Below are 115,343 nucleotides of genomic sequence, written 5' to 3'. Positions count from 1 at the left end.
CCGAATGGCGTATATAAATGATAGGCAATTGAGTCGCCATCGGGATCAAAGCCCCCATAAAAATTATAAAAAGGATGCTGATTTACGATAACTTCATTAACAGGGTCATTCAAGACAGGACTGCTGTTAATAATCTGATTTCCCGAACCATCTACAACAGGTGGAAAAAGCAATAGCCCCGAAGAACCGCTTGAAGTTGGGTTTTGAATATTGTGAATCCCTCCGGATCGGCAGCAATTATTATATTGAAATAAATAGCCTCCGGCATGATTATAAGTGCTTGCCGATAAATTTATCTGGCTTGTATACACATTCATATCGTAATCGTAAAGTGTGGGCGGGCAGCCTACATTTGAGCTGGGACTGGTATAAGATGTGTCTTTTGAAAGATTGAAGGATTGAATAAATGTAGCTCCCTGTCTTTGATAGGATGAAACCGAAATTGATTGTGGTGCCGGAATTGCCTGCGGATCTGTGTATAAAACTACTTTTAGTTCGTAATCAAAATTTTGCAGATGTGAAATTTGAATATGTGTAGTTATTAAATGGCTTGCTCTTAACTGCGTTGCCAATACGGCAACAAATAGTACGTAAAAAACTCTTTTCATACTTGAAGAAATAATTCAGTATTCAAAGATATCCAAGATATTGCAGTTTTAAAGCGAATGTGTATTAAGCCTGCTTTGGGGCTAATAAGCGGGCAAACATAGAAATAAGTGGATATTAGAATTTAGACAAAACCTTATCTACTTCGTTTTGAGGGTTTTCATCAGTTTCGCAAGCGCCGACAGGTTTGCCACAATAGCCACAGGTTGTCCCTTCTTTGTTTAAATAAGGATTTTGAGAAGCACAGGTACCTTTGAATTCGCCGTTTTTAAGAAGTATAAGTCTTACTGACATTCCTATAAAGAATAGTGCAATTAATCCTATGGCAAAAAGTACTGTGGTCATTCTATTTTATAATTTTATGCAAATCTAATATTTGTTTGTAGAACTACAGCAGTACTAACATAGTTTCAAAATATGCCGCCAATTCAGAATATTCCAAAACCCGATACAAGAAGAGAACAAAAATTAAAAGCTTTTGACAGGCTCCTGAGCATTATGGATGAGTTGAGAGAAAATTGTCCCTGGGATAAAAAGCAAACGCTCGAAAGTTTGAGACATGTCTCTATTGAAGAAGTGTATGAGTTGGGCGACAGCATTTTGGACAATGACCTTGATGCAGTTGAAGGCGAGCTGGGTGATTTGATGCTACACATCGTTTTCTATGCGAGAATCGGAAGTGAAAAAAATGCATTTGATATAGAAAGCATACTGAATAAAATTTCTGATAAATTAATAAAGCGACATCCGCATATTTATGGAAATGTTAAAGCCGATGATGAAGCGGCCGTAAAAGCCAATTGGGAGGAAATTAAATTAAAGGAAAAGGGAAATAAAGGCGTACTCGCCGGAGTACCTTCCAGTTTGCCGGCCATGGTTAAAGCACATAGAATTCAGGATAAAGCCAGAGGTGTTGGTTTTGACTGGGAAGAACGCAAACAGGTTTGGGAAAAGGTGGAAGAAGAAATGCAGGAATTTAAAAATGAGTTTAATGCCGAAGAGAGCGATTCATTCGACCGTGAAAGAGCAGAAGGCGAGTTTGGCGACCTCTTATTTTCGCTGATCAATTACGCGCGATTTATTGATATCAACCCAGAAGATGCATTGGAAAAAACCAATAAGAAATTTATAAAGCGTTTTAATCATCTTGAAAAAGAAAGCAAGAAACTAGGCAAAGCATTAAAGGATATGACACTTTCGGAAATGGATGCCATCTGGAACGAAGCCAAAAAATTATAGTATCACGACTTCGGCAATGTATTCTTTTCCAATTGCCTTATTGAGTTTTTCGCGAATATTACTGCGGTTCATATGAAGCTGGTGTTTCAAGGCGGCAGAATCAATTTGCACCATTAACTTTTGATCACGGAAAAAGAAATTACTGGTTCTTTTGGCTACGGTTTGTCCCATTACACCGGTCCAGAGTGTTTTTATTTCGCTGAGGTTATAGGATTCGCGCAATGCGTATTTATCCAAAAACTCATCAATGGATTCCTTAACACTATGAACTTTACCTCTTTCCCTATCTGACATTTTTTACCTCGCCATTTTCAATTTCGAAGATACGAATATCGGCATTTGATTTATTAAATATCTCGATACTTCTTTCCGGATGTGCGTCGCTTACAAAAATCTGTATGAAATCCTGTTTTGAGATGATGGACATGAGTCTTTCCATTCTTCCTGAATCCAGTTTGTCAAAGATATCATCGAGTAAGAGTATTGGTGAATAGTTAAAATGATTTTTGAAAACGATAAATTGTATAAGCTTTAATGCCAATACCGTTGATTTTTGCTGACCTTGAGATGCGTATTTCTTAACCTGTTTCCCATCTATAAAAAATTCATAGTCATCTTTATGGATTCCTACATTGGTTCTTTGAAATATCAAATCGCGTTCAAGGCTATTTTTAAATTTATCTCTAAAATCTTTCTCCCCGGCTTTTGATTCATACACCCATTGTAACTTTTCTTTTTTATCGCTTAAAATCGAATAGAAATTTTGAAAATCTTTTTCATGGCTTTTTATCAATTCCGATCTGCCCCTATTGATGAATTGATTTAAGGGGATCAGTTGTTCATCGTATATTTCCAGAAGTGAAAATGATTTGCTCTTTTTTTCTGCCATCTGTTTAAGCAATGCATTTCTCTGTCTTAGAATTTTCTGATATTCTGACAATGCCTTTAAGTAATCGGGCTTAATCGTTGAAATCATCGAATCAAAAAAGCGTCTTCGCCCCTCGCTTCCCTGTCGGATAATATCGGTATCATTAGGTGAAATAAGAACCAGAGGCATTTTGCCAATGTGATGGCTAAGTTTTTCGTATTCGTTATCATTCCAAAAGACCTGCTTCTTTTCCTTTTGTTTTAATCTGATTTCTATTTTTTCCTCTTTCACTTTTATCAAATCTGCGAGCAATCGCATGTAGTGCTGATCTTTTCGAATCAAATCCTGGTCGATATAGTTAAAAGCGCTCTTGGTCATAGAAAGCATGTGGATGGCATCGAGCAAATTGGTTTTACCGCTGCCGTTTGGCCCTACCACACAATTGATCCCTTTTACAAATTCCATCTCTGTGGTATTGTAGTTCTTAAAGTTTTCGAGGATGAGTGTTTTAAGGTGCATTTCTATTGTTATTCTTTCATTTTACCTAATTTCGCTATCCGGAATTAATTGAATACACATTTTATGGCCAAGGCTAAGACGTCTACAAAAAAAAGTTCCAGTACTTCCAGTAAAAAATCCAGTGCAAAAAAAGGATTCTCCAAAGAAACCCAATTATTCTGGTACGAAAGAATGCAATTGATCAGAGTTTTCGAACAAAAATCAGGTCAGCTGTACGGACAACAAAAAATCAGAGGCTTTTGTCATTTATATATTGGCCAGGAAGCCAGTGCCGTTGGTGCAGCCACAGCATTGGACAAAGAGGATAAATGGATTACCGCATATCGCGATCACGGCCACCCCTTGGCATTGGGTACAGATCCTAATGCTGTGATGGCGGAATTGTTCGGAAAAGCCACCGGATGCACCAAAGGAAAAGGCGGATCCATGCACATGTTTGACAAAGAAGTCAATTTCATGGGAGGTCACGGAATCGTTGGGGCTCAAGTTCCACTGGGTGCGGGAATTGGTTTTGCCGAGAAATACAAAAAGACAAAAAATCTTTGCATTTGCTTTATGGGAGACGGTGCCGTTCGTCAGGGTGCTTTTCACGAGGCATTTAATATGGCAATGACCTGGAAGCTTCCTGTAATTTTTGTGGTGGAAAACAACGGTTATGCCATGGGCACCTCGGTTGCACGGACTTCAAATGTTACGAATTTATATCAATTGGGAAGTGCATATGATATGCCTTCTTTTCCGGTAGATGCGATGAAGGTTGATGAAGTACACAATGCTACCTCGGAAGCAGCTGAAAGAGCTAGAAAAGGCGATGGCCCAACATTTTTGGAATTCAGGACTTACAGATACAAGGGTCATTCCATGTCGGATCCGGCAAAATACAGAACTCGCGATGAAGTGGAAGAATACAAAAAACAGGATCCGATTTCTTATGTAAAAGATTTCATTTTAAAAGAGAAAACAGCAACAGAAGAAGACCTTAAGAAGATCGATAAAAAAATAAAAGATATAGTGGATGAGGCGGTTAAATTTGCCGATGAATCCCCATGGCCCGAGGCGGAAGAAGCATATAAAGGAATATATGCTGAAGAAGACTATCCCTTTATTATCGAATAGCTTAAAATCATAAAACAATTTTTTTAACTTTGCGGCCTTAAAATCAGGAAGATGGCAAAAAATACGCGTAAAGAGCAGAATGAGGATCTTTTGGAAAACCCGGAAAAGGTGACTTCAGAAAAGATTAACAAAGCTGAAGCGTTCATAGAGAATAATAGAAAGCTTGTAACCTATATAGGTGGAGTAATTGGAGCTTTAATTTTAATAGGCTGGTTTGCTTATGGTTATTACGAAGACCAAAGCAATGAGGCTCAGGTTGAAATGTTTCCGGCTCAGTTCTATTTTGATAAAGATTCCTTCAATCTCGCCTTAAATGGCGATGGGGCGAGTCTTGGTTTTTTAGATATTGCCAATGAATACAGTTGGACCGAAGCTGGAAACCTTGCTAATTTTTATGCAGGTGTTTGCTATATGAAATTGGGGCAATACGAAGATGCCATCGAATACCTGAGTGCGTTTAGTGCCAATGATTGGGTTTTACAGGCCAGAGCATTCAGCCTAATTGCTGATGCAAACATGGAACTGGAACTTCCCGGTGAAGCTATATCGCATTACAAAAAAGCCGTGAATTATGAGCCCAATAAATCCTTTACACCAACATACATGATGAAACTCGCCCTTGCCTATGAAACCATGGGTGACTGGTCAAATGCTGCGGAGGTTTATGAAGAGCTGATCTCTACTTACCCGAATGCGAGTCAAATACAGGATGCTAAAAGATTTAAAGCCAGGGCTGAAACCGAAGCGCAAAGACAAGCATCATAATGTCTAGTGCAGACAAAAACCTAAATCTTCACAAAGACAGAAACCTCGAAAACATAAGCGGTAAAAAGCTTGCCATTGTGGTTTCTGAGTGGAATTCTGAAATTACTGAAGCGCTTCTTGAAGGCTGTAAAAAAGCTCTTACTGAAAACGGAGCCAGGGAATCTGAACTGATAGTGAAATACGTGCCCGGAAGTTTCGAACTGACCCATGGTTCGAACATTATGGCTGCCTATGATGATATAGATGCTGTCATTTGTCTTGGATGCATCATTCAGGGCGAAACAAAACATTTTGATTTTATAAGTATGGCTGTTGCCCATGGAGCCACTTATGTTTCTGTCAAACATAACAAACCCGTTGTTTTTGGCGTATTGACTACAAATGACCAGAAACAAGCACTTGAGCGTGCGGGCGGGAAACATGGCAATAAAGGTTATGAAGCCGGTATTACTGCCGTTAAAATGCTTAATTTCTGAATAATCATGAAAGTAGTTTACATTACTTTCCCAAATAAGAAATCAGCTAAAGCAATGGCGAGGCTATTATTGAAAGGAAAGCTGATTGCCTGCGCAAATATTTACGCTATAGATAGCTTGTATACCTGGAAAGGCGAGATCGCGGACGAATCCGAATTCGTGCTTTGGGCTAAAACAAATAAGGATAATTTAAAAGATATAGAAAGTCTGGTTCAGTCCAATCATCAATATGAAGTTCCATGCATTGTGAATTTTGATGTAGAAGCCAATTCAGCATATGCCAATTGGGTGACTCAGGCATTGAAATAGCCTATTCGTATTTGAGCCATTCGTACATGCGGTAATGTTCGCCATTCATCCCGAGAGATTCATATACATTTTGAGCTTTGGAATTGCTTTTTTCCACATACAGTCGCAAACCCATCAGCGATTCATTGACAATCACCTTATTTTTTAAGTATTCATAAATAAGTCGAAAAATTCCCTTTCTCCGATGCTCCGGTATTACATAAACAGAGTGAATCCACAAGACGGTTCCGTTTCTCCAGTCGCTCCATTCCGGTACGGTTAAAGTACAGGCTATGGTTTTTTTGTTTTCTGTCACAACATAATACTGGCCTTTGCTGGGATCATCGAAAAGACTTTCAACGCCTTTTCTTACGGTTCCGTGATTCAAAATCAGGTCCTCTGTTTCTCTGGCCATGACTACCTGAAAATCAACGATATCTTCGATATGGGATCGTTCTGCCTGATGAATATTCATGAGACTAATTTGATTTGGAAACTTTAAATATACGAATATGTTGTTCTCCTAAAATCACTCTTTAATCTTAATATTTCTGGCCAATTCAATTAACTTTGCGGCCTGAATTTTAATACGATATAATGAATTTAGATATTTTTCATCGAGAGGCATTTGAGAACAGACATAACGGGCCACAGGAATCGGACATCGCAGCAATGCTTCAAACCATTGGAGTCGATAGTTTGGATAAACTGATTGATCTGACCATTCCTTCGAATATCAAGCTTAAAAATAAACTGGATATACCGGAAGCGCTTTCAGAACTGCAATTTTTATCTGATTTCAAAAAATTGATGTCAGAAAACAAAGTTTTTAAAACTTATATAGGCCAAGGGTATTACAATTGCCAGGTGCCAACTGTGATTCAGAGAAATATACTTGAAAATCCGGGTTGGTATACAGCTTACACGCCCTATCAGGCCGAAATTGCCCAGGGCCGTCTTGAAATGTTAATAAACTTTCAGACTGTAATAAGTGAACTCACAGGAATGGAAATTGCAAATGCAAGTTTGCTGGATGAAGGAACTGCCGCCGCCGAAGCCATGTCGATGTTTCACGCGCTTAGAAAGGGCACCAAGAAAAATGCAGAGAAATTTTTTATATCAGATACTTGCTTTCCTCAAACCATAGAAGTTGTAAAAACAAGGGCACATTTTGCCGGATTTGAACTGGAAATTGGGGATTGGACTCAAAAAGATCTCACAGATCCGGATCTATACGGTGTTTTGCTACAATATCCGGATGGAAATGGTGAATTGCACGATTATAGAAGTTTTATTGCAAGCGCCAACGAATGTGATGTTAAGGTCTGCGTTGCTTCCGATCTTATGTCGCTAGTCTTATTTTCACCTCCGGGTGAAATGGGGGCAGATGCCGTCATTGGTTCATCTCAAAGATTTGGAGTCCCAATGGGTTATGGTGGTCCTCATGCCGGATTTTTTGCAACACGGGAAGCCTTTAAAAGAAATATTCCCGGAAGAATAATTGGTGTTTCTGTAGATGCACAAGGCGATCCCGCTTATCGCATGGCACTTCAAACCAGGGAACAACACATTCGTCGTGAAAAAGCAACATCAAATATTTGTACTGCCCAGGTATTGCTTGCTGTGATGTCTGCAGCCTACGCTGTATATCATGGCCCCGAAGGATTAAAAACAATTGCCGGAAGAATTCACGGTTTGGCCAAACTGCTGGAAAAAGAATTACTTAAATCGGGGTTTAAACAATTAAATGGTGATTATTTTGATACGCTTAGAATACCTGTTGATGCGGTTATTCAAAAAGAGATTAAAGCAAGGGCTCTGGCCAAGGAAGTGAATTTTAGATACGAAAATGGCTTTATTTCAATCTCTCTTGATGAAACCACCAGACCTGAGGATCTTTCTGAGATACTTGAAATTTTTAATGATGAAGCCACTGAAATTGATAGAAAATCGAATATAAAACTCGATTCCGCTTTGGCCAGAAAAAGTACATTTCTTCAGGAAGAAGTGTTTAAACTCTATCAATCGGAACACGAAATGCTCAGGTATTTGAAACGACTGGAGAACAAAGACCTTTCTTTGACGCACTCCATGATTTCTCTCGGTTCTTGCACCATGAAGCTCAATGCTACAACAGAAATGATCCCCGTAACATGGCCGGAAGTTTCGAACCTTCATCCCTTTGCTCCAATTGAGCAGACTTCGGGTTATCAGGCTATGTTCAAAAACCTGGAAAACTGGCTTTGTGAAATAACAGGTTTCGAAGCAGTTTCTCTTCAACCCAATTCCGGTGCACAGGGAGAATATACGGGTCTTGCCGTAATTGCGGCTTATCATGGAAGCCGAGATGAATCGCATCGAAACGTAGCCTTAATTCCTTCATCGGCGCACGGTACCAATCCTGCGAGTGCTGTCATGGCAGGAATGAAAGTGGTAATTGTGAAATGCGATGATCATGGAAATATTGATGTGGATGATCTCAAATCTAAGGCTGAGGCCAATTCAAAAAACCTTGCCGCTTTGATGGTTACCTACCCATCAACACATGGTGTCTTCGAAGAAGCCATCACGGAAATTTGTGATATTATTCATCAGCATGGCGGACAGGTTTATATGGATGGTGCCAATATGAACGCCCAGGTCGGATTGACAAGTCCGGGAAGAATCGGCGCGGATGTCTGCCATCTAAACTTGCATAAAACTTTTTGCATACCTCACGGTGGTGGTGGTCCTGGAATGGGTCCAATTGGAGTAGCCAAACAGCTAGTTCCATTTCTGCCCGGCCATTCGATTATCTTAACAGGAGGAGAAAAGGGCATTAGCGCAGTTAATTCAGCTCCCTGGGGAAGCGCTAGTATTTTGCCTATTTCTTATGCTTATATATCCTTGATGGGTCCTAAAGGTTTGACTAATGCTACCAGGATTGCTATTCTAAATGCCAATTATATAAGAGCTCTTCTCGAAAATGATTACAAAATTCTCTATTTAGGTAAAAACGGAATGTCTGCCCACGAGATGATCGTAGATCTGAGAGAATTCAAACATTATAATATTGAAGCCGAAGATATTGCAAAGAGGCTTATGGATTATGGTTTTCATGCGCCGACCATGTCTTTCCCCGTAGCCGGTACAATTATGATCGAACCTACTGAAAGTGAAACGAAACAGGAACTTGACAGATTTTGTGAAGCGATGCTTCAAATCAGAAATGAAATTCGGGAAGTCGTGGAAGGTAAAGCAGATAAAGAAGATAATGTTTTGAAAAATGCTCCTCATTCTGCTAAAGTCATTTGCGCAGATGAATGGAAGCATTCTTATTCTCGTGAAAAAGCGGCGTATCCTGTTCCTTATATCAAGGAACAAAAATTCTGGCCTTCTGTAAGTCGAATCGATAATGCCTATGGCGATAGAAATCTAGTTTGTACCTGTGCACCTATCGAATCGTATGCCGTAACTGAAATGACAGAATAAATTGTCATTTGAGTAAAGAAATAATGTCGTTTTTAGAAGTTAATCAACTCATTTACAACTATCCGGGAGAAGAAGAAATTCTTTTCCCCGATTTTAGTATAAATGAAAATGCGCTTATCCACGGCCCATCAGGGGTAGGAAAAACCACGCTATTACATTTGATAGCAGGCTTGAAGTCCATTCAAAAAGGAAAAATAATTATAGATGGAACCGACCTAAAATTACTAAACCCCAAAGAACTCGATCGCTTTAGGGCTGAAAATATTGGTATCGTTTATCAGAAATCTTTTTTTCTATCGGGACTAGATGTTCTTGACAATATTACGCTTGCAGGCAGATTCCAAAATCAAAATAAAGAGCTCAAAGCTACTGCAATCGAACTCCTCAAAATATTTGGAATTGAGTCCAAGAAAAACAAAAATGTAAAGCAACTTAGTGTTGGAGAGCAACAACGCGTTTCTATTGCAAGAGCTTTTTTAAACCATCCAAAAATTGTAATAGCTGATGAGCCTAGTTCGGCATTGGATGATAAAAACTGTGAACAGGTACTAAATGAAATGCTTAAAATATCGCAAAATTTCAATACCACTTTCATAGTTGTAAGCCATGACAAGAGGCTGCGGCCATTTTTTAATAAAACTATAGCGCTGAAATGAATGCGATCTATATCAGTGTAAGCAATCTTATAAATAAAAAGCTCAACAGTCTTTTGAGTTTGATATTAATGGCTTTCGGGGTGGCTCTCATATCTTTATTGCTTAATGTCAGTCGCCAAATTGAATCACAATTTCAAAAAAACCTTTCGGGAATTGATCTGGTTGTTGGTGCCAAAGGTTCGCCTTTGCAGATCATTTTATGTACTATTTTTCATATCGATTACCCCACCGGTAATATCAAATTAGAGGATGTAGAGTGGCTGAGAAAAAATCGACTTATAAAAAATGCCATCCCAATATCATTGGGAGACAGCTATAAAAATTTTAGAATCGTAGGTTGCAGTAAAGATTATTTAGAATTATACCAAACTGAGATTCAAAAAGGAAGCCTATTCAACTCGGATTTTGAGATGGTCCTTGGTGCAGGAGTTGCCAAGTCATTAGGTCTTAATATTGGGGATCATTTTCACAGTACGCATGGCATGGAAGAAAATGATATTATGGGCCATGAAGAAGCGGATCTGACAATTGTGGGCATCCTAAAAGAAAGCAATACTGTACTTGATCAACTTATACTTTGCTCAAATGAAAGCATCAGAAAACTTCACCATAGCAGTGAAGAAGATAAGAAAGAAATTACAGCTTTGTTATTGCAATTTCGAAATCCACTAGCAGCGGTTCAACTGCCCAGACAAATCAATTCCAAATCAAATCTTCAGGCTGCCTCTCCTTCTTTTGAAGCTGCCCGTCTCTTTTCATTGCTCAATAAGGGTATAGATGTTTTAAAATACATTGGTGCGGGAATTATGGTAATGGCCGGATTGAGCATATTTATTTCGCTTTTTATTGCCTTAAAAGACCGTAAATATGAATTGGCTATCATTCGAAGTTTTGGTGGCAGTCGCATATATGTGTTTTCAGTGGTATTTTTGGAAGCAATTCTCCTCAGTTTGTCAGGTTATTTCCTGGGTATCGTTCTGTGCCATCTCGGCTTGTTCGCTTATGGATTCTTTAATTCGGATATCAATGCCTACTCCCTTGAAGTGTTTTATTGGGTAAAGGAAGAAACTTATCTTTTCCTATTTGGACTTGTTATTGCTACTTTAGCTGCAATTGTTCCAGCCCTCAAAGCTTATAATACAGATATTTCTGAAACTTTGGCAAATGCAAGTACTTAATAAGGTCACCATATTGGCATTAATTTTAATTACAACATCGCTTGTCGCACAGGATAGGTCCCTTTGGAAGATTCTCGCGAATGTCAATTACAAAACCCGTTATGATGAAAAATTAAAGTACGAAGTCGATTACCCTGTTTTTGGTGAAGAAAGCAAGACCCTTGAAGGAAAAATAGTAAGAGTTAAAGGTTATATGGTTCCCCTGGAGGAATACAGAGGACATAATTTTTTTGTGCTCTCCGCTTTGCCATATAATGTTTGCTTTTTTTGTGGTGCCGCAGGACCCGAAACAGTAATGGAGGTGTATACTAAAGAAGATATAGAGTTTTCTGAAAAACCGATATGGGTTAAGGGAAGATTAAAATTAAATGATAATGATTATGATCATTTAATGTACATTTTGGAAGATGCTGTGCAAATTGAACCCTGATTAAAATCGTTTGAAGAGACTTTTAGAAAAACCTCTTTTTAAAAATTTTCTCTCGCTTGGCTTTTTTCAAGCTACGAATTATTTATTTCCCCTGATAAGCTATCCATTGTTAATTCGGATTATGGGTATCGAGAACATGGGAAAGATTTTTTTCGCTCAAGCGCTTGTCACCTATTTTACCGTCATTACCGATTTTGGATTCAACTATACCAGCACCCGGGATATCTCGCAAAACCGCGAAAACATAAAAAAAGTATCTGATATTTTTTCTTTGACCATTAGCGCAAAATTATTCCTTATCATAGTTTCCTTTTTATTGTTTACAGCCCTGTGTTTCATAATTCCTGACTTAAAAAACAACCTGGATTTGTATGTCAAGAGTTTCCCTATTGTCATTGGGCAGGCATTATTGCCATTTTGGCTTTTTCAGGGTTTGGAAAAAATGAAATTCATTACCATCATCAATTTCATTTCTAAACTCTCGTTTTTATTAGTAATCATTTTTCTACTTAAAAGTCCTGATAGCTTTGCATGGGTCAATTTTTCCTTGGGGATGAGCAATGTTTTCGCATCGCTATTAATACTCTTGTATGCTTCATCAAAACTCGGTATTAAATTTAGCTTTGTCTCTCCTACTATATTCCTAAAGCGATTAAATGCGGATAAATACCTTTTTTATTCGATGCTGTCTTCTACTTTCCTAACCAATTCGAATATTCTGATTCTGGGGATTTTTTCAACGAATACCGTGGTAGGGCAGTTTGGCGTTGCTGAAAAAATATATACCACCCTAAAACAAATCCTCGGCCTGTTTTCTTTGGGCACCTATCCAAGGGTTTGTCTCTATATTAAAGAGTCAAGAAGCAAACTAATTGGATTCTTCAAGTCCACCTATGCTTACTTCAATTTATTAGTTATTCTGGCCTGCCTAAGTCTCTATGCATTAGCCCCTTACATAATACTAATATTTACGGGCGATTACAATGTAGAGATCACAAGGGTATTTTATATTCTAATTCCCGCGCTATTTGTAGTAGGGCTTAATATTGCTCCAAATCACACAATTATGGCCATGAACGAAAGCAGGAAGTACAGTCTTGTGTTTTTAATCGCAGCAATTTCCAATTTAATTCTCAATTTTTTACTGGTTGTTTATCTCCTGCAATATGGAACCGCAATTGCCATATTAATTACAGAAATTATCCTCACCTTTGGGCTGTTTTTGCTGCTCGGCCGGTATTGGAAAAGAGCGGAAATTTTTAACATTTTTGTTCCAAAGGCATTGAAACTTTGAATTTATATCAGGAAAAAGACAAGTCTTATTTCTCCAACGTTAGAATAGACCTTATTTCTTTATTGAATAAAAGGTCATTTGACAATTTGCTTGAAATAGGCGCGGGCGGCGGCGCAAGTTTAATTTATGTGCTTGAAAACAGTTTGGCTAAAAAAGTCAATGGAATTGATATTACAAAACTAGATAATGCTTTTCAGAATGATCCCCGCATAGAGAATTTCTGGATAGGCAATATTGAAAATGAAGACTTTGGAATAGCTGAAAAATCATTTGATTGTATCATTTGTGCCGATGTACTTGAGCACCTGGTTGATCCCTGGACAGCGATGCAAAAAATTGAAAGATGGCTGAAGCCGGATGGACTTTTCTTGTTAAGCATTCCGAATATCAGAGAAATATCCTCTTTGTCTAAGATATTTTTTAAAGGTCGCTTTGAATACCGGCCGGAAGGAGGCATTATGGATAAAACACATCTACGCTTTTTTTGCAGGAAAGATGTCATCGACCTTGTGGCAGGTTCTGATTTAAAAATTATTTCGGTTATGTCCAATTTTCAAACTGTTCATGACAAATCCTGGAGAACTATTTTCAATAAATTAACTTTCAGGTTATTTGAAGAGTTTTTAACAGTTCAACACTTTGTTATTGCCATTAAAAAATGAGCAGGGCACCCATCTTATTTATCGTTTTTAATCGTCCGGATACTACAGCCAGGGTTCTTGATCGCATATTGGCCTCAAAACCGCAAAAACTGTATGTCGCCGGTGATGGGCCGAATAACCCTGTTAATAAGGAGCTGGTTGAAGCCACACGAAAATTAGTGCTAGATAAAACCAAAGCGACAAAGACCGAATTCCTTTGGAGAGATAAAAATCTCGGTTGTAAAAAAGGAGTCATAGGGGCCATTAATTGGTTTTTTGACAATGAAAATGAAGGCATTATCCTCGAAGACGATTGTTTGCCGGATGAAAGTTTTTTTAAATATTGCGAGAACGCTCTTAAATACTATCGCGAGAACCCTAAAGTCATGCATATCTCTGGTTCCAATCTGCAAATATCAGGGGGTAATGGAGATGAGAGCGTTTATTTTTCCCGACTTCCAAATATCTGGGGCTGGGCAACATGGAAAAGGGCATGGGATCTATACGATCCGGAAATGAAACGTTTTGATGAATTTAGCTCTGGAAAATACCTCGATGATATAATCAAAGACAAAGCCTTGAGAGATCGCTATATAAAACTTTACAGAAAAATTTACAATGGCGTTGACACCTGGGATTTCCAATGGACCTATTCAAATATAATTTATGGCGGAGTATCTGTGATCCCCAATTATAATCTCATTTCCAATATTGGTTTTGGAAATAGGGCCACACATTCAATTGACCCAAATAATCCTCTTGCAAATCTTCCTTTGGAATCCTTTGACTTTAAAGCTTTTCCCAATCACCTCAATATCGATAAAAAGGCAGAGACAAGATTTTTAGAAATTACTAACAGCATGCCGCCTATTCATTTAAGAATTATTAACAAGGCGAAAAAGCTGAAACAATTAATCTTTAATTCGAAATAGATACTCCGCTGGTACATATTGTAATTATCAATTTCAACTCTTCTGATGATTGTATAGAATGTGTTGAGAGTCTATTGCAAATGGACTATCCAAACTTTAATGTTTATATTCTGGATAACCTGTCAAAAAATGAAGAGATTGAAAAACTATTAAGCTGGGGGAATACACAATCTAATTTTTCCTTGGTGGAAGCTTCAAATCCTTTACCACTTAAGATAAATTCAATCGTTCTGCTAAAATCCAGGGAAAACCTTGGATTTGGGGGAGGCAATAATATTGTACTCAATCAATTAAAAAACAAAAAAAATGAGTTTATCTGGTTACTAAATCCGGATATGATTGTTTCAAAAAATGCTTTGCTGGAATTAACGGGCGCAAAAACGGGTATTCAAATTCAGGCAACACCGACCTATATGGCCAATTCCAAAGACAAAATGCTTCATTTAGGTGTGGCGAGAGTAAAAAAGCTATCGGCTACCGTGGAGTTTATAAAAAACAGCAATAAGCGCTTCGATTATATCAATGGAGGAAGTATGTTTTTTTCATGTGAGCTATTGAAAGTTCTGGATCTCTTTCCTGAAAAATATTTTCTCTATTGGGAAGAAACACACTGGTGTAAGCTCGCAAGGCAAAAGAATGTCGATCTAAAAATAAACTATAATGTAAAAGTCTGGGATAAAGGAAGTACCAGCATTGGCAAGGGCATGATCGCTGAATACTATTACACAAGAAATGGGTTGATCTACAGAAAAGAATTTGAAGCTCAACTTCTTTTAGTAAATATCTTAATGCACATTTTTAGGTTTTTACTCAGAATTATTAGCATGCGTTTTAAAAGAGCACAAGGTATCATGCTTGGGCTAAGTCATTTCATCATTGGTAAAACAGGGAAATTGTAATGTCCAGAATAAAAATTCTTGTAGATGCGCATGTCTTTGATGGAGAGTTTCAAGGGTCCAGAACATTCATTGAAAATATTTACAAAGCGCTTATCAATAAATATTCGGATAAATTCCAATTTTATTTTGCAGCACATAATATTGGCACACTAAAGATAATATTTGGTGATGGAAATGAATACCTTCAATTAAAGTCTACAAATAAGTATTCGAGATTGCTATTTGAGTACCCAAGTTTGATTAAGCAAAACAAAATAGATTGGGCGCATTTTCAATACATATCCCCTTTGTTTAAAGCCTGCAAATACATTGTAACCTGTCATGATGTGTTATTCGAAAGGTTTCCTCAGTATTTTCCTCTTTCCTACCGACTCAGTAAGCACTTGCTTTTTAAGCGATCTGCTAAAAATTCAGATTTATTAACGACGGTATCCCGGTATTCAAAAAATGAAATAGCTCATTTTTATAAGATTAATAAAAAGGACATTCACATTACCTTTAATGGAGTGAATAATGTTGAAGTGTTAAAGACGGATAAGCCAGATGAAGCATATTTATTATATGTAAGCAGAATTGAACCCAGAAAAAATCATCATATGCTTTTGGCTGCAATGAAAAACCTCGGGCTTTTTGAAAAAGGATATAAACTGATAATCGTAGGAAAGGAGAGCATAGCAAACACTACATTTAATTCTTTGAAAAAAGAAATACTCAGAGTACATCCCGGCTCCATAATTATAAAGGAGAACATCAGCGAAGAAGAGAAAAATAATTTGATCGATGCATGTTGTCTCTTTGTATATCCATCTTCAGCGGAAGGTTTTGGAATACCTCCTTTGGAAGCCGCTTTGAGAATGAAACCGGTCATTTGCTCAAATAAAACGAGCATGCGCGAATATGATTTTTTTGGTGAGGGACATATAAACCCGGAGAATCAAAGCGAGCTGCAAGAGACGATCTTGGGATTTCTAAATGGACATATAAAAACAGATCTGGGGGCAATCGCCGAACAAATTGAAAGCAAATACAGCTGGGATAAAAGTGCCGATTCACTGGCTGGATTAATCTTGAATTTCAATTCATGAAAAAGAAATTAAAAATTGGGATTTTGGGAAGCCGGGGGATACCAAATTCATACGGTGGATTCGAACAGTTTGCCGAAAGCCTCGCATTGTATCTTGCAGACAAAGGCCATATTGTAAGTGTTTATAATTCAAGCCTGCATCCCAATAAGGAGAAGATATGGAATGGTATAAATATCATTCCTCGTTTTGATCCTGAAAACAAAATCGGCACGGCCGGGCAGTTTATTTACGATTTGAATTGTATTCTTCACTCCCGAAAATCAAAATTTGACATTATTTTACAATTGGGATATACCTCAAGTGCTATCTGGAACTTTTTATTTTCCAAAAATTCATTGATTGTCACAAACATGGATGGTTTGGAATGGAAGCGCAGCAAGTATTCAAAACCCGTTCAGAAATTCTTGAAATGGTCCGAAAGAATTGCTGCCAATAGCGGCGATCACCTAGTTGCAGATTCAATTGGTATACAAGAACATCTCAAATCAGAATTGAACAAAGACTCTACTTATATCCCATATGGAGCACGTGTATTTAATAATGCTGACAAATCCGTATTGGGTGAATATCAACTCGTTTCTGATAAATATTATTTGCTTATCGCCAGAATGGAGCCTGAAAACAATATTGAGACAATTTTGGAGGGCTATTGTCAGAGCAAAAGCGAACTGCCTTTTATTGTGATTGGAAGTATTAATAAAAGCTACGGGGCCTATATAAAAACCCGGTTTAACGAAAAAAGTATTCGCTTTCTTGGTGCTGTTTATAATCAGGAAGCCTTGAACAATTTGAGGTATTTTTCAAAAATGTATTTTCACGGCCATTCTGTGGGAGGCACAAATCCATCATTATTGGAAGCCATGGCCTCCTCAGCATTAATTTGCGCCCATGACAACATTTTTAATAAAAGTATACTCGGCAACGATGCCCTTTATTTTCAAAGTGAATCAGATATATCAAATAGTATTAATAATAATGAAATTGATAGAAAAACGATGCTTGAAAATAATTTGGCCAAGATTCGAGAAAAATTCAATGAGCCTGAAATTAACTCAAGGTATGAAAATCTATTTTTGTCCCTATGTAATTGATTCTTTTAAGGCAAATCTTTAAATAATGATAAATTTGCCTGAGAATAATCATTGTGGGAAAACAGTATAACAGGTTTCTTCGAGTTCTTTATTTTTCCGGCGACTTAGTTGTTGTCAATCTGGCTTTTGTACTGGCATTTGTTATTCGCTTTAATTCAATCGAATTAATATTTGATGAGGACTATTTTCGGCCACTCTATTACCCCTTATTTCTTGTATATAATCTGAGTTGGGTTCTTATAAGCATAGGCTTTAGTTTTTACCGCCCTTTTCGTTTTGTACAAACAAGAAAACTATTATTTAACATTTTAAAGGTATTTATTTTTCACCTGGCCATTATGACTGTTTATTTCATTTTGGCGGAGCGAAAAGACATCTCCAGACAGTTTTTCTTTTCTTCCTTCCTTATTTATCTGTCCATCATGTTTGTCTGGCGGTTGGGAATGCATTTCTTTTTTAGAGTATCGCAGAGCAAAGGCTTATTTCAGAAAAAAGTCATAATCGTGGGCTTTGGAGAAGTGGGAAAAGAGCTATATCAGTATTTTTCTGAGCATCCTGAATTAGGATCTAAATGTTTGGGCTTTTTTGATGCCTCAAATTCTAAAAGCAAGGAAATAATCGGGAATTTGGATGAGCTGGATGATTACTTAATATCAAATGAAATAGATGAAGTCTATTGTTCTCTTCCAGATACAGAAACTCAATCTGTTGAAAAAATAAATGAATTTTGTCAGAATAATTTAATTCGTTTTTCGCTAATACCCGATTTCAGGTCATTTTATTACAAAAGGGTCAAACTGGAATTCTATAATAATATTCCCGTATTATCTACTTTAAGTGATCCTTTAACTGATCCCTTTAACCGGTTTATAAAAAGGGCCTTTGATATTCTTTTTTCTTTTATTGTAATCGTATTTATTCTTTCCTGGTTAATTCCAATTTTGGTAATAATTATAAAAATTGATTCAAAAGGGCCCGGCTTTTTTGTTCAAAGCAGGTCAGGATTTAAGAATAATGTGTTTAAAGTGTACAAACTCAGGACCATGGTTGTAAACCAGTTATCCGATTCCATTCAGGCCAGCAAAGATGATAGAAGAATAACAAGGATTGGAAGTTTATTACGAAAAACCAGCCTTGACGAGCTGCCCCAGTTTTTTAATGTTTTAATCGGTGAGATGTCCATAGTTGGCCCCAGGCCACATATGCTTTTTCAAACGGCCGCTTATTCGCAAACCATCGATAATTACATGATCAGGCATTTTGTTAAACCAGGTATTACAGGACTGGCACAGGTAAATGGTTATCGCGGCGAAACAGCTGACCCTGCTCTTATGAAAACCCGGGTAAAAATGGATAAAATTTATATTGAGCATTGGTCATTATGGTTGGATATTAAAATTATATTTGAAACTGCTTTGCTTGCCTTCAAAAAGCAGGATTATGCTTACTGATCTGGAAAAAAACAATATCGCCAATCTTTTTAATAAAAACTCCGAGCTTAAAAAGAGGCTTCATTTTTACTTTGTTTCAGGAGCATTAATGACCATTCTACTACCTCCGGAATACAATAATCCCTTTTTATTGCTCATTGGAATAAATGCTCTATGTAGCAATACTTTGGTATCTGATTTTAAACAAGCCATAAGAAACCCTGCCGTTTTATTCCCTTTAATATTCTGGATTTTATACTTGGTAAGCGTGTTATACTCCGAAGATAAACAGACCGCATTTAAAGAAGTTGAAAAGCTGGCGGCCATCGGTTTTTTCCCATTGTTTTTTGCAATGGGCCCTAAGATTGACACTTTTCAATTAGAAAAGCTGAAATGGCATTTTATAATTTCAGTTTCATTGCTCGCATTGTTTACAGTAGTTTATTCTGTTTCAAGCATGTTTAATGGAGGAGCGTTTGAGTTTAATTGGTTAGCCCTCAGTTATGAAAGTTTGGTAAGCGGTGTGGGGGTTCAACCTTTATATTTCTCCATGTTTATAGCAATGGCCCTGTTTTTCTTATTTGAAATACAAAGGGTTTACAAAACGGGGATTGCCCAAATTCTGCTGATCGTACTCTTATTTATTTACATGATAATGCTATCATCCAGAATGACCACCCTGGCCTTCTTTCTGATTTTTGCGGTTTACAACGTCATCCTGGCATTAAAAAACCGAAAATTTATTTATCAAGGCCTTTCTTTCAGTTTTTTCCTAATAACCGCAATGGTCATTATAGTTTTTAACCCAGTCAATAAAAAACGATTTGAAGAAGCGCTAAATCCAAAATCCAATTATCAAACTGACCAATACGGAGGTAGATCTATCAGAATTGAAAAATGGAAATGTTCAATTGAAGTCTTTTCTCAATCGCCAGTTTTGGGGGTTGGTGCCGGAGATTTAAAAGCAGAGTTATTAAAATGTTATAAATCGCGCTCTATTGATGCAGCGCTGTTTCACAGGTTTAACAGTCATAACCAATATTTAAATACAATTGGTCAAATAGGCTTACCCGGACTGGCTCTTTTGATTTTATTGCTTATTTATTCTGCGAAAAAAGCCTTTGACTATAACAATGATGTGTTTCTTGCCTTTGTCGCTTTGTTTGCCTTGTGTATTCTATCAGAATCAATGTTTGGAAGACGTTGGGGGATATTCTTTTTTGCATTATTCTATTCGGTATTTCATTTCTTCAGTGTTCCCGGAAACAACAATAGTATCATCGCATGGATAAAAGCCCAATTTAAAAATGGATGATGCAAGCTTGATTAATGAATTTCAGGAAAGTTTTCCTGCCGAATGGGCACGACTTAAAAAGTTGTATTTTCAGCTCAAACTCAGACGGTTTTTAATTATTGTTTCAATTGCATTTATCCTTCTGGCAATAGCACTATACTTTTCTGCATTTGATTATAGCTTTGAGCTGTCCTTAATTCCAGGAATTCTTGGAATTGGCGCTTTTTATTTTGCCTATTTTCAGCTAAAAAATCCAATCTATAATTATGCTGAAATATCTGCGCTCAGCATTCCTTTGTTAATCCATTTAAACACCTGGAACATCGAATATGAATATAAAGCCAAACCACATTTAAGAGAGTTTCAGGCAAGCCGTCTTTATCCATTTTCATTGAGCAATTTAAATGGTAAACATTTCTTTTCGGGGATTGCAAAAAAACTGCCTTTTATTGCCTGGTTTGTAGAAGCTGAATACATCGATAAAGTCGGTGAATCGCCTTTAAGTATGATATCCAGTCGTTCTGTGTTTAACGGATATACAGGAATTCAAATAATGGTCAAAAACCTGGTCCCTCATTTAAATGGAATTGTTGTAGTTGAGAAAGGAGAAGACGAGGATCTGATCCGCTTGGACCAATATTATAAATCCAACGCCAAATGGAAACCATTGAGCAGCGATGACATTGGATTAAAAAGACAATATAATTTTTACACCCCAATAGAAAATCCGCAAAACATACTTGATCAGTTGGTGCTTAATAAAGTTGCCAAAATAAAGTCTGCATCCTCGAAACCCATATCGCTTTCAATCAGAAGAAAACATGTTTATTTGAATCAATACTGGAATACAGATTATGCTTCATTCAATTTGAAAAAAGACTTATCCGATAATATTATTTCTTTAAATCGAAGTCTGAAAGAGTTAATAGAGCTCAGTTTTATTTTGGCAATGCCATCATGAAATAGTGCAAAGCAACTGGTTAAGTAATCTAGTATAATTGCGATAAGATGAAAATCTTCATATATTCATGTTGAATTATCGGTAAACTCATTGTGTGTAATGAAGTCGCTTTCGTTAAATATCCCAATTGTATTAGCCCTGTTTATTCAATTCCTTTTTCTCCAATCTGCAAAATCTCAGAATTTAGAAGAGGCTGAAAGATTATTTGAAGAAGGTTATTTTGAAGATGCTAAAAAAAGCTTTCACGATCTTTATTATTCTGAAATGGAGAATGATTTTTATAAGTACAGATTAGCCTTATGCTATTTATTTACACAGGAAGAAGAAGAAGCGCTTAGATTAATTGTACAGGTGGGTAGCCTTGAAGATCCTTCAGAAAACCTGCACCGGATATTTTATCTTGCCAGGGCCTATCATCTGGATCATACTTTTGGAAAAGCCATTATAAATTATCAGTCGTACATAGATACCTATAAAGCCAGTCTCGATAATTTTGACAGGACTTTAGAGGCGGAGGTCGTGCTTCCTGCAATTTATGGTGGTTCTGCAGCTACACTTGAGGAACCAATAAGTATTGAGGATGCCATTAAAAAGTTAATTGCCTCATGCGAATACGGTATTCAATTGTCACGAAACCCAAATAGAGTTGCTTTGGAAAATGCCGGTGAGGTTATCAACTCTGAAAGGCCTGAATACGCCCCTGTAATCAACGCGGCCGGTGATGAACTATATTTTTCTTCAAAAATAGAAGTAGAAGAAGGCGAATTTGCGGAAAGGCTTTTCCATTCCAGGATGATCGAGCAAGATGTATGGTCAAAACCTGTTGAAATTGTAATTACCGAAGACATTTTTGCAGACGTGGCTCCATTATACATTGCGCCTTCCAATGATTTGGGATTGATCTACGATTCGAGATCAAATAATGGGGACATCTTTGTTGTTGAAAAAGTAAATGGCAAATGGGAGATTGGAAAAAGCTTTCCCAAAAGCATAAATTCTAAATATTGGGAGCCAAGTGCTTCGATGTTTCCTGATAAAAATACATTAATCTTTTCCAGTAACAGACCCGGTGGATATGGAGGCCTTGATTTATACCTCTCCAAAAAGGACGATAAAGGAAAATGGTCCGAACCCGAGAACCTGGGGCCCGTGATCAATACTGCTTTTGATGAAGATGCTCCCTTTGTGCTTTATGATGAGCCTACTATTTACTTTAGTTCGCGAGGCCACAAAGATGTCGGTGGCTACGATGTGTTCAAGTCTACATTGGAAGAAGGTAATTGGACATCACCTGAAAATCTGGCAATGCCAATTAATTCTGCTTATGATGATATTTATTTTACCTGGACAGCAGATGGCAGAAGAGCCTATTTTTCTTCGCACCGGATGGGAACCAAAGGTGCAACCGATATTTATTACATGGACTTTAATCAAATATCTCTAAACGTGTTTGTAAAGAAAGAAACAGAGAACGGACTTGAGCCATTAGAAAATTTTACGGTTTCACTTGAGCATATGAAAAGCGGTGAGATGATTGATAAAATGAATGTGGAAATTGATCGCGGACTTACCGTGTTTCTCGCCAAAGAAAATGATATGTACATGTTGAGAATAGAATCTCCGGGATATTGGAAATACGTAGAATCGATGAGTCTGAGAAGAGGTAGTGACCTGGTTGCCTATCAAAACAAAGAAATCACTCTTAAAGAGGACGGAACTCCAATATTTGTTGAAGAAGATGAAGATGTTAAAGAAGAAAAGAAAACCCTGAGCACATCATCAGTCAGCTACGAAAGTAAAAAACCGGTGATAAAGACAGGTCAGTCTATTGAAATTAAAGGCAAAAAATATTATGCGGGCGATGTCCTGAAACCCAAAGTCCATTTTATACTAAATGTATCCAAGGAAATCACGGACTATTCAAAAAGACAAATTGATCAGGTGGTAGAAATAATGAAGGAACATCCCGAATTGAATATACAGATCATCGGGCATGCCGACCACACGGGAAGTACTGAATACAACGAAAAAATTTCACATGAGAGAGAGGTAACTGTAAAAGACTATATTTTGCAAAAGGGAATTGAAGAGTCGAGATTAAAGGGAACATGGAAAGGCGACCTTGATCCTGTGATTGAAACCGATAAACCCGAATTACTCAACCGAAGAGTCGAGTTTATGGTAGTGGATTTATAATACTGGTTTTAAATATTTCCAAACAGTATTTGCCACGATTTTTTGCCCTTTTTTATTTGGATGAATTCCGTCGTTTAAGTTTAATTCTTTGTTTCCGGCTACCCCCTCTAAAAAGAATGGGATAAGTGTTGCCTTGTTATTAATAGCCAGTTTTTCAAAAAGCGTTTGAAACGCATTTGAATATTCAGGACCCATATTCGGTGGCACACGCATTCCAGCCAATATAATTTTCACTTCCGGGTTTTTCGATTTTACATAATCAATTATTTGCTGAAGGTTCTTCTCCGTTTGAGATAAAGGCAATCCCCGCAATCCGTCATTTGGCCCTAATTCAAGTATAAAAACATCAATGGGGTCCTTTAAGACCCATTTAATTCGCGATAATCCGCCTGCCGAAGTTTCCCCACTTAAACCCGATTGTATCACTTTGTATTTTAATTCAGCCTGAGAAATCTTTTCCTGAATCAACATTGGCCATGCTTCTTCTTTTGCCAGACCGTATCCTGCTGTCAAGGAATTACCAAAGCAAAGAATCGTTTTTTCCTGCGCAAAGACCTGCGTTGACATGAGGATAATAAGTACAGCCAAATTTATACTGTGAATTTTTCCGTTCATCACTGTTTTTTTAAAAGTGATAATAATATTGAACATTAGCGGCAATTTTATGATTATATCAGGAGTTAAACTTATAAATAAAAATGACAGAAATCCTGGAGGTCAAAGACCTCAGTAAAACGTATCAAACCGGAGGCCAAAGTCTAACAGTACTGAACTCAATAAATTTTGAAATCAAAAAAGGAGATACAATGTCGATCGTTGGACCATCAGGAAGTGGAAAAACAACCCTTCTTGGTTTATGTGCCGGTCTCGACACGCCGAGTACCGGTTCAGTAAGTTTAGCGGGAATTAAACTTAATGATTTAAGTGAAGACGACAGGGCATACGTGCGAAATCAGCATGTTGGTTTTGTATTTCAAAATTTCCAGCTCTTACCTACTTTGAGTGCACTTGAAAACGTAAGCATTCCTCTTGAGCTTCGGGGTGAAAAAAATACTGAACCCCGTGCCATTGAATTGTTATCTCGCGTGGGATTAGAGGAGCGCCTACACCATTATCCCAATCAACTTTCAGGTGGTGAACAACAGCGTGTGGCTATTGCAAGGGCATTTATGGCCAATCCTGATATTTTATTTGCAGATGAGCCAACGGGAAACCTGGATGAAGAAACTGCCGCTATAATTACCGACCTGCTTTTTAATTTGAATAAGGAAATAGGGACTACTCTTGTCATGGTAACGCATAATATTGGCCTGGCAAATTTCACCAATCGGATTTTGCAATTAAAAGGTGGTGACCTTGTTTCGGATAAGCTTAAAAAGGCATAATGGATAAAAAGATATCTGTAAAACGTAGGGGGACTAATCTTTTAAGGGATTCATGGATTTGGAAACTTGCATGGAAAGATGCCAAAAAACACTTTGACCGGTTATTTCTTTTTATCGTATCTGTTTCTGTTGGTATCGGTGCATTGGTCGCCATAAATTCTTTTAATTATAATTTAAAAAACGATATAGACCGGCAAGCCAAAGAACTACTTGCTGCCGACCTGGTAATTTATTCCAATCAGCCATTTGATACTTTATTCATAAATATGGTTGACACTTTCGAGCGTGAAAAAGGAAAAAGTGCAAGAATGGCATCTATGGCTATTTTCCCAAAAAATAATAAAACGAGATTGGTTCAATTGGTTGCCCTTGAAGGTGGATATCCTTTTTACGGTTTGGTTGAAACAATACCAAGAAAATCTTTAGAAAAACTGAAGTCCGGTCAAGGGGCCTTGATTGACGAAACGCTGGCCTTGCAACTCGAGGTAGAAATTGGTGATTCGGTGAAAACAGGAAGTCTGACTCTTCCTATTATTGGCCTGGTTTCTTCTATTCCCGGAAGTGCCGGTATAATGTCTTCTTTATCTCCCTCTGTCTATATCCCCTATGCTTTTTTGGATTCTACAAATCTTATTCAGTACGGAAGTCGGGTTAATTACCGGCTGTATTTTAAAGCGGAAAAGGGAGAAAATGCTGAGGAGTTGTTTGGTCCTATCAAAAAAACAACCAAAAGTTTAGGCTATGGAAATGAAACGGTAGATGACAGAAAGGAACGGGTTGGCTCTGCATTGGATAATATGTATCGCTTTTTTCAATTGCTCGGTTTTATCGCTTTGATTTTGGGCTGTATTGGTGTTGCGAGTTCGGTCCATATATATGTTCAGGAAAAAATTCCTTCCGTTGCAGTACTTAGGTGTATGGGTGCTACAGGTTGGCAATCATTCTGGATATTTTTTATCCAAGCCAGCGGTATTGGTGCCATTGGGAGTATTATAGGCGTATTATTGGGAAACCTGGTGCAATTTGCAATTCCTTATGTTTTACAGGATTTTATTCCAATAGAGCTCAATTTAAATTTTTCGCCACAGGCTTCATTCACCGGACTTGGTATTGGCTTAATTATTTCATTATTATTTGCCGCTTTACCTTTGATTAGGGTAAAATATGTTTCCCCACTTGCGGTGTTGAGAACATCTGCCGCTGAATTGATGAAAAGCCCTTTACTTCAAAAAATATTATTTCTCTTGATTCTTGTATTGCCATGGGTCTTTGCGGTCTATCAGACTGGTGAATTGATTTTTGGTACAGCTTTTTATGCCATCATGCTGATTACCATAGCTGCATTAGCAGCTGTTTCATATTTATTAATTCGCTTAATAAGAAAGAATTTCCCAAAGAACTGGTCTTTTGTATGGCGACAGGGTTTGGCAAATTTATTTCGCCCAAACAATCAAACCTCCGTATTGACAATTGTTATTGGCCTGGGTGCATTTATGATTGTCACCCTTTCATTGATTCAAAATAGCCTCCTATCTCAACTTGAATTCAGCGGAGATAAAAGCAGGTCTAATCTAATATTGGTTGATATTCAAGATTATCAGAAAGATGATCTGCTGGCTTATGTGGAAAAGAATAATTATCCTATCAATCAAATGGTGCCGGTTGTAACTATAAGAATTGACAGTATCAATGGTAAATCCTCAGATGAAATTAGAAAAGATACTACCGATGAAATCCCGAATTGGGCATTGACCATGGAATATCGAGTGACCTACCGAGACAGTCTGATTGACTCTGAAGAAATTGTGGAAGGTCATTATATCAATGAGTTTAAACCGGGAGACGACTCACTTTATGTATCGGTAAGTGAACGGATGTTAAAACGCATTGACGCACAAATAGGTGATGAAGTAGTCTGGGATGTCCAGGGTGTGCCTGTTAAAAGCTATATAGGAAGTGTTCGAAAAGTAGATTGGCAACGGTTCCAAACCAATTTTACCGTTCTATTTCCCAAGGGTATCTTCGAAGATGCTCCGCAATTTTATGTTTTACTTACCCGCGCCGAAAACAAAATGGAGTCTTCTCAAATACAAAAAGATATTGTTAGGGCATTTCCGAATGTGTCGGTTCTTGACTTAAGCATGATCCTCAGGAATGTTGATGATATTTTAAGTAAGGTCTCTTTTGTCATCCGGTTTATGGCTTTGTTTTCAGTTGTCACAGGCTTGATAGTATTGGCCGGAGCTGTTACCAACGGTAAATTTGTTAGGTTGAAGGAGAATGTATTGTTGAGAACTTTAGGGGCTTCAAAAAATCAAATTGTTCAAATCAGCCTGGTGGAGTATGCTTATCTGGGACTTCTTTCAGGTATAACCGGTTCAATATTAGCACTTGGTGCTAGTTTTGCCTTGTCCATTTATTTTTTTGAAATGGTTTTCGTGCCGGACATTCTGAGTATCTTGGTAATTTGGGGATCCATCACTGCATTATGTGTACTGATCGGATGGCTAAATACGAGAGGTATTTTCGACCGAAGTCCCCTAGAGGTATTAAGACGTGATGTTTAGTTTCTTTTTATTGCTTCAAATTCAGCTCTTCTGTTTTTCATCCTTCCTTGTCGAGTGGCATTGGAAGCTATCGGATTGATCTGGCCGTTTCCTTTTGTAATTATTCTTTGAGGGTCTGCTCCTTTTTTAACAAGAGCTTTTTTTACATTATCAGCTCTGATCTTTGATAAAAACTTATTGTAATCAGGGTGACCTACGGTATCTGTATAACTGTGAATTACTATATTTAAATCCGGCCGCATATCCAAAATGCCTAATATTTCATTGAGCACTGTATCCGGGTCGGTTCTGAAATAAATTTTATTTACTACAAAATATACTTTTAGGTCAGACAGATTTGGAATCTCTTGTTCTGTTTCTACTGTTTGATCTTTTTTCTCTTTTAAGTTTTCAATTGAGCTGTCTTTTTCTATTGCTTTGTCTTTGATTTCAATTTTTGTGATTAGCTCAGAATCATCCTTTACAGATGCATTGTAAGTTGTGTCAATGAGCTTTTCAGATAAACCTGATGGTAAAGAATCTTTTTCGCTTTCAATTGTTGTATTTTCAGTGTACATATCAGCTTCTTCCGGATTAATCCTAAGGACGAAAGGCTTATAGGCGTTGATATAATAGTAACCATCATCTGCCGGCTTCATTTTTTCATTGTATGATGGAATGATGATTGCTTCAACTCTGTCATCCGGCCTTATACCTTTATTTTCCCAGGGCCCTTTTTCTTCTTCTCTGGGGTATTTATCTCCATAGCCCACCGGGAAAATCCTGTTACCAGCGACTCCCCTTGAAATAAGTGCTTGCTTTATTGCATCTGCTCTTCTCTGGGATAAATTGAGATTTTTAGAATTACTATTTTGTGAAAAGGTATGAACAGCGATCTCCAGGTTCATTTCCGGATTGTCAAACATTCTTTTGGCGAGGGCATCCAATTCCAGCTCAGAAGTTGAATCCAGTTCTGCAAGATTTAATTTGAAAAATATATTAGGCAAAAGGGTAATGGTATGGAGTGTATCATCTCTTTGCAATCTGATAATTGTATCAATTTCAACAAACTCTTTTTGATCGGGAATATGAATATTAACAGAGTAATGCGCATATCCTGGTTGTTCTACTTCTACCTGCACATTGTAATTTTTATGCGGAGGTAAAACAGATGAAAAACGCCCATTAACACCATTAGAGTTTAATACATAGATCAACTCTTTAGTTGCATTGTCAAATACCTTTATCAGCGTAGCAAGCGGCTTTTCGGTTTCTTTGTCAACCACTCTCCCTTTTAACAGAATAATTTGAATGGGTTTTTCTGGCAAATTGGCTATGTATAAATCTTTGTCTCCATAAGTTTCACTTCTAATTCCCGAAAAATACCCTCTTCTCGCATCTGCAGATAGCACGAAATACAATTCGTTTTGGGCCGTATTGAGTGGATAACCCATATTTTCGGGCTCGGTCCAGATGCTGTCTTCCAAGCTTGAATAGAATATATCGAAACCTCCCATACTGCTATGCCCTTGAGATGAAAAATAGAGTGTTTTAGCATCGGGATGAATAAAGGGAGACTCTTCATTATATTCTGTATTGATGCTTGGTCCCAGGTTTTCCGGCAAGGCCCAGGATCCGTTCGGAAGCATTCTAACTTTGTAAATATCAAGGCCTCCATATCCTCCTGGTCTGTTTGAAGAAAAATAAAGGGTTTGTTCATCCGGAGTGGTGCTAACCCCTGTTTCCCAAAACTCAGTATTTATAGGTTCCGGTAAAAGAAATGGCGTTGACCAGCGACGAAATTTCCAAACCGATTCATAAATATTTCCAGACAATCCGGATTGAGAAGCATCATCGCGATAAATAAAAAGAGATTGACCATCTGGCGAAAGGCCAATATTTGCATCGTGTCCGTTGGAGTTAATATATCCGGGAAGTTGCTCCGGTTTTGACCATGCATTGTTGCTGTCCTTTACACATATATAAATGTCTTCCATATTCCAGCCATCTCTTGCATCAACTAAACCTCCCGTGCTATTAGGTCTCCTGGAAGTAAAAAAAAGTGTCTGTTCATCAGCTGAAATCACAGGAGCGTAATCAGGATAACTAGAATTTATTGCTCCTCCAAGATTGATAATTTCTATGTTTCTTTGGTTTTGTTTAAACTCAATTCCATTATTGCATTCATCAATTCTTTTTCGGATATCCTTTTTGTTGGCAAGAGGATGGGAGTCTTTATCAGTTTCAGAAAATACTTTTAAAAACCGGAAATAATGCTCTTTGGCCATTGCAAAGCTGTCTCTCTGATGATAGAGATTAGCCAAATAGTAATTGTTTTCCGGTGACTCATCACCGAGTTGTTCTGTTTTTAAAAAATAAACAAATGCAGAATCATAATTTGCGAGTTCAAAATAAACTTTCGCCTTTAAATAATTCCATTTGGGGTTTTCGGGGCTTTTTACAGCAGCTTGGTTTAAAATTCTTAATGCTTCCTTGTAGTCCTTGTGGTGGATAAAATAACCTACCTCCTTTTCAATTTTTTTGTTGAATTGCGCATCCGAGGGATTATAGGTTAATAAACAGAAAACAAGGAGAATTCCCTTCATTGGCCAAAAATATCAATTATTATTAAAGGAATGCACTTTTTAAGTCTATTCCTCAAATAATAAAATAAGGAAATACAAGTAAACCTATAAACTAAAAAAAAACATCAATTTATTATGCATGCATAATATAATTTTTTATTTTCGTTCTCTGACCTATGAAAGCAAAGGAAACCGTAGACTTCAATATAAAAACTGCCTGGCATGCCATCTTCAGAATGTACAATAATGAGGCTTCAAAACATGAAATAACTACTTCGATGGGTTATGTTTTGATTAATATCGATGATGAAAATGGTACTCCTGCTACTAAAATAGGTCCGATGATCGGGATGGAGATTCACAGTCTTTCACGAATGATTAAAAATATGGAAGAGCGCGGATTAATTTTAAGAATGGCCGATAAAGAAGATGGGCGCGTAACCCGAATATTCTTAACTGAATTAGGAAAGGAAAAGCGAGAAATTTCCAAAAAAACAATAAGAAAATTTAATCATGCTGTACAGGAAGTTGTTCCGAAAGAGAAGCTGGACACCTTTTTTGAAGTCATAGACAATATAAACCATTTGATAGATAACAATCATATTTTTCGTGATCAATAAATATTATGAAAAGAATTATTAAGAAAGTCGCCATTTTAGGATCTGGTGTTATGGGGTCCAGAATTGCATGTCATTTTGCTAACATCGGTGTACAAGTCCTTCTCCTGGACATGGTTCCTAGAGAGTTAAATGATAAAGAAAAAAAAGCGGGCCTTGATTTAGAGAACAAAAACGTTAGAAACAGAATTGTAAACGATTCTCTTATTACTGCATTAAAATCAAATCCCTCACCAATTTATCATAAGGATTTCGCCTCGCGAATTGAAACAGGAAATTTCGACGATGACATGTCAAAAATTGAGAAATCTGATTGGGTCATTGAGGTTGTGGTTGAAAACCTAGAGATAAAGAAAAAGATTTTTGAAAGTGTTGAAAAATTTCGAGCAAAAGGCACTTTGATTACATCAAACACCAGTGGAATTCCCATGCATTTAATGTGTGAGGGGAGAACCGAGGATTTTCAGAAAAATTTTGCCGGCACACATTTTTTTAACCCTCCGAGATACCTTCAGCTTCTGGAAATTATTCCCGGACCGCAGTCTGATCCTGAGGTTGTTGATTTTCTCATGTCATTTGGGAGCAAGTTTCTTGGAAAAACCACAGTACTGTGTAAAGATACGCCGGCATTCATTGCTAACCGCGTAGGGATTTATGCCATTTTAAAAGTAGTGGATTCAATGATGAAGCTAGGCCTCAATATTGATGAAGTTGATAAACTTACCGGCCCGGTTATAGGAAGACCCAAGTCAGCGACATTTAGAACTTCTGATGTGGTAGGGCTAGATACACTAATAAAAGTATCGGATAATCTTTATCAGGGCCTGACCAAGGATGAATCCAGAGAAATGTTCAAATTACCTGAAGAGGTCAGGAAAATGGAAAAAAACAAATGGTTTGGCGATAAAACAAAACAGGGTTTTTATAAAAAGGTTAAAGACGAAGAAGGGAAAAGTCAAATATTAACACTTGATTTAGACTCTTTTGAATACAAACCAAAAGAAAAAGTAAAGTTTGCCACTCTTGAAGAAACAAAGTCCATTGATAAAGTTATAAACCGGTTTAAAACATTACTGAATGGAAAAGATAAAGCCGGAGAATTTTATAGAGATTCATTTTATGGCCTATTTCAATACGTGAGTTTCAGAATACCTGAAATTGCTGATCATTTATATCAAATAGATCAGGCCGTTTGTTCCGGCTTTGGTTGGGAAGTTGGCCCTTTTGAAACCTGGGATTCTGTTGGCTTGGAAGACACCATTAAAAAAATGGAAGAGGCCGGATTTAAAGTCGGGTCATGGGTAAAAGATATGCTCAAAAAAGGCAAAACTTCATTTTATAAAGTTGAAGGAGGGGTTAAAAAGTATTACAACATCAAAAATGATGCATACGAAGCACTTCCAGGTACCGATGAATTCATTGTGCTCGATAATTTAAGGGAAAACAAAAAAGTATGGTCCAATGAAGGAGCTACTATTTTCGATATAGGTGATGGAATTTTAAATATTGAGTTTCACACCAAAATGAACACCCTGGGAAGTGAAGTCATTCAAGGCATAAATAAAGCCATTGATCTTGCAGAAAAGGAATACGAAGGGCTGGTCATTGGAAATCAGGGTGCCAATTTTTCTGCAGGAGCAAATGTGGGTATGATATTTATGTTTGCCATCGAGCAGGAATTTGATGAAATCGACTTCATGGTTAGGCAGTTTCAAAATACCATGATGCGTGTTCGCTATTCATCCATTCCTGTGGTAGTTGCCCCTCATGGATTAACTCTGGGAGGTGGATGTGAAATGACCATGCACGCAGACAAAGTTCAGGCTGCTGCGGAAACATACATTGGTCTCGTTGAAATGGGCATAGGTGTTATACCCGGTGGTGGTGGAACCAAAGAAATGGTTTTGCGGGTCTCGGATACTTTTGAGGAAGGAGATGCTGAATTGAACAATATGCAAAATGCATTTATGGATATTGCTCAGGCGAAAGTGGCAACATCTGCGTATGAGGCTTTTGATATGCATATACTTCACGACGGGGATAATATTTCTGTAAATAAAAACAGGCAATTAGCAGATGCCAAACAAGCTGTAATTTCAATAATAGAACAGGGATATGTTCAACCGGTACATAGAAAAGATATAAAGGTACAAGGCAAAAAATTAATTGCCCTGTTTGAAGCTGGAATAAACGGAATGCTCATGGGGCGATATATTTCAGAACACGATGCGAAAGTGGCAAGGAAACTCGCATATGTAATGGCAGGTGGAGATTTATCATATCCACAGGAAGTTTCTGAGCAATACCTATTGGATTTGGAAAGAGAAGCTTTTGTTTCTCTGACCGGAGAAAAGAAAACACTAGAAAGGATTCAAGCCGTAATTAAGACAGGCAGGCCAATCCGGAATTAAGATTTTAAAAAAACAGTTCTTATAAAAAGATAATTATGGACGCATATATAGTAGCAGGATACAGAACCGCTGTTGGAAAAGCCAACAGGGGTGGCTTTAGATTTACTAGACCAGATGACCTGGCCGCTGAGGTAATAAAACATCTTGTTTCCAAAGTAGAAGGCCTGGACCCTAAGCAAGTTGACGATTTAATCGTTGGAAACGCCGTGCCTGAAGCAGAAGCTGGAATGCAAATGGGAAGAATGATTTCCCTTTTGTCATTGCCAATGGAAGTGCCGGGAATGATCGTTAATAGATATTGCGGTTCCGGTCTTGAAGCAATTGCGATTGCTTCTCAAAGAATTAATGCAGGCATGGCAGATATTATTATCGCTGGTGGTACTGAGTCCATGTCATTGGTGCCGGTAATGGGGACCAAAACCGTACTCAATTATAAAATTGCAAAAGAACACCCTACTTATTATACAAGTATGGGACTTACCGCTGAACAAGTATCTGAGCAATACAACGTGAGCCGGGAAGATCAAGATGAGTTTGCCTTTCGTTCACATATGAATGCAATTGATGCCATAGAATCTGGAAAATTTAAAGATGAAATTGTCCCTGTTACCGTGCAGGAAACTTATTTAGATGCTTCCGGCAAGAAAAAGTCCAGAGAGTATGTCGTTGACACCGATGAGGGCCCGAGAAAAGATACTTCTAAAGAAGTTCTTGCAAAATTAAGGCCTGTTTTCGCAAATGGAGGAACCGTTACTGCCGGTAATTCTTCCCAGACATCGGATGGTGCAGCTTTTGTAATGGTGATGTCAGAAAAAATGGTCAATCAACTGAATCTAAAGCCCATTGCAAGAATGCTATCTTATTCTGTTGCAGGCGTAGAACCTAGAATAATGGGAATTGGCCCGGTAAATGCGATACCAAAGGCATTGGAAAAAGCCGGGAAAAAATTAAAGGATATAGATCAAATTGAATTGAATGAAGCATTTGCTGCGCAATCAATTGCAGTTTTAAGAGAGCTGGATATCGATATAAATAAAGTAAATGTTAATGGTGGTGCAATTGCCCTTGGTCATCCATTGGGTTGTAGCGGGGCCAAATTGTCAATTCAGCTTTTCAATGAAATGCGAAGAAGAAAACAAAAATACGGAATGGTGACTGCATGTGTTGGAGGTGGACAAGGCGTTGCCGGAATTTATGAACTCTTATAAAATACTAAAATGGAAACAGTAGATAAAAAAATGAATATCAAAGGGGGAGAATTTCTTATCAAGGAAACTGATTCTTCCGATGTTTTTATTCCGGAGGAATGGAATGAAGAACAAAAAATGATCGCACAAATGTGTGATGACTTTTTAGCAAGTGAAGTGCTTCCAAACCTGGATAGAATTGATGCGCTGGAGGAAGGTTTAATGCCTCAATTAATGGATAAAGCCGGAGAGCTTGGTTTATTGGCCACAGCCATTCCCGAAGCGTATGAAGGTTTTGGAAAAGGATTTAACGATTCTTTATTGATTGCCGAAAGGACGGGCGCGGGTCATTCTTTTGCGGTAGCCTTATCTGCACATACAGGAATCGGAACCTTGCCTATTCTCTACTTTGGAACGGAAGAACAAAAAAAGAAGTACTTACCTAAATTGGCAAGTGGTGAATTCAAAGCCAGTTATTGCCTTACTGAACCCGGTTCTGGTTCGGATGCGCTTGCGGCTAAAACTAAAGCCGAATTGACTAAAGACGGCAAGCATTATGTGCTCAACGGCCAGAAAATGTGGATTACCAATGCCGGTTTTGCCGACTTATTTATTGTATTCGCAAAAATAGATGGCGAGAAATTCACTGGTTTTGTCGTTGAAAAAGGAACCCCGGGACTGAGTTTGGGCAACGAAGAACATAAAATGGGGATTAAAGGCTCTTCAACTAGGCAAGTGTTTTTTGAAGACTGTAAAATACCCAAAGAAAATATTTTGGGTGAAGTTGGGAAAGGACACATTATCGCTTTCAATATTTTAAATATTGGAAGAATTAAACTTGGCGCAGCCGTATTGGGAGGTTCTAAGTCCGCAGCTCATCATACAATTATGTATGCAAATGAGCGTCATCAATTTCAAAGACCTATTTCAAGTTTTGGTGCTATTAAGCATAAGATAGCCGAGCAGGCAATTAAAATTTTTGCTACAGAGTCTGCCCTTTATAGAGCGGGAATGGACATAGAAAAAACTGAAAATGCCTTATTAGAAAAAGGTAAAACACCAAGTGAAGCCTTACTCGGGGCAGCAGAAGAGTTTGCCATAGAATGTGCAATACTAAAAGTAATGGGATCTGAAACCTTGGATTATGTGGTAGATGAGGGTGTGCAAACATTTGGCGGCTATGGGTTTTCTGCCGAATACGTAATGGATCGCGCATATCGAGACGCAAGAATTAACAGGATTTTTGAAGGCACAAATGAAATCAACAGAATGTTGATTATCGATATGTATTTAAAAAGGGCAATGAAAGGCCAGTTGGATTTAATGACTCCTGCTTCAAATGTTCAAAAGGAGTTAATGGAAATTCCCGATTTTGGCGATGAAGAGCAAAGTTTGTTTTCTGAAGAAAAGAAGCTAATAGCTAACGCAAAAAAAGCAGGTTTGATGTGTGCTGGCTCTGCTGCACAAAAGTACATGCAAAAATTGGCTGATGAGCAAGAAATTTTAATGGCTTTAGCCGATATGGTTATAAAAATCTATGAAGCGGAGTCTGCAATTTTAAGAGCAGAAAAATATGTGGGAATTCACGGTGAAGAAAAAGGTCAGTTACGAACAGACCTCGCCAAAGTATGCCTCTATGATGCCATGGATGAAATCAACCGGGCCGGTAAAACCGTAATTAATGCATTTGCCGAAGGTGATATGTTAAGAATGATGCTTCTGGGATTGAAAAGGTTTACAAAAACACCGCCTTTCAATTCTATAGAAGCCCGCAGACGAATAGCAGATTTTCTAATTAAAGAAAACACCTATAAACTAGATTAAAACTAGCCCCGAAAGGGGCTTTTTAATGTATGATAAATGCCTTTCTAACCGACCCCATATTGCTTTCTGTTTGAAGAAAATACAGCCCTCTTTTTAGATTGCTCAGCTGTATTTTTGATTCCCCCTCTATTAAAATTCCATTTTGTACTTCAACACCTTGTTCATTATATATCTTGTACGATAAATTAATATCATATCCCAAAATGCTAAGTGATTCTTTTGTGGGGTTTGGGTAAATCAACAAATAATTTTCGTCTTCTGTGTCCAAGCCATCACAAATAAGCATTATAACAAAAATAGAATCATAATTTGCGCAACCATTGGTGTCGGTTACTGTACAGGCTGCCCAACCTGAGCCATTTAATACAAATATTGAATCGGTACTTCCATTATGCCATAGATAAGAATATCCGGGGCCTGTGGCTGAAAATGTTATCGGAAACTGATCATTGCAAATTAAAGTGTCTTCATTGCCAAACTCCAATAAAGGTTTTGGTCTTTCAATAAGGAAAACAGTATCGCTATTTTGACAAGTGTTTTGATCTGTGACCGTTGCAGTTAAATTTCCGTCATTTCCATAATAAATGGATTGCCCTGTACTCCCATCAGACCATAAAACATTCACCCACCCGGGGCCGGCATCAAACATCACACTATCTCCTTCACAAAACTCGACATCTGGCCCAATGTCCAAGTCTGGCAAACTGTTTACGATTACTGTTTGTGTGAGCGAATCAGAGCAAGAAGTGCCGTTTACTACAATTTTGACTTCGTAAGAACCGGCTGAATCAAAAACCTGATTGAACGTTGAATCTGAAGAAACAAATTGATTATCAATATACCAGGACAATGTTTGAGCACCGATGCTGGTGCTTGTAAATAATACAGAGTCTTTTTCACACACGTTTCCTGAATATGACATTCCCGGTACCGCATTACAGCAGGAAATCACTGTCATATTACCAGAAACTGTATTCATCTGATTTGTAACGTTTCCCATATTCAAGTACCCTGTCACATTCACTGTATATGACCCTGCAGGCACATTACCCAAATTGGCAGTATGGGAAGTGAAATTAATTGCAGGTAGGCAAATTATTAATTCTTGATAATAGACATTGACGTCAATTACATTTCCATTTATACTGGATGTAATGCTGTCGAATGGAAAATTAATGCAATTGACTTGTACAAATGCAATGATATCGCTATTCGTACAAGATGTTGCGTTGGAGGGAATGGTTGTATTCGTTATGGTCAAAAGCTGGGCATTTGAGTTGTGGGTAACAAATACGGCAAACACGAACAAGATTGAAAATAGTTTTATGTATTGTTTCATAATTCCATAAATGAGATACTAAAATAGTAGATTAATATAAGTTTATATTATTGTTCTGTAATTAAGCGTAGAGTTTGAGACACCAAAATTCCCGGGAATTATTAGTTCGGGATTTAAAACCTTTATTCCAATTTTAACAATTGCCATATGGTGAGTCGTATGTTCATAAACATATTGCAATTCTCTTTTTAAAGAAGATTTAAATGCTGTTTTAGAATTGAATTGTTCTACTACCAATTCAATGTCTTCTAAATTACTATTCAGCCAATCAATTATTTCCTGTGTCGCATTGTTTGCTTCAGGCAAGTTTACTTCCAGGCTTTTTTGGCGCTTTCTCTTGTCGTAATTAACCTTTTTAGAGTCCGCCTTTGCTTTTAGTATCTGATAAAATTCTATTATGTGTCTAAAATGTTGCCCAATTGAAGCACTAGACAATATTTCCAGGCTTTGAGAATATTCATTTTCACTTAGAAAATTGATATGATGAAGTAGAGTTTTTAACTGAACAATATTTTTATTTCTAAGCTCTTCCACCGATTATCCAAACTAAATTCAAATATGATCTACTGATGATTTGTCTAAACTTTGACAATATCTAAATTACAATAGAAATATAATTGTTAATACAAAGCTAAAAGAATGGAGCATGTTGTAATTATAGGCAATGGAATAGCTGGTGTAACTACAGCAAGGTTTATTCGAAAACATAGCGATAAAAAAATCACAATAATTTCTTCGGAAACGGAACATTTTTTTTCCAGAACGGCCCTCATGTATATTTATATGGGTCATATGAAATTTGAAAACACCAAACCCTATGAGGACTGGTTTTGGTCTAAAAATCGAATAGACCTTATCTACTCACATGTTGACCAAATCAATTTTGAAGAGAAAAGTCTTAGTCTAAGAAATAATTCACAGATCAAGTATGATAAGTTGGTGCTTGCTTTAGGCAGTAAGCCGAATAAGTTTGGTTGGCCCGGACAAGATCTGAAGGGGGTTCAGGGTTTATACAGTTATCAGGATCTTGAATCCATGGAGTACTACTCCAAAGGTTTAAATAAAGCGGTTATTGTGGGTGGTGGATTAATAGGAATTGAAATGGCAGAGATGTTCAAAACAAGAAATATTGATGTTTGCTTCCTCGTAAGAGAAGAAAGCTTTTGGAACAACGTCTTGCCTGCTGCTGAGTCGGCGATGATTAATCGCCATATTATACATCATGGAATTGACCTTCGCCTAAATACAAATCTTACTAAAATAATTCCAGATGAAAAGGGAAAATGCAAAGCCGTTAAAACAGATAAAGGTGAAATAATAGAATGTGGCTTTGTTGGGCTCACGGCTGGTGTATCCCCGAATATTGATTTCTTAAAAAACACGGATCTAAGTACCGACAAAGGTATTCTTGTCGATAATTATTTCCAGACAAATATTGAAGAGGTTTACGCTGTTGGAGATTGCGCTCAGTTTATTGAACCTCCAAAGGGAAGAAGGCCCATAGAGCAGGTATGGTACACAGGAAGAATGCATGGTGAAACTTTGGCCATGAACATATGTAATATAAAAAAACCCTATCAGCCGGGGCCCTGGTTTAATTCCGCAAAATTTTTTGATGTCGAATACCAAACTTATGGAATGGTTTTGCCTGACTATGACGAAAATGAAAAGGGTATTTATTGGGAACATGAAGACGGCACAAAATGCATGCATTTGGTGTTTGACAAAAATTCCTTGGTCGTAAAAGGTTTCAATATTTTTGGCATCCGTCACCGACATGAAGTATGGGATAAATGGCTAAGGGAGCATAAGACTGTACGATATGTTCTTGAAAACATACAAAGCGCAAACTTTGATCCCGAGTTTTTCAATGCATACGAAACAGAACTGGTAGATGTGTTTAACAAAACATATTCCAAGCATCGTGTGGAAATCAAACGCAAAAAGCGCTTTCTGGAAAAAATCGGATTTTAAATGATAAAAGCGATAAAAATAAGCGGGCTTGTATTGTTCTTAATAGGGTTTTCCCTTTTCTTAAGCAGCTTTTTTCTAGGTTATTATAAAATTGATAAAAATATAATAATTGATAATGCGCCTTCTAAACCTGCACTGGAAGCCATGCTTAATTCAAGCAAGAATTTTCTCAACCAAAAAATAACTTCCCCTTTTCAATTTGTATCAAAACTTTCATCATCTATTGAAAAATCAAATAATGAAATTCTTTTAAAATTTGGTTTCAATAAAGATCAGCTGGAAAAACTAATATCGCCTTATAAAAACAATGAAAAAATAGTTTTTAGTCTTCAAAAAAGTCTTGATCTCGCATTGGAAAATGATCCTGAAAAAGAATACAAAAAAGAAAGCTTCAGAGAATATGGTTCCTGGTTAGATCAAAGAGAGTATTCAAATATCGGCAAACTTAAAGAGGACATTGAAGGTGTCATTCAAAATATTGAAAAATACAAGGTCACAAAAGAATATGGCATTGATAAGTACAGCAGAAAAAGTTTATTATATTCTTTAAGTAAAGCTTCCAACAATGGGCCTGTAAGCTCTAGTCCTCTACTATTTATAATTCTAACTTATGGTTTGTGCATCATAGGTGCAGTTTTATACATATTGCCTAAATTAGACTCCCATCCCGGCATAAAAAATAATCACATTTTTCACCGGGCGATGAGCAATGTTGGCTGGTTAGGCGTATTAACCGGCTCCTTTTTAATCCTGTTTTATATCTTCCTTTATTACTTTCCCGAATATATGACTTCATGGATTATTATGGTTGACCCAATCAGTCAGTTTATTAAAAACGCTGATGCGGGCAGGTTTTTTCTCTATGGATTTATCTATACCCTGTGTATTTTGATAATGGGTATTAGAATGATCATAAAATACCGGCACAGCAGGTACCAAATAATTAGAACTATCTCTGTGATGTTTTTTCAAACTGCATTTGCTTTTCTTATTCCGGAAATTCTTTTGCGATTAAACAAACCGTATTTTGATTTTAAGAATATATGGCCTTTAGATTATGACTTTTTCTTTGGCAATGAGTTAAATGTATTGATTGAAAGTGGTGCTTTAGGTCTATTCATGCTTTTTTGGGGCATTGCATTAATCATAATCGCTGTTCCCGTTTTTGTTTTCTTTTTTGGCAAAAGATGGTATTGTTCCTGGGTTTGCGGATGCGGTGGATTAGCAGAAACTCTTGGGGATCCATACAGACAGCTTTCAGATAAATCACTTCGTTCATGGCAAATTGAACGTTATATGATTCATGGGGTATTGGTTTTTGCTGTAATAATGACTGCGGCAGTACTTTATACTTTTTTTACCGGTGAATCAGAGCTTCTGGGATTTAATTCATATTCTATCAGAGAAACCTATGGTGCCTGGATTGGTGCAGGCTTTGCCGGAGTAGTTGGAACCGGGTTTTATCCTCTTATGGGTAACCGGGTTTGGTGTCGATTTGGTTGTCCCCTGGCGGCCTACCTCGGTATTGTTCAGAAATTCAAATCGCGGTTCAGAATAACAACGAATGGCGGACAATGTATTTCCTGCGGCAATTGCAGCACTTATTGTGAAATGGGAATCGATGTGCGATGGTACGCACAACGCGGTCAAAATATTATCCGCTCTTCTTGTGTCGGTTGTGGTGTTTGCTCTTCCGTCTGTCCAAGAGGTGTTTTAAACCTGGAGCTTAAGGATGAAGAAGGTAGATACAATGAACCAATTTTGATTGGCATGGATCGAGCTGAAGTTGCGGTCAAATAGCAATGGCCAAAACAGCAAAGTTTATTTCAGACGCTCCTGCCATTAAAACAGTTTCAGAAAGGGACTCCAGGGTAGAGCCTGTTGTCACAACGTCATCCAAAAGGACTATCTTTTTATCTTTAATTTGTTCCTGATCTACAACCGAAAAGATCGTTTTTACATTTTCCCAGCGCTCTTTTCGATCCATTTTAGTTTGGGTTTTAGTGTTTTTTACTCGAATTACCGATTGTGTATCAAGGTTTACTCCAATACTTTCCGAAAATCCTTTCGCAATTATTTCACTCTGGTTAAATCCTCTTAATTTTTCTTTTTTAGGGTGCAGGGGTACCGGAATGATAGAGTCAAAAGAGACCGAATAATTTTCTAAAAAGCATTCACCCATGCATTTTCCGAAAAATTCTGCTAATTCTTTATTCCTCTTGTATTTAATCTCCATTAGTATTTTTTTTATACTAAATGATTTATCATAACGCAAGTAGGCATAACATTGCTTAACCTTTACTCTTCCCCAAAATCGTGATTTGAACTCATTGATCTCCGGTCCTTTCCGGTTTATTATGGGTAATAACAGTTGACATTTAATACACAGTTGGTATTCGCTCTTATGCAATGCCGTCTGGCATATAGTGCAGTTTCTCGGATAAACAACATCCAAAAACCCTTCGTAATAGCTTGTGAAAGACTCCAATAATTTCATGGTGGGCTAATTTCTGCAATTCCTCAATTTCTTGTCTTACTGTTTATATATTCGCAATGGCTCTTTACACATTTGCTAATGGATGAATTGGAAAAAGAATGGAATTTATTAATCAAAAGGATTGAATCTATTATTGGAAAAAAGCCTGCTGACTTAAATGCTGTTCTCTTTTTAATCGGAGTTCAGGAACTTGGGAAAGGCCCGTTAAATTTTAGCAAGGAACAGAAACAAGACCTATTACATATTGCAACATGCAAACTATTGAGCTTAAATAACTATTATATATTAACCGGTATTGATGATGATGGCTGGCCACATTGGGAAAAAGCAGGGTCAATACCACGATTTACTGTTAAGGAGCAGGAATTGCTTCTAAAACAAAATGCAATACTTTATTTCAAAGAATATTTTAAATGAAAATCATCACATATAATGTAAACGGAATTAGAGCCGCTCTAAAAAAAGGCTTTTTATCATGGCTTAAGTCTGCGGATCCGGATGTTTTATGTTTGCAGGAAGTCAAAGCGCATAAAGCACAGGTTCAGGGAGAACTCAGCCTTTTTGAAAATCTTGGATATCACATTTATTGGCATGAAGCTGAAAAAAAGGGTTATTCAGGAGTTGCCATTCTTTCGAAAATAAAGCCAAATCATGTAGAAATTGGATGTGGTATTGGGGACTATGACCAGGAGGGTCGGGTCATTAGAGCCGATTTTGATAATGTTTCCGTTATGTCGCTTTATATTCCATCCGGGAGCAGCGGTAATGAAAGACAGGATTATAAAATGTATTGGCTGGCCGAGTTTTTGAAATATGCCAAATCCTTAAAAGATGAAATTCCACATCTGCTTATTTGTGGTGACTTCAATATCTGTCACACTGAAATAGACATTCATAACCCAAAAGCAAATGCCAGAAGTTCAGGCTTTTTACCTGAAGAAAGGCAGTGGCTTAGTGATTTTCTTGGACTGGGATTTATTGATAGTTTTCGTTTTTTTAATAAAGAACCGCATAATTATTCCTGGTGGAGCTACAGAGCGAATGCGCGAAGCAAAAACCTCGGCTGGAGAATAGACTATAACATGGCGTCCTCACAAATGAAGGCTCGCTTGAAGAATGCTGCTATTTTAAGTAAGGCCATGCACTCTGATCACTGTCCGGTACTTTTAGAACTCAACTAAATCTCATACTTTTGATATTGCTGATTACATTTCGGGTAAACTAATTATATATGAAGCCAAGTGCTATTGCCCTTTTTCTTATCTTATTTTTGTGGGCATGTGACTCTACGAAAAACGAAACTGAAGAAGTTTCTGATAATCAATTAATCCAGACTAAAGGTGGCCGGTTTTATGGAGGCGTATTCAATCTGAACGAAACTGAATATGTAAAATCATTATATCCGCCTAGTATCAAAGATGTTGTTTCGGCCAGGGTTGCTTCTCTGGCTTATGAGGGGTTATTTAAATTTAACCAATCCAATTTAGAAATCGAACCATGCCTTGTAAGTGACTATAACATAGACAGCACTGGAAGAGTGTATTCATTTGTTCTAAAAGACAGTGTCTATTTTCATGATGACCCTGTCTTTGAAAATGGGGTTGGACGGGTGTTAAACTCTGAAGATATACGTTTTTGTTTAGAAAACTTATTAACGAAAAGCTCATATAACACTGGATCAAGCATATTACTGGGAACCATCAAAGGCTCCGACGATTTTTTTCAAAACTCTGATAATCAAGATTTTAGTGGGGTGCTAGAGGGTTTTAAGGTTTTTGATGACCTGCATTTTCAAATTACACTTGAAAAACCGGATGTATTATTTCTTCAGAAATTAGCCCGGCAGGAACTATTTATTTATCCCCCGGAGGCTTTTCACAAATACGGATTAGACCTTTCCAAACACATCGTGGGGACAGGTGCTTTTTATTTGACTAAGGTCAATGAAGGCTCTTCTATTGTCTTTAGTAAAAACCCTAAATATCACGGTAAAGATGTTTATGATAATAAATTGCCCTTTTTAAACCAAGTAGAGATCAGTTTCATTCAAAATAAAAAAAGTGAATTGCAATTATTTCTAGACGGCAATCTTGATATGGTTTATCGACTTAACAAAGATTATTTCAAAGAAATATTAGAAGACCGGTATGAAATAAGTGGGGGAGATTTTTCGAAATATCAATTGCAACAAAGTCCGGAAATGATGACTCATTTTCTTGGTTTTAATAACAAAAATGAAATTTATAAAAATCAGGATTTAAGAAAAGCAATTTCATTTGCAGTAAACAGGGAAGACATATTGGATTTGGCTTTGCAAGGCGAGGCTTATGCTCCGGGCAATTTTGGAATTACACCTCCTTGTTTTGAAAACTACAAAAATGAAACGCTTAGAGGCTATAAATTTAATAAGGATTCAGCCCAATATTATTTTAATAAATCGGGCTTTAAAGATGTTTTAACTTCAAAACCCATTACTCTTTGGCTAAATTCGGATGGCTCCAGAAATACTCACATTGCTGTTGCAATAAAAAATCAGTTAAAAAAAGTTTTGAACATCGAGCTAAAACTGGAAATCGTTCCTCTGGCTGTTTTGCAGGAAAAAATAATTGACGGGACGGCTGGCTTTTATAAAATTGCGTGGTTAGCGGATTTTCCAAGTCCTAAAAGCTTTCTGACCCTTTTTTATGGTAAACATTTAAAAGAGGATGGGGTCTATCCAAATTTTATAAGATATGAAAACAAAGCTTTTGACCAGTTGTATGAATTGGCTTCACAAAGTGTTGACTTAAAAAATGCCAATGAATTGTTTTTAAGTGCAGAAAGAATAATCATACAATCGTGTCCTGTGATTGTATTGTGGTACGATGAAGGGTATAGGCTTTTACAGCCATACATAAAAAACTTTCCCAACAACCCAATGCAATATCGTAACTTCAGCGAAGTTTATTTTGTAAAACCTGAAACTTTAGAGAGATCTAAATTGTAATTTTAGTTTAAAGGGCAATTATGTCAAGCAAGGGAGGTTTTAATAGAATTAGTGCACAACTCAGAGAGTACAAAAGAAAATACTTTCTCAATGCCCTCATACGTGGCTCGCTTCTTTTTTCTGGCTTTTCTATTTTGCTCTTCCTTTTTATCACCAGCTTAGAGTATTTCGGCCATTTTTCAACCTTGCTAAGAGGAGTCTTTCTCTTTCTTTTTATTGCAACAGTTTTTGGTGCATTAATTCAAATGGTAGGTTTCCCTCTTTGGAAATTAATTTATACTTCAAAAGGGCTTTCAGATGAGCAGGCTGCTAAACAAATAGGACAGGCCTTTCCGGAAATTCAGGATAAACTACTCAATGCCTTACAATTACATGAATTAAACACATCAAACAGCGATTTAATTCTAGCAAGTATTGCTCAAAGGACAGAAGAGTTAAAATGGTATAAGTTTCCCAGGGCAATCAAATTTTCTGAAAATAAACGCTTTTTAAAATATTTTTTGGTTCCGGTTATGTTTTTGGGAATAATAGCATTTTTTATTCCCGAGCTATTCAGTGAAAGCACAGAGCGATTAATCAATTATAATAAAGAGTATGTTCCTACGGCACCTTATGAAATTGAAATATTAAATGAAGATTTAAAATCATTCAAAAACGAAGACTTTGAATTGAAAATAGCCTTTAGTGGCAATTTAATACCCGAATCATCCTTTATTAGCAATGGCAATAGAAGGACAAGGATGAAGAAAAACCCGGACGGCTCATTTGGTTATACATGGAGAAAAATACAAAGCAATGAACCCTTCCAAATTTCTGCCGGTGGATTTTTAAGTGAAACATTCACAATTATAGTTTTAGCAAGGCCCGAGCTCGCTTCATTTGAGCTTTTAATTAAATATCCAAAACATACAGGCCTTGTTAATCAAAGTTTAAAAAACATAGGTGACCTAAGTGTTCCCGAAGGGACTACTATTAAATGGTTACTGCAGACACAAGAATCTAAAACTATTGATTTTCAGGTAAATAATGATTTAGAAGTTAAAGGTGTTCCAATTCTTAAAAATCAATGGTCCTATGAAAAATTAGTAAAAAGTTCTTTTGACTACACCATCTCTCTTGAGAGTGAACAAGGTTTGAAAAGAGAAATATTAGGATATAAAGTTGAAGCAATACCCGATGCTTATCCGGGAATTACTGCCAGTCAGGTTTATGACAGCACACTCTTTAATTTTGTCGCTGTAGGTGGCAATGTTTTTGATGATTATGGTATTAGCAATTTGAAGATATATTACAATGTGTTTGATCAAAATCGAAGCATACTAAACCAGGGTTCAATTCCAATTGAATTAAGTGCAAAGCTCAAGAAACAGAACTTTTTATATAACTGGGATTTAAAAAACATCGATCTTAAAAGCGGACATCGACTAGAATATTTTTTGCAAGTTGTTGATAACGATGGCTTTAGTGGTCCTAAAAAGACCAATTCCAAAACATTTTTAATAAATGTGCCTTCTGAAGATGATATAAAAAATGAATTGCGAGAAAACTCAAAATCACTTCAAGGTGAGATGTCCGCTATTCAAGAGGAAGCTAAAAAATTAAATAAAGAGCTCAAAGAAATAATGGATGAAACAAAATCTAAAAAATCACTTGAGTGGAAAGATAAAAACAAGATCGATCAGGCATTAAAAAAACATGAAGCCCTAAAAAAGGAATTAGAAAAACTCAATAGTCAACTCGATAAAAACACAAAAACCAAAAAACGTTTTGAAGATAGCAATGAAAATATTCAGAAAAAAACCGAATCCTTAAAAGACTTGATGAATGAAATCCTGGACGAAGAAACCAAAGACTTGCTTAAAGAGCTACAAAAACTTTTAGAAGAAAAAGGTGATAATCAGCAGATTCAAAATAAATTGGAGGATTTGGAAAACAAAAGTTACAATCTGGAGAAAGAGTTGGATCGAGCCATTGAGCTATTCAAACAGCTGCAGTTTGAAGACAGAATGAACAGCGCCATAGAAAAGCTTGAGGAATTATCTGAAGAACAGAAAGATTTAGCCGAGAAGACAGAAGATAAATCGCTGAAAAACAGTGAGCTACAAAAACAACAAGAAAAGATCAATAAAGAATTTGAAAAATTAAAAGAAGAGCTGAATGATATTAAAAAGCTCGATGAAAGTATGGAAAGTCCCAATAACATGGAAGACACAGAAAGCGAACAAAACGATATTGAAGAGTCGCTGAAGGAGAGCTCGGAACAATTGGATAAAAACAAAAACTCCAAAGCCAGTGAAACTCAGAAAAAATCATCTCAGAAAATGGATGGTCTGGCCAAAAAGATGTCAGAATTTATGATGAATATGTCTTCACAGTCTTTGATGGAAGACATGAATAATTTACGTCAAATTCTAGAAAACCTAATTACCCTTTCGTTTGAACAGGAAGATTTAATGAATGAGTTTAAAAAGGTTAACCAATCTGACCCCAGATACGTAGAACTAGGACAGGAACAGTTAAAATTGAAAGACGATGCAATAGTAATAGAAGATAGTCTGCTTGCTCTTGCAAAAAGGGTATTTCAAATTGAGTCTTTTGTAACCAGAGAGGTCAATGAAATGAATGAAAATATGGAAGATGCTCTCGAAGCAATTAAAGATCGAAAAAATGGCCTTGCTGCCGGCAAACAGCAGTTCGCTATGACATCTATTAATAATCTTGCTCTAATGCTCAATGATGTGTTGAAGCAGATGCAAGAACAAATGGCTTCGCAAATGTCGGGAGAACAAATGTGCAATAAACCTAAAAAAGGGGGTAAACCTTCGATGTCAATGCTTCAACAGTCTCTAAATCAGAAAATTAGAGAGTTAAAACAAAGCGGAAAACAAGGCAGAGAACTCTCTGAAAGTCTTGCAGAACTGGCACGAGAACAGGAAGAACTCAGGCAAATGCTTGAAGGAATGGGCAGTGGTGAAACACAATTGGACGAAAATGCGCAAAAGAAACTCAAAGATCTTGAAAAGATTATGGAAGAATCTGAAAAAGATTTAGTACATAAAAGATTAACACAGGAATTACTGCAAAGACAGGAAGATATTCTTACACGACTTCTGGAGTCTGAAAAAGCACAAAGAGAACAACAACTAGACCCAACCAGGGAGTCGCAAACAGCTGAAGAGAAGGAATTAGTAAGGCCGCCGGATTTGGAAAAATACTTTAGAGAAAAAGAAAAACAAACAGAATTATTAAAGACTATTTCACCATTTCTTAACTCCTACTACAGAGAGCAGGTAAATGAATATTTTGAAAAAATATATGAATAGCTTTATATTGATAAATTATTTAACAGGTGTAAAATGAACTCTATGTCTATCGAATTCCCATCAATTATCGATAACATAAGAATCGTTGAAAGTTTCATTGATAATGCAAAACTGAAGCTAAATTTTAACGATGACATTTATGGTAACATTATGGTTTCTGTAACGGAGTCTGTTAATAATGCCATAGTTCACGGTAATAATCTTGACAAAAACAAAAAAGTAGTGCTATCACTGGACTACGATGATAGTCTTTTGAAGTTTAAAGTAAAGGACGAAGGTCATGGATTTGATTATCATCACATTCCTGATCCTACCAATCCTGAAAATATTGAAAAGGTCAGCGGCAGAGGAATTTTCTTGATGAAGCACCTCTGTGATGAAGTTAACTTCTCTACTGAAGGAAATGAGGTAGAAATGGTTTTCTATTTTGACGAATAATATTCCAATTCACTTTTTTTATGAAGACTGTTCGTTTAGAGTCCAAAATACTAAGCGAATTAAAACCTGGCTTTTGGAAGTCCTTGATAAGGAAAACGCCTCTGCAGGGAATATCAATTATATTATATGTTCGGATAATTACTTATTGGAAATAAACCGCCGTTATCTAAACCACGACTATTACACCGATATTATTACTTTTCCTTGTTCTGAACTTCCGGAGCCTATGGAAGCCGACATTTTTATCAGCGTTGACAGAGTTAGGGAAAATGCAGCGTCTTTAGAAAAAGAGTTTTCAAACGAATTTCACAGAGTTCTTGTTCACGGTATATTACACCTTTTAGGTTATAATGACAGCAGCAAGGATGAGAAACAGGAGATGAGGAAAAAAGAGGATAGCTGTTTATCTTTGCGTGATTTTTAAGCGTTCCACGTGGAACAATACTGTCCGTTAAGAATTGTTTCATGTGAAACATAATGAGTATATATCTGATGTTTCAAGAATATGATGTAATTGTAGTGGGGGCCGGGCATGCGGGTTGTGAGGCGGCGCATGCAGCGGCGAAAATGGGTTCGAAGGTCATGCTTATAACAATGAACATGAATACCATTGCTCATATGTCTTGTAACCCAGCTATGGGGGGAGTGGCAAAAGGACAAATTGTACGAGAAATTGATGCCCTGGGTGGAATGTCCGGGATTATTTCTGATTTATCCATGATTCAGTTTAGGATGTTGAACAAATCAAAGGGTCCTGCCATGTGGTCACCCCGAACCCAAAATGATAGAATGAAGTTTGCGGAACATTGGCGACTAGCCTTAGAAAATAACCCTAACATAGATATGTGGCAGGAAATGGTTTCGGGTTTTATTATAAAAGGAGAAGAGGTCAAGGGTGTAAAGACCGGCATGGGTCTGGAAATTCGATCTAAAACAGTTATTGTTACCAGTGGCACTTTTTTAAATGGTGTGATTCATATTGGTGAAAAACAATTTGGTGGGGGACGAGCTGGAGAAAGAGCCTCGAGAGGAATTACAGAAGAACTTGTGGAATTAGGCTTTTCAGCCGGACGTATGAAGACGGGTACTCCGCCCCGCGTTGATGGCCGCAGCCTGGATTACTCCAAAATGGAAGAACAAAAGGGTGATTTGGCACCTTCAAAATTTTCCTATTCAGACACAAAACCTTTATCCGAACAGCGCTCATGTCATATAACTTATACTAATCCTGAAGTACACGAAATATTGAGCGAAGGTTTTGAGAAGTCACCTATGTTTAATGGTAGAATTAAAGGTATAGGCCCAAGGTATTGTCCATCGATTGAGGATAAAATAAATCGTTTTTCTGAAAGGGATCGACATCAAATATTTGTAGAGCCGGAAGGATGGAAGACAGTAGAAGTTTATGTCAATGGATTTTCAACTTCTTTGCCGGAAGATGTACAATTTAGATCAATCAGCATGATACCCGGTTTTGAAAAAGCAAAAATGTTCAGGCCCGGCTATGCTATAGAATACGATTTTTTTCAGCCTACACAACTTAAATCCACCCTGGAAACAAAAATAATTAATAACCTCTTTTTTGCAGGACAAATTAATGGTACCACCGGGTATGAAGAGGCGGCCTGTCAGGGCTTAATAGCCGGGGTCAATGCTCATTTGAAATTAAATAACAAGGAAGCGTTCACATTAAGCCGATCAGAAGCTTATATGGGAGTTCTTATTGATGACCTAATTAATAAAGGGACCGAGGAACCCTATAGAATGTTTACCTCAAGAGCCGAATATCGTCTTTTACTAAGACAGGACAATGCCGACATAAGACTTACACCCATTGGATATCAGCTAGGTCTCGCCGACAAAATAAGAATGAAAAACGTAGAAGACAAAAATAAATGGGTAGAGGAGTTATTGGCGGAGATTAAAAATACGAAACTGAGTCCTAATGAAATTAATCAGGTACTAAAAGATTTAAGTTCTGCTGAAATCAAAGAAAAGACCAATCTGGAAAAACTAGTTAAAAGACCAAATATTGATTTGAATAGTCTTGGTGAAAAAAATAATTCTGTCAACCGTCTTATTAATACCTACCCGATAGAAGTCATAGAACAATCTGAAATATTAATCAAATACGACCATTATCTCGAAAAGGAAAGAACACTGGCAGACAAATTAAAAGAAATGGATAATTTAAGAATCCCGGATAAATTCAATTACAGAAAACTATCTGCCATGTCTGCTGAATCAAGAGAAAAACTAAGCCAACAGCTGCCCGAAACTTTGGGCCAGGCAAGTCGAATATCTGGAGTATCTCCAGCTGATATTTCTGTTCTATTGGTTCATTTAAAAAAATAACTAATTGAAATTCAAACACTTATGTTTCTTGTCAGTGTTTTTTACACTTTCATGTGCCAACATTAAACCTCCGACCGGTGGTGAGAAAGATTTGGATCCTCCCATCTTGCTAAAGTCAATTCCTGAACACAATAGCACAAATTTCGCGAGTGATGAAATAACCTTGTTTTTTGATGAACAAATAGAAACAAAAGGTCTAATCAATGAGCTGATAATTACTCCCGATGATAATATTCAAATTAAAGAAACGCCAAAAAAGAAATCATTGACCATACGTCTTAAAGATACCCTTCGTCAAAATACAACCTATAATTTAAATTTTGGAAACAGTATAGTAGATATCACTGAGAGAAACCCAAGTCAAAATGCGGTTATTGCTTTTTCTACCGGCCCCGACATTGATACCGCATTTATTAAAGGCAAAGCCATAGATATGTTTACTCAAGAACCGCTAAAGGATGTCATTGCGGTTTTACAACCTATAAACGACACAATCGATATACAGAAACACAGACCTGCTTATTTATCGCGAGTAGACGAGGAGGGTAATTTTACAATTAACAATTTACCTAAGAATTATTTCCGCTTGTATGCTATTAAGGATGACAATGGCAATCTTATTTACAATATCGGTAAAGAGAAAATAGCTTTGTATTCCGATAGTATTTTACCGTCCTACAACGATACGGTCTATCAATTGTTTTTAAGTGCTCAGGATACAAGGCCCTTTAGATTATTATCTACAAGACATCATTATAATTATACCACCTTTTCATTTAATAAAGGAATTTTTGAATATCAATTGGAGGAGGACAGTATTTTTTCATATTTATCAAGTAAGACAAAGAGCCTGAATTTATTTCACCCTTTTCTAATAACTGATTCCTTAGCAATAAATATTAATGTGACAGATTCAAGTACTTATAATTTTGATTCAACTCTTTATATAAAGAATGACTTACTATCAGACACCCTTAAACCTGAATTTTCAATTGAGATAGAACCAAAAAATGGAGATGTTGAATCTATTCCGGATACAATCCGCCTAAGCTTCAATCTGAGACTTAATACTTTTCAGCTTGACTCCACACTTATTGTTACAGAGCAAAAAGATAGCATTATCATTGACAAATTAGACTATGGTAAAATAGGTGAACAATCCTATTTCATTATCAATCCTAAGCCAAAATCTAAAAATACTATAATCAAAATAATTAAAAACGACATTACATCTATATATAATGACACGATAAGAAATGTTAAAATGTTTTACAATCTACCACGAGAAGAGAAATTTGGACAGATAGATGGTGAAGTAAGATCAGATTATGACAATCTAATTCTACAAGTCACAGATTTAAAGGGAAATACCAAAAGAGAACTTTTAGTAGAACCAGGAGCTTTTTCGATTCGCTATCTGGACCCCGGAACATATCGGCTCAGGCTTATACACGATGAAAATAATAATGGTATTTGGGATAAGGGAGATCATTATAAATACATTCAACCTGAGAAAGTAGTAATATTTAAAGAAGATATTTTAATCAAAGCCAATTGGATTGTTCAGGATAAGATATTAACAATAAAATGAAATATCTGTGTAAAAACTTGTTAATATAAAAGCACTTATGAACACTATCAATTACAATTTCGTTAAATCACTAATAATGTCTTAAATCACAAGCGGTATTTAGTAATAAGTCTAACTTAGATTACTGATATGAACAATGCAAGGAAAAATAAGTTACAAACAAGCCTGTTTTTAAGACAATGTTAATAACAAATAACTTATTGTATATCAAACACTTAAATTTAAAAACCTTGTGGATAATAACAAGTTAATTCAACATTAAAAACATTTATAAATAACAAATTAAATTTTCACAATTTATCTACATATCCACCGTACAATAACAATAACAATATTTATATAATAAATAATAATAATAATTAAGGTGTTAACAAACGCGTCCATCGTACTTCAAAGATTTTGTCTTATGACGATCTTGATCCTTTTAACCAATGCCTTAATGGCCCAAAATAATAGTGTTCAATTATCAATTGAATATTATAACAAAGGCGAATATGCCAAGGCAGTTGAATATTTTGAGGAGCTCATCAAAACGGACAAAAATATTCCATTAGTTTATGACAAGTATCTTGAATCGCTTTTAAAACTGAATAAAGAAAAGGAGGCGCGACAATTGCTAAGAAAACTGACTAAGCGATTTCCTGACAATGTCAGTTATCAGGTAGATGAAATTTTTCTGGAACGCAATTTTGGTGATCAAAGGAAATTTGAGGAGGAGTTTGATCAATTTATTGACAATTACACCAAGAGAAATAACAATCTTCGCGTGGTGTCTAACATACTTCTCAGAAAAAGAGAATATCAAATGGCCGAGAAGTTTTTTATGGTGGCCCGGAAAAACAAAAAAAACGAATTTGCCTATGTTCAGGACCTGCTAACAGTTTACAGATCCTCGGGTAATGAAAAAGGTGTGGTTCGGGAAAGCCTCAACCTTCTCAAATTAAATCCTCAGAATATAAATTATGCTCAGAATATTTTACAATCATTTATAAGTATTGAAAACTACCAGGAACTGGAGACCGAGCTTATTCGATTGATGCAAAAAGACAACCAGGGGACCTTTAACGAAATGCTAGTTTGGTTGTATGTACAAATTAAACAGTTCGATAAGGCATTTATCCAGGCACGCGCCTTGGATAAGCGTTTCGATTTAATGGGATCTGAACTTCTGAACCTTGGCCAAATTGCTTTTAAGAATAAAGACTATGAAACAGCAGTAAAAATATATGAATATATAATCGATAAGTATCCAAAAAGTGTCAATTACGCTTTTGCCAAGCAAAAATTAATTGAAACACGTGAAGAAATAGTTAAGAACACCTTTCCAGTAGATCTTAGCCAAATTAAAACACTTATAAATGAATATTCCGACCTGGTTGAAGAACTGGGATTAAGGAGAAACACAGCAGAGGCGATGAGAAAAATGGCACTGCTTTATGCATTTTATATTGAAGACCACGATACAGCGATTAGCATTCTTTCCGAAGCGATTAAAATTCCGAGAACCTCTTATTCGTTTGTAGGCTCCTGCAAGTTGAGTTTGGGTGATATTTATTTACTTAAAAATGAGCCCTGGGAATCTATTTTATTGTATTCACAAGTAGACAAAGCATATAAAGACCAGGCTATTGGCCATGAGGCAAAACTGAAATTGGCAAAAATGTATTACTACAAGGGCAATTTTGAATTAGCGCAAAGCAATCTTGACATATTAAAACTTGCCACCTCAAGAGTAATAGCAAATGATGCAATGGATCTCAGTCTTTTAATTCAGGATAACCTCGCCCTGGACACGTCGGGAGAAGCACTGTTTAAGTTTGCAAAAATTGACCTTTTAACGTTTCAAAAAAAGTTTGACTCTGCGATTTATAATTATCAGACCTTATTATTGGAGTTTCCCAATCACAGTTTAAGCGATGAAATATTTTGGAATATGGCTCAGATAAATATTCGAATTGGCAATATTTCTGATGCCCTGGACAACCTGGATAATATACTCAATTTATATATGGACGATATTTATGGTGATGATGCCTTATTCCTTAAAGCGGAATTATTTGAGAAATACCTTGACAGGGAAGAAGAGGCCATGGAAATCTATAAGGAAATTTTATTCGAGTTTCCCGGAAGCATTTACAATGCTGAAGCCAGAAAGCGATTCAGGTCTTTACGAGGCGATTACCAGTAATTATAGGCCGAGAATTTGTTTTCCTTGTTTGAAGACAATGTCTTTTGGAATGCCTGCATTATTAACTCTTCCAAGATCTTCCTGAAGCTCCGGCCCAACATTTCCATATTGATCAAATAAATCGTTGGCAGCTTCATAATCTCCATCACCCTGTAATACAAGAATTTTATTGGAAAGGGCATTTATCGCTGATTCAAAATTTTCGCGATTTACTTTGTAATAACCACTTTCTTTATCCTGTTCAAATGCATTCATTTCCTTAAAAAAATTAAAACGAATCATATTCGCCATCCCATGAGCACTTGTGCTTCCAAAACGAATGGACCTGAAGATACCTGCCATAAATGTCACATAGTAATCCATTAAATCAGTATCCGGGAGTTCGCCCATTTCATGTAATTTAGATATCATATATACACCGAGAACATCAGCTTTCCCTTCTTCAATTGCCGATGCTTTTTCCTTTAATGCTCTTCTTACAGGACCTAAATCATTAATTGTATTCTTTATTCCTAGCCCATGTGCAACTTCATGAAACATCGTATTTGCAAAAAATGCGTCAAATGTGACATTTTGCCGTTGTTCGGGGTCAATTAAAATGGTAGAAATTGGAAGCATTATTTCATCAAATTTTGCCCTCATTGCATTTTTTAGTTGCAGTCTTCTGGTTCCTTTTTCCAACTGAACCCTTTCATCATTTGGCAGATTTATAGCAATGGTTTTACCACCTGAATTACAATTACCCGCATAGTAAACAACATCGTAAGCATTTAAATCAGAATCTGTACCCGGGGCTTCATTTTTATATTTTTGATCTACCGGAAGTGATTTTTGTAAATCTGGAAGAAAGGCAATAAAACGCATCAGTTTATTGCTCCACTCTACATCTTTTACAAGCACATAAGCTTCGTAGGCTGTTTTGTAATTGTAAAGCTGATCTTCATAGTTTTCGATCGGGCCAATTACCACATCGATGTTATTGGATTTCATATCCATCCAGGCAATATCACTTTCAAAATATTCATCATTTAGCAATGCTTCAGCCCTCAAATTCAAATAGTTTTTTAATCCGGTATCTGCGGCAATTTCTGCTCCTTTTTTTAGTAAGTCAGAAGCCTGACTTAGTTTCTCCAGGTATGCTTCATGATAGGGAACAGAGTAAAGTTCTCCTGAATCATCTCTTTTAATTAATGTATAAAGACCTGTTTTGGACGAATCTTCTAGTGCGTTAAATTCTCCCTCAGTCATATCCTTCGGATAAAAATTGGCTCCTTTTGGCTTTTCACCTATTTCATTAATAAAGGACAGGTCTGCATTTAAACGATCCCATGGGCCATAATTAATTTCCGCATAGGCCCTGCATGCAGAATCCGAAATATTGTCAAGTAGCTCACTTTTATCCCCATAAGTTTGTAACCAGAAAAGCTCGTCCATTATTTCTGATGCCTCTATTAATATTGCGATAAGGTTTTTCTGATCAGAACTCAACTTTGATAAATCCGCATTTAACTCTACTTCCTTATAATCATTCAACACATCAGAAATATTTTTTGAAGGTGTATATTGAATAGCTGGGTTTTTCGCAGTTTCTTTTTTTTCGCCGGTACAAGCCAATAATAATGCAGCGGCAAAAAACGCTAAAATCGTTCTCATAATATTTTTTGAAGTATTCTGAATATATTTTGTTCCATAATTGAATAATCCTTGTCTATCAGAAAGATTTCTTTTAATTGAGCCATCAATTTGTTTTTATCTTCCTCGTTTGGAAAGTGAACGCTTTTATGCGCCAATATAAACTGCAACCTTTCATAGTCGGATTTTCCTTCGAATAATTTTCTGGCCCGTTCATATTTTTCTTTTCCAACTCTTTCTAGAATCATTTCAACTTCGTTTTCTTTTATAATCAAATCAGCAGAAGCGCCGTATAGAAAAAGATATGCTAAAAATTCCTGGTAGTCTAGTAATTCCATTTATTGAAAAGCATTTGTTTTGTGGTAAAATAACGCATTAATTGTGAAAGAATGACCTATTTTGTTTTTAGTCAACTTTGTATTTCTTAATAATTTCTTCTTTTTTTTCCCAAGGGGCAGTTGTTCTTGACATTAAATCGTAAGCAAAGTAAACCATGAGAGCAATGAAAAGAACCGAAACAATTATAAACACCTTCTTTTTGACATTCATAGATCGCAAAAATAGTTATTGCAAGGATCACAAAAAAAAATCGGCTCCGAATGGGACCGATTTTCTGGTGTGTGTTAGTAATTAGGCTTCCTTTCCTAAAACCTTTAATATTTTGTTTTGGAGTTCCAAACTACAGACTATATAGTATCAAAAATGTTGATTTTGCTCAAATGTATTTGTCATGTAATATTTTCAATGCATATGCACTGAATTCAAATAATGAATGTAACATTGAGGCATAATAGCCAATTGATATTCAAGCATGAAGATTGAATTTCTGGATACAACAATAATAATCGGGTATTTTGTGATTTCGCTTGCCATAGGTATAATAACAGCCGGGAAGGCGGGTAAATCAGTCCAGCAATATTTTTTATCCGGTAGAAATATGCCCTGGTGGATTTTGGGAATATCAATGGTGGCCACCACTTTTTCCGCTGACACGCCTAACCTAGTGACAGATATTGTAAGATCCGATGGTGTGTATGGCAACTGGGTTTGGTGGGTAATGTTGCTAACAGGAATGCTCACTGTATTTATCTTTTCAAGATTATGGAGAAAAGCGGGCCTCAATACTGACCTGGAGTTTTATGAAATCCGATATTCGGGCAAACCGGCATCTTTTCTTCGCGGTTTTAGAGCCTTGTATCTAGGGTTTTTAATCAATGTTTTTATTATGGCTACCGTTAGCCTGGCAGCTATAAAAATATCAGGAATTTTACTGGGCTTGTCGCCTTTGCATACAGTACTAATTGCCGGAGGAATTACTGTAATATATTCCGGTTTGGGAGGTTTGAGAAGCGTTTTGATCACAGACTTCCTTCAATTTATACTTTCGATAGCCGGAGCATTTCTTGCAGCATGGTATTCCTTAAAGCACCCATCGGTTGGCGGGTTGGAAAAGCTTGTGGCCAATCCTGATTTATCAGATAAGCTTTTGATTGTCCCGGATTTTAGTGATCCATCTGTTTGGGTTCCTCTGGTTCTTATTCCATTTGCAATCCAATGGTGGAGCACCTGGTATCCTGGAGCGGAACCCGGAGGCGGAGGCTATATAGCTCAGCGAATGTTATCCGCCAAAAATGAAAACAATGCAATGGGGGCTGTATTTCTATTCAACCTGGCTCATTATGCCCTAAGGCCCTGGCCCTGGATAATTGTTGCTCTTTGTTCTCTTTTGGTATTTCCCGAACTCAGTGATATTCAAAGAGCCTTCCCCACTATTGCACAAAGCACAATGGGTCATGACCTTGCCTATCCGGCGATGCTGAGTTTTCTTCCAACCGGAATTCTGGGCCTGGTTTTAACCTCATTAATCGCTGCATATATGTCAACGATTTCAACGCATTTGAATTGGGGCTCTTCCTATATTACTCTTGATTTTTATAAAAGATTTGTCAAACCTGAGGCAAAAGACAAGGAGCTTTTACTAGTCGGGAAAACAAGCACCTTAGTTTTAATGGTGGTTTCTGCAATCATTGCATTATATCTGCAAAATGCGAAGCAGGCCTTTGATTTGCTATTATTGCTTGGGGCCGGAACCGGGTTAATTTATATACTCAGGTGGTTTTGGAAACATATCCACCCTGTAGCGGAAATCACAGCAATGGTGGTATCTTTTATTTTCGCATTGTATGCTGAATATATGCACTCGATGTTTTTTGGCGAAACCTTATTATCATGGCAAAAACTGAGTTTAAGTGTTGGAGCGACAACCTTAATCTGGCTAGTCGTGGCAAGATATTTTGGCATGAATAAAGAAAAAGACTGGAAGAGTTTTCTGAATAAACTAAATCTGGATGAAAAGGCATTGTATCAGGGAATGAAAATCAAACTAGTAGCCATGTTTGTTTCCTGTATTTGTGTTTATGCAATATTGCTTTGCATTGGTTACGGCTTATATAAAGACTGGTTAAATTTCAGCCTTACTTTAGCACTGGCCTTGAGCTTTGCTTATTTTACCTGGTGGTTGTGGAACAATAAAATTAAGACGTTTTCGACTTAGCCTTTTTGCTTTTAGCAGATTTGGAAACAACCAAAGACTTAGCTGGCCTTGGTCTGCGATTACCGTACGAACCACGCCATAATTTTCCTTTTTTACTTTTTCTATCTCCTTTTCCCATATTATATTATTTAATAATTGACTGAAGAGGAATTTCGACCGATGTTCGGTCCCATTTCATAATTAATAAAGCACCATTCTGCTTTTCTTTTATAGTCATTGTAAAAAGCTCTGTTTCTTCCGTGCTAATTGTTGGAACTTTTGTCTCGGCCACATCCAATGAATAATCGGGTTCAATGGCACCCCATTCACCCAATTGAGAATTAAGACGAATGATCCAAAAATCTTTATTAGGAATAGCGTACATTCTATACTTTCCGGCTTCTACTTTGACATCATTAAATAAAACGGCTTGCTTAAATTCAATTTCAGTGGCCTGGTTTGCGCCTAATCTCCAGTATTTCCCAAATGGAACAAGCGCACCTTCACCCTCATTGCCAAATATCAACCTGCTCTTTTTGCCTGGCTGGCAATAATTGATATCCAATTGAACCTCTTGATTTTCAAAGTGTAGATTTGCTTCCGGACTTGCAAGACGGGTGAAATAAAAAAAATAAGAAAGGATAAATGCGGCTAAAAGTATTACAAGAATTCCGAGTCCTATTAGAATCTTTTTGATCATATTTGAATCATTAACTTAAAGTTTAATTTAAGAAATTTTCTTCATTGTCCTTCGAGTTCACTAAATATCAGGCACTTGGAAACGATTACCTTGTAATTGAATCCGTAGAGAAAGCATTTTCACCTAATGAAGAAAGTGTAAAAAGAATATGTGACCGGCACTATGGCGCCGGCTCAGACGGTATTCTCTATGGTTCAATTCTGAATGGAGGCTGGCCTGAATTAAGGATATTTAACCCGGACGGAAGCGAGGCAGAAAAAAGCGGTAATGGCCTAAGGATTTTTGCACATCACCTTTTTATAAAAGGCCATGTTGACCAAAAAGAATTTAAAATTAGAACAGTTTCAGGTCTGGTTGATGTTAAAATTGAAAACAGTGAAGCCAGCTTAATTAGCATCAATATGGGCAAAGCCAGTTACAGTCCAAAAGACATCCCAATAGACGCAGAAAAGAAATGGATTGATAAGGCTTTTAAAACAAGTCTTGGAGATATCAATCTTACGGCTTTAAGTGTAGGAAATCCTCATGCTGTCTTTTTTCCTGAAGACTGGAATGAAAACTTGATTCACACCCTTGGTCCTGAAATTGAAAAAAACAAATTGTTTCCTAGAAGGACGAACGTTCAAATGGTTAGAGTTCTAAGCAAGAATGAAATAGAAATAAGCATTTGGGAGAGGGGCGCCGGTTATACATTGGCTTCGGGTTCAAGCTCATGTGCGGCAGCATATGTCTCAAATTTTTTAAAAAAAACTAAAAGTGATATAAAAGTAAAAATGCCGGGAGGAGAAATTTATATTTCAATATTGGATAATGGAGATATTTTAATGAAGGGTAACGTTCAGCATATATATGATGGAGTATATGGTAATTTAGAAAAATAAAAAAGCGGCCGGAGCCGCTCTCTATTTTTAGTTTACAGTGACGTTTATTGTGGCACTCATTTGCTCTCCATAAGAATTGTGAAGTCCGTCGGCAAATTGCATGGTCAATGTATATTCTCCCGGTTCCAGTTCCAGAGTGTCCCTAAGTTGCCCGGCGCCATAATGAATATGCGTATCATCAGCCGGCACTACCTCACCTTTCGGAACAAAACTTCCATTAATGATGATATGATGATGTCCTTTGTTTTTGGATAAGGCACCGGCAGGCTCCACTTCCATTCCTTCTACGCCAAATTCTACAATTACAGGAGAATTAAGTTCAGCCCCGTCTTCCGGGCTCGCGAAATATACAGACTGATCAGCGCTTAGTTCAGCTGCTGCCCCAATTAACTCAATTTCCTCTTCCTGTGCAGTGCTTTCTTCAACAACTTCTTCATTTTTGTTTTCACTTTCCGCTTTTTCGCCGGTGCTACAAGAAATCAGAAATGCAGAAATGATTATTATACTTAGATATTTCAAATTCATAATTATGTGTTTTTGTTAAAATTATTATTTTTTTGGAACGAGCTTCAATGTCTCAAGCAAATACTCCCAAAACTTTTGAACAGAGCTGATCTGAACTTTTTCATCCGGGGAATGTGCGCCGCGAATGTTTGGGCCAAAGGAAACCATGTCCATTTCTGGATAATGTGATCCAATAATACCGCATTCCAGGCCTGCATGGCATGCATTTACATCAGGCTCTTCATTGTGCATTTTTCGATATAGGTCGGCCATAACATCCACAATTTTAGAATTGGGATTGGGCGCCCAACCGGGGTATGATCCATCCAGGCTCACATTGGCACCGGCTAATTCAAATGCGCCTTTGATATTATAGGCCAGCTCCATTTTCTCAGAATCTACAGCACTTCTGGTCAGACAAAGTATTGAATATGAATTATCTTTTATTAATACTCTGGCCAGATTATTCGATGTCTGAACAAGACCGGGTATGTTTGGACTCATTCTGAAAATTCCATTGGGGCAAGCGCCAATACTTCTTAAAATTTTAAATTGAAACTCTTCGTTTAATGCTTTATGTTCATTGGAGATCTTGTTAAGTAAAATATCCAAAGAGGGATCAGTTACCTTATTTTCATTTTTGATAATTTTCTTTAAAGCTTCAAGGTCTTTTTCAAATGCATCATGATTTGAGTTCTCTATTGCAATAATAGCCTTTGATTCACGCGGAATAGCATTTCGAAGACCGCCACCATCTACTTCGCAAACTTTTAGATCGTGTTTGCCAGTACACTCCATTAAAATGCGGTTCATAATTTTGTTGGCATTGCCTCTGCCCAAATGAATGTCCATTCCGGAATGTCCACCGGTTAAACCTTTAACAGTTAAGGAAAAGTATGAATAGTTTGAGCCTAAACCGACACTTTGATAACCGCCAGAAACGCTGATATCAATTCCTCCAGCACAGCCAATTGTTAATTCCCTGTCATCTTCTGTATCCAGATTTAAAAGCAATTTGCCATCGAGATAGCCGGGTTTTAATTCCTGAGCACCAGTCATTCCTGTTTCTTCATCGATAGTAAAAAGTGCTTCAATTGCAGGGTGCTGTATGTCTTTTGATGCGAGCAATGCCATAATTGACGCAACACCGATGCCATTATCTGCACCAAGGGTTGTGCCTTTTGCTTTTACCCAGTCATCTTCAACCAACATTTTTATACCTTCTTTTTCAAATTCAAAGTCCGTATCCGCATTTTTTTGATGGACCATGTCGAGGTGACTTTGTAGAACAACAGTTTGCCGGTCTTCCATACCGGATGAAGCGGGTTTTTTGATTATGACATTTCCTATATCGTCGACTATTGTTTTTAAGCCAAGGCTTTCTCCAAAAGACTTCATAAACTTAATTACTCTTTCTTCTTTTTTTGATGGCCTGGGAACAGCATTTAAATCAGAGAAATAATTCCACAATGGCTTAGGTTCAAGACTTCTAATTTCTTCGTTCATTAATATTAATTTATACTATAATAAAGCTTTAAGTTAGAAATAAGTTTATTGAGTATTAAAATCATTTTAAATTTGTTCAATCTAATTTTCTCCCATTCTTTGCAGGCCTGAATTTATCCTATTTCATAATTTGAAACGACTACTTTTTTTAAGTCTTTTTGCCATTTTGTTTAACGGTCAAAATAAAATAATAGCGCAAATTATTGTAGTAGAAGCGCGACAACTCACAGATACTGCCAGCGGTTTTAGTGGCAATGTGGATTTAAATTTTAATTTCAATTCAAACACCACAAAATCACTTTCCGGGGGTATTGGGTCAGAAATGTATTACTCCTGGAAAAAAAACCGGCTTATTTCAATAAATAAATACAACGCTCTTTTGAATATTGATGATGCTGAGAACGCAGCAGTTAATCAGGGGTATCAACACCTTAGATATACTTATGACTTTAATTACAAATATACAGGAGCCCTTTTCTCCCAAATTCAAACCAACCCTGTTTTAAGAATACAACAAAGGTTTCTGCTGGGTGGAGGGCCTAGGTTTAATGTTCAGCCCTACGGTGTAAATTCTCTTATGTTTGGGACCATGCTCATGTACGAATATGAAAAAGAACTGGATACAGCAATAGTTCACAGTGATGTCAGGGCGAGCATCTATCTATTCTATAAAATAAAACTAGGTAAAAATCTAAGCGCCAATTCTGTTACTTATTATCAGCCCAGAGTAGATCAATTAAACGATTTTCGTATTTCAACGAGTATAGATTTCAGTGTTTCAATTAATGATAAAATAAACTGGATGTTACTATCAAACCTTCTTTATGATTCTTTTCCTGTATCCGACCCCGGTATTCCAAACCTTACTTATAGCATTCAAAATGCCTTGAATTTTAGATTCTAAATATTTTTTATAAATTTGGTTTATATTATAAACTACTTTATTATGAAAAATGTATTGTTAACTCTTGCTATATCATTATGCTTGGTATTCAAAATACATGCCCAGGAAAATACGGTCAAAGAGGCACAAAAAGCAGCCATGAAAAAACTTGAATTCCTAACAGGTGACTGGGAAGGAAAGGGTTGGGTATCGATGGGGCAGGAACAAAGAGAAGAATTTCTGCAAACAGAACGAGTTCGCTTTAAAACAGACGGAACAACCTTACTTATTGAAGGTCAGGGCAAAGACACGGAATCAAATGCCATTACCCACGACGCACTTGCTATAGTTTACTTTGATGTGCGTGAAAAGAAGTACAAATTCGACTCCCATGTAATGCAAGGGTATCACGGCAGTTATGATGCGATGGTAAAACAAGATACATTCATTTGGAAGATTGAAAATCCTTATGCAGGAACAATGGTTTACACAATTACCCTTAATGAAAAAGGCCAATGGTTTGAAATTGGGGAGAGAAAGAAAGGCGACGAGGAATTAACACAATTTTTTGAAATGACATTAACAAAAAATAAATCACAAGAAAATGAATAAGGATCAGGAATTACAATCAAGAATTGAATTGATCGAAGAAATGATCAATAGTACCAAGTCGAATTTGTCGGGAACAAGCTTTGCTTATTTACTCTGGGGCTGGTTAGTACTTGTAGCCAGTTTATCACATTATGTGCTCATGTATATTATGCATTATGAACATCCCTATATCGCCTGGTCATTAATGTTTGTAGGTGGAATTGTGCATTTTATTTATTCTTGGAAATATGAAAATACAGGTGGCACAAAAAGCTATTCTGATACTGCTTTGGCGGGAGTTTGGATAGCATTTATAATCTCTATCTTTTTGTTATTGCTCGCGATGTATGCCATCGGCCCATCCAATGTGTATCCGATTTTTATAATGCTTTATGCCATGGCAATTTTTGCTACAGGTTATATCATCGCTTTTAAGCCATTTATATACGGTGCATTCTCCAATTGGATAATTGCGGCCATATGCCTTTTTCAGCCCTTTCAGTATCAATTATTATTGTTGGCTCTGGCTATTTTGTTAAGTTATATTATTCCCGGCTATATGTTAAGAGCTAAATTTGGCAAATGAGTCTTCCAAAACTAGACCCTGTATTACACTCAGAACTAAGGCTTAAGGTAATTTCAATTCTGATTTCTGTTAAAGAAGCAGAGTTCACTTTTATCAAAGGTAAAACCGGGGCCACCGCCGGCAACCTAAGCGTCCAAATAAACAAATTGAAAGAGGCCGGATACATTAAAGTAAAAAAAGGCTTTGCCAATAACTACCCGAGAACCGATTGTAAAATCACCACAAAAGGGCATAATGCTTTTGAAGAATATGTAGCAAACATTAAAAAGATCATTGAAGATACTAGCGAGTCAGGATAATAGCTTCGGGTCCTTGAATGGTAATTTTTCCCTCAAGCATTTTATTTTCAGCTTTTGCAAACCCTGTAAACTGTAATGACCATTGGCCATCGGGCAAAATAAAACTCTCTTCTGTTCCAACACCAGCAAAAAGAAACAAAGCCTCATTAAATCCCCTTTCATCATCATCAGATTTTAATGAAAAAACAATCAATTCTGAATCATCACCATCAAGAAATTTAAGTTTTCTATTGACTTCGTTTTTTGAAACTGACCAAAAAGCATCATTCGTTTTTCGAAATTGAATAAGTGCTTTTAAATAATCAATCGACTCCTGATTCTCAGAAACTAAAGACCAATCGATCATATTAATACTATCGGGCGACTCAAAACTATTGTGATCTCCGTATTTGGTCCTAAAAAACTCAGTGCCTGCATGAAGAAAGGGAATTCCCTGTGCGCTGAGCACCACACTTTGCGCCAGAAGATGCATTTTTTTTAAAAGTGCTTCATCGTAATTACCGGCAGAGATTTTTAGTTTATCAATAAGTGTGTGATTGTCGTGACAGGATACGTAATTGATACACTGCCATGGGTTCTCTGCCCAGGCAAAATCCGAATTATTTACTTTTGAGTAATCAATTTGAGGGTGTTCGCTGGCGCCGGCAATGCCAAACTTAACACTAGCTTTCATTCCTGGCTTACCGGAAACGAAGCCTTTATCCTTCTCTTCGGACCAATGCCCCTTTAATCCATCTCGAATTTCATCACTGAATGCAGAAATACCGGGAATCTTTTTCATATTGGCTTTCATTGCTCTGAGCGAATCCGCTAAAGGGCTGGATCCTGCTAACCAGCCTTCCCCGTATAGCACAACACCGGGATTTATTTTTTCAAGTTCTTCTGTGATTAATTTCATTCCTGGAATATCCATTATGCCCATTAAATCAAAACGAAAGCCATCTATATGGTATTCATTCATCCAAAACTTTAAGGATTCAATAATTAGTTCTCTTACTTTTTCTCTTTCTGTTGCCAGTTCATTTCCGCAGGCGGAAGCATTTGAATATGTACCATCTTCGTTTTGTCTGTAGTAATATCCTGGCGCCCAGACCTGATAATTTGAATTTTCTAAATAATAAGTGTGATTATAAACAACATCCATTATTACGCCCAATCCACTTTCATGAATAGACTTAACCATTTCTTTAAACTCTAATATTCTGGATTTCGGGTTATTTGGAATCGATGAATAGCTTCCTTCGGGCACAAAAAAATTCTGAGGGTCATAGCCCCAATTGTATTTTGGCTTGTCAGAAAGCTCATCGATGCTTGCAAAATCAAATACGGGAAGTAAATGAAGGTGAGTAACACCCAAATCTTTAATATAATTTATACCGCTTGGTTTGCCCATTGCATTATTGCTGTATTTTTCACTGAAGGCGAGATATTTACCTTTATTTGACATGCCAGATTTTGGGTCAATAGAAAAATCGCGAACATGCAATTCATATAAGATTAGCGGGTCGTATTTCTTTCGCTCAATAAACTTGTCTTTTTCCCATCCTTCCGGAATGATAGCATCGGTTCTTAAAAAAGTACCGCGATTGCCATTGGCACAGGTACTTTTTACGAATGGGTCCACTACTTCTCGTGAATTCTGACCATTTCTTTGAATCGAAAATGAATAGGTGTAGCCTATCAGGCTATCGTCAAGCGAAACGGACCAATTCCCATAAGGAAGTTTTATAAGCGCTTTGGAAAACAGCGAGCTTTGACTTTCACAATCTCTATACACATTGATATATATAACCTCTGCATCAGGAGACCATACAGCCGCATGAATTTTATCATTGTTAAAATTCAGGCCATATTCCGGACTTTTTGCATACACAACTGATGCATTAATTATCATTGAAATCGCCAGCAACAAAACCAATGGCATAGATGAATGTTTATTCTGATACATTATTGGTCTATTTAATATCGCAGATGTAAATTTACACCAAATGTCAAAGAGGTATTGGTATTTATTGGTATTTACCTTGCTTTTATTTAAAGCTGAGGCCGAAGTTAAAAGCAGCAAATTATATATAAACCGAGGTGAAATCTCCTTTCACCCTTTGGGTTTTAACGCATTCTCTTTTCTGGCATTTAATAGCTCGGACACCTTTTCTCCCAAAAACGATTTCATAGAATTATTGCCCGAAGACACACTTGAACTCACAATTCTGAACCAGGATACTGCTCAACACAATATTGTTATTGATGGATTATCTCTAAGTACCGGAATTATTCAAGCATTCGATTCAGTGGTACTCAGCATACAGTCTGACACAAATAGGATAATTACTTTTTTTGATAGTCAGGAAAAACACCGGCTTCTTGGCCTCAAATCATTCATTAAGGTGTGGGATGATCCTACAAATTATTTTATCTGGAATCTCAATGAATTGCAAAGCGACTTCAACCTTGCAATTGGGAATGGGCTAGGTGTCGATATCGACAGTTTTAATCCTGATTATTTCACTATAAATGATCAGACACATCCAAAAATCTCACAGGATAGTTTAGCAAAAGTCGTAGGCAATGTAGGAGACACAATTTATATTTTTGTAATTAATTCCGGCTTTATGTACCATGCAATTCATTTTCATGGTTATCATGTGGACATTTTGCAATCAAGTAAAAGCCCTGAATTGGTAGGACGAAAGAAAGATTCCATTCCGATAAAATCTGCCGAATATCAGGTCTATTTATTAATACCACACCAGGAAGGTAAATACCCGGTTCACGATCACAATCTGGTAGCTACTACAGGCGGAGGGAATTATCCAAATGGCATGATGGTGATGATGGATATAGACCCATGAGGTATCTATTAACTATATTGCTTTTCACAACAGTATTCAGTGCTGCTCAAACTCAAAGTATCGTTCAATATGATTTTGAATCACGCATGGACGGCATTTCACTTCTTTGGACTGGAGACACCCTGAATTTTTGGGGTTTTAGAGACCTAAATGATACTACCACAACAGAAGCAATTCTTCCCGGCCCCACAATCTATTGTAACGTGGGCGATTCGGTCATTATTAACATGACTAATCCAAGTTTTGAAGCACACACAATTCATTTACACGGCTTGGACGTAGATCAGGCTAATGACGGGGTTCCATCTACTTCATTTTTTATACAACCGAACCAAACAGGGACCTATTCTTTCAGAGCGACGCAATCGGGCAATTATTTATATCACTGTCATGTAGGAACCGTATTGCATTTACAACTTGGCATGTACGGAGCAGTAATAGTGAGATTGGCAAATAATATTAAAGAGGTTTATCCGGGAGGCCCAACATATGATCGCGATTTTGAATGGCTAAATATTGAAGTTGATAAATCCTGGCACGACGACTATACTTCTATCGGTGCTTTTACAAGTTATGAACCGGATTACTTCCATGTTAATGGCAAATCGAAACAGGACATAAAGGCAGATTCTTCAACTTCAATTTACAATGCTTATGTAGGAGAAAAAATCCTTCTTAGATTGATGAACGTTGGTTATGGAATTAACCAATACCTATTTCCTCAGGGAATCACAACTTCCCAAATTACTTCTGATGGTAGAGCGTTGCCTAATGTTATAATCAACGACACTCTTAGGATTTTCCCTGGTGAGCGCTACGGCGTTCTTTTCGAAGCCACTCAAATACTAAACGATAGTATCGAAATACAGTATTTATCTATGTATCAGGATAAGATCTGGGGAAAAGAGTATGTGCCAATAGTGGTAAACCGTTTATCTCCATTGGAAATTGAAAAAGAGCAGATAAACTATTTTTACCCTAACCCTTTTGCTGAGGTATTAAACTATCAGGGTGAAATAGGAGGAGGCACAGTTGAAATTTTCGACCTGAACGGCAAACGCCTACTTAAAAAGGAGGTCTCGAGAGAAGAAATTATTAATCTTGAAGACCTGACAAGTGGCATTTACATTATAAAACTATTTGAAAATGGAAAAGAGCCAGTACTTAGAAAGCTGGTAAAAAAATAAACCCCGGTGTTGGCCGGGGTTTTAATATTATACTGAGGATATTATCCTCTTTTCTCTCTAATTCGTGCCGCCTTACCTGCTCTTCCTCTCATGTAGTAAATTCTGGATTTTCTTACTTTTCCTTTTCTTACCAATTCAATTTTATCAATTGCCGGTGACAAAACAGGAAAAATTCTTTCTACTCCAACACCATTTGACACTTTTCTAACAGTAAAAGTTTCGCTATTGCTGCCTTCGCCTTTTCTTTGAATTACAGTTCCTTTGAATTGCTGAATTCTTTCCTTGTTTCCCTCTTTAATTTTCACGTGAACATTGATAGTATCACCGGCTGAAAATTTTGGGAAATTCTCCCTGGTATCAGGTGTTAATTCTTTCTCTACAAGTTTTATTATTTCGTTCATAACTGACGTATTGTGGCCATTTCCAAAAACGGACTGCAAATATAGAAAATTTAACTTTTAAAGAACTATTTATCCTTATGATTTATTATTTTTTGATATAATTCGGGTCTTCTTTCTTTGGTTCTTTGCAGTGCCATATTCAAATTCCATTCCTCAACCTTTTTTTGATTGCCGGATTTTAGAACTTCAGGGACTTTCCAACTTTTGTATTCTGCTGGTCTGGAATATACCGGGGGCGCAATAAGATCATCTTGAAAAGAATCACTCAATGCCGAAGTTTCATCGTTAAGAACACCGGGAATGAGGCGAATCAGGGCATCGGAAACAACAGCAGCAGCCAACTCTCCTCCGGATAGCACATAATCACCTATGCTTATTTCAAAATCAACTAGGTGTTCTCTTACCCGCTCATCTACACCTTTATAATGACCACAAAGCAATATTATATTTTTAAATTTTGTCGACCATTCATTGGCCAATCCCTGATTAAATACGCTCCCATCAGGAGATAAATATATCACTGCATCATAATTGCGTTTTGATTTTAAACTAGAAATGCAATCGTCAATCGGTTGGATTTGCAGCACCATTCCCGCACCAAAACCATAAGCATAATCATCTACTTTTTTGTGTTTATCATTGCTATAGACACGCAAGTCATGAACCTGTAGATCAACATGGTTTTTCTCTCTGGCTCTTTTAATGATAGACTGGTTGAAATAACTATCAAGTATGGTTGGCAAGCATGTGATTATATCAATTCGCATCTGTTATCGAGGCATTAATATTACTCAATCCTTCCGGCAAGTTCATTTCCAGGACATTCTTTTTTCTTTGAAAGTAGGGCTCAAATTCATCAACAAGCGGAACAAGTATTTCCGCCCCGTTCTTGTCGACACCTAAAAGAATCTGGCTGGTCTGATCATAAATCAACTGGATAGTTCCTAATGCACCCTCTTTTCTGTCAAGCAATTGGGCTCCAATTAGTTCGTGGAAATAAAAACGGCCATTGTCGAGATCCGGAAGTTCATCTATAGGTAATAGAAGAGATGCCCCGACAAAACGCTGCGCTTCATCACGGTCATGAATATCTTCAAATTTGATTAATGGCCCATTGGGGGTCTGTCTAATATATTCAATAAAAAAAGGAACCGGCTTATTCTCCAGGTCGAGAAAAACCGATTCCATTTCTTCATAATGCTCGGGTTGATCTACATCCAGTTTAATGTATACCTTACCGTCATTTCCGTGAACTCTGGAGATATGACCGATTTTAAAAAATTGGTCGCTATCCATTACAATTTAGGAGCTTAGTCCTTTTTATCTTCTTGAGCTTCTTCTTTTTTCTCTTCTGCAGGAGCTTCAGCCTTAACTTCCTCTTTCTTCTCCTCTTTCGGAGCTTCAGTCTCTTCTTTCTTTTCTTCTACTGCTGCTTCAGCTTTAGTTTCTTCTTTTTCCTCTTCTGCAGGGGCTTCAGCTTTAACCTCTTCACTTACTTTCTCCTCAGCTTTTTCCTGTTCTGCTTCAGTGGGGGCTTCAGTTTGTGCAACCGCTTCTTCCGCCTCTTCTGACAATTCACTTTCTTCCGCCTCTTCAGAAATCTCTTCTTTAAGTGCTTCTACAGCTTCTTCTTTTTTCTTCCTTAAAGCTTCAGCACGAGCTTCATTAACTTTTTTCTCTGCAGCGATTCTGTCTTTTCGCATTTTCTCTTCTGCTTCTGCAAGGCCTGTTCTCTTATTCTCAATGGCTTTTTCTTTCTGTTTCAACCAGGTATCAAACTTTTTATCAGCATCTTCCTGAGAAATTGCGCCTTTTAACACACCGATTTGCAAATGCTTTTTCAACAGAATACCCCTATAAGACAACATAGCTCTAACTGTATCTGTAGGTTGTGCACCTTTCATGACCCAGTCAAATGCTTTGTCTTCGTTGAGTTCTATAGTTGCGGGGTTGGTATTGGGATTGTAGGTGCCTATTCTTTCGATAAATTTTCCATCCCTTGGAGAGCGGGAGTCGGCGACTACTACATCAAACATGGCCAATTTTTTACGGCCTCTTCTTTTCAGTCTAATTTTTACTGCCATTGTATTTTATTTCAACATGATGATGGAACTCGTCCATCTAAAAAAATCAAGCTGCAAATATCATAGTATTTTTGTTACTGACAAAATAATGGTTGAAAAAAACATATTTAATTCTTTATGCAACAGTTTGTGCTCATTTTGCATTAATACATAAGACAATGAATAAAAAGATGAAGATTAAAGAGGATTTAAATTTTGAACTATTAGATGAAATAGCCAGCAGGTGGAGCGGAAGAGCCTTTGCAGCTAAAAAACTTGAGAAAGATACTATTCTTCAAGTACTAGAAGCGGCACGTTGGGCACCATCAAGTTACAATGAACAGCCATGGGCATTTATTGTAGGCTTAAAAGGGAGTAAAAATTTTGAATTGATATTGGAGTCTTTGAGCAGTGGAAATTCTTCCTGGGCAAAAAATGCAGGCGCTTTGATATTGACACTTTCAATTACAGAACTTGAACGCAACGGCAAGTTCAATAAATTTGCTCAATATGATTTGGGGCAATCGGTGGCATTTTTATCACTTGAAGCAGAGAGGTTGGGATTAAATGTTCATCAAATGGGGGGATTTGACGTTGATAAAGTAGGCGAATCATTCAAAATCAAGAGCCCATATCAGGTAATGAGCGTTCTTGCAATCGGATTTCGTGGAGATCCTGAAATCTTGGATGAGGCTTTGAAACAAAAGGAGCTTTCACAGCAAAGAAGGAAGAGGCTTGAAAAGAAAGTATTTTTTGAAGAATTTAATCAATAAAGTATGCATATAGAAATACACAAATCAGAAAGCAGGGGGCATGCCAATCACGGATGGTTGGATACTCATCACAGCTTTAGTTTTGCACATTATTACAATCCTGATAAAATAGGCTTTGGCTTGTTGAGGGTTTTAAATGACGATGTGGTTGCTGCCGGGGCAGGTTTTGGAACCCATCCTCATAATAATATGGAAATAGTATCCATACCCCTAAAAGGTGCACTTGCTCACCGTGACAGTACGGGCACTGAGGGAATTATCAATACAGGAGATGTTCAAATTATGTCAGCAGGTAGGGGAATTACCCACTCTGAGTACAATGCCTCCAAAAGTGAAAATGTCAATTTTTTACAAATTTGGGTGCTTCCGAAAGATAAAAATATTGAACCGCGACATGACCAAAAGAAATTTTCGATAAATGAAAGAGTAAACAAATGGCAAACAGTTGTGGCACCGGATAATGATGATGCTTTATGGATAAATCAGGATGCATGGTTTTCCCTGGGACATTTTGAAAAAGGAAATTCAGCGAACTATACCATACATAATAGAGGAAATGGCGTTTATATATTAGTTATTGAAGGTGAAGTCAAGATTAACGAAGCCATATTATCTAAAAGAGATGCTGCAGCAATCGCCGATTGTGAAGAAATCGGGGTTCAGCTTTTGCAAGACTCCGAGCTATTGATAATTGAAATTCCAATGAATTAAGCTTTAGAGGCGGACTTTCTGATTCTCGTACATTGATGCATAATGAGACAATTTCAATGATTCTCTTACATGCAAGGACATTATAGGTGAAATCTGTAATCTTTATTTCATCCATTAGCGTAAAATAAGTACAGCACAAACCAATTTGATATACAGGATAGGATCATGGATTCAAAATTGATCAAGGCATATACAGAAACAGACTATCATATTCTTCCTTTAGAATTGACAGTAAAAATCGGGGTGATAAATTCACGCCTTGACTATGAAATGGAAAAGCAAACCTGGCTGAATTACTCAATTATTACAGCCTGGAATCCAGGGTCTGTACCAAGTGCTTATGAAGATAATCTTATTCAAAATCTAAGACTTCTAAAAGATTTAGTCGAGAATGACTATGTAATCTATCCGGCATTAGGAAAATCGAAGCAAAATTTTTGGAAACCCGAGGAAAGCTGGTGTGTATTTAATATTACAAGAAATTTTGCCATTGAACTCGGATCAAAATACCTTCAAAATGCAATTGTATACGCTGAAATAAACAAAGCGCCAGAATTACTATACTGTAGCGAATTTTAATCAGCTTTCCATTAACAAAGATTCCAGTTTATTGCGCAGTTCTTCGCCTCTTAGTTTGTGGGCTATAATAATACCTTCCGGATCTACAAGTACTGTATGTGGAATACTCATTACTCCGTATTGATCCGCCACTGAATTGGACCAGCCTTTAAGATCGGAAACATGTGGCCAGCTTAAATCATCTGCTTCAATGGCATTAATCCAGTTTTCTTTGGATTCATCCAAGGAGACTCCAAGAATCTCAAACCCCGGACCCTGATCGTGCAAGTCATTATACATTGCAACTACATTGGGGTTTTCCCGTCTGCAAGGGCCACACCAGCTTGCCCAAAAATCAATTAGTAAATATTTTCCTCTAAACTTATCTGAGCTAATCATATTGCCACTGGTATCCTCTTGAGAAAAAGAAGGCATTTGTACACCAACTTCCACGCTTTTCAGAGTATTAATTCTATCTTTTAGTTTAATGTAATATTTTGACCCCGCAAGAATGGTATCAAAAGCCAAATACAGTTCTTCAAACTCAGGGAGAGACATTTTATAATTTAATTCAGAAGATACAGTGAGATAAGGGCCAAAAGCATTTGTATTGTTTTCAAAAGCATAATTTTTAATATTTGCCATTTTTTCATCGTCAAGGTCTTCCCACATTGTATCAATTTTCGCCATTTTAGCCAAATCTCCCAATGAATCTGCAAGCATATAATCATCGTAAAGCGCTTTCAATCTGGCATCATAGGTTTTTAGGCTTTTTTGATAATCAGTATAAATGGAATGCAATGCCCCACCTTTAACACTTATTTCATCAAGGCTGTCGAAATCTCCTTTTAATGTAAAATCAGTGTTCTCAAGAAAGATTGGAATCATGTTTCTGCGACTCTGTCCAATACGGACATAATACATTTCAGGCTCTAAAACTTCGCCAGCGAATTCAAAAGAGCCATCTTTTACAATTGTAGAATCATTAATTTCCCAGGAATCGCCGCGCGACATAAGGTAAACCATCGAGGAGTCAGCGCTGGATAAAAGGCCGTTTATTGTGAATTTGGGGGCTTCCTTCCCGCCTTTATTTTGACAGGAAACTAAAACCAGACCGAGTAATATTATTCCTAATAAACCTTTCATTGTATATAATTTTAAAGATAAATGGGCAGAAATCTTCGATTGTTGAGGCAACAATATATTCAATAATTCGTAATTTTCACATATGAAAAAGATAACGACAACCTTACTGGGAATATTATTCTTTGTAATCGCTGAAGCACAATATCAAAGCGAAAGAAAATTTGACACCTTCGAAAAACTTGAGGTGAGCGATGGCATTAAAGTAAAAATATTTAATTCTGATGCTCACAAAGTAATATTAAATGTTAGTGATATGCCGGAAACAAGGGTGATGACGGAATTGTCAGCCTATGAGCTTTCTATAAAACTGGAAACCGGTATTTACGAAAAAGGCCAGGTTTATGCAGAAGTATATGTCAAAAACCTTAAGGAATTAACATTAAAAGACAATTGCAATGTTTCAACGGATAAAGCCCTTAAAGGAGACGCCCTTTTAATAAACGCTTCAAGTTCTTCTAAAGGCGATTTGGAACTCGATTATAATTACACAGAAATTAGTCTTAGCACCAGCGCAAGTCTGAGTTTAAAAGGAAAGTCTAAAATTGTAGATGCAAGTTCAAGCACCAATGCATCTCTCAAGGCCTATGAGCTAAACTCTGAAAACTTCAAGGCCAAAGCAACTACACAAGGAGAGATTTTTGTAAAAACAGAAAACATGCTCGATGCCCAGGCAACAACAGGGGGAAAACTCTATTATAAAGGTCAACCCGCGCACCTGAAGGAAAAGTCAAACCTGGGAGGAGATGTAATTGATGCTAACTAGGGTTTATTGAAAAACCAATCCACCAGACACAGTTTTCACTCATTATAAATCAAGAATCTTGGATTCAGCATTGTTAAAAAAAAGAGACAGGATCTTCAAGGATATCAATCGTAAAAATTAATTAAGTACAAAAGTCAATTAATTAATTCCAATTAAAGAAGCGTTACATTTGTGCGAGCAAAAATTGAACAAGCTGTATGAGTTTAACAATTGAAAATATTCTTCTGGTTGGATCTTTATTACTGCTGATAAGTATTTTTGCCGGAAAGACATCCTACAAATTTGGTGTTCCTACCTTATTACTCTTCTTGGCAATTGGAATGCTGGCCGGGTCGGATGGTATCGGTGGCATACGATTCGATGATCCAAAAATTGCACAATTCATTGGAGTGGTTTCCCTAAACTTTATTTTGTTTTCTGGAGGGCTTGATACCAATTGGACTGCTGTTAAACCTATTCTTAAAGAAGGAATTGCCCTTTCTACTTTGGGGGTTTTGTTAACGGCGCTTTCCCTTGGTTTTTTCGTATGGATGATTACGGATTTTACCATATATGAAAGCTTACTGCTGGGCTCAATAGTTTCTTCAACAGATGCGGCAGCAGTATTTTCTATTCTTCGTTCAAAAAGCCTGGCATTAAAAACAAATCTTCGCCCTACTTTGGAATTGGAAAGCGGTAGTAATGATCCAATGGCTTATGTGCTTACACTTGCATTTTTAACGCTTGTTATTAATCAGGATCAGGGCATCTTATCTGTAATTCCATTGTTTCTGCAACAAATGTTATTCGGAGGAATCGTTGGGTTTGCATTCGGAATGATTAGCAAAATCATCATCAACAAAATCAAATTGGATTTTGAGGGGCTTTATCCTGTCCTGGTAATTGCATTGATGTTCATAACATTTTCAGCGACTGATTTTATTGGTGGAAATGGCTTCCTTGCTATTTATATATGTGCAGTTTATCTTGGAAATCAGGACCTTATCCATAAAAAAACAATTTTAAAAATGTTTGATGGATTGGCATGGCTCATGCAAATTGTACTCTTCCTTACCCTGGGATTGCTTGTTTTTCCAACACAAATAATTCCATACATTGGGATTGGTCTCCTTATATCAATCTTTTTAATTGTAATAGCAAGGCCGGTAGGTGTTTTTCTCAGTCTTGTTTTCTTCAAAATGAAAATGAGAAGAAGATTTTATATATCCTGGGTAGGTTTGCGTGGCGCTGTACCTATAGTATTTGCAACTTATCCTCTTTTGGCCGGCATTGATAAGGCAAATATGATTTTTAATATTGTATTCTTTATTTCAGTTACTTCCGTATTAATTCAGGGAACCACCCTTTCACTATTTGCAAAATGGCTACATGTTGCTTTACCTGAGAAAGCTAAAAAAATTACCGCTACTGATTTATTGAGAACAGAAATTCCTAAAGCTGAAATGAAAGAGATCCTAATTTCCTCAAATGACAATTCAGTTGATAAACAAATTGTTGAACTAGGTTTTCCAAAAAGCGCAATAATAGCAATGATCAAGAGAGGGGATAGCTATATTACTCCGAATGGCTCGACCATTATCGAAGATGAGGATGAACTTATTGTTTTGGCTGACAAACCGGAGATTTTTGATGAGGTTTATAAAATCCTAAAAACGCAAAAAAGTGAAAGTGAAGAAGAGATTATTGAAACGACGGACTAAAAATAAATTTTATTAATTATTCTATTACACTTTCGTTAAATTCCTTGATGATTTCATGAAATCGTTTGTCTTTTCTTACAAACTCCCATATCGGATTAATTTTAAGAAAAATAATTCCTCCAAGCCTGTTTTTAAGGGCATTTTTGAGATGATTAAAGGCTTCATCCATTCTGCCTAATCCGGCATTTATAATAGCAAAATCTACATCCAGACTTATGGAGTCGTCATTTTTCAGTCTTTCATGTGTATTTTCCAGTGCTTGAATTGCTTCTTTTGTATAGCCGGCTTTGCCGTATGCAAAACCCAAGCCAGTCCAACCTTTTAATGGGTCTGTAAGAAAAGATCGGTACTTTTTAAAGTACTCAATGGCTTTGTCATAATTTTCATTGGCCAGTTCAATCCAGGCCAGCCCTTCATAGGCTCCCCTTGTAGAGGGCTCCATTTCAAGTATTTTTCGATAATGCGATCTGGCATTTTCATAGTCTTTGGAAACAAAATAGGCCTGGGCCAAATACATCAAATTTTGAATAGACATGGGGTTAAGATCATATGCCTTTTGCTGGTACTCTAAATGCTTTGTAAAGTTTTCCATCATCAAATAATACCAACCCAGGTAAGTGTAGGGTTCTGAAGAACTGGGATTGACTTCAATGGCCTGCTCAAAATAACTTTTAGCCTTAGGAAAATTCCATTTATAAAAAAGATTAATAATTCCGATGGCAACATAACTCAATGAATTTTCCGGACTAAGCTTTATGGCTTTGACAGCCATAGATTCGGCTTGTGGGAAGACCTCTTTTGGCTTCATTTGACCGATAGAGCCCAAATAAGTAAGGCAGCTCGCATAGGCTGCATAAGATGGGCCGTATTCAGGATCAATTGCAATTGCTTCCTTAAATTGCTTTATTGCTTTTTTTGCATCTTCCGGAGTGAACTTATAAAAATGGTGCATTCCCTGAAGATAGGATTTATAGGAATCCATATTTTTGACGTGCGCAGAATTTTCTCCCGGACTTCTGTCTTCGTCAATTTCAGATTGAAGCTTTGAAGCTATTTTTTCAGCTATTTCATCCTGAATTTCAAAAATATCCAGCAACTCCCTGTTAAAAGTTTCTGACCAATAATGGTAGTCATCCTCAGTATTTATCAGCTGTGCGGTAATTCGCACTTTTTTTCCTGACCGCCGGACACTGCCTTCAAGAATGGTGTTCACATTAAGGGTTTTTCCAATACTCTTAATATCCTCTTTTGAATTTTTAAAGGCAAATGAAGAGGTCCTGGATGTTACTTTTAAACCCTTAATTCGTGTCAGGGCGTTTAGTACTTCTTCGGATATGCCATCACTGAAATACTCATTTTCTTTCTCATGCGACATATTGACAAAGGGGAGCACAGCAATGCTTTTAACCTTGTCGGCCCGATTTGAAATGTAATCTTTAACATCAGGCACAGTTATGTTGTCATCGACAATGGCAAAAATATCTATTGGTTTTTTAACATTTTTAAATTCAAAAGGACCCAAATAACGGGTTCGTATTTCATTTTGGTTTTTAACTTCATCATGCACTTTGTTTGAAATGAACACTGCTCCAGGCTTGCAAAATGTTTCAATCCGACTGGCAAGATTTACACCATCGCCAAAAATACCATCATCTTCAATCACCACATCTCCGGTATGAATCCCGATCCGCAAGGGAATTGACGGTGCTTTACTTAGTTCAGTTTGGATTTCAATAGCACATAAGACGGCATCCACTGCGCTGTCAAATACGATGAGTGTACCATCACCAAAATATTGTAATATATTCCCGTTGAATTTTTCGGTAGCGTTTTTTTGTGTTGCCCTATGTCTTTCTCTTCTTTTCTTTGCCTCTTTTTCATTTTCCTGCACCAATGCAGTATAGCCTACCATATCGGTGAACATAATTGCGGCCAATCGACGTTTAGATTTTTCCAATGCTATTATTGATGCAAATGCGAATTGTAAATCTAATCAATGTAAAGAATTATTCTGTCCGTAATGCGTCAACGGGGTTATTATTTGCAGCGCGAAATGCCTGAAACCCAACAGTAATCAAAACGAAAAAAACAGCAATCAATCCGGCATATAGAAATGACTTGGGATGAATAGTAGTGTGGTATACAAATGAATCATTTAACCAATTATTCATGAGGAAATAAGAAGCGAGAGATGCAATGCCAAGAGCAATAAATATCAAAATGAAAAACTCTTTGGTGAGAAGAAATATGATATTGCGCTCATTAGCACCTAATACTTTTCTTATTCCAATTTCCTTTGTTTTCTGCTCTGCTGAATAAGAGGCCAATCCCAATAAGCCAATGCAAGCAATAAAGATGGTAATGCCGGAAAACAAGGTAAATACTTTGGATCGTTTTTCATCCGCTTCATAAGATTCAAAAAAACGCTGATCTAAAAAATAAGAATCAAAAGGCTGATTGGGATATACTTTTTCCCAAATCTCAGAGATGTTTTTTTGTACACTTTTAACTTTATCGGGATGGAATTTTATATGGACAAAAGGCAAATTTTCACCATAGAAAAATGCCAGGGGCTCTAATTCCTGATATAAACTCAACTGGTGAAAATCTTCCATTACACCGATGACATACAAATATTCAACTTGTTCATCATCATCTCTACTCACACGGATTCTTTTGCCAATGGGCTCATCCCAATCCATTCTATCTACAAAAAGTTGATTCACAATCACTGAGTTTGAATCGGAAGCCAGGTCTTTTGAAAAATTTCTCCCCTGTAGTAATTCAATCTCTAAAGTGGGGATATAGTCTTGGTCTACTCTATAAAAGTTTACGCCCTTCTCAACAAAACCATCTTTAGATTCAATCGGCAAAAGATTTTTTGGATAACCACGGCCCGGCGAAGACATGGCACAGGACATCGAAATAATATCGGAATTTTGACTCAATTCATTTTTAAGAATATCGTATTTTTCTGCCATAGACTGATCTCCAAAGGGGACAACCAATATCTGGTCTTTTGCAAAACCAAGGTCTTTATTTCTTAAAAATGACAACTGGTCAAACACAATGATGGTACTAATAATCATTGCAATAGAAATGGCAAACTGAACAACAACAAGAATTTTTCGAAGCGGAACTGAATTTTTTCCGTGGACAAAACGGCCCTTGAGAACTTTTACCGGTTTAAATCCTGAAAGATAAAATGCCGGATAACTTCCTCCAAGAATTCCCAGAAGAAATAGCATTGCAATAATGCTCAATACAATTTCAGCTTGGAATATATCTGAAAAGTAAAACTCACGCGAAGTCATGGCATTGAATGGCCGCAGAAAAATAAACTTAATGGAAGCTAAACTTATTATCAATGCGGACAATGTCAGAATTAGAGATTCAGATATAAATTGAAGAATAAGCATCCATTTATAAGAACCGAGTACTTTTCGTATTCCGACTTCTCTGGCTCGTCGTTCAGATCTTGCTGTGGCAAGATTCATATAGTTAATCGCTGCTATGGCCAGCATGAATACAACAACAATTGAGAATATGTAAATGTATCCTATGCTTCCGCCCCCTTGTTCTCCATCGGTATTTGAAAACAAATGTATACTCGATAAAACCTGCATTTCATATTCTACTTTTACCCCGTATTGCTCAAATATTGGGTCTACGTAATTGACAATTACTTCCGGAAGTTTGGACTTGAATGTTTCAGGGTTGACATTATCTTTTAATAAAATAAATGTTCTCAAATAGAAAGAGCCCCATCCACCCCCGAGATTTTCTATTGAATTAAGCGAAACCAATCCTGTAAAGTCCATATGTGTATTTCGGGGCAAATCCTCAATTACTCCTGTTACTTTTAATGATTCACCATCGCTGTCTTCTATTGTTTTCCCCAATGCAGGCTCATCCCCGAAATATTTATCAGCAAGGCTTTTGGTCAAAACAATTGAATTGGGCTCATCCAAACAGGAAGCCGGATCACCTTCAAAAAAAGTATGGCTGAAAATGTCAAAATATGTGCTGTCTGCAAGGATAAGATCATCTTCATTATAAACTTTATTGCCAATTTTTAATTTGGTATTATTTCCAATACCATTTAACCGTACATATTCTTCTATTTCCGGATAATCTGCTTTAATCTGTTTTCCAAGCGGAGGCTGGGTTGAGGCCCAGGAAAACTCATCGTCTCTTTCCTGAAAATGCGATACTATTCGAAATATTCTGTCTCTTTTTTCATGAAAATTTTCATAGCTGAGCTCGTGATTTATATAGAGTACCAGTAATAAGCTGGCGATAATACTCACGGATAAACCCAGCAAATTAAGTAGACTGTAACCCTTATCTCTTATGGTATTTCTCCAGGCGGTTATAAGAATATTTTTTAACATTTGACCTTATTTGACTCTAATTTGAAGTTATAATTATTCCTGAACATAATGCTTTTACACAAACGGTAATTATGCAATATGACATATGTCTGAGTTATTTTTTTTAGCTTTCGAATCTTTGACGATCATGAAAAAACTTCTAAATAATACGATTCCACTAATTATATTCTTATTAATCAGTTATTCGACTGCCTGCCAAAGCAGAGAACAAAGCAGCTTCAGTTTAAAGGATTATTACATTGAATCCTCTGCACTCGACAAAAAAGTCAATAAACTCTTCAACGAGATGAGTAATAAGGAGAAGGCATCTCAAATGATAATTACTGCTGCAGGTAAATATGGCAAACCCCACGAAGAGGTAATTGGCCTCGTTCGTGAAAAGACGGTGGGAGGTGTATTACTTTTAAACGGGACCAAAGAAGGCTTTTCAGACCTGGTAAGACAAATCAATGAAATTTCTAAAAAGGAAAACCTCACACCTCAAATTTTTAGTGCAGATGCGGAACCCAGTCTATTAAATTATAAGATTAAAGGAACCGAGGAGGTCCCCAAAACCTCGAGCATTTCAAATGTAGAAACAAGCAGAAAAGTAGCTGCAAAAATCAGTAATGAATTGTTAAATATTGGCATTAATCACAATTATGCACCGGTTATTGATATCAGTCAGGATAATGAGGCCATTGGAAACAGAAGCTATGGAAGCGATCCTCTTCAAGTAGTTAACCTGGCAATGGCCTTTATGGAAATGAGTCAGGATATGGAAATTGTGTCTACGATCAAACATTTTCCCGGTCACGGAAATGTAAAGGGAGATACGCATGAAAAGCTAGTGTTTATAGATGGAGAAATGACAGAAGTACAAAATTACCAACCATTTATAGACGCCGGTGCATTGAGCATAATGGTCGCTCATTTGGCTGTCAAAAACAATCAAAAATATGATACACGGGGATTACCTGCGAGTTGTTCTAGAAATATTGTAAGTGATCTTTTGAGGAGTGAAATGAAATTTGAAGGAATAATTATTACCGATGCTATGAATATGGGTGCATTGAAAGAATTTGGGAATGCCCCATTATTGGCGGCGCAAGCCGGGTGTGATTTGATTTTGATGCCAATGGATGAGCGAAAATTAAATAAGGATTTACAATTGGCACTAACCGAAAAAAGCGCCTTTAAAAACCAATTAGAAGAATCCATAAAAAGAGTACTAAGATTAAAGGTATGTCTTGGTCTCTTATAATATTACACCAATGGTTAGGTTTAATTGTGCTAAAGAGGTATTTTTAATTACAGCCTTTCAATTACCATTTGGTTACGAACTATCCCAATCCCGCACCCTGTATTAATTACGGGGACTTGCGGGATTTTTTATAAACGCGGTGGTTTTAAATTTCTGAAATGACCGTTCATCTTAATTTTAGTCTTTGAAACTTCCAGGTTTTGAAGCGTAGGGATTATTTTTTTCAAGTGTAGAATGAGGAAATCCTGTCTTTCACTTTCTTTTTCAAGTAAGAGCATTTTGTATTCTTCATCAAGCGGAAGAGCCACATGATGGCCTATTTCAAAGGTGGAAATATCAGTGGGTTTTTTGTTAAATTTCCTTCTTACATTGAGCACATCAAACAATTCCTGTAATAGATCCCATAACAATATTCTTTTGCCATAGTCTTCATCTTCAATATTATCTGCATAATCCACAATCGCCCCCGGATATAATTTTGATTTGGCTTCTTTAAAAAATTCAATTACACGAAATACTCTCAAGCCTTCGCTGCGAATATCCATTTCTCCATTTGGATACACTTTGTGTATTTTAGTGAGATTCATTTCAACACCATAATCCATAAGCATGTCTTTTATGTATGGAATGATACCAAAGTTTTTGTTTTCAGTATGACAATCCAGAATTAATTGTTTGTAGCGCTCCTCAAATATGTGAAGGTTAACCTGTTCTCCAGGAAAAGGAACTATGGATAAGGGGAACATTGGTACTTGATTCATATCCAGTTAAATTTCAAATTCTTGGTATTTCTCAGGAATCACTACCTGGTCATAGCCTGCTGCCTCAAGAGAATCTTTAAAATCATCCATGGCTTTTTGTTCACCGTGAACCAAAAAAATCTGCTTTAAAGAATCCTTCGATTGATTTTGAACAAATGATTTTAAGTCATTTAAATCGCCATGACCACTGAAAACATCAGTTACAAATATTTTTGCCTCTACCGGATAGGAGCGGCCATTATTATAAACCATTTTTCGTCCCATGATAAGATCATAGCCCAGAGTTCCCGGTGTACAATAGCCAATTATCATAATAGTACAATAGGGATTGGTAATATTGGCCAAAACGTGTTGAGTCACTCTTCCACCATCAATCATACCAGATGAAGAAATAATTATACAGGGTTCCGTATGATTATTTAAAGCCCTGCTTTCTTCTGTACTCGCCAGATATATAAGATTATCAAAATCGAATAAAAATTCATTTTCTTTTTTAAATGCTCTTGCTTCTTCATTTAACCATGAAGTATAGTATTCATAAATTTTTGTGCTTTTCATAGCGAGAGGACTATCAGTAAACACTTTTATTTCAGGAAGGTCACCTCTTTCCGAAAGTTTGTGAAGCGTATATAATAGTGCCTGGGTCCTGCCGATACTAAATGCGGGGATAACCAATCTTCCCGATTTTTCAACACAGGTTTCGCAGATAATTTTTTTGAGAACCTCTTCCGGGCTTTCCATGTCGCTGTGCTCCCTATTGCCATAAGTTGATTCACAGACTAAATAATCCAGAGAGCCGGGAAGATTGACAGGGTCCTGAAGCAATGGGTAATTCTTTCTGCCTATATCCCCTGAAAAGCCCATGGTTTTTTTCTGGCCTTTCTCTTCAAATTCCACTTCTACATGAGCCGCACCGAGCAAATGGCCTGCCGTGTGAAAAGTTAGATAAATGGAGTCGTTGATTTTAATTTTTTTATCCGGGTCTATTGTTTGAAAATGATCAAGTGTTCTTTCAACATCCTTTTCAAAATACAAAGCATAAGGGTCGAGGGAAATTATTTTCTTTTTGGGCTTGAACTGCGCTTTTTTAAATCTGTCATAGGCTTTTTTGTTTAATGAAGCGCTGTCTCTTAATAGAATGTCACAAAGGTCAAATGTTGCATGAGTGCTGTAAATCTTGCCCTCGAATCCTTCTTTAAGGAGATTTGGTAAATTCCCACTGTGATCTAAATGAGCATGCGTAAGAACTACTGCATTGATCATCGAAGCTTCAAATTCAAAAAGACGTTTGTTCTGATTCTTGTCCCTGTTTTTATCAAAATCAAGCCCACAGTCAATCAACAATCTAAAATCATTTTCAAATTCCAATAGAAACATGCTGCCCGTCACTTGTCTTGTTGCTCCGTAAAAACCTATTTTCATGAGTATCCCAGTCTGAGAGAAATAACACCAGTATATGTACTGCTGTTCATTTCAAAAATGGATTTTTTAATTTTAATTGATTGCGCTTAGTTGAGTAATGATATAAAACACAAACATCTCAATTTATTAAAATATCAAACATCATTGCAACATTCTAAATTAATGGCTTTATTTTTAATAAATTGGAAAACCCTACAAACATGCCAGTATTAAGATTTCTTATATTCATACTATTTTGTCTCAATTTATTCCAGCCTATTGAAAGCACAGCTCAGAGCATTGACAAGAGTAAGATAAGGCTTACCAAAGGAAGAGTGGATTTTCACTCCAATGCCGAACTTGAAGTAATCAGAGCCCATTCAACAGAACTTGCGGGAATACTGGACAGGAAAACAAATCAATTTGCAATATCAATTCCTATGATTTCATTTTTAGGTTTTAATAGCCCATTGCAAAGAGAGCACTTTAATGAAAACTATATGGAATCACATAGTTTTCCGAAGGCAACCTATTCGGGCAAAATTGTTGGGAATTATGATTTAATGAAAGAAGGTTCAACTGAAATAATGACCAAAGGAGAGCTTACAATTCACGGCATTTCAGTGGAACAAAATATTCCGGTTAACCTTGTCATCAAACATGGCATTGTGGGCGTCAGGTCGAACTTCAAAGTAGCCCTTGCAGATTATAATATTAAGATCCCAAAAGCAGTAGAAGGTAAAATTGCAGAAATTGTGGATGTAGAGGTGTACGCATTATTCCAGGAAAATTAAAATCGGAAATTTCATTTTTTCAAAAGCTTAAATGCATGTGTCCATTGATTATCAATAAAACCGGGAATACACCATAAAATACATAAGGGTTCTATAGCCCTTGCTGCTTCGGCTTTTCCCATATCTACGCTTTCCCATCCAAACTGATCCAATATAGTTTTCACTTCTTCTTTTGCATTCTCATTATCTCCGGCGATAAACATACTTGGTTTTAAACTCAATTCAGGATTTACCATTAGCGCACTTCCTACAGAATTAAAGGCTTTAACAAAATGGGCTTCTGGAGCAATATATTTTAAATTTTCCATCAGGGAGGCATCAAGATTAGTGAAGAATTTTAAAACACCGTTTACAGGAGGGACATCTTCAATTGGATTCGTAGTATCAATAATTGTTTTACCTTTTATCTCATTTCTAAGATCTTTAATCATGCTTTCTGCAGCGCTTCCTTTGACCGCAAGTACCAATAGTTCTCCAAATTCTGCGGCATTTTTAAAATTGCTTATTTGTGCTCCATTACCTTCTTTGGAATTCCAATCTTCCAGTTTTTCGGGATTTCGGGTACCCATCATTATATCATAGTCATATTTTAAAAATCCTGCAGCCAATGTTTTTGCTACAATTCCGGATCCGATAATTCCTACTTTTTTCATAGTTGTTCTTTTAATTCTTATGTAAGATATAAGTCTTTCAAAAAGAGATAGCTATAAATTACATAATTTCATTTATTTTTTTATGCCCTTTTGAATTGCCTTAACTTTGTGGTTTAATAAAAAGATAAATTATGTCAAAAGCAGAAACAGGAAATTCAGTTGCAGTTCATTATACGGGAAAATTAGAAGATGGAACTGTATTTGATTCCTCAGAAAACAGAGAACCTCTTTCATTTAAGTTAGGTGAAGGTCAGATGATAAAAGGATTTGAAAATGCAGTCATGGGCATGGCTATTGGAGATAAAACGACAGTTTCATTGGAACCAAAGGAAGCTTATGGTGAAAGATCAGAAGAAAGAATATTACAGGTTCCAAAGTCAGATGTGCCCAATGATATTCCAACCGAAATAGGAACACAGCTATCTATTAACCAATCAAACGGACAGCAAATTCCCGCGGTAATTACAGATGCAGACGCCGAATCGATAACCCTGGATGCCAATCATCCATTGGCAGGGAAAAAGTTAATTTTTGATATTGAAATGGTTGAAATTAAATAAAGTTAACAGCATTTTTTTGAAGAGGTGTTTTTGATAGTGTTTCGAAAACACCTTTTTTATTGCCTTATAACATTAATGTTTTTGGCTAGAAATACAATTTTGAGCAATAATTGAATTTTATTTTACCCTTTTCTCAATGTATTTGGAATTCATTATTCTGAGCACACCAAAGTAATCCATTTCAAATTCGAGCAGATCGCCTACCTGATAGTTTTGCTCATTTTTACCTAAATCAATTACCAGCATATCCGAGGAAGCTCCGACAATCTTTAATTCTTTGTTTTTGATTTTAATATGGTTTTCATCAATATCTAAAAGGCCCAAATCGATGATGGCTCGATAAGATGTTTCGGAATAGGCATCGTCAAATTTTTTAGTTTCACCCAAAAGATTTTCACCGAATTCTCCGAGCGGAACTTTGGGTTTTTCAATGAGCTCAATTATTTCTGCATATAACTGAAACACATCGTGTTCCATGGTTTTAAATGTGCGGTTATGATAAACATCCGTGCCTAAATAAAGCGTTTCACCAACTCTAAAGTGATTGACTCCTGCAGGGAGCAACCCTTCAAAAATTAATGGAATGGAAACAGATGAACCCCCTGACACAAAATCTATCTTTCTATCGAATCGCGCTTCAATTAATTGTTTGTAAAGTGATAATTGAATTAATTTATCATGACTTGGCAGAACGCCATACATACAGGTAAGGTTGGTTCCGATGCCAACTACTTTAATGTTCGGCAGTTTAAAAATACGTTCATAGAATTCTAAAAGATCATCCCGCATGACACCCTCTCTCAACTCCCCCAGTTCTATCATAATAATGATTTTATGAAGCGTGTCTTGTTTTTTGGCCTCTTCAGACAACATTTCAATCGTATCGATTTCGGTATTAAAACTGATATCCGCATATTTGACCACAGCGGGAATTGAGCGTTTGGGTGGTGGTTTTATATAAATAGTTTCGGTATCGGGATTGAGCGATTTTATGGTTTTAAGATTCGAAACACGTGAATCGCAAAAGTTTCTTATCCCAAGTTCCAAAAGCTGTTCAAGAAATATTTTTTCACCACAAAGCAGTTTTGAAACAACGGCCCACTTTATGTTTCGGGGACTGAAAACATTCTCCAAAGCCGTATAATTCTTTTTTAGTTTTTCTTTATCTAATGTGATAAAAGCCATATTTTTATTTGACTACCTCTCTTTTAATATTTTCGGGCAAATGGGCCAAAACTTCGTAATTTAATTCATCACTGTAATTTGTAAATGCTGACACCTTGATCTCCTGATCACCTTGATTTCCTATTATTACAACTTCATCTCCAATTTGAACATCTGGAACGTCAGTTATGTTGGCAATTATCATATTCATATTTATGACACCGATAATATCACAGGAATGTCCGTGAATTAAAATTCTGCCTTTATTGCTAAGCGATCGATTATAACCCATGGAATAACCAATGGGAATTATAGCTGTACTAATATCTCTTTGCGTAAGGTAGGAAACCCCATAACCGACAAATTCCCCTTCTCCGATATGATTAACAGACATCACTTTACTTTTCCAGGTAATTACTCTTTTAAGTGGGTCCGTTTTATCTTTTCTGTTTTGCACATAGAGAATTAGCGATTCATTGCTTGGCCAAAATCCATATAGCATAATTCCCATTCTAACTAAATCAAAGCGGGCCTTAGAATAATTAAATGCACCAGCAGAACAAGCAGCATGACGATAATCCGGCACAATCGAGAGTGATTTCATATTGCTCAAAACAGCATTGTATTTTTTTAATTGACGTATAATTCTTTTGTAATTGGAAATGCTCTCAGGACCGGCCAAATGTGTACAAAGCCCTTTGATTTCTATATGTTTTTTGTTCTCCTGAATGATTTCAACCACTTCATCGATTTCTTCTTTTAAAAGACCGACTCGATTCATACCGGTTTCAATTTCCAGGTGGACTTTCGCTTTGCATTGCAATTCTTTTGCATGGTTAACAGCCAGTTTTAATCTTTTAGGATTAAAAACAAAAAATTCAAATCCCTGCACAAGTGTATCGTGGATGTCTTCATCAGATATCCAACCCATGATCATTATGTCACAATTGGATTTAGTAACCAATCGCACCCTCATGGCTTCGGTATAATCAAACACAGAAAAATGATCAATTCCATTTTGTTCAAAAAGTGGGACCATGTGTTCTATTCCATGACCGTAGGCATTGGCTTTTACCACTGCTGAAATTCGAATGTCAGCACCCATTTTTTGCCGAACAAAGTTTACATTGGTTTCAACTGCACTTTTTGAAAGCAGAATGTTAGATGTACCCCGCATTATTAATAATTGTAATTTTCACTAATTTTTAAAAACATTTTAGCTCCGGTTTCAATAATTTCATCAGGGAAATCGTAGTCGGGGTTGTGAAGAGATGGCTGATTTTCTCCTGATCCCAATCCAAAAAATCCACAATCACATATTTCAGAGAAGTAGCCAAAATCCTCTGACCATTTAAATGGTTCTGAACGCTCAATAAGGCTTAAGTTATAAAATTCAGCTGCATTTTTTATGATTTCGAGGCAATCGTCATTATTGGTAGTGGCAGGAAAAACTTCAGAATAAGAAATATCAATACGCAAACTTTCATCTTTGGCTATATCCTTGATCAAAAATTCGGTTTTTTCAGTGAGGATTTTCATGTCTCTATCGCGAAATGCTCGCAATGTCATTCTAAGTTCACCATAACCCGCGGATGTACCAAAAGCAATTTCACCGACATGAATATTCACAATTGTTATTAAAACAAGCTTTTCATAAACACTTGCTTTGAGAATTTCGTCCAGTTGTAATATTATTTTTGAAATGGCAACTGAAGGGTTAACTCCATTTTCTGGTTCTGCTGCATGAGATGTTTTTCCATATAATTTGAGAGTTAGGCCTTTTGAAGCGGAAGCGAAACTTCTGTCTTTTACAATTATACTGTGTTTGGGTCTCCCCGGAATATTGTGAAGTGAATAAGCAAAATCTGGTTTTATTTTTGAAAAGGCCTTGTCAGCAATTACATTTTTAGCGCCCTGGCCTGTTTCTTCGGCCGGTTGAAAAAGGATTATAATTCTACCTTTTTTCGGTCTTTTTTCAGAAATGTATTTAGCCAAAGCAAGTAAAATGGCCATATGACCGTCATGGCCGCATGAGTGGGCAATCCCGGCATTATTTGATTTGTGTTCTAAGTTATCTTCTTCATTTATGGGTAATGCATCCAGTTCAGCTCTAAATAATACGCAAGGGCCTTCTTCATTGCCGCGGAAAATATAAGCTTTTCCTGTTTCAGCTAATTCTATTTCCTCATCGGGCGAAAAGGAATTCATGACATTAGAAATATAATCAGCGGTTTTGTATTCCCGTCCTGATAATTCCGGATGTTGATGAAGATGTTTTCTGTGTTTTATAATGTCCTTCACTCTATTTGTTATTTACAAGTGATATGATAATAAAAATTAATGCAGATAGGCTAATCCCAAAAAAGTTTTCATCCAAACCCCAAGGCAGGTCGATATCAGAAAGAATTAACACCAGAGTTGTTAATCCTCCAAAAATCATGGCGTACAATGCGGCCAATGAATTCGGTTTTTTTAATACCAATAAGCCGAGAACCGGGACAAAAAGACCGGAAACCATAAAAGCATAGGAATAAAGCATTAACTCCAGAACATTTTGCATCATGGTGGCCAATAAAATTGCCAGAATTCCAATGACTAGCGTAATAAGCTGTGAGAATTTTATACTATTCTTCTTTTTCTTTTTTGAAATACTTCCCATGATATCGGTAATAAAATTACCGGAAGCGGCAATTAAACATGAGTCCGCTGTGGACATTATTGCAGAAAAATAGGCCGACATCATGAGGCCCATCATTCCAATAGGAAGTATATTTCTTAAAAACATGGGCAAGCCCAACTCGGCATCGATTTCAGAACCAGGAGGAAAGCCCAATGCGGTAAACATGCCTTTTTGAAATGCAATCTTTGCAAAAAACCCGAGCACTACACCCATAAATGCCATTAGCGGCCACTCGAAGACCCCGGCTATAAACCAGGCCTTTTTTGCAGTTTTTTCATCCTTACAGGCATAAATCCTTTGGTAAAGGGTCATTCCTACAAACCAAATAGGAATAATCGTAATCGCCCAATTAAAAAATTGACTTATCGAAATATTGCTTAATGAAAGGTCTCCAGGACTGAGAAAATCCCTAATACCAGCCCAGCCACCCAGCTTCATATAACCTATGGGAATACCAATGAGGACAAGACCTGCCATTAGAATTATCCATTGGATTGTATCGGTATGAATCACTGCTTTAATTCCACCAATCACCGTATAGGCCACCGCAATCACCCCCATAATTAAAACGGCGTTTTGAATACTTATTGAAGGGAAGGTTGACGAAGCCAGTTTAGCTCCGGCGAGAATTTGAGAACTCGTAAAGCCGATGTATCCGATTAAGGAAATAATACCGGCAATAAATGCAACACGATCATTATAGAAATGTGATAAGGCCTGAGGGAAGCTTAAAAAATTCTTCTCATTAGCAATTGGATATATTCGAGGGATTAAAAATACTGCGCTTAGCCATGCACCGATTAATCCGGTAAACAACATCCAACTTCCCGAAATACCCATGACAAATCCCAAGCCACCGAGGCCAATTGAAAAACCGCCACCTACATCTGTGGCCACTACTGACAAACCAATATGACCGGCCGACATCTTTCGTCCACCGACATAATAATCATCGTCCGATTCATTTTTGTTTAAAAAATACACCCCCACTCCAAGCATAAAAAGCAGGTATACAATAAATATACTTAGGTCTATCCAGTGAATGTCCAAAGCCTGACTAACGTTTTAGTCTCATCTCCAAATAAGGATTTGTGAAACCAAATTTTTCATAAAGAAATTTTGCCGGGTTGTTTTGCTCAACGTGAAGGGCGATATCCCCACTGGCATGAAGTAAGGTTGCTTCCATTAGTTTTTTACCAATTCCCTCACCTCGATGTTCTTTGTGTGTTGCAATGTATACTAAAATATTTTCAGGAATGTATCCGCCCATTCCCGTTTGATTTACGATTACCGCGCCAAGAATTTTGTTGGATTCTGACAATACCAAGGTAAAGCCTCCAAAAGAAGTGGACTCTTTAACGGAGTAATTGATTGCTTTGAGTATGTGTTCTTTAGGATCTCCGTATTCCTCCAGATTATCATAAAGAAAATCAATAATCTCATTTTTTTGTAAGGTTGTTGGCCTTTCTAGTGCGTTATATACTTTTATGTCTGACATATAAAATGATTTATCCTATATCTTATAGAATTTATTTAAGTATCAAAAAAAAAATTGAGATTTCTGATTTAAGAACTGAATTGAAATCGAAAAATTTGTTACTCCTTAGGAATTTGAGGAGCTAAGCAAACGCTAATTGAGATGTTGTATTAAAAAGTATTTGATGGCCTAATCAATAGAGATTTGACCTAATCCTTGTCTTTACTGAATACAATTAAATTAGAATCTCCCTTGATTCAATGGAGTGTGAAAATAGATATTCAAATGAAATGAAAACCGGACATTTAGCCCGGTTTATACTGTTTCAGTATGAATGATTATATTAATATCTGCCTCCTCCACCTTCACGTGGATTTGCTTTTTTTACTACAATTGCTCTGCCTTCTACCTCTTTACCATTTAATTCATTAATGGCCGCTTGCGCTTCAGAGTCATCAGGCATTTCGATAAATCCAAAACCCTTGGAACGGCCTGTGAATTTATCCATAATTATTTTTACAGAACTCACTTCACCGAATTGTTCGAAAAGGTCCTGTAATTTTGATTCCTGGATAGCATAATCCAGCTGAGCTACGAAAATGTTCATTTGAAAATTATTATATAAATATTTATTGAAGACGTAATAATAGGATTATATATGTAAAATTTTGAATAAGTAAAGAGCCTTGTAGAAAATATTTCTGTGGAGTCAAATTACCGATCATGGTAAAAATAGACAATATTTTATCAATACAGGGCAGAAAGGCTAATAAAAAGTAAATTCATGAATTATTCTAATGTTTAAATGGCAGAGATAAATGGCCTGTTTACCGTATTTATTCAATAAAGGATAAATTGTTCAATCGATAAAATAGTGGTTATCAGGGCTAAAATCCATTTAGAATTAAATTAAATGCATAAAAAACCCTGTTGATTTATCAACAGGGCTTATTTTTCAAATGAATTTTAGATTATTTCTTAAAAATTAATCGTGTAATATAGATTCCATCGCCATCTTGTTTTCCGGCATCGCTTTCTGCGGCACTGGTCACAAACACCAATTCCCATCCTTCGGCCACCAAAGCATTGATTTTTGAAGTCATCAGCGCATCATTTGAAGCTATGTTTTGAAAATTGATACCAACAACACTGTAAAAATTTAAAAGTTTTGCTTCTGTAAACTGATCAATTTTAGCATCACCTCTTTTAACATTTCCCATGCCACTTTTTTTGCCGTCTGTTCTTTCGGTTGTGAAATCATCGATATTCAAAGCCGTTTTACTTTCAATTAATCTTGATCTACCCAAGCCACCTGGAACAATTGATTCAACAATGGTAACAACCTTGTATTCGGTTTGGGCTTCGCCAAATGTAAATGCGGCCATTATAACAGCCAATGCAAGCATTAATTTTTTCATGTTTTATTATTGTTTTAATGAAGTATAATAATATGAAATTATAAGCATAAGTCCATTTATATATTTGTCATTCAATACGGCTTAGATCATTGCTGTAAATGCGTTTTCGAAATTCATTTGGTTTTAAGTGATTCATTAAATCAGGCCCCTTCCTATGGAAAGAGTCAATGATCGCTACAAAAATCTTTTCTTATTCATTGAACTGAGATAAATTCTCATATTCCGTTAAAGGAGGATTTCAATATTATTGCTACTGTCTTTTTCACTAATCAGCAATTTATAAACACTGATGTAGTTCAGTTCTATTGCTTTTTCCCTGAAGACTTTCCAATTGTTTTCATAGAAATAAATAGGTTCTTCTGTTTGCCCCGCAATGCTACAGACAATTTTAACACTGTATATTTTTCCATTCTGGGCCATTATCCTCGGATGAAAAAAGAGATAATTAAGACCCAAATGATAATTTTCATCGATTATGAGATTTTTAAAGGGATCGAATGATTTTTAGATATAGATTCCATTTCTTCTGCTAAATTTTTTTTATCCTGATCAAATTTTAACATGATTCTACTATTATCAACAAATAAAAAAGCAGCATATCCGGTTTCTTTTATATCGGCAAAATTGACCCTGGAATTAACCCTCTGTGTGCTGATGACCCTGGTGATTTTTATTCCTTTTACTTCGTCATATTTTTTTTTGAAGCCAAGAGGTATTCCGAGAAAATTGTAATAGGTCAAAGTGAATTTTTCAATGGGCGCAAACAGAATGTATTTCTTCAATAAGAAAAATGGAATTGAGATCAATGCAAAAAAGACTGCCGGAATGAAGAATGATTTTATTGCTAGATAAATAGCTGAGAGGGTCAAAATAAGCCCAAGGACCGTACTTTGCATTCCTATTATTGATTTTAGTTTGAATTTGTATTGCATTGCATTGAATGTGTAATTCCAATTTAGTATTTAATAAAATGCTTGTGAATTGGATATTCAATTTCCGGTATAATTAACATATACGCACCGCGTTTTAGCCTACGGACATCAATAGTATTGTTTTCAGTTTTACCTTTCTTGATCAGTGTTCCTAACATATTGTAGATTTTAAAGTCGACTTCAAGCTCAATATTTTTAATTAAAAGCTGATCTTTAACCGGGTTAGGCAAGATATCGATAGAATTACCATTCTCAAAAGACCTGAGAGGGCTAGGAAAACTATCGCAATTTGCAGTAATCGCATTATCAAAGAGTTTTTGAAGTGAGTCAATCGGTTCAATAGCGGATCCGTTTTGGGTCTGAACCGAAATTAAAAATGAAGGATTTCCAAATGTATCGCTGGCCTGTGCAACTTTCAGAAAAGCGAAAAGAGAAGATGTTCCGTTTGCCGCACATCTGGAATCAGCACCAATGACATTCGCTCCCTGCATAGCATACATTAATTTGCATTTTAAATCGCCTTTGGCCCGCAGGAAGCGGGATTCCATAGAATCGAGAATTTCGGGGCCCAATAGTATATTTCCTTGTATTGCGTAATTTTTTCCCAATCGATGTCCGGTATAGGCATTAGTTTGTGAACCTGTAAAAGCCGCCGTTTCGGGGGAACCGTTAATAAGTGCTGCAATACCGTATTGTCTTATTTCCGGATTGGATTGGTCATCGTTGTTTTGTAACCATTGAATAGCCGAAGCAGGCGAATTTCCTAATAGTAGCTGATTGCGAGCATTGATTTGGTTGTTTTCCAAATAAAAAGCCTGAGTGTTGATAGCCGCTAAACCGGGTAAAAGCTCAGCTAAAAAATCAGTTGAATATTGGGGAAATGATGTTAAATCAACACAGGAAGCTCCAGCACTTCCAACTTCAGAATTTGCCGAGTCCACGGCAACAATAGAAAAAGTATCCTGAGCATTTACAATTATTGCATGAAAGAGAAAAAATCCAATGATAAAAGCCAGTTTATTAATAAATCTCATATCAAAAGAACTTTTTGTCTTTTTGTTGAGGCATCTATCATTTTTATATAACTAACTTTTTGGCCCGATTTTTCGGATACATAAAGCCAATCTTCTCCTTCCCTGACCAGTGTGCAAACATCGAGTTCGTATCTAAGGGATTTGACTTTTGAGCCATCTTTTAATGGTTCACCATTTAAATCCTCAAGCGAGCTTAATTTCTTAGACCTTTTTTTGAAGAGCTTAAACATCTAATAAAAGTAGATATTTTCAGTCAAAAAAAAATTTCCGAAACTGTTTTCTAATTTGCTTGAGCCAGCTTATCAGCAAAAACCTTTTTGAATTTATCGAGCTTTGGTTTGATCACCAAATTGCAATAAGGCTGCTCAGAATTATTATTGAAGTAATTTTTATGATATTCTTCGGCTTCATAAAAATTATCAAGTGGAGATATTTCTGTTACAATGGGGCCATTAAAAGCACCGCTTTTGTCAAGTTCAGCTTTAAGGCGATTGGCAATCTTATTTTGATCATCGTTATGATAAAATATTGCGGATCTGTATTGCGTACCAACATCGGCACCTTGTCTGTTTAATGTGGTGGGATCATGCGTTTGCCAAAAAACTTCTAATATCTCTTTGAAAGAAATGGATTCAGCATCGAATTCAATTCGTGCTACTTCTGCATGACCGGTTCTTCCCGTGCAAACTTCCCTGTATGCCGGATTTTTTATATGACCTCCGGAATAACCGGGGATAACATTTTTAACGCCTTTTAAATTTTGAAATACAGCTTCAATGCACCAGAAGCATCCTGCACCAAGTGTGGCGCTTTCCAATTTTTCCATGCTTTGATAACTAAAACTTTAGGAATAAGTTTCTATGCAACCTTAAGGTTTTTCTGAGTTCCAAACTGCTTAAGCATAAACATATGAGACTTTATTGCTCCTATGAAAGTTTTATGGGAATGATATGGCAAGCCGTATTCTTCTGCAGTTTGCTTTACAATTGGAGCGAGTTTGGTATAATGTATATGACAAACTTTTGGGAAGAGATGATGCTCTACCTGAAAATTGAGGCCCCCAAACAAGAAGTTAATAATTGGATATCCGGTTGCAAAATCTGAAGTTGTCCTCATTTGATGCGCAGCCCAATCGTCCTGGATTTTACCTTTTTCATCGGGTTCCGGAAATTGAGTGCCTTCCACCACGTGGGCCAACTGGAAAATTAAAGCGAGTGTTAACCCTTCCACAAAGTGGAGAATAACAAAACCAATTAAAATTTGCCACCATGCCAATTCAATTACGAGCAATGGCACAGCCAGGAAAAGAATATAATAGAGAATTTTAAACCCAAAAAGTCTAATATATTCTACAGTAGGATTTTTCATTGTATAACTTCCTATTTTATCCTGAAAGAATTTCTTATAATCTTTAATGAAGACCCAGGAAATAGACGTCAATGCATAAAGGAAAAAAGTATAGATATGCTGATACCTGTGAATTTTCCATAGTTCCTGTTTGGGATTTAATCTGATAATAGGAATTTGTTCAATGTCCTCATCATGATCAGGAATATTGGTAAAACTGTGGTGAACGATATTATGTGAAATATTCCACATATAATCATTTGCACCAATGATATTAAATATTACAGCCAGACTTTTATTTACCCATTTTTTTGATGAATAAGAACCGTGAATAGCATCATGCGCAATATTCAGTCCAATTAAGGCTGCAGCAAAACCATTTAACATGGCTAAAAGCAGCATTTGCCAGACAGAAAACATATTGCTCAAAAGCAATAAATAAGACCCCCAAAAAACACTTAATATCAATGCTGTTTTAAAGATCATTGCACCATTTGCATGACGCGAAATATTATTAGAATCAAAATAATCGTTAACACGAGCTTTTAATACATCGTAAAACCCACCCTTTTCTGCTTTTAAAAATCTAACTGCTGAAATATTACTCATTATGCTTAATTTTCACTATTAAAAAGCCAAAAGTCTCAGACCCCGACTAAAATTAAGTGGCAAAGATACGGATAAAAGCTGATGCATTAAAAAAAGGCAGTAATATCACTGCCTTTTTATTAACATAACCAATAAAAACAAGTTAGATTCTAAATCTGAGCACCACAGCCATAAGATTGCAGCTCTCCTAAATCATTAAAAATAAAGTGCATATATGCATCACCTGCCACAACCAGGTAGATATCATTTTCACCATCATAATCGTAATAGTAGAAAACATTAGGCAATAGATCTACTTGTTCTACAGGACCAAAACTACCGGATTCTATCTCTGCACCATCTTCTGTATAAGTCCAGTCGATATTGCCTTCTGAGCTAACCGTGAAATTACCGGCACCCTTACTTCCGTCTGCCCATGTATCAATGTATTTGTAATCACCGGTGGTATTGCCAGGCTCGGTTACTTTGAAGCCTATAGCAAAGCCATTTCCTGTTCCTAAATCCATAAGGAAAACAGTGGTTGTGCCTGCCGCATAAGCATAACCGGTATAATTACTTCCATCTAATGAGATATCAAACCTGTCGCTTTTTGAACCGTTTAGGGACCAGGTACCGTCGAGATTTGAAATGCTTTCATCTATTGGCCATTCCAATCCGGCAGATGCTAAATCCTCAACAGATAATACTTGCGAATCACTGCCATCTCCACCTGAAGCCAGGTCAATTAAGTGTATGTTTCCATCAGCTGTCAAAGAGAAAACGCCATATTCTTTATAAGAAGTACTTCCGTTAATATTTACATTTCCCAGTCGGATATATATATAATCGCCGGCGATTTCATTTAGTCTTGTTGAATTGTCAATTTCAGAACTGACTCCAAAACTAATATCGTTTTGCGCATTTCCCGAAGGGAAGTTTCCGACAACTATTTTGTCGTCTAATTCAACACCAAAGAAATTACTTCCATCAGCACTAACTTTATAAACACCTTCCAAACCGTTAAGGCTCATAACATCATAATTTCCCGACTCGGTTTCTCCTGTTGTTTCATTGTCCAACACGTAAGACTGATTTACCTGATCTATTGAAAACGTAACAAGGTCTCCATAAGATGCAGATCCCGAATACTTATTTGCATCGGCTGGTGTGCCAGGATTCGGTGTTGCTGGGCTGTCTTCGCTATCATCTCCACATGAAAAGATGAAAAAAGACGTCATCATAACTAATAAGATACTTTTCGCATTCATAGTTTAAAATATTTAAAATGGAGTGTAAACAATTAGATATGTCTGTTCAAAAAAAAATTTCTTTTGTAGATAACAGAATGTCTTTTGTGAATGGAGGGAATTTTTTTGTAAGTGATTAAATAAATCTGAACCTTTTAAAGAAAGCCTCTTTGTAGCTGTTTGCAACAGGAAGTTTGTATTTGCCGATAATAACCTGATGGCCATCGAAAGCTTCAATTTGTTTGATATTAACAACGTAAGAGCGGTGTATTCGATACAAAGCAGAACCGGAAAATTTGGAAAGGAGATTTTTTAAATTTATAGTTAGGGTATAGCTCTTATTCTCTGTTGTAATTATGCTATAACTTCCTTTTGCTTCGATGAACAAAATATCTACTAAGCGTATTTTTGTGAACCTGTTGGCATCTTTTATAAAAAATGAATCTTTGATCAAATAACCATTATCCAGTTTTTGATCGGAGAGGTTTGAAAAAGCGACGTCAATGGCTATTGCGAGATTCCTTTCTTCATAAGGTTTAATTATATAAGCTGCAGGCTTAATTTTTTTTGCGCGAATCAAAGTCTTTTCATCTGAAAGTGCAGTTAAAAAAATAATTGCAACTTGATGAGAAGCCAATATTCTTTCGGCAAGACTTATTCCGTCTTCTTTACCATTTAAATTAATATCGAGTAAAAGTACATCAGGGGATTCAGTGCGGATAAGATTTTCAGCTTCCTGCGTATTGTCCACTGGCCCTAGAACTTTATAGCCAAAACCCAACAAGCGTTGCTTTAATTCTTCTGAAATTATGAAATCATCTTCAACGATTAAAACTTTTACCACCTGATCCATTAGGCAGAAAGGCTTTTATAACTAAAACGCAAATTATATTCTAAACCCTTCAATGAGTTAACTTCCATAGTTCCGTGTAATTGTTTTACAAGTAAATTTACCAGTGACATCCCAAATGCCGTGCTATTTTCATTATTTTTTTGAGCGTCCAAACCTTTGCCATTGTCCTTGATAATCAATCGTAATTCCTTCCCAATATTTTCAAAATTGACTTCCAATTTGGGTTTTTCAGTTTCCGGAAAAGCGTATTTGAATGAATTACTTACCAATTCATTTACGATTAGGCCAACTGGCAATATTGTATCAATGTCCAGCTTTAATTTATTAATATTCATGGATAAGGCACCCTGGTCAACCCCATAACTTTCGCTCAGGTTTAACAATAGTTCACGTAAATATTTCTCAGCATCTATTTCAGCTGTATCTTCCTGAAGGTACAAGTTTTGATGAATCATCGCCATAGCTTTAATTCTGCTACGGCCTTCTTCCACAGCCTCCTTTACTTCTCCTTCATCTAAGCGCATGGACTGCAAACTCAACAGGCTCGAAATCACTTGTAAGTTATTCTTCACACGATGATGCAATTCACGAATTAGTGCTTCAATACGTTCATTTTTGTTTCTAATAACTTTATTATTTCTGAAAAGAATAAAAGAAAACATTAATACTGAAGCTGATAGTACTGAAATCCAGAGGATTATTAATTCTTTCCTTGAAAGTTCTTCTTTTTGCTCAACAAGTTTTTGTTCCTTCTCACGGGTACCAAGTTCAGTCTCTTTTGCTTTAGTATAACTTACTTTTTTATCATCAAACCATTCCCTTTCTCTGTTTAACAATTCATTTTGAACAAAAAATGCTTTTTCAAAGTCTCCGCTTTTCTCAGCAACTCTAACGTACTCGATAAAAATATTTATCCCTTCTTCAGCAAGACCAATTTGATCGCTATACCAGAGTGCAGAATCAAAAGCGCTAAAGGCCTTTTGATATTTTTTCTCAATTCCATAAATGAGTGCTTTGTCAAAAAACAGGTACCCTTTTGAATAAAAAGATAAATTTTCATCCGGATACAATAATTCAGTTTGTTCTATTAAAGATCTGGCTTTCTCTATTTCACCTTTCATTATATAAACCTGTATTATTTCAGCCAGAATAAGTACCAGCCCATCATCGGTGTAATTACTTGTCTGTTTCGTTAACTTAAATGCGCTGTTTAAATAAAGTAATGAACTATCATATTCACCAATCTCCCAGCAAAGAGAGCCAATGGCATAAAAAGAGGTTATTAGTTCTAAAGAATCTTCCAGGTTTCTATAATAACTAAGACTGTTATGCAGAAACTTTTTTGCTTCAGTATAATCTCGTAATTCTTGCTTTATCATGCCTATGTTGTGCATGAGATGCGCTTTTTCAAAATCTTTATTTTGGATGGAATTAATTTTTTCAAGGAGAAATAATGCTGTATCATAATGACTCAGCGCCTGATCATAGAAACCGCCAACATTATAGCTTACACCAATACTTCTATGGGCTAGAATCACTGAGCTGCTGTCCTTAATATCTTTTGCATAATTGAGTGCCGAGAAAGCATAGTGAAGCGAAGAGTCAAAATTCTCGAAGTCATAGATCTGCGAAAGGTGTATCAAAGCATCATAAGCACGCGCCTTATCGGCATTAGATATTATCTTTAAAAGACTGTCTTTTTCTTTTTCAACTTGTTGTGCAAAGCAATGTTTGAAACTAAATAATAGTAAAAGAACAGTTAGACTTATTTTATAGTTATGTATCAAAAGGAAATTTTCTCAGCTCATTCAGGTAAACTCAAACACATTAAAATAGCACGGGTCGAAACATTATTACACCTAAAGAAAACAAAAAGTTATCTCTTTTTTAGTTTTTTGACTATTCTGATAACTCATGGGATAAGTTTTGCTCAGTTAAATCAATTACCTATCAATTATAAATTTTTAGCACTTGGAGATTCTTATACAATAGGGCAATCAGTTTCAATCACCCAGCGATGGCCACTACAATTTGTAGACTCATTGGCTTCCAGAGGAATATCAAATAGCAATCTCACATACATTGCACAAACGGGGTGGAAAACCACTGAATTGATACAAAACATACAAAATGTAAACCCTCCTAATGATTTTGATTTGGTGAGCCTATGTATAGGAGTGAATAATCAATTTCAAAGAGCAAGTATTTCTGACTATAAAAGAGACTTGATCATTTTGATAAGTAAAGCCAAAGAAAAGGCAAAACAATCATTTGATAATGTATTGGTTTTGAGCATACCCGATTATGCCTACACACCTTTTGGCCAGGCATCTCTAGCTTCAGCGCAAATAAGCTCGGAAATTGATGATTTCAATCTGGTGAAAAAATCAGTATGCGATAGCCTGGGTGTTCGGTACATCAATGTAACAAGCATTTCACGACTTGGGCTGGTTAATCCGCAATTGGTTGCCAATGATGGCCTTCATCCATCGGCATTGCAATATTCAATGTGGGTGGGTGAAATATTATCCAATATCAGTGCAATTTCAGAATTAAACAATAAGGAAGTTTTGGTTTTTCCAAACCCTCTGATAAATTCTATTAAGATTTCTGAAAAGGTAAAAAACTGGAGGATTTTGGACTTAAATTCGAAAGAAGTTCGAAACTCAAGCAACGATCCTAATAATCTAAATTTAAAGTCTGGGGTCTACATTATAGAGTTGAAATTGCACTCTGAAGAAATACACAAAAAGAAGTTAGTTGTTAAATAATAATCTATATTAAACGACTAATGTAATCTCTTGCTATGTTATTTAATGATAGTTTTTGGCTAATAATTAGCATTCCAATTCTTTAACCGCCAGCCAGGCCATCAATGCAGAACCTATCTCAAGCGCATCCTCATCGATATTAAAGGTGGGTGTATGGACTCCTGAGGTAATGCCCTTAGCTTCATTTGCTACGCCGAGCCTATAAAAACAGGCATCCATTATTTGAGAGTAAAAAGCAAAATCCTCTCCGGCAAGCCAAATATCCAGATCCACTACTTTGTCTTTTCCCAAAAGCTCAATAGCGGCTTCTTTCATTCTTTTGGTCAGTCCGGGTTCATTTTCCAGATAAGGGTAACCTTTGCGCACTTCAATTTTACATTCGGCTCCAAAGCTTTCGCAAATTCCTGAAGCTACTTTTTTAATGAGTGTATGCGCTTTATTTCGCCACTCCTCATTCATAGTTCTGAATGTGCCTTCAATATAAACTTCATTGGGAATAACATTGGTAGCTCCATTGGCTTCAATCTTGCCGAAAGACAATACACTCGGTATTTTAGGTGGAGCATTTCTTGAAATCACCTGTTGCAATGCAGTAATCATTTGCGCCTGAATGGCAACAGGATCCACAAGGTTTTCAGGCATCGCTGCATGGCCTCCTTTACCGATAATCGTAATATAAATTTCATCAGCGCTGGCCATATACATACCCTCTCTGAAACCTATTGTTCCTACAGGAAGGTAAGGCATCACATGTTGTCCAAGAATGCTTTTTGGTTTTGGGCTTTCAAGAGCTCCGGCTTTGATCATTAAAGTGGCACCACCCGGTATTTTTTCCTCTCCGGGCTGAAAAAGCATTTTTACTGTTCCCTCAAAATGGTCATTAAGGTTATTTAAAATTATTGCCGTTCCCAATAACGAAGAAGAATGGACATCATGGCCGCAAGCATGCATAACACCTTCATTTTTTGATTTATAGGGGACCTCATTTTCTTCTTTGATTGGCAAGGCATCTATATCAGCTCTTAGGGCAATGGTTCTTTTATCTGCATTTTTTCCACGCACGTATGCGACTATTCCTGTATCCGCAACACCTGTTTGATGTTCAATGCCGTATTTTTCTAAAACTTTAGAAATAAATTTAGCTGTATCGTATTCTTGAAAAGACAATTCCGGATGGGCGTGAAGGTAATGTCTAAATTCAATGACCCTTTGTTTGTTTTCTGCAGCCAGCTTTAATATTTCATTTTTAATATCCATTAATGAAATTGAATTTTATCCAAGTCTATAACTTCCGGAACCAATAGTGCTGTTGGGATAGCGGCTTTTAGTTTTAAATAGGTTGAATATGCCGTTATCCGATCATAATAATTGCCCACCTTTACTTTGAAGTAAGGCCTTTGGTAATTCATATATACCTCCGTTTTGTCATCCAGAATTTTCAGGGCTTTTCCTCTTTCAAAAATGGCTTTTTTTCTATCTGAACCATTGTATAAAACAATTCGATAACCATAATAAGGGACGGATTTGTTGAGTTTGGATAAGGTATCCATTAAGACAAGCAAACTATCTGAAAAACGATTATTGCTCATGAAAAAATCAGAATTTTCCAGAAAAACAGAGTCTTTTTTTAAATGGTCTTCCCTGACCATTATAGAATCCAAATGAAAAGCAGGGAAAGTGGGCCGTAAACTATCGAAATTAATATACTGTCTTTGACTCAGTGGATTTTTCTGGCTCTGCACACTTTTGCAGGCCAAGAAAGGCATCAAAATTACCAATATCCACTTTGAAAAAAAGCTCATTTTAATTTTCCAGTAAAACGCATTTATTATTTAATACGTCTTGTTCGACGGTTTTAAACTTAACATCTTTTTTAATACTGCCATCGGCATACTGAACCGTGACACGATCATTTCTTCCGGCAACCTTTTTTGATTTCACAGGTGCAGTAATGCTTGGTGCCTGAGTTCTATTCGCCTGGCCGCCACCACCGGACAGAAGGGAACCGGCCTCTTCTTTCTTTGTATTTAATTTTTCTTGTCTTCTGCGAACCTCCCTTGCTTCTCTTACATCCTGGGCGCTCTCTTTTGGCAAATCAGCTTTTAAAAGGAATGAAGAGATCTCTCTATTAATCCTCGAAAGGAATGCCTTGAATAATTCAAATGCTTCAAACTTATAAATCAGCAATGGGTCTTTTTGCTCATAGACAGCCCCTTGTACAGACTGTTTCAGGTCGTCCATTTCTCTTAAATGTTCCTTCCAGGCCTGATCAATTATAGCAAGTGTGGAAAACTTCTCCAGCGAAAGTACAAGGTCTTTATTTTTCGTATTGACGGCCTGCTTTAAATTACTGACAACCTGTATTTGTTTATTTCCATCTGTAAATGGAACAACTATATTTTCAACGGTAGCGCCTTTAGTATCAAAAACATCTTTAATTACCGGGAAGGTCTTCTCGGCAATTTGTTTGTTTTTTTCCAAATAATGCGAATAGGCCTGATCATACAATTTCTCGGTCAATTCCGGAAGATTTGCTTTTTTTAATTCATCCTCGCTTATAGAAGGATCGATGGAAAGTAGCGTAATACAATCCAGTTTAAACCCTTCATAATTTTCGGAACCACCATAGGAAATAATTAATTCTTCGGAAATATCATAAATCATATTCATGATATCGAAGGCCAATCTTTCACCAAAAAGTGCATTTTTTCTTCTCGAATAAATCACCTCTCTTTGAGAATTCATCACATCATCGTATTCGAGCAATCTTTTTCGAATTCCAAAATTATTTTCTTCAACTTTTTTCTGTGCTCTTTCAATGCTACTGGAAACCATTGAATGTTGAATAACCTCTCCCTCTTCAAGCCCCAGTCGGTCCATCACTCTTGCAATTCTATCCGAACCAAAGAGTCGCATCAGATTATCTTCCAAACTCACAAAAAATTGTGAAGACCCTGGGTCACCCTGCCTACCTGCCCGGCCCCTAAGCTGACGGTCAACCCTTCTGGATTCATGCCTTTCTGTACCGACTATGGCCAAACCTCCTGCTTGTTTTGATTCGGGAGTCAGCTTAATATCTGTACCTCTACCCGCCATATTGGTGGCAATAGTAACAGTCGATGGTTTTCCTGCCTCAGCAACAACTTCAGCCTCTTTTTGATGTTGTTTTGCATTGAGTACCTGGTGCTTGATGTTTCTCAACTTCAGCATTCGGCTAATTATTTCTGAATTTTCCACCGATGTGGTACCGACCAGTATCGGTCTTCCGGCATCTGCCAATTCAGATATCTCATCAATTACAGCATTGTATTTTTCACGAACCGTTTTGAAGACCTTGTCTTGTCTGTCGTCACGGACAATTGGAACATTGGTTGGTATTACGACCACATCAAGTTTGTAGATTTCCCAAAATTCTCCGGCTTCTGTTTCGGCAGTACCTGTCATCCCCGACAGTTTGTTGTACATCCTGAAATAATTCTGGAGTGTTACAGTTGCATAAGTTTGGGTGGCTTTCTCAACTTTAACATTCTCTTTAGCTTCAATGGCCTGATGCAATCCATCAGAATACCTTCTGCCATCCATAACACGACCGGTCTGTTCATCGACGATCATGATTTTGTTTTCCTGTATGATGTATTCAACATCTTTCTCAAATAAGGTATAGGCTTTCAGAAGTTGATTGATGGTGTGAATTCTTTTGGTTTTTTCACCGTAATCCTTGATCAGTTTTTCTTTTTGTTTGGCTTTTTCTTTAGGGTCGAGGTCATCTGCATTCTCGATATTTCCAATTTCTATGGCTATGTCAGGAAGAATAAAAAATGAAGCGTCTTCACCTTCTCCGGTTATTAAATCAATACCTTTTTCAGTAAGCTCGATATTATTGTTTTTTTCATCAATGGTGAAATACAAAGGCTCATCAGCCTCAGGCATCATTTTTGAGTTGTCTTGTAAATAGAAATTCTCCGTTTTCTGAAGAATCTGACGCATGCCTGTTTCACTGAGAAATTTTATCAGAGGCTTGTATTTAGGCATACCTCGGTAGGTACGAAAAAGAGGCAATCCGCCTTCTTTTTCATTGTTTTCCTTAATTGACTTTTTAGCCTGATTGAGATAATCACTTACCAACTTTCTCTGGGCATCTACAAGCTTGGCAATCCTCGGTTTTAGTTCATGAAATTCGTGTTTTGCTTCGCTTTCAGGAACCGGCCCGGAAATTATTAAAGGCGTTCTTGCATCATCCACAAGCACCGAATCCACCTCATCGACCATTGCATAGTGCAATTTTCTTTGCACAAGATCTTCGGGGTTCCTCGACATATTATCGCGCAAATAATCAAAACCAAATTCATTATTCGTGCCGTATGCGATGTCAGAATTGTATGCTTTTTTTCTTCCATCCGAATGAGGTTCGTGCTTATCGATACAATCCACGCTCATACCGTGAAATTCAAAAATCGGACCCATCCATTCTGAATCCCTGCGCGCCAGATAGTCGTTTACCGTTACAATGTGAACACCTCTTTTTGAAAGGGCATTCAAAAAGGCCGGCAGTGTTGCAACAAGCGTTTTTCCTTCACCGGTAGCCATTTCAGCTATTTTTCCCTGATGCAATACAATTCCTCCTATAAGCTGAACATCGTAATGGAGCATATCCCAGGTGATTCTATTTCCGGCTGCTTCCCACGAATTTGACCATAGGGCATAATCACCTTCTACTGAAACATAGTCATTGTTTTGGGCTATTTGTTTATCAAAAAAACTCGCTTTTACCTTGATGGTTTCGTTGGACTTAAATCGATTGGCCGTTTCCTTGACAATCGCAAAGGCTTTGGGTAGAATTTCTAAAAGTTCCTTTTCAAGTGCTTCAAAACGCTTTTCTTCCAGGCCATCTACCTGATTAAAAATGTCCTCTTTTTCATGAATGCCCAGGTCGGGGTTGTCGGCGACTTTTTGCTTAAGATCTTCAATCTGTTTATCAATCCCGGAAAGCGCTTTTTCAAGATAGCTTCTTAACTTTTCCGTTTCGCCTCTTAGCTCATCGTGACTTAGTTTATCCAGTTTTGAATATTCCTCGTTAATTTTTTCAACAAGGGGAAGAATTTCCTTTATATCTCTTTCGGATTTGGTTCCGAAAATTTTAGAAAGTCCTTTGGTAATTAAATTGATCATTAAAATCGATTTTGGAGTGCAAAACTATGGTTTTTAGCTGAAATAATAGATTGCTATACACGGAAATACAAAGAGATAATGCGTTAAAAACAAAATTATTATAATTTGGAATCCTTATTGCAAGCAATTGTTTCATTTAGCTACTTTACAATCAATTAATAATACAAAATGACTTCCGAAGGAAAACAAAAGCTTAGATCAATCACTCATCAAATTGAGAAGATCTCTGAAAGTCTCAAGGATCTGCTTTCTGAAGAAAAAGAAGAAGCCATTTCTGAAGAAGACGAGGAAGAACTGGATACCCTCGATAACATAAGCGAATGGTTGATCCAGCACAACGATGATTTAAAGGAAATTTTATGGGAAAAATAATCCATCTATGCCTGGCTATAAGTTTCGGATTCTTTCCTGCTTTTTCTCAGAACCTAGTACCCAATGGTGGTTTTGAAATCTATTCTTCCTGTCCGGGAGAAAAAGGGCAGATCGAATTGGCTGAAAACTGGACCAGCCCCAATACGGGAAACCCGGATTTTTTTCACGAATGTTACAGCACTACCAATCCAGTTGTCATGCGACGGGATGGTGCGGGTATACCTGTAAGTTATATGGGGATAAGCAAAACGCATAGTGGCAAAGCGATGGCGGGATTTTATCTTCACAAAGTAGAAAACGGCCTTGTTCCCTGGAAAGAATATTTGCAAATAAAGCTTAATTCAAAAGTCAAGAAGAAAAGAGATTATTGTTTTAAAGCCTATGTAAAACTTTCAGAGTTTTCGAATTATGCCACATCCAATTTTGAAGTTGTTCTAAGTAAATCGCGAATAAAAGAAGATCATGCATTTACCATTCGGGAAGAAGCGCAAATAAAACTGGATTCAGGAAATTTTTTAAACCTCAAAAACCAATGGATGCAAATTTGTTTGCCATTGCCGGCTCAAAAAAGTGCCCGTTATCTCACCATTGGAAATTTTCAACCCGTAGATTTTACAGATAAATTAATAGTAGCTCCGAGAAGTTTCAAAGAGCGGGAAAACTTTGCCTATTATTATATCGATGACATCAGCCTGGAAGAAGTAAGCAATTTGCAGGAATGTGATTGTGAAAATAGTTATGATTACAGGACACATGAACAAATCTCTGCTGATTCATTTTCTCTTCCATTGAATGAGCCTCTAATCATTGAAAATATTGAATTTGCCATAGACTCCAGTCATTTTGAGGTCAATGCGGAAGAACAGATTAATAAAATCCTTGAAATTCTAAACAATAATCCAACTTTTTATTTAAGCCTTGTTGGCTATACCGATGATTCAGGGGATAAAAAACACAATTTTGATTTGTCTTTGGCAAGAGCTGAAGCTGTCAAAACGTATTTATCTAGAAAGGGAATTGAGGAAGACAGAATCTTTTGCAATGGCCTAGGAGATGCATTTCCCCTGGCAAGTAATGCCGACATTGAAGGACGTGCACATAATAGAAGAGTTGAGTTCACCATACTCAGAAGAATTCCAAAAGATTAATTGAAAGTATTTCAGAATGAAATAGCGCTGGATGGCCGAACCCGTGGGTTTCATTTGATCACAAATGAGATATTAAAATCCATTCCGGAGATTTCTAACATTAATGCGGGGTTTTTGCAGGTGTTTATAAAACATACTTCTGCTTCACTCAGTATTAATGAGAATGCCGATCCTACCGTTCGAACAGATTTCGAGAGTCATTTTAACAATATGGTGCCGGAAAATGCTCCTTATTATCGACATACTTTTGAAGGCTCGGATGACATGCCCGCTCATATTAAAGCATCTTTGCTCGATTCATCTTTGACAATTCCTATTACAAATGGCAGACTCAATTTAGGAACCTGGCAGGGGATTTATCTTTGTGAGCATAGAAATAATGGGGGTAGAAGAATAGTAGTGCTGACAGCAATTGGAAACTAATTACCTTCCCCTTTTCCAACGTATATAATACAAACCCGACAGAGCAAAAAAGAAAAAAGCCAGGGGGTACCATGAGGCCCAACTTTCGGCAAGGCTGGAACGAAATGCGGATGCTATCAGAATGGCAAAACCCGCCAAAAGATTTAGAATAAACCCCAGTTTTAGCCTATTCACGAGGTAAATTTTCTATTCTTTTATTCATTATCATAAACCACAATGGGGGAAAAGCAGATAGTAACATCATTCCCGGATATCCTGTTGGCATTTGTGGAGAATTTTCGTGGTGTTTTAACAATTGGTATTTTTTACTAGCCTTAAAATGATGATCTGAATGACGCGATAATTCAAAAAGCATTATACGTCCAATAACATGATTGCTATTCCAGGAATGAATGGGTTTAACCCTTTCATAAAGCTTATCATTTACTTTATTTCTACTCAATCCATAATGTTCAATATAATTTACGGTTTCAAGAAGTAGGAATCCGATTGTGGCAGCTGCGATGAAATACAGCATCACATCAAAACTGAATATTAAAGCAATAAGGCCAATTAGAAAAAGTTGAATGAATTGAAATTGCAACATCTCATTTTGCAAAGAGAATTTTGCAAGTCCCTTTCGTTTCATCCGTTCAAATTCAATTTTCCAGGCTGAAATATAGCTGTACACAATGGATCGTATCCAAAAACTGTATAGCGATTCATTATATCGCGAGGATGCAGGGTCTTGATGGGTGCTAACATTTTTGTGATGCCCTCGGTTATGCTCAATATAAAAATGCATATAAAGAGAAGTCAGAAGTAAAGATTTTGAAAGGAATTGTTCAATTTTTGAACTTCTATGTCCTAATTCATGGGCCACATTAATACCCAGAACTCCACATAAAATTCCAAAGGCTGAAATCCTTCCGGCTGTTTCCCACCAAAGCAACGACTCCTGAATTGAAAATAAAAAGAATATTAGAAAAGCATACTGTACAGGAACAACCAGATAAAGCATCAAGTCAAATATTGGATCATTGCTTATCATTTCCTCTTCGAGTTCCGACAAATTGGAATCATCAGCACTAATGAATAGTTCAAGAAAAGGAATTAGAAGAAAGGCCTCTATTAAAGTGATATAGGTCCACCAGCCATTAGAAGTCAGTGAAATATAGACTGCCACCGGAATACTGAAAACAGATAAATACTTTAGTGCCTTTGCCCTTTTCATAAAATCAGATTATAAATTTCAGTAATGCTTAAATTAAAAGCAATTAAAATGGCAATTTGAAGATATATGTCACAGGAATTAGAACAATTATTACTTAAAATCAGAAAATGTACAATCTGTGAAGCTCATTTACCTCTTCGCCCAAAACCGGTATTGAGAGCAAGCACAAAATCTAAAATTGCAATTATCGGCCAGGCACCGGGAACAAGAGTTCATAAAACAGGCATTCCATGGAATGATCCAAGCGGTGATAAACTAAGGGAATGGTTAAATATGGATAGGTCATTATTTTACGATGAAGATCAAATTGCTATTATTCCAATGGGTTTTTGTTATCCGGGCAAAGGAAAATCAGGCGACTTACCACCAAGACCTGAATGCGCTCCGGAATGGCATGAGCAGCTTTTTAAAAAAATGCCTTCTGTTAAACTCTTTGTACTGGCAGGCAGCTATGCGGTAAGGTATTATTTACCGGAATTCCAAAAACAGACATTGGTTGAAACGATTAAGTTTTTTATAAAAAATGCGGATTCTAAGTTTATTCCCTTGGTGCATCCCTCTCCCAGAAATCGAATATGGTTGCAAAAAAACCCATGGTTCGAAAAATCGTATATTCCTAGGGTAAGAGAAAGAATTGGCAAGTCGTGATATAAAATGCCATTCACATATTTTGAAAAACCTGATATTTAACTGAAATTTATTCAACCATCTAAAAAACTTAAATGACTTTCAGGACCTTACAAATCTTCTTTATACTTCTTTCTATAAGTTTTAACAGTTTATGTCAGGACTGGAGTGAGGTGCTTAGAATTTCTGCAATTGATGGCCGAAATGATCTTCAATTTGGATATTCTGTGGATATCGACGGTAATTATGCAGTAGTAGGGGCCAATGGAATTGAAGGTGGCGCAGCATATGTATTTGAAAAACAAAGCAATGGCACCTGGAAAGAAATACATAAACTCAAAGGCTCAGATACCAAAGACCTGGATCAATTTGGAGGTTCTGTTTCGATTGACAGAGATATAATTGTTGTAGGAGCGGCCTGGTCTGACATAAAAAAAGGAGAATATACATATAAAGATGCGGGATCTGCTTATGTATTTAAAAGAGAAGGCAATCAATGGAAAGAGATTAAAAAAATCCAGGCGAATGACCCCTTCAATGAAGATCAATTTGGGATCAGTGTAGATGTTGACGGTAACACAATTCTTGTAGGAGCCATTTGGAATGATCTTGATGAAAATGGAAAAAAGAGAAGACAGGACGCGGGAGCAGCATATATTTTTGAAAATCAGAATGGGAATTGGGCTCAAAAACAAAAACTTGTACACAAGGACCGAAAACCCTTTGACTTATTTGGGGTATCTGTGAGTATTGATGGTGATTTAGCTTTGATCGGAGCTTATAGACAAGGATTTAATTCAAATAATAAAGATTATGTTGAATTTGCCGGTGCGGCATATGTGTTTAATAAAAATACAGAGGGCATATGGGAGGAAAAACAAAAGTTAACAGCAAAAAACAGGACAGAAGGTTCATTTTTTGGATACTCGGTTTCATTAAAAAACCAATTGGCACTCATTGGTGCTCAGGAACATAAGCTGGATGTTCACGGAGGAAGTAGTTTAAGAGGAAGTGGTGCTGCTTATATCTTTAAAAATAACGGAACAGAATGGGAACAAAGTCAGAAACTCACCCCTCTCGACAGACAAAAGGATGCTTTTTTTGGGGAGTCGGTTTATACGGATGGTAGTAAATGTATAATTGGAGCATGGGGTCAGCAATTAGACGGGAAAGGACAAAATTCGCTTGACACAGCCGGAGCAATGTACATTTTTGAAGATTCTGGCAACGGGAATTGGGTTGAAAAAGATAAACTGACACCGGGCAAAAGAAGAATCGGTGATCAATTCGGTATATCTGTGGCCATCGACGGTGAATATGCCATTGGCGGGGCCTGGGGTTTTGACCCTAAGGAAAAAGATACTGAAATGAGCTGGGCTGGTGCTGCATTTATATTTGCAAAATGTCACAAACCCGATTTAAAAATTTCTGCCTCTCATGAATTTATAAAATACGGGGATGATGTAATTCTTTCGGCTTCAGGCGCAGATTATTATGAATGGAATTCTGAGGTTAAAAATAATATTTCTTTCAGGCCAACAAAAACGGATAAGTACAAAGTAAAAGGCAGAAACTCGGATGGCTGTTATGCAGAAGCTGAGATTGAAATATTTGTTCGACAGGCAGAACTGGAGCAGGTTTCCATGAAAAAAGTACAGGTAAATAATGTAAAACCGGGTACGGTCAATGATTTTCGCATTATCCAATTGGGAAACAACCGATCGCTTGCAGCCAGCACCCAAGAGATCGTTCAAAAATTTAAAGGGCTAACTGTGTTGTCTAATTTGAAATTTAATGGCACTAATGAACCAGCTGCAAATGTCAATGTGCTATTACTGGATGAAAACGGAATGGTTTTAAAAAGAGGGATAACAAATTCGGCTGGGCAAGCTAAATTTGAAATGCTCGACCCCGACCTGACATACAACGTGGTAATTGATAAGAATGACCCTCAATTAGAATCTTTGGTACAAAAATCAGGAAAAGAAATCGCTCTAAAAAAGAAAGAATTTATTGACAAAGTTAGTGGTTATGCATTGCTGTCTCATATTGAATTTAAGGAATCCTCAGAGCCTGCTTCAGAGGTTTACGTATTGCTTTTGGATGAGAATGGATACGTGTTAAAAAAAGGGAAAACCAATAGCGAAGGAATCGCATTTTTTGAGGAATTGGAAAAGGACAAGAGCTATCGTGTAATAATTGATAAAAACCACCCATCCCTTAATGTCGATGTAAAATTAAACGGGAAAGTAATTACAATTGACACCAAAAGGATTTTAGAAAATTTTGAGCAACTCACTGTATTATCGCGCTTAGCCTATACAAATTCTGAAGACCCTGCTGCTGACGTTCCTGTCATGTTAGTTGATGAAAATGGAGTCGTGTTGAAAAAGGGAATTACTAATTCAGAGGGCATTGCAATGTTTGTGGTACCGGATGACAATCGAAAATATACGGTAATGATAGATGAAGGCATGCTAGGCGGAGATCTCAATGCAGGAGGCCAAGGGAATAAATTTGATAATATCTATTTTGACTTTAACTCAGATGTAATTCGCAAGGAGGCAATAGACATTTTAAAAAAGATGGCGGATGTATTGAAGCAAGAAAAAGACAAAAAAGTGGTGGTAAGAGCCCATACAGACGCATTGGGGAGTGATGAAATAAATGACCACCTGGCGAGACGCAGAGGTGAAAGCGTAAAAAGATACTTAATGAGTCAGGGCGTCGAAGCTTCTAGAATTCAGGTAGACCCTGTGGGTGATGACCAACCCATTGCAAGCAATGACAAGGACATAGGTAGGCAGCTAAACCGGAGAGTAGAGTTCGAATTTTTGAATTAGTAAATTCATTGAATCTCCGAGTCCTTTTTTTTCAGCTTTCTTCTATAAAATAAACCAAGTCCGATAAAAAGTAAGGCCAGTACGAGTTGTTTCCAATATCCCGGATCTCCATTAAAATAGGCGTAGATACTATTAAAGACAAAAAGTATTGCGGCCAAAAAATTCATTCCTACGGCCATTTTAATTAAATTCATTACGCATTTGTATTTAATACCAAACTAATCAAACTTATGGCATTTTTTAGTGAAGATTTCCACGCCTTTTTTACTGAACTCAGCAAAAACAACAACAAGGAATGGTTTGATAAAAATCGTAAACGCTACGAAATAGAAGTTAAAAATCCCTTTAAAAAATTCGTGGAACATTTGATTTCAAAAGTGCATAACATTGATCCCAATGTAAACATAGACGCAAAAGATGCCATTATGCGAATCAACCGGGACATCCGATTTTCAAAAGACAAGACACCATATAAAACACAAGCAGCAGCGGTGATTTCTGCCCGTGGGAGAAAGAATATGTCCATCCCCGGGCAATATTTTTCTTTGGGATTAAATGGTATGGAAATTTATGGAGGCCTTTATCAAACCGATAAAACGCAATTATACAATATAAGACAACATATAAGTTATAATCTGAAAATATTTGAAGATCTAATCAATGATCCAAAATTTAAAAAGCAATTTGGAGCCATTGAAGGAGAGAAGAACAAAATTATACCGGCAGAATTCAAAGCGGATGCAAAAACTCAAGCACTGATTTACAATAAAAGCTTTTACTACCGTTGCAATTTTAAACCAGAAGTTATTGTTAAAGAAAATCTCGATGAGATTTGGCTGGACTGCTATAAAACAGGCAAACCGGTTTGTGATTTCCTATACGAAGGTTCTCAGGGCTAAGAACTAAATTTTGATTTATGCATTAATTAGATATATTTATCTAATGATGTATATCCTTAAAAATACCATAAGGCAATATCATGCGCTGGTTTTAAGCATCTTTTTTACTTTCTTTTTAATTGCCTGCAGCAGTGAATCAAATCAAACCGACCTTGTTGAAGAAGTGCAATTAAACATTCCGGACCCCATCGATTTCGGACTTCAAAAAATTAAAGAACGCGGTAAGATAATCGCTCTGATCGATAATAACTCATTTAGCTATTTTCTTTATAAGGGACGGCCAATGGGTTTTGAATATGAACTTCTGAAGATGCTGTCTGAAGAATTAAAAGTCGAATTGGAAATAAAAATTGTAAAGGACATAGACAAAATGTTCAGAATG

The 115,343-nt window shown here is 36.8% G+C and carries 108 protein-coding genes (2 of these 108 running past the window's edge); 60 read left to right on the top strand and 48 right to left on the bottom strand.

Features of this window, described 5'->3' with window-relative positions; genetic code table 11:
- Window positions 1-608: the 5' portion of a T9SS type A sorting domain-containing protein gene (locus HZR84_07945; GenBank protein ID QNL21871.1), read on the bottom strand. 1,162 nt of this gene lie to the left of the window's left edge; 608 of the gene's 1,770 nt are visible here — the first part of the coding sequence; the start codon lies at window positions 606-608; the stop codon falls past the left edge of the window.
- Between the two features lie 115 nt (window positions 609-723).
- Entirely contained in the window at window positions 724-951 is a 228-nt protein-coding gene (locus tag HZR84_07940; GenBank protein ID QNL21870.1) for a hypothetical protein, read from the bottom strand.
- 72 nt (window positions 952-1,023) lie between these two features.
- On the opposite strand from HZR84_07940, the gene mazG reads away from it, so the two are divergent.
- Complete coding sequence (gene mazG, locus HZR84_07935) at window positions 1,024-1,845, top strand: nucleoside triphosphate pyrophosphohydrolase (GenBank protein ID QNL21869.1); 822 nt, start codon at window positions 1,024-1,026, stop codon at window positions 1,843-1,845.
- Here the strand turns inward: mazG and HZR84_07930 are convergent.
- Together HZR84_07930 and recF are read right to left on the bottom strand one after the other, a co-directional pair.
- Entirely contained in the window at window positions 1,840-2,139 is a 300-nt protein-coding gene (locus tag HZR84_07930; GenBank protein ID QNL21868.1) for a DUF721 domain-containing protein, read from the bottom strand. The two genes, mazG and HZR84_07930, sit on opposite strands and share 6 nt — an antisense overlap.
- Window positions 2,129-3,232: a DNA replication and repair protein RecF gene (gene recF / locus HZR84_07925; GenBank protein ID QNL21867.1), complete on the bottom strand. Its 1,104-nt coding sequence runs from the start codon at window positions 3,230-3,232 to the stop codon at window positions 2,129-2,131. Before recF ends, HZR84_07930 begins: the two co-directional genes overlap by 11 nt.
- A 63-nt stretch (window positions 3,233-3,295) precedes the next feature.
- On the opposite strand from recF, the gene pdhA reads away from it, so the two are divergent.
- The 4 genes from pdhA to HZR84_07905 are packed head-to-tail and all read left to right on the top strand — an operon-like array spanning window position 3,296 to window position 5,898.
- The gene (gene pdhA / locus HZR84_07920; GenBank protein QNL21866.1) at window positions 3,296-4,348 is read left to right on the top strand and encodes a pyruvate dehydrogenase (acetyl-transferring) E1 component subunit alpha; all 1,053 of its coding nucleotides are present in this window, start codon (window positions 3,296-3,298) and stop codon (window positions 4,346-4,348) included.
- Window positions 4,349-4,399: 51 nt separating this feature from the next.
- Window positions 4,400-5,113 (top strand): tetratricopeptide repeat protein, encoded by a 714-nt coding sequence (locus tag HZR84_07915; GenBank protein QNL21865.1) that lies wholly within the window; start codon window positions 4,400-4,402, stop codon window positions 5,111-5,113.
- Window positions 5,113-5,589 (top strand): 6,7-dimethyl-8-ribityllumazine synthase, encoded by a 477-nt coding sequence (locus HZR84_07910; protein QNL21864.1) that lies wholly within the window; start codon window positions 5,113-5,115, stop codon window positions 5,587-5,589. Before HZR84_07915 ends, HZR84_07910 begins: the two co-directional genes overlap by 1 nt.
- Window positions 5,590-5,595: 6 nt before the next feature.
- The gene (locus tag HZR84_07905) at window positions 5,596-5,898 is read left to right on the top strand and encodes a divalent-cation tolerance protein CutA (protein QNL21863.1); all 303 of its coding nucleotides are present in this window, start codon (window positions 5,596-5,598) and stop codon (window positions 5,896-5,898) included.
- A 1-nt stretch (window position 5,899) separates the two neighbouring features.
- On the opposite strand, the gene HZR84_07900 is transcribed toward HZR84_07905, so the two are convergent.
- Entirely contained in the window at window positions 5,900-6,352 is a 453-nt protein-coding gene (locus HZR84_07900; protein ID QNL21862.1) for a GNAT family N-acetyltransferase, read from the bottom strand.
- Window positions 6,353-6,474: 122 nt separating this feature from the next.
- On the opposite strand from HZR84_07900, the gene gcvP reads away from it, so the two are divergent.
- The 14 genes from gcvP to HZR84_07830 all read left to right on the top strand — a co-directional run bounded on the left by gcvP (window position 6,475) and on the right by HZR84_07830 (window position 23,435).
- Window positions 6,475-9,348: an aminomethyl-transferring glycine dehydrogenase gene (gene gcvP, locus HZR84_07895; protein ID QNL21861.1), complete on the top strand. Its 2,874-nt coding sequence runs from the start codon at window positions 6,475-6,477 to the stop codon at window positions 9,346-9,348.
- 23 nt (window positions 9,349-9,371) lie between these two features.
- Window positions 9,372-10,004, top strand: a complete 633-nt coding sequence (locus HZR84_07890; GenBank protein ID QNL21860.1) for an ATP-binding cassette domain-containing protein — start codon at window positions 9,372-9,374, stop codon at window positions 10,002-10,004.
- A complete protein-coding gene (locus HZR84_07885) occupies window positions 10,001-11,182 on the top strand; it encodes an ABC transporter permease (GenBank protein ID QNL21859.1) in 1,182 nt (393 codons plus the stop codon). Before HZR84_07890 ends, HZR84_07885 begins: the two co-directional genes overlap by 4 nt.
- Window positions 11,169-11,612, top strand: coding sequence for a DUF3299 domain-containing protein (locus tag HZR84_07880; protein QNL21858.1), 444 nt, complete (start codon window positions 11,169-11,171; stop codon window positions 11,610-11,612). The genes HZR84_07885 and HZR84_07880 overlap by 14 nt, the downstream gene beginning before the upstream one ends.
- Before the next feature lie 10 nt (window positions 11,613-11,622).
- The gene (locus HZR84_07875; protein QNL21857.1) at window positions 11,623-12,906 is read left to right on the top strand and encodes a flippase; all 1,284 of its coding nucleotides are present in this window, start codon (window positions 11,623-11,625) and stop codon (window positions 12,904-12,906) included.
- The gene (locus tag HZR84_07870; protein QNL21856.1) at window positions 12,903-13,568 is read left to right on the top strand and encodes a class I SAM-dependent methyltransferase; all 666 of its coding nucleotides are present in this window, start codon (window positions 12,903-12,905) and stop codon (window positions 13,566-13,568) included. The genes HZR84_07875 and HZR84_07870 overlap by 4 nt, the downstream gene beginning before the upstream one ends.
- Entirely contained in the window at window positions 13,565-14,479 is a 915-nt protein-coding gene (locus HZR84_07865) for a nucleotide-diphospho-sugar transferase (GenBank protein QNL21855.1), read from the top strand. Before HZR84_07870 ends, HZR84_07865 begins: the two co-directional genes overlap by 4 nt.
- Window positions 14,476-15,378 carry a glycosyltransferase family 2 protein gene (locus tag HZR84_07860; protein QNL23217.1) on the top strand — a complete coding sequence of 301 codons (903 nt, stop codon included), beginning with the start codon at window positions 14,476-14,478 and terminating at the stop codon, window positions 15,376-15,378. The genes HZR84_07865 and HZR84_07860 overlap by 4 nt, the downstream gene beginning before the upstream one ends.
- Window positions 15,378-16,463: a glycosyltransferase family 4 protein gene (locus HZR84_07855; protein ID QNL21854.1), complete on the top strand. Its 1,086-nt coding sequence runs from the start codon at window positions 15,378-15,380 to the stop codon at window positions 16,461-16,463. Before HZR84_07860 ends, HZR84_07855 begins: the two co-directional genes overlap by 1 nt.
- Entirely contained in the window at window positions 16,460-17,554 is a 1,095-nt protein-coding gene (locus HZR84_07850) for a DUF1972 domain-containing protein (protein QNL21853.1), read from the top strand. The genes HZR84_07855 and HZR84_07850 overlap by 4 nt, the downstream gene beginning before the upstream one ends.
- A 53-nt stretch (window positions 17,555-17,607) precedes the next feature.
- Window positions 17,608-19,005, top strand: coding sequence for an undecaprenyl-phosphate glucose phosphotransferase (locus HZR84_07845; protein QNL21852.1), 1,398 nt, complete (start codon window positions 17,608-17,610; stop codon window positions 19,003-19,005).
- The gene (locus HZR84_07840) at window positions 18,995-20,299 is read left to right on the top strand and encodes an O-antigen ligase family protein (GenBank protein QNL21851.1); all 1,305 of its coding nucleotides are present in this window, start codon (window positions 18,995-18,997) and stop codon (window positions 20,297-20,299) included. Before HZR84_07845 ends, HZR84_07840 begins: the two co-directional genes overlap by 11 nt.
- Entirely contained in the window at window positions 20,292-21,239 is a 948-nt protein-coding gene (locus HZR84_07835; protein ID QNL21850.1) for a hypothetical protein, read from the top strand. Before HZR84_07840 ends, HZR84_07835 begins: the two co-directional genes overlap by 8 nt.
- A gap of 99 nt (window positions 21,240-21,338) precedes the next feature.
- Window positions 21,339-23,435: an OmpA family protein gene (locus tag HZR84_07830; protein ID QNL21849.1), complete on the top strand. Its 2,097-nt coding sequence runs from the start codon at window positions 21,339-21,341 to the stop codon at window positions 23,433-23,435.
- On the opposite strand, the gene HZR84_07825 is transcribed toward HZR84_07830, so the two are convergent.
- A complete protein-coding gene (locus HZR84_07825) occupies window positions 23,430-24,086 on the bottom strand; it encodes an arylesterase (protein QNL21848.1) in 657 nt (218 codons plus the stop codon). The genes HZR84_07830 and HZR84_07825 overlap by 6 nt on opposite strands.
- A gap of 47 nt (window positions 24,087-24,133) precedes the next feature.
- Here HZR84_07825 and HZR84_07820 point away from each other — a divergent pair, with 47 nt between their 5' ends.
- Window positions 24,134-24,820, top strand: coding sequence for an ABC transporter ATP-binding protein (locus HZR84_07820; GenBank protein ID QNL21847.1), 687 nt, complete (start codon window positions 24,134-24,136; stop codon window positions 24,818-24,820).
- Window positions 24,820-27,387 carry an ABC transporter permease gene (locus HZR84_07815; protein QNL21846.1) on the top strand — a complete coding sequence of 856 codons (2,568 nt, stop codon included), beginning with the start codon at window positions 24,820-24,822 and terminating at the stop codon, window positions 27,385-27,387. Before HZR84_07820 ends, HZR84_07815 begins: the two co-directional genes overlap by 1 nt.
- Here HZR84_07815 and HZR84_07810 read toward each other — a convergent pair.
- Window positions 27,384-29,972, bottom strand: a complete 2,589-nt coding sequence (locus HZR84_07810; GenBank protein ID QNL21845.1) for an OmpA family protein — start codon at window positions 29,970-29,972, stop codon at window positions 27,384-27,386. The genes HZR84_07815 and HZR84_07810 overlap by 4 nt on opposite strands.
- A 155-nt stretch (window positions 29,973-30,127) precedes the next feature.
- On the opposite strand from HZR84_07810, the gene HZR84_07805 reads away from it, so the two are divergent.
- The 4 genes from HZR84_07805 to HZR84_07790 are packed head-to-tail and all read left to right on the top strand — an operon-like array spanning window position 30,128 to window position 35,990.
- Window positions 30,128-30,571 carry a MarR family transcriptional regulator gene (locus HZR84_07805; protein ID QNL21844.1) on the top strand — a complete coding sequence of 148 codons (444 nt, stop codon included), beginning with the start codon at window positions 30,128-30,130 and terminating at the stop codon, window positions 30,569-30,571.
- A 5-nt stretch (window positions 30,572-30,576) separates the two neighbouring features.
- The gene (locus HZR84_07800) at window positions 30,577-32,979 is read left to right on the top strand and encodes a 3-hydroxyacyl-CoA dehydrogenase/enoyl-CoA hydratase family protein (GenBank protein QNL21843.1); all 2,403 of its coding nucleotides are present in this window, start codon (window positions 30,577-30,579) and stop codon (window positions 32,977-32,979) included.
- A gap of 35 nt (window positions 32,980-33,014) precedes the next feature.
- Window positions 33,015-34,187, top strand: a complete 1,173-nt coding sequence (locus tag HZR84_07795) for an acetyl-CoA C-acyltransferase (protein QNL21842.1) — start codon at window positions 33,015-33,017, stop codon at window positions 34,185-34,187.
- 9 nt (window positions 34,188-34,196) lie between these two features.
- Window positions 34,197-35,990: an acyl-CoA dehydrogenase family protein gene (locus HZR84_07790; protein QNL21841.1), complete on the top strand. Its 1,794-nt coding sequence runs from the start codon at window positions 34,197-34,199 to the stop codon at window positions 35,988-35,990.
- Between the two features lie 22 nt (window positions 35,991-36,012).
- On the opposite strand, the gene HZR84_07785 is transcribed toward HZR84_07790, so the two are convergent.
- Together HZR84_07785 and HZR84_07780 are read right to left on the bottom strand one after the other, a co-directional pair.
- A complete protein-coding gene (locus HZR84_07785; GenBank protein ID QNL21840.1) occupies window positions 36,013-37,329 on the bottom strand; it encodes a T9SS type A sorting domain-containing protein in 1,317 nt (438 codons plus the stop codon).
- A 42-nt stretch (window positions 37,330-37,371) separates the two neighbouring features.
- Window positions 37,372-37,863 (bottom strand): hypothetical protein, encoded by a 492-nt coding sequence (locus HZR84_07780; GenBank protein ID QNL21839.1) that lies wholly within the window; start codon window positions 37,861-37,863, stop codon window positions 37,372-37,374.
- A 105-nt stretch (window positions 37,864-37,968) separates the two neighbouring features.
- On the opposite strand from HZR84_07780, the gene HZR84_07775 reads away from it, so the two are divergent.
- The gene (locus HZR84_07775; protein ID QNL21838.1) at window positions 37,969-39,303 is read left to right on the top strand and encodes an NAD(P)/FAD-dependent oxidoreductase; all 1,335 of its coding nucleotides are present in this window, start codon (window positions 37,969-37,971) and stop codon (window positions 39,301-39,303) included.
- Window positions 39,304-41,103 carry a 4Fe-4S binding protein gene (locus HZR84_07770; GenBank protein ID QNL21837.1) on the top strand — a complete coding sequence of 600 codons (1,800 nt, stop codon included), beginning with the start codon at window positions 39,304-39,306 and terminating at the stop codon, window positions 41,101-41,103.
- Here the strand turns inward: HZR84_07770 and HZR84_07765 are convergent.
- Window positions 41,096-41,800 (bottom strand): ComF family protein, encoded by a 705-nt coding sequence (locus tag HZR84_07765; protein QNL21836.1) that lies wholly within the window; start codon window positions 41,798-41,800, stop codon window positions 41,096-41,098. The two genes, HZR84_07770 and HZR84_07765, sit on opposite strands and share 8 nt — an antisense overlap.
- Before the next feature lie 78 nt (window positions 41,801-41,878).
- Between HZR84_07765 and HZR84_07760 the strand changes: the two genes are divergently transcribed.
- The 9 genes from HZR84_07760 to HZR84_07720 all read left to right on the top strand — a co-directional run bounded on the left by HZR84_07760 (window position 41,879) and on the right by HZR84_07720 (window position 54,681).
- The gene (locus HZR84_07760; protein ID QNL21835.1) at window positions 41,879-42,217 is read left to right on the top strand and encodes a hypothetical protein; all 339 of its coding nucleotides are present in this window, start codon (window positions 41,879-41,881) and stop codon (window positions 42,215-42,217) included.
- Window positions 42,214-42,981: an exodeoxyribonuclease III gene (gene xth / locus HZR84_07755; GenBank protein QNL21834.1), complete on the top strand. Its 768-nt coding sequence runs from the start codon at window positions 42,214-42,216 to the stop codon at window positions 42,979-42,981. Before HZR84_07760 ends, xth begins: the two co-directional genes overlap by 4 nt.
- A 50-nt stretch (window positions 42,982-43,031) precedes the next feature.
- Complete coding sequence (locus HZR84_07750; GenBank protein ID QNL21833.1) at window positions 43,032-44,786, top strand: ABC transporter substrate-binding protein; 1,755 nt, start codon at window positions 43,032-43,034, stop codon at window positions 44,784-44,786.
- 20 nt (window positions 44,787-44,806) lie between these two features.
- Entirely contained in the window at window positions 44,807-48,109 is a 3,303-nt protein-coding gene (locus HZR84_07745) for a hypothetical protein (protein QNL21832.1), read from the top strand.
- Window positions 48,110-48,142: 33 nt separating this feature from the next.
- A complete protein-coding gene (locus HZR84_07740; GenBank protein QNL21831.1) occupies window positions 48,143-48,547 on the top strand; it encodes an ATP-binding protein in 405 nt (134 codons plus the stop codon).
- Between the two features lies 1 nt (window position 48,548).
- Window positions 48,549-48,971 carry an rRNA maturation RNase YbeY gene (ybeY, locus tag HZR84_07735; protein ID QNL23216.1) on the top strand — a complete coding sequence of 141 codons (423 nt, stop codon included), beginning with the start codon at window positions 48,549-48,551 and terminating at the stop codon, window positions 48,969-48,971.
- A gap of 68 nt (window positions 48,972-49,039) precedes the next feature.
- Window positions 49,040-50,902, top strand: coding sequence for a tRNA uridine-5-carboxymethylaminomethyl(34) synthesis enzyme MnmG (gene mnmG / locus HZR84_07730; protein QNL23215.1), 1,863 nt, complete (start codon window positions 49,040-49,042; stop codon window positions 50,900-50,902).
- Between the two features lie 28 nt (window positions 50,903-50,930).
- Window positions 50,931-52,493 (top strand): Ig-like domain-containing protein, encoded by a 1,563-nt coding sequence (locus HZR84_07725; GenBank protein QNL21830.1) that lies wholly within the window; start codon window positions 50,931-50,933, stop codon window positions 52,491-52,493.
- 406 nt (window positions 52,494-52,899) lie between these two features.
- Window positions 52,900-54,681, top strand: a complete 1,782-nt coding sequence (locus tag HZR84_07720) for a tetratricopeptide repeat protein (protein QNL21829.1) — start codon at window positions 52,900-52,902, stop codon at window positions 54,679-54,681.
- Here the strand turns inward: HZR84_07720 and HZR84_07715 are convergent, their stop codons facing one another.
- Both HZR84_07715 and HZR84_07710 read right to left on the bottom strand, forming a co-directional pair.
- Window positions 54,682-56,334, bottom strand: a complete 1,653-nt coding sequence (locus tag HZR84_07715; protein QNL21828.1) for a Zn-dependent hydrolase — start codon at window positions 56,332-56,334, stop codon at window positions 54,682-54,684. It lies immediately after the preceding gene.
- Window positions 56,331-56,651 (bottom strand): hypothetical protein, encoded by a 321-nt coding sequence (locus HZR84_07710; GenBank protein QNL21827.1) that lies wholly within the window; start codon window positions 56,649-56,651, stop codon window positions 56,331-56,333. Before HZR84_07710 ends, HZR84_07715 begins: the two co-directional genes overlap by 4 nt.
- Window positions 56,652-57,124: 473 nt before the next feature.
- On the opposite strand from HZR84_07710, the gene HZR84_07705 reads away from it, so the two are divergent.
- Complete coding sequence (locus HZR84_07705) at window positions 57,125-58,867, top strand: Na+:solute symporter (protein QNL21826.1); 1,743 nt, start codon at window positions 57,125-57,127, stop codon at window positions 58,865-58,867.
- Here HZR84_07705 and HZR84_07700 read toward each other — a convergent pair.
- Both HZR84_07700 and HZR84_07695 read right to left on the bottom strand, forming a co-directional pair.
- A complete protein-coding gene (locus tag HZR84_07700; protein ID QNL21825.1) occupies window positions 58,848-58,985 on the bottom strand; it encodes a 30S ribosomal protein THX in 138 nt (45 codons plus the stop codon). The genes HZR84_07705 and HZR84_07700 overlap by 20 nt on opposite strands.
- Before the next feature lie 6 nt (window positions 58,986-58,991).
- Complete coding sequence (locus tag HZR84_07695; protein ID QNL21824.1) at window positions 58,992-59,546, bottom strand: DUF2911 domain-containing protein; 555 nt, start codon at window positions 59,544-59,546, stop codon at window positions 58,992-58,994.
- A gap of 44 nt (window positions 59,547-59,590) precedes the next feature.
- Between HZR84_07695 and HZR84_07690 the strand changes: the two genes are divergently transcribed.
- Window positions 59,591-60,427: a diaminopimelate epimerase gene (locus HZR84_07690; protein QNL21823.1), complete on the top strand. Its 837-nt coding sequence runs from the start codon at window positions 59,591-59,593 to the stop codon at window positions 60,425-60,427.
- A 27-nt stretch (window positions 60,428-60,454) separates the two neighbouring features.
- Here the strand turns inward: HZR84_07690 and HZR84_07685 are convergent, their stop codons facing one another.
- Both HZR84_07685 and HZR84_07680 read right to left on the bottom strand, forming a co-directional pair.
- Window positions 60,455-60,952, bottom strand: coding sequence for a DUF4399 domain-containing protein (locus tag HZR84_07685; protein ID QNL21822.1), 498 nt, complete (start codon window positions 60,950-60,952; stop codon window positions 60,455-60,457).
- A gap of 24 nt (window positions 60,953-60,976) precedes the next feature.
- Window positions 60,977-62,437, bottom strand: coding sequence for an aminoacyl-histidine dipeptidase (locus tag HZR84_07680; protein ID QNL21821.1), 1,461 nt, complete (start codon window positions 62,435-62,437; stop codon window positions 60,977-60,979).
- A 130-nt stretch (window positions 62,438-62,567) separates the two neighbouring features.
- Between HZR84_07680 and HZR84_07675 the strand changes: the two genes are divergently transcribed.
- From HZR84_07675 to HZR84_07660, 4 genes are read left to right on the top strand one after another with little or no spacing between them, the layout of a single operon-like run.
- Window positions 62,568-63,341: a DUF481 domain-containing protein gene (locus tag HZR84_07675; GenBank protein ID QNL21820.1), complete on the top strand. Its 774-nt coding sequence runs from the start codon at window positions 62,568-62,570 to the stop codon at window positions 63,339-63,341.
- Window positions 63,342-63,383: 42 nt separating this feature from the next.
- Entirely contained in the window at window positions 63,384-63,932 is a 549-nt protein-coding gene (locus HZR84_07670) for a hypothetical protein (GenBank protein ID QNL21819.1), read from the top strand.
- Window positions 63,925-64,497 carry a hypothetical protein gene (locus tag HZR84_07665; GenBank protein ID QNL21818.1) on the top strand — a complete coding sequence of 191 codons (573 nt, stop codon included), beginning with the start codon at window positions 63,925-63,927 and terminating at the stop codon, window positions 64,495-64,497. Before HZR84_07670 ends, HZR84_07665 begins: the two co-directional genes overlap by 8 nt.
- The gene (locus HZR84_07660) at window positions 64,494-64,796 is read left to right on the top strand and encodes a transcriptional regulator (protein QNL21817.1); all 303 of its coding nucleotides are present in this window, start codon (window positions 64,494-64,496) and stop codon (window positions 64,794-64,796) included. The genes HZR84_07665 and HZR84_07660 overlap by 4 nt, the downstream gene beginning before the upstream one ends.
- On the opposite strand, the gene pulA is transcribed toward HZR84_07660, so the two are convergent.
- Window positions 64,780-66,744, bottom strand: coding sequence for a type I pullulanase (gene pulA / locus HZR84_07655; protein ID QNL21816.1), 1,965 nt, complete (start codon window positions 66,742-66,744; stop codon window positions 64,780-64,782). The genes HZR84_07660 and pulA overlap by 17 nt on opposite strands.
- Window positions 66,745-66,784: 40 nt before the next feature.
- Between pulA and HZR84_07650 the strand changes: the two genes are divergently transcribed.
- On the top strand, window positions 66,785-67,648 hold the full coding sequence (locus HZR84_07650; protein ID QNL21815.1) for a multicopper oxidase domain-containing protein: 864 nt from the start codon (window positions 66,785-66,787) through the stop codon (window positions 67,646-67,648).
- Window positions 67,645-68,835, top strand: a complete 1,191-nt coding sequence (locus HZR84_07645; GenBank protein QNL21814.1) for a multicopper oxidase domain-containing protein — start codon at window positions 67,645-67,647, stop codon at window positions 68,833-68,835. Before HZR84_07650 ends, HZR84_07645 begins: the two co-directional genes overlap by 4 nt.
- A gap of 41 nt (window positions 68,836-68,876) precedes the next feature.
- On the opposite strand, the gene rplS is transcribed toward HZR84_07645, so the two are convergent.
- The 4 genes from rplS to HZR84_07625 form a co-directional block, all read right to left on the bottom strand.
- Entirely contained in the window at window positions 68,877-69,236 is a 360-nt protein-coding gene (rplS, locus tag HZR84_07640) for a 50S ribosomal protein L19 (protein ID QNL21813.1), read from the bottom strand.
- A 65-nt stretch (window positions 69,237-69,301) separates the two neighbouring features.
- A complete protein-coding gene (gene trmD / locus HZR84_07635) occupies window positions 69,302-70,003 on the bottom strand; it encodes a tRNA (guanosine(37)-N1)-methyltransferase TrmD (protein QNL21812.1) in 702 nt (233 codons plus the stop codon).
- Window positions 69,993-70,532 (bottom strand): 16S rRNA processing protein RimM, encoded by a 540-nt coding sequence (gene rimM, locus HZR84_07630; GenBank protein QNL21811.1) that lies wholly within the window; start codon window positions 70,530-70,532, stop codon window positions 69,993-69,995. Before rimM ends, trmD begins: the two co-directional genes overlap by 11 nt.
- Window positions 70,533-70,546: 14 nt before the next feature.
- The gene (locus tag HZR84_07625; protein QNL21810.1) at window positions 70,547-71,320 is read right to left on the bottom strand and encodes a 30S ribosomal protein S16; all 774 of its coding nucleotides are present in this window, start codon (window positions 71,318-71,320) and stop codon (window positions 70,547-70,549) included.
- Window positions 71,321-71,478: 158 nt separating this feature from the next.
- Between HZR84_07625 and HZR84_07620 the strand changes: the two genes are divergently transcribed.
- From HZR84_07620 to HZR84_07610, 3 genes are all read left to right on the top strand, one after another.
- Entirely contained in the window at window positions 71,479-72,072 is a 594-nt protein-coding gene (locus HZR84_07620) for a nitroreductase family protein (GenBank protein QNL21809.1), read from the top strand.
- A 3-nt stretch (window positions 72,073-72,075) separates the two neighbouring features.
- The gene (locus tag HZR84_07615) at window positions 72,076-72,783 is read left to right on the top strand and encodes a pirin family protein (GenBank protein ID QNL21808.1); all 708 of its coding nucleotides are present in this window, start codon (window positions 72,076-72,078) and stop codon (window positions 72,781-72,783) included.
- A gap of 165 nt (window positions 72,784-72,948) precedes the next feature.
- The gene (locus HZR84_07610; protein QNL21807.1) at window positions 72,949-73,362 is read left to right on the top strand and encodes a DUF3293 domain-containing protein; all 414 of its coding nucleotides are present in this window, start codon (window positions 72,949-72,951) and stop codon (window positions 73,360-73,362) included.
- On the opposite strand, the gene HZR84_07605 is transcribed toward HZR84_07610, so the two are convergent.
- Window positions 73,363-74,487, bottom strand: a complete 1,125-nt coding sequence (locus HZR84_07605; GenBank protein ID QNL21806.1) for an AhpC/TSA family protein — start codon at window positions 74,485-74,487, stop codon at window positions 73,363-73,365. It lies immediately after the preceding gene.
- An 82-nt stretch (window positions 74,488-74,569) separates the two neighbouring features.
- Between HZR84_07605 and HZR84_07600 the strand changes: the two genes are divergently transcribed.
- Together HZR84_07600 and HZR84_07595 are read left to right on the top strand one after the other, a co-directional pair.
- Window positions 74,570-75,250, top strand: coding sequence for a DUF2807 domain-containing protein (locus tag HZR84_07600; protein QNL21805.1), 681 nt, complete (start codon window positions 74,570-74,572; stop codon window positions 75,248-75,250).
- Between the two features lie 197 nt (window positions 75,251-75,447).
- Window positions 75,448-76,950 carry a potassium/proton antiporter gene (locus tag HZR84_07595; protein ID QNL21804.1) on the top strand — a complete coding sequence of 501 codons (1,503 nt, stop codon included), beginning with the start codon at window positions 75,448-75,450 and terminating at the stop codon, window positions 76,948-76,950.
- A 16-nt stretch (window positions 76,951-76,966) separates the two neighbouring features.
- On the opposite strand, the gene HZR84_07590 is transcribed toward HZR84_07595, so the two are convergent.
- Together HZR84_07590 and HZR84_07585 are read right to left on the bottom strand one after the other, a co-directional pair.
- Window positions 76,967-78,907 carry a tetratricopeptide repeat protein gene (locus HZR84_07590; GenBank protein ID QNL21803.1) on the bottom strand — a complete coding sequence of 647 codons (1,941 nt, stop codon included), beginning with the start codon at window positions 78,905-78,907 and terminating at the stop codon, window positions 76,967-76,969.
- Window positions 78,908-78,956: 49 nt separating this feature from the next.
- On the bottom strand, window positions 78,957-81,344 hold the full coding sequence (locus HZR84_07585; protein ID QNL21802.1) for an ABC transporter permease: 2,388 nt from the start codon (window positions 81,342-81,344) through the stop codon (window positions 78,957-78,959).
- A gap of 127 nt (window positions 81,345-81,471) precedes the next feature.
- Between HZR84_07585 and HZR84_07580 the strand changes: the two genes are divergently transcribed.
- Window positions 81,472-82,587, top strand: coding sequence for a glycoside hydrolase family 3 protein (locus tag HZR84_07580; GenBank protein ID QNL21801.1), 1,116 nt, complete (start codon window positions 81,472-81,474; stop codon window positions 82,585-82,587).
- Window positions 82,588-82,715: 128 nt separating this feature from the next.
- Here the strand turns inward: HZR84_07580 and HZR84_07575 are convergent, their stop codons facing one another.
- Window positions 82,716-83,348 (bottom strand): LON peptidase substrate-binding domain-containing protein, encoded by a 633-nt coding sequence (locus tag HZR84_07575; protein QNL21800.1) that lies wholly within the window; start codon window positions 83,346-83,348, stop codon window positions 82,716-82,718.
- 6 nt (window positions 83,349-83,354) lie between these two features.
- Window positions 83,355-84,770, bottom strand: a complete 1,416-nt coding sequence (locus tag HZR84_07570) for an MBL fold metallo-hydrolase (GenBank protein ID QNL21799.1) — start codon at window positions 84,768-84,770, stop codon at window positions 83,355-83,357.
- A gap of 200 nt (window positions 84,771-84,970) precedes the next feature.
- Here HZR84_07570 and HZR84_07565 point away from each other — a divergent pair, with 200 nt between their 5' ends.
- On the top strand, window positions 84,971-85,543 hold the full coding sequence (locus HZR84_07565) for a YceI family protein (protein ID QNL21798.1): 573 nt from the start codon (window positions 84,971-84,973) through the stop codon (window positions 85,541-85,543).
- A gap of 11 nt (window positions 85,544-85,554) precedes the next feature.
- Here HZR84_07565 and HZR84_07560 read toward each other — a convergent pair whose 3' ends face one another.
- Window positions 85,555-86,196, bottom strand: coding sequence for an NAD(P)-binding domain-containing protein (locus tag HZR84_07560; GenBank protein ID QNL21797.1), 642 nt, complete (start codon window positions 86,194-86,196; stop codon window positions 85,555-85,557).
- A gap of 131 nt (window positions 86,197-86,327) precedes the next feature.
- Between HZR84_07560 and HZR84_07555 the strand changes: the two genes are divergently transcribed.
- Complete coding sequence (locus HZR84_07555; protein ID QNL21796.1) at window positions 86,328-86,756, top strand: peptidylprolyl isomerase; 429 nt, start codon at window positions 86,328-86,330, stop codon at window positions 86,754-86,756.
- A 117-nt stretch (window positions 86,757-86,873) separates the two neighbouring features.
- Here the strand turns inward: HZR84_07555 and HZR84_07550 are convergent, their stop codons facing one another.
- From HZR84_07550 to HZR84_07475, 16 genes are all read right to left on the bottom strand, one after another.
- Window positions 86,874-87,941 carry an alanine/ornithine racemase family PLP-dependent enzyme gene (locus HZR84_07550; GenBank protein QNL21795.1) on the bottom strand — a complete coding sequence of 356 codons (1,068 nt, stop codon included), beginning with the start codon at window positions 87,939-87,941 and terminating at the stop codon, window positions 86,874-86,876.
- Window positions 87,942-87,945: 4 nt separating this feature from the next.
- The gene (alr, locus tag HZR84_07545; GenBank protein QNL21794.1) at window positions 87,946-89,097 is read right to left on the bottom strand and encodes an alanine racemase; all 1,152 of its coding nucleotides are present in this window, start codon (window positions 89,095-89,097) and stop codon (window positions 87,946-87,948) included.
- Window positions 89,098-89,099: 2 nt separating this feature from the next.
- Window positions 89,100-90,221: an amidohydrolase gene (locus HZR84_07540; GenBank protein QNL21793.1), complete on the bottom strand. Its 1,122-nt coding sequence runs from the start codon at window positions 90,219-90,221 to the stop codon at window positions 89,100-89,102.
- 1 nt (window position 90,222) lies between these two features.
- Window positions 90,223-91,644 (bottom strand): sodium:solute symporter family protein, encoded by a 1,422-nt coding sequence (locus tag HZR84_07535; GenBank protein ID QNL23214.1) that lies wholly within the window; start codon window positions 91,642-91,644, stop codon window positions 90,223-90,225.
- A gap of 13 nt (window positions 91,645-91,657) precedes the next feature.
- Entirely contained in the window at window positions 91,658-92,098 is a 441-nt protein-coding gene (locus HZR84_07530) for a GNAT family N-acetyltransferase (GenBank protein QNL21792.1), read from the bottom strand.
- Window positions 92,099-92,420: 322 nt separating this feature from the next.
- Window positions 92,421-92,684 carry an RNA-binding protein gene (locus HZR84_07525; GenBank protein ID QNL21791.1) on the bottom strand — a complete coding sequence of 88 codons (264 nt, stop codon included), beginning with the start codon at window positions 92,682-92,684 and terminating at the stop codon, window positions 92,421-92,423.
- 364 nt (window positions 92,685-93,048) lie between these two features.
- Window positions 93,049-93,495 (bottom strand): hypothetical protein, encoded by a 447-nt coding sequence (locus HZR84_07520; protein QNL21790.1) that lies wholly within the window; start codon window positions 93,493-93,495, stop codon window positions 93,049-93,051.
- A 225-nt stretch (window positions 93,496-93,720) separates the two neighbouring features.
- The gene (locus HZR84_07515; protein ID QNL21789.1) at window positions 93,721-93,951 is read right to left on the bottom strand and encodes a hypothetical protein; all 231 of its coding nucleotides are present in this window, start codon (window positions 93,949-93,951) and stop codon (window positions 93,721-93,723) included.
- Window positions 93,952-93,968: 17 nt separating this feature from the next.
- Window positions 93,969-94,427, bottom strand: a complete 459-nt coding sequence (locus tag HZR84_07510; GenBank protein QNL21788.1) for a hypothetical protein — start codon at window positions 94,425-94,427, stop codon at window positions 93,969-93,971.
- 23 nt (window positions 94,428-94,450) lie between these two features.
- Window positions 94,451-95,461, bottom strand: a complete 1,011-nt coding sequence (locus HZR84_07505; GenBank protein ID QNL21787.1) for a DUF1028 domain-containing protein — start codon at window positions 95,459-95,461, stop codon at window positions 94,451-94,453.
- Complete coding sequence (locus HZR84_07500) at window positions 95,458-95,691, bottom strand: hypothetical protein (GenBank protein ID QNL21786.1); 234 nt, start codon at window positions 95,689-95,691, stop codon at window positions 95,458-95,460. Before HZR84_07500 ends, HZR84_07505 begins: the two co-directional genes overlap by 4 nt.
- A gap of 50 nt (window positions 95,692-95,741) precedes the next feature.
- Entirely contained in the window at window positions 95,742-96,287 is a 546-nt protein-coding gene (msrA, locus tag HZR84_07495) for a peptide-methionine (S)-S-oxide reductase MsrA (protein QNL21785.1), read from the bottom strand.
- Window positions 96,288-96,319: 32 nt separating this feature from the next.
- Window positions 96,320-97,417 (bottom strand): acyl-CoA desaturase, encoded by a 1,098-nt coding sequence (locus HZR84_07490; GenBank protein ID QNL21784.1) that lies wholly within the window; start codon window positions 97,415-97,417, stop codon window positions 96,320-96,322.
- 149 nt (window positions 97,418-97,566) lie between these two features.
- Window positions 97,567-98,664, bottom strand: a complete 1,098-nt coding sequence (locus HZR84_07485; GenBank protein ID QNL21783.1) for a hypothetical protein — start codon at window positions 98,662-98,664, stop codon at window positions 97,567-97,569.
- A gap of 115 nt (window positions 98,665-98,779) precedes the next feature.
- Entirely contained in the window at window positions 98,780-99,487 is a 708-nt protein-coding gene (locus tag HZR84_07480; protein ID QNL21782.1) for a response regulator, read from the bottom strand.
- Between the two features lie 8 nt (window positions 99,488-99,495).
- Entirely contained in the window at window positions 99,496-101,283 is a 1,788-nt protein-coding gene (locus HZR84_07475) for a tetratricopeptide repeat protein (GenBank protein ID QNL21781.1), read from the bottom strand.
- On the opposite strand from HZR84_07475, the gene HZR84_07470 reads away from it, so the two are divergent.
- The gene (locus tag HZR84_07470) at window positions 101,275-102,267 is read left to right on the top strand and encodes a T9SS type A sorting domain-containing protein (protein QNL21780.1); all 993 of its coding nucleotides are present in this window, start codon (window positions 101,275-101,277) and stop codon (window positions 102,265-102,267) included. The two genes, HZR84_07475 and HZR84_07470, sit on opposite strands and share 9 nt — an antisense overlap.
- A 66-nt stretch (window positions 102,268-102,333) precedes the next feature.
- Here the strand turns inward: HZR84_07470 and HZR84_07465 are convergent, their stop codons facing one another.
- The 3 genes from HZR84_07465 to secA are packed head-to-tail and all read right to left on the bottom strand — an operon-like array spanning window position 102,334 to window position 107,436.
- Window positions 102,334-103,524, bottom strand: a complete 1,191-nt coding sequence (locus HZR84_07465) for an amidohydrolase (GenBank protein ID QNL21779.1) — start codon at window positions 103,522-103,524, stop codon at window positions 102,334-102,336.
- Window positions 103,524-104,069, bottom strand: coding sequence for a hypothetical protein (locus tag HZR84_07460; GenBank protein ID QNL21778.1), 546 nt, complete (start codon window positions 104,067-104,069; stop codon window positions 103,524-103,526). The genes HZR84_07465 and HZR84_07460 overlap by 1 nt, the downstream gene beginning before the upstream one ends.
- Before the next feature lies 1 nt (window position 104,070).
- Window positions 104,071-107,436 (bottom strand): preprotein translocase subunit SecA, encoded by a 3,366-nt coding sequence (secA, locus tag HZR84_07455; protein ID QNL21777.1) that lies wholly within the window; start codon window positions 107,434-107,436, stop codon window positions 104,071-104,073.
- A gap of 168 nt (window positions 107,437-107,604) precedes the next feature.
- On the opposite strand from secA, the gene HZR84_07450 reads away from it, so the two are divergent.
- Genes HZR84_07450 through HZR84_07440 form a run of 3 tightly spaced genes read left to right on the top strand, consistent with a single transcriptional unit; the run spans window position 107,605 to window position 109,379 of the window.
- Window positions 107,605-107,808: a hypothetical protein gene (locus tag HZR84_07450; GenBank protein QNL21776.1), complete on the top strand. Its 204-nt coding sequence runs from the start codon at window positions 107,605-107,607 to the stop codon at window positions 107,806-107,808.
- Entirely contained in the window at window positions 107,796-108,956 is a 1,161-nt protein-coding gene (locus HZR84_07445) for an OmpA family protein (GenBank protein ID QNL21775.1), read from the top strand. The genes HZR84_07450 and HZR84_07445 overlap by 13 nt, the downstream gene beginning before the upstream one ends.
- Window positions 108,957-109,379, top strand: a complete 423-nt coding sequence (locus tag HZR84_07440; GenBank protein QNL21774.1) for a YjbQ family protein — start codon at window positions 108,957-108,959, stop codon at window positions 109,377-109,379.
- 166 nt (window positions 109,380-109,545) lie between these two features.
- Here the strand turns inward: HZR84_07440 and HZR84_07435 are convergent, their stop codons facing one another.
- A complete protein-coding gene (locus HZR84_07435; GenBank protein QNL21773.1) occupies window positions 109,546-110,592 on the bottom strand; it encodes an alkane 1-monooxygenase in 1,047 nt (348 codons plus the stop codon).
- A gap of 66 nt (window positions 110,593-110,658) precedes the next feature.
- On the opposite strand from HZR84_07435, the gene HZR84_07430 reads away from it, so the two are divergent.
- Both HZR84_07430 and HZR84_07425 read left to right on the top strand, forming a co-directional pair.
- Window positions 110,659-111,240 (top strand): uracil-DNA glycosylase family protein, encoded by a 582-nt coding sequence (locus tag HZR84_07430; protein QNL21772.1) that lies wholly within the window; start codon window positions 110,659-110,661, stop codon window positions 111,238-111,240.
- Window positions 111,241-111,314: 74 nt separating this feature from the next.
- Window positions 111,315-114,062 carry an OmpA family protein gene (locus tag HZR84_07425; GenBank protein QNL21771.1) on the top strand — a complete coding sequence of 916 codons (2,748 nt, stop codon included), beginning with the start codon at window positions 111,315-111,317 and terminating at the stop codon, window positions 114,060-114,062.
- Window positions 114,063-114,067: 5 nt separating this feature from the next.
- Here HZR84_07425 and HZR84_07420 read toward each other — a convergent pair whose 3' ends face one another.
- The gene (locus HZR84_07420) at window positions 114,068-114,256 is read right to left on the bottom strand and encodes a hypothetical protein (GenBank protein ID QNL21770.1); all 189 of its coding nucleotides are present in this window, start codon (window positions 114,254-114,256) and stop codon (window positions 114,068-114,070) included.
- A gap of 36 nt (window positions 114,257-114,292) precedes the next feature.
- On the opposite strand from HZR84_07420, the gene HZR84_07415 reads away from it, so the two are divergent.
- Window positions 114,293-114,961, top strand: coding sequence for a DUF2461 domain-containing protein (locus HZR84_07415; GenBank protein QNL21769.1), 669 nt, complete (start codon window positions 114,293-114,295; stop codon window positions 114,959-114,961).
- A gap of 46 nt (window positions 114,962-115,007) precedes the next feature.
- A protein-coding gene (locus tag HZR84_07410; protein ID QNL23213.1) for a transporter substrate-binding domain-containing protein crosses the window boundary here: on the top strand, window positions 115,008-115,343 show its 5' end (the start). 1,173 nt of this gene lie beyond the right edge of the window; only the first 336 of its 1,509 coding nucleotides appear in the window; it begins with the start codon at window positions 115,008-115,010; its stop codon lies beyond the right edge, outside the window.

The organism is Hyphobacterium sp. CCMP332, assembly GCA_014323545.1.
In the GTDB taxonomy this organism is placed as follows: domain Bacteria; phylum Bacteroidota; class Bacteroidia; order Cytophagales; family CCMP332; genus CCMP332.
This window is presented reverse-complemented; position numbering and strand designations above follow the sequence as displayed.

Bases quoted from the DNA above. Each gene is read 5' to 3' on its own strand.
- HZR84_07940 (QNL21870.1), bottom strand. From the start codon at position 951: ATGACCACAGTACTTTTTGCCATAGGATTAATTGCACTATTCTTTATA.
- mazG (QNL21869.1), top strand. From the start codon at position 1,024: ATGCCGCCAATTCAGAATATTCCAAAACCCGATACAAGAAGAGAACAA.
- HZR84_07930 (QNL21868.1), bottom strand. From the start codon at position 2,139: ATGTCAGATAGGGAAAGAGGTAAAGTTCATAGTGTTAAGGAATCCATT.
- recF (QNL21867.1), bottom strand. From the start codon at position 3,232: ATGCACCTTAAAACACTCATCCTCGAAAACTTTAAGAACTACAATACC.
- pdhA (QNL21866.1), top strand. From the start codon at position 3,296: ATGGCCAAGGCTAAGACGTCTACAAAAAAAAGTTCCAGTACTTCCAGT.
- HZR84_07915 (QNL21865.1), top strand. From the start codon at position 4,400: ATGGCAAAAAATACGCGTAAAGAGCAGAATGAGGATCTTTTGGAAAAC.
- HZR84_07910 (QNL21864.1), top strand. From the start codon at position 5,113: ATGTCTAGTGCAGACAAAAACCTAAATCTTCACAAAGACAGAAACCTC.
- HZR84_07905 (QNL21863.1), top strand. From the start codon at position 5,596: ATGAAAGTAGTTTACATTACTTTCCCAAATAAGAAATCAGCTAAAGCA.
- HZR84_07900 (QNL21862.1), bottom strand. From the start codon at position 6,352: ATGAATATTCATCAGGCAGAACGATCCCATATCGAAGATATCGTTGAT.
- gcvP (QNL21861.1), top strand. From the start codon at position 6,475: ATGAATTTAGATATTTTTCATCGAGAGGCATTTGAGAACAGACATAAC.
- HZR84_07890 (QNL21860.1), top strand. From the start codon at position 9,372: ATGTCGTTTTTAGAAGTTAATCAACTCATTTACAACTATCCGGGAGAA.
- HZR84_07885 (QNL21859.1), top strand. From the start codon at position 10,001: ATGAATGCGATCTATATCAGTGTAAGCAATCTTATAAATAAAAAGCTC.
- HZR84_07880 (QNL21858.1), top strand. From the start codon at position 11,169: ATGCAAGTACTTAATAAGGTCACCATATTGGCATTAATTTTAATTACA.
- HZR84_07865 (QNL21855.1), top strand. From the start codon at position 13,565: ATGAGCAGGGCACCCATCTTATTTATCGTTTTTAATCGTCCGGATACT.
- HZR84_07855 (QNL21854.1), top strand. From the start codon at position 15,378: ATGTCCAGAATAAAAATTCTTGTAGATGCGCATGTCTTTGATGGAGAG.
- HZR84_07850 (QNL21853.1), top strand. From the start codon at position 16,460: ATGAAAAAGAAATTAAAAATTGGGATTTTGGGAAGCCGGGGGATACCA.
- HZR84_07840 (QNL21851.1), top strand. From the start codon at position 18,995: ATGCTTACTGATCTGGAAAAAAACAATATCGCCAATCTTTTTAATAAA.
- HZR84_07835 (QNL21850.1), top strand. From the start codon at position 20,292: ATGGATGATGCAAGCTTGATTAATGAATTTCAGGAAAGTTTTCCTGCC.
- HZR84_07830 (QNL21849.1), top strand. From the start codon at position 21,339: ATGAAGTCGCTTTCGTTAAATATCCCAATTGTATTAGCCCTGTTTATT.
- HZR84_07825 (QNL21848.1), bottom strand. From the start codon at position 24,086: ATGTTCAATATTATTATCACTTTTAAAAAAACAGTGATGAACGGAAAA.
- HZR84_07820 (QNL21847.1), top strand. From the start codon at position 24,134: ATGACAGAAATCCTGGAGGTCAAAGACCTCAGTAAAACGTATCAAACC.
- HZR84_07815 (QNL21846.1), top strand. From the start codon at position 24,820: ATGGATAAAAAGATATCTGTAAAACGTAGGGGGACTAATCTTTTAAGG.
- HZR84_07810 (QNL21845.1), bottom strand. From the start codon at position 29,972: ATGAAGGGAATTCTCCTTGTTTTCTGTTTATTAACCTATAATCCCTCG.
- HZR84_07805 (QNL21844.1), top strand. From the start codon at position 30,128: ATGAAAGCAAAGGAAACCGTAGACTTCAATATAAAAACTGCCTGGCAT.
- HZR84_07800 (QNL21843.1), top strand. From the start codon at position 30,577: ATGAAAAGAATTATTAAGAAAGTCGCCATTTTAGGATCTGGTGTTATG.
- HZR84_07795 (QNL21842.1), top strand. From the start codon at position 33,015: ATGGACGCATATATAGTAGCAGGATACAGAACCGCTGTTGGAAAAGCC.
- HZR84_07790 (QNL21841.1), top strand. From the start codon at position 34,197: ATGGAAACAGTAGATAAAAAAATGAATATCAAAGGGGGAGAATTTCTT.
- HZR84_07785 (QNL21840.1), bottom strand. From the start codon at position 37,329: ATGAAACAATACATAAAACTATTTTCAATCTTGTTCGTGTTTGCCGTA.
- HZR84_07775 (QNL21838.1), top strand. From the start codon at position 37,969: ATGGAGCATGTTGTAATTATAGGCAATGGAATAGCTGGTGTAACTACA.
- HZR84_07770 (QNL21837.1), top strand. From the start codon at position 39,304: ATGATAAAAGCGATAAAAATAAGCGGGCTTGTATTGTTCTTAATAGGG.
- HZR84_07765 (QNL21836.1), bottom strand. From the start codon at position 41,800: ATGAAATTATTGGAGTCTTTCACAAGCTATTACGAAGGGTTTTTGGAT.
- HZR84_07760 (QNL21835.1), top strand. From the start codon at position 41,879: ATGGATGAATTGGAAAAAGAATGGAATTTATTAATCAAAAGGATTGAA.
- xth (QNL21834.1), top strand. From the start codon at position 42,214: ATGAAAATCATCACATATAATGTAAACGGAATTAGAGCCGCTCTAAAA.
- HZR84_07750 (QNL21833.1), top strand. From the start codon at position 43,032: ATGAAGCCAAGTGCTATTGCCCTTTTTCTTATCTTATTTTTGTGGGCA.
- HZR84_07745 (QNL21832.1), top strand. From the start codon at position 44,807: ATGTCAAGCAAGGGAGGTTTTAATAGAATTAGTGCACAACTCAGAGAG.
- HZR84_07740 (QNL21831.1), top strand. From the start codon at position 48,143: ATGAACTCTATGTCTATCGAATTCCCATCAATTATCGATAACATAAGA.
- mnmG (QNL23215.1), top strand. From the start codon at position 49,040: ATGTTTCAAGAATATGATGTAATTGTAGTGGGGGCCGGGCATGCGGGT.
- HZR84_07720 (QNL21829.1), top strand. From the start codon at position 52,900: ATGACGATCTTGATCCTTTTAACCAATGCCTTAATGGCCCAAAATAAT.
- HZR84_07715 (QNL21828.1), bottom strand. From the start codon at position 56,334: ATGAGAACGATTTTAGCGTTTTTTGCCGCTGCATTATTATTGGCTTGT.
- HZR84_07710 (QNL21827.1), bottom strand. From the start codon at position 56,651: ATGGAATTACTAGACTACCAGGAATTTTTAGCATATCTTTTTCTATAC.
- HZR84_07705 (QNL21826.1), top strand. From the start codon at position 57,125: ATGAAGATTGAATTTCTGGATACAACAATAATAATCGGGTATTTTGTG.
- HZR84_07700 (QNL21825.1), bottom strand. From the start codon at position 58,985: ATGGGAAAAGGAGATAGAAAAAGTAAAAAAGGAAAATTATGGCGTGGT.
- HZR84_07695 (QNL21824.1), bottom strand. From the start codon at position 59,546: ATGATCAAAAAGATTCTAATAGGACTCGGAATTCTTGTAATACTTTTA.
- HZR84_07685 (QNL21822.1), bottom strand. From the start codon at position 60,952: ATGAATTTGAAATATCTAAGTATAATAATCATTTCTGCATTTCTGATT.
- HZR84_07680 (QNL21821.1), bottom strand. From the start codon at position 62,437: ATGAACGAAGAAATTAGAAGTCTTGAACCTAAGCCATTGTGGAATTAT.
- HZR84_07670 (QNL21819.1), top strand. From the start codon at position 63,384: ATGAAAAATGTATTGTTAACTCTTGCTATATCATTATGCTTGGTATTC.
- HZR84_07665 (QNL21818.1), top strand. From the start codon at position 63,925: ATGAATAAGGATCAGGAATTACAATCAAGAATTGAATTGATCGAAGAA.
- HZR84_07660 (QNL21817.1), top strand. From the start codon at position 64,494: ATGAGTCTTCCAAAACTAGACCCTGTATTACACTCAGAACTAAGGCTT.
- pulA (QNL21816.1), bottom strand. From the start codon at position 66,744: ATGTATCAGAATAAACATTCATCTATGCCATTGGTTTTGTTGCTGGCG.
- HZR84_07650 (QNL21815.1), top strand. From the start codon at position 66,785: ATGTCAAAGAGGTATTGGTATTTATTGGTATTTACCTTGCTTTTATTT.
- HZR84_07645 (QNL21814.1), top strand. From the start codon at position 67,645: ATGAGGTATCTATTAACTATATTGCTTTTCACAACAGTATTCAGTGCT.
- rplS (QNL21813.1), bottom strand. From the start codon at position 69,236: ATGAACGAAATAATAAAACTTGTAGAGAAAGAATTAACACCTGATACC.
- trmD (QNL21812.1), bottom strand. From the start codon at position 70,003: ATGCGAATTGATATAATCACATGCTTGCCAACCATACTTGATAGTTAT.
- rimM (QNL21811.1), bottom strand. From the start codon at position 70,532: ATGGATAGCGACCAATTTTTTAAAATCGGTCATATCTCCAGAGTTCAC.
- HZR84_07625 (QNL21810.1), bottom strand. From the start codon at position 71,320: ATGGCAGTAAAAATTAGACTGAAAAGAAGAGGCCGTAAAAAATTGGCC.
- HZR84_07620 (QNL21809.1), top strand. From the start codon at position 71,479: ATGAATAAAAAGATGAAGATTAAAGAGGATTTAAATTTTGAACTATTA.
- HZR84_07615 (QNL21808.1), top strand. From the start codon at position 72,076: ATGCATATAGAAATACACAAATCAGAAAGCAGGGGGCATGCCAATCAC.
- HZR84_07610 (QNL21807.1), top strand. From the start codon at position 72,949: ATGGATTCAAAATTGATCAAGGCATATACAGAAACAGACTATCATATT.
- HZR84_07605 (QNL21806.1), bottom strand. From the start codon at position 74,487: ATGAAAGGTTTATTAGGAATAATATTACTCGGTCTGGTTTTAGTTTCC.
- HZR84_07600 (QNL21805.1), top strand. From the start codon at position 74,570: ATGAAAAAGATAACGACAACCTTACTGGGAATATTATTCTTTGTAATC.
- HZR84_07595 (QNL21804.1), top strand. From the start codon at position 75,448: ATGAGTTTAACAATTGAAAATATTCTTCTGGTTGGATCTTTATTACTG.
- HZR84_07585 (QNL21802.1), bottom strand. From the start codon at position 81,344: ATGTTAAAAAATATTCTTATAACCGCCTGGAGAAATACCATAAGAGAT.
- HZR84_07580 (QNL21801.1), top strand. From the start codon at position 81,472: ATGAAAAAACTTCTAAATAATACGATTCCACTAATTATATTCTTATTA.
- HZR84_07575 (QNL21800.1), bottom strand. From the start codon at position 83,348: ATGAATCAAGTACCAATGTTCCCCTTATCCATAGTTCCTTTTCCTGGA.
- HZR84_07570 (QNL21799.1), bottom strand. From the start codon at position 84,770: ATGAAAATAGGTTTTTACGGAGCAACAAGACAAGTGACGGGCAGCATG.
- HZR84_07565 (QNL21798.1), top strand. From the start codon at position 84,971: ATGCCAGTATTAAGATTTCTTATATTCATACTATTTTGTCTCAATTTA.
- HZR84_07560 (QNL21797.1), bottom strand. From the start codon at position 86,196: ATGAAAAAAGTAGGAATTATCGGATCCGGAATTGTAGCAAAAACATTG.
- HZR84_07555 (QNL21796.1), top strand. From the start codon at position 86,328: ATGTCAAAAGCAGAAACAGGAAATTCAGTTGCAGTTCATTATACGGGA.
- HZR84_07550 (QNL21795.1), bottom strand. From the start codon at position 87,941: ATGGCTTTTATCACATTAGATAAAGAAAAACTAAAAAAGAATTATACG.
- alr (QNL21794.1), bottom strand. From the start codon at position 89,097: ATGCGGGGTACATCTAACATTCTGCTTTCAAAAAGTGCAGTTGAAACC.
- HZR84_07530 (QNL21792.1), bottom strand. From the start codon at position 92,098: ATGTCAGACATAAAAGTATATAACGCACTAGAAAGGCCAACAACCTTA.
- HZR84_07525 (QNL21791.1), bottom strand. From the start codon at position 92,684: ATGAACATTTTCGTAGCTCAGCTGGATTATGCTATCCAGGAATCAAAA.
- HZR84_07520 (QNL21790.1), bottom strand. From the start codon at position 93,495: ATGAAAAAATTAATGCTTGCATTGGCTGTTATAATGGCCGCATTTACA.
- HZR84_07510 (QNL21788.1), bottom strand. From the start codon at position 94,427: ATGCAATACAAATTCAAACTAAAATCAATAATAGGAATGCAAAGTACG.
- HZR84_07505 (QNL21787.1), bottom strand. From the start codon at position 95,461: ATGAGATTTATTAATAAACTGGCTTTTATCATTGGATTTTTTCTCTTT.
- HZR84_07500 (QNL21786.1), bottom strand. From the start codon at position 95,691: ATGTTTAAGCTCTTCAAAAAAAGGTCTAAGAAATTAAGCTCGCTTGAG.
- msrA (QNL21785.1), bottom strand. From the start codon at position 96,287: ATGGAAAAATTGGAAAGCGCCACACTTGGTGCAGGATGCTTCTGGTGC.
- HZR84_07490 (QNL21784.1), bottom strand. From the start codon at position 97,417: ATGAGTAATATTTCAGCAGTTAGATTTTTAAAAGCAGAAAAGGGTGGG.
- HZR84_07485 (QNL21783.1), bottom strand. From the start codon at position 98,664: ATGAATGCGAAAAGTATCTTATTAGTTATGATGACGTCTTTTTTCATC.
- HZR84_07470 (QNL21780.1), top strand. From the start codon at position 101,275: ATGTATCAAAAGGAAATTTTCTCAGCTCATTCAGGTAAACTCAAACAC.
- HZR84_07465 (QNL21779.1), bottom strand. From the start codon at position 103,524: ATGGATATTAAAAATGAAATATTAAAGCTGGCTGCAGAAAACAAACAA.
- HZR84_07460 (QNL21778.1), bottom strand. From the start codon at position 104,069: ATGAGCTTTTTTTCAAAGTGGATATTGGTAATTTTGATGCCTTTCTTG.
- secA (QNL21777.1), bottom strand. From the start codon at position 107,436: ATGATCAATTTAATTACCAAAGGACTTTCTAAAATTTTCGGAACCAAA.
- HZR84_07450 (QNL21776.1), top strand. From the start codon at position 107,605: ATGACTTCCGAAGGAAAACAAAAGCTTAGATCAATCACTCATCAAATT.
- HZR84_07445 (QNL21775.1), top strand. From the start codon at position 107,796: ATGGGAAAAATAATCCATCTATGCCTGGCTATAAGTTTCGGATTCTTT.
- HZR84_07435 (QNL21773.1), bottom strand. From the start codon at position 110,592: ATGAAAAGGGCAAAGGCACTAAAGTATTTATCTGTTTTCAGTATTCCG.
- HZR84_07430 (QNL21772.1), top strand. From the start codon at position 110,659: ATGTCACAGGAATTAGAACAATTATTACTTAAAATCAGAAAATGTACA.
- HZR84_07425 (QNL21771.1), top strand. From the start codon at position 111,315: ATGACTTTCAGGACCTTACAAATCTTCTTTATACTTCTTTCTATAAGT.
- HZR84_07420 (QNL21770.1), bottom strand. From the start codon at position 114,256: ATGAATTTAATTAAAATGGCCGTAGGAATGAATTTTTTGGCCGCAATA.
- HZR84_07415 (QNL21769.1), top strand. From the start codon at position 114,293: ATGGCATTTTTTAGTGAAGATTTCCACGCCTTTTTTACTGAACTCAGC.